The sequence below is a fragment of the Pseudomonas sp. MF06569 genome, assembly GCF_059862735.1.
In genome coordinates, this window is record NZ_JCBCUZ010000003.1 from 113,786 (window position 1) to 229,128 (window position 115,343).

Consider the following 115,343-nt stretch of genomic DNA (forward strand, 5'->3'; position numbering starts at 1 on the left):
GGCGATTCGGGTTTCTTCGAAAAAGGCCATCAGACCGACCACCATCAACAAGAACGCCAACGCCGCGTACGAGCTGTAGGGGTAAAGCCACATGCGGTACTTCAGGGCGGCGGCTTCTTGCGGGCTCAGGTTCTTGCGAAAGCGCAGTTGCGCCAGCAGGATCATCAACCAGGTCCAGATCGCGCCAAAGGTCGCAATGGCTGTCACCCAGACGAACACTTTCTCGGGAGCCATGTAGTTAAGACCTACACCCAGCAGCAGGACGGCAATCGACAGCAGCAATGCCTGACGCGGCACACCGTTTTTCGCGGTGGTGGCAAAGTTGGCAGGCGCCTGACCGTTTTGCGCCAGGCTATAGAGCATGCGACCGGTACTGAAAATGCCACCGTTGCATGACGACAGTGCTGCGGTGATCACCACGAAGTTGATGATGCCTGCCGCCGTCTTGATGCCCAAGCATTCAAAGGTCATCACAAACGGGCTGCCCGACGTGCCGATTTCGTTCCACGGGTAGATCGACAGAATCACGAACAACGCGCCGACGTAGAACAGCAGGATGCGCCAGAACACCGAGCCAATCGCACTCGGGATGGTCTTTTGCGGGTTCTTGGCTTCACCGGCAGTCAGGCCGATCATCTCGACGCCCAGGTAAGCGAACATCACCATTTGCAGGGACATCAACACACCCTGGATACCATTGGGCAAAAAGCCGCCGTGGGTCCAGAGGTTCGAAATACCCAGCGCAACGCCGTTGTTGCCAAAGCCGAACGCGATGATGCCAATACCACCGAAGACCATCGCGATGATGGTGACGATTTTGATCAGGGCAAACCAGAACTCGAATTCACCGAACGCCTTCACCGCGATCAGGTTGATCGAGCCCATGCTGATCAGCGCCGCCAGGGCCCAGATCCATCGTGGTACATCGGGGAACCAGACGCCCATGTACACCGCCACGGCAGTGATTTCAGCGACACAGGTCACCAGCCACAGGAACCAGTAGTTCCAGCCGGTCAGAAAACCAGCCAATGGGCCAAGATAGTCCTGGGCGTAGCGGCTGAACGAACCGGCCACAGGGTTGTGTACGGCCATTTCGCCGAGTGCACGCATGATCACCAGAATGGCCAGGCCACCGATGATGTAGGACAGCATGATGGCCGGACCGGCCATTTCAATGGCTTTGGCCGAGCCCAGAAACAGGCCTACGCCGATACAGGCGCCAAGCGCCATCAAGCGAATGTGGCGTTCGCCCAGTTCGCGTTTGAGCGGGCCGCCTTGAACGGTTTCACCGTGGGGCGGGTGGTTGCCGACTGGCATAAAAATACAACCTCATATTGTTATTGGATATGCATCAATAGAGCGCTCGAAAAGACGGGCGGGTCACCTGTCCAACCTCCTGATCAGCCCGGGCTTTGTAGGCCGTTAGACCAGAAGGGAAATGCCCTACTGAGATCGGCGGCGAGTATTGCACAGGGTTGGTGCACAGTCATTCCCCTACACAGATCGTATTTACCACTTGCAAGGGCTCTATTCCTTCGCTTTGCGTCACGCGGGACGCTTGCATCACGACAAGCCCTCTCCTCTGCGGCGATAGGATTATCAGATTACCCTCACAAATTTTTCACCCGAATCCGCCAGCGTCTACGCTTCAATCAAGCGCAACCAAGATGCGTACCTGGAACTGTCGACTATGGGCGTACTGTGGAACTCAAGCTCCAGAAAAACGGCGGTGCCATCAGCAGCAATGGACAATGCTGCACCCCCGCCACCCTCGCCTGAACCCAAGCGCTATGGATGGCTCGTGTTCGGCCTAGTGGTGTTGGCAGGACTGGTTGTACTGGGATTTGCCATTGCACAGGAGGTGCGCAGCTCCAAGCTGCAAGCCCGTGAATTCAGCCGCTTTGCCGCCTCATTGAGCTATTCGATGCATGCGGGGCCGTCCGACGCGATTCAATATCCAGGGGATGGGCCTTTCGACAAGCGTTTGGGCTACAGCGCATTAGGCGACTTCCTTCCACGCCTGCTAAAACGTGACTACGTAATCACTCAACAAAGCCGCTTTTCGCCAGAGTTACTGGGCTACAGCGAGAAAGGGTTTTTCGTACCCTATTCGGAAAAAATTCAGACAGGACTCTCGATCACCGATTGTGCGGGCAGCGCCCTGTATCAGTACAACTACCCACAGCAGTTGTACTCAAGCTTTGCGAGCATTCCCCCGCTGGTGGTTCACAGTTTGCTGTTTATCGAAAACCGCGACCTGCTTGACCCTGCGCAGCCGCAAGCGAACCCTGCCGTGGACTGGCCGCGATTTGCCATGGCCGCTTACTCGCAGGTTGCCAAGATGCTGCATCTGCCGGGGCAGTCTGCAGGTGGCAGCACCCTGGCCACCCAACTTGAAAAATATCGTCATTCACCCGATGGACTGACGTTGTCGGGCAGCGAAAAACTGCGCCAGATGGTCTCGGCCAGCGTGCGAGCCTATCAGGACGGTCCACAGACCCTACCCGCCCGGCAAAAGGTGGTGCGCGACTACCTCAACAGCGTGCCACTGTCGGCAGTGCCCGGTCATGGCGAAGTCCACGGCATGGCCGAAGGTTTGCGGGTGTGGTACGGCGCCGACTTCAATCAGGTCAACCAGATGCTGAGCAGTACCGCCACAGACCCAAAAAGCCTCGCTCAGAGAGGGTTGGCATTGCGCGAAGTGCTGTCACTGATGATCGCCCAGCGCAGACCCTCCCACTACCTGGCCCGAGGCCGTGACGAACTGGCGCAATTGACCGACAGCCATATACGCCTGCTGGCACAAAACAATGTGATTGATCCGGCACTCACTGAGGCCGCACTGGCCAGCCACGTGACCTACCGCGATTGGGCCCTGGCACCGACGATGCAACCGAACGAAACCAACAAGGGCATCAGCGTGGCCCGCAGCCGCCTTTCAGTGCTGCTCAAGCGTCCGCTGTATGACCTTGACCGTCTGGACCTGTCTGCCACCAGTACCTTGCAAGGCGATCTGCAACGTCAGGTCAGTGAGTATCTGCGTCAACTGGCAGACCCGGCCTTTGCCGCAAAGATCGGCCTGCTTGGCCCCTACCTGTTGACCCCCACCAGCACCGCGCAAGTGCGTTACAGCTTTACCTTGTTCGAACTCACTCCGGACGGTGCGCGAGCACGGGTGCAAACCGACAGCACCGACCAGCCTTTCGACATCAACGAAGGCAGCAAACTGGAACTGGGCTCAACGGCCAAACTGCGAGTCCTGACCACCTACCTGCAAATCATTTCAGAACTGCATGATCGCTATGCCAGCCAGCCCGGCGTCGTCTTGAGAAAAATCCCGATCACCGATCAAGACCCCCTGACCCGTTGGGCGCTGGGTTACCTGATCGAAAAACCCGGCTCAACCCTTGCGCCAATGCTCGATGCAGCACTCAACCGCCAATACTCCGCCAACCCCGGTGAAGGCTTTTTTACCGGCGGCGGCATGCATCACTTCCACAACTTCCGCAGCCAGGACAACAACCGGACGGCGACGCTGCGCGACTCGATACGTGAGTCGATCAACCTGCCTTTTGTGCGTCTGATGCGTGACGTGGTGCGCTACACCAGCTACCAGTCTCCCAGCAACAACGTCGAGTTGCTGCGCGACGACAGCAACCCGCTTCGCCAGGAGTATCTGAGCCGCTTCGCCGACCGTGAAGGCACGACATTCATGCTCAAGTTCTGGAAAAAATACCGGGGCAAAGACTCCAAGGCCCGCCTCGATACCTTCCTGGACAGCATGCACCCCACCGCCATCAGAATGGCGGCCGTGCATCGTTATCTGTTCCCGAACTCAGACCAGGCCACCTTCAACCGCTTTGTGCGCTCCCATTTGAGCAGCGACAAAATCACCGATGAGCGGCTGACCAAGCTGTATGAGGGCTACGGCCCCGGTGCCTATAACCTGCCTGACCAGGGCTATATCGCCAAAGTCCATCCACTGGATCTGTGGTTGCTGGGGTATTTGCTCAATAACCCGCAGGCCACCTTCCAGCAAGCCGTCGGCGCCAGCGAGCACGAACGTCAGGAAGTTTACAGTTGGCTGTTCAAAAGCCGGCACAAGAGCGCCCGTGACAGCCGCATCCGCACCATGCTGGAAATCGAAGCTTTCCTGGACATCCATCAACGCTGGCAAAAAGTCGGCTACCCGTTCGACCATCTTGTGCCCTCCCTTGCCACCGCGCTGGGCAGTTCCGGGGATCGTCCGGCGGCACTTTCCGAACTGATGGGCATCATTCTTAACGATGGCGTGCGTTTGCCGGTGTTGCGCATTGATACCCTGCATTTCGCCGCCGATACCCCCTATGAAACCCGCCTGATCAACGACCCGGACAAAGGCGTGCGGGTCATGCCCAGCGAAGTCGCCACGGCCCTGCGCGAAGCCTTGTCCCAAGTGGTGGATGCCGGCACTGCGCGCCGGGTCTCGGGCAGCTTCAAGCTTGATGACGGCTCACCGCTGGCCATGGGCGGCAAGACCGGCACCGGCGACAACCGTATCGAAAGCATGGGGGCGGGTGGACGGATTCTCAGTTCCAAGTCGATCAACCGCACAGCAACCTTCGTGTTTTATATCGGCGAGCATCACTTCGGCACCCTGACTGCCTTCGTTCCAGGGCGCTCGGCCGAGGCGTTCAAATTCACCTCCGCACTGCCGGTGCAAGTGCTCAAGGGCATGGCACCGATCCTCACGCCCTATCTGCAACCGGGTACCAACACCTTGTGCCTGGCGCCAGCGTCGATACAAACCGCAGCGAAATAGCAAAACACCGCGGCCTGTCTGGCAAAACGGGGTGATGCCATCGCGAGCAAGCCCGCTCCCACAGTGCTGTGCCCCCCCTCGAAGGGTGTGAAAACCACAGCACTGTGGGAGCGGGCTTGCTCGCGATGGGGTCCGTGTGATCCAGAACCCTGTCGACCGATGAGAATCATTACCGTTCGTCGAGTGAGTTTTTACATTTCTTAAGATATATCTTAAGTTGTATCTAACTTAACGAGAGCGAAGAGAAAATGAGCGAACATCATCCCCACCACCGCGAACATGGCGCGGGTCAAGACGGCTTCGAGAAACGCACCGGTCGCGAACGCGGCGGACGCGGACCCCGAGTATTCGCCCCAGGCGATTTGAAATTACTGCTGTTGGCACTGATTGCCGAACAGCCTTGCCACGGCTACGACCTTATCCGCCAGATCGAAGGCTTATTCGACGGCGCGTACAGCCCGAGCCCCGGCGTGATCTACCCCACCCTGACCTTCCTTGAAGAAAGCGAACTGATTCAGGGCGACGCTGAGGGTGGGAAAAAACGCTACTGCGTGACCGACCTTGGTCGCCAGTCCCTGAGTGATCAAGCCATTGCCCTGGACGGCGTGCGCATGCGCATCGATGTCAGCAAGCGCTCTTTGCGCGGTCATGATCGCCCCGCCGAGATTCACGAGGCTGTACACAACCTGCGCCATGCCTTGCAGATGCACCATGGTCGCTGGAGCCCCGAGGAAATCCTGCGGGTACGGGACTTACTCAACAACACCGCCAAAGCCATTGTCGATGGCCCTGTCACTGCCCAGCCTGCACAGGAGAACGCTAAATGAATGCCGCTACTCCCCAGACCATTCACCGTGTCATGCATGAAATCAAACGTCGCAAGCTTGAAGTGCTACGGGTCGTCGACCTGACCCCGCGCATGCGCCGTATTACCCTGGGTGGACCAGAGCTGGCGGGCTTCATCAGTCTTGGCAGCGACGATCACGTAAAGCTGTTTTTCCCGCAAACCGAGCAAGAGCTGGCAGCGCTGGAAAATCTGGAATTGAGTGCCGGTCTGAAAGGCAGCGTCATGGCGCCGATGCGCGATTACACCCCGCGCCGCTATGACTTGAGCACCTTTGAACTGGACATCGACTTTGTACTGCACGGTGACGGCCCCGCTGCCACCTGGGCCGCTCAGGCCGAGCCTGGTCAGTACCTGCATATCGGCGGCCCAAGAGGCTCGATGGTAGTGCCGGACATCTTCGACAGTTATGTGCTGATCGGTGACGAAACCGCACTGCCTGCCATCGCCCGCCGACTGGAAGAGCTGCCCGCCAATCGCCGCGCCTTAGTGGTGGTCGAGGTGGAAAACGCCCTTGAGGAACAGCCCCTGCACAGTGCCGCGTCGGTCGAGGTGATCTGGGTACATCGCGATGTACCTGGGCAGGACGTGCTCAAGACGGTTGCCGGATTAAGCATGCCTTCAGGAGAGCTCTACACCTGGGTTGCGACCGAAAGCGCGTTGTCGCGCAAGGTGCGCCGGGTACTGCTCGACACCCACGGTTTGAACGAAGAGTTCGTCAAGGCCGTGGGGTATTGGCGCCTGGAAGGTGGTACTGAAGAGTAGGACTCACGGCAAAATTCGGTGGGAGCGGGCTTGCTCGCGATGCTAGCAACGGGGTTTGTCTGACCCGCCTGGTGAGGCTATCGCGAGCAAGCCCGCTCCCACAAAAGCCAGGCCGGGATCAGGCCCGCTGGCCCCTGTAACGGTCCACTGCCACCACCGCCAGCGCGACCGCAACAAATCCTGCCAGAATCCCGCCTGCATTGATAAACGCTTGCCCGTAGCCCAATTTCTCGACATCGATAAACGGATACGGGTACACACCCAACAGGTGCCCGCGCAGCAGGATGTAGGCGAAATACAAGACCGGGTACAGCATCCAGAGCCCTATATGGCTCACCCGCAACACCCCCTTCGGCACGTAAAACCACCAGTACAACGCAAACAGCACCGGCATCACGTCATGCAATAGTTCATTGGCCAACCATTGCCAGCCTTCAGGCTGCCAGAGCTGGCGCAGCAACAGGCTATATGCCGCCCCCACTACGATAATGCTGACGGCAATGCCGCTACTGACCCACGGCTGCAAGAAAAACGTCCTGCCCTTTGAGCTGCGGGCGTCTGCGGCATACGTCAACACGCAGGCGGCAAGGGTGTTGGTCAAAATGGTGAAAAAGCTGTAATAGCTCACCAGCCCGCCCACCACATTCGCTCCGCTCATCCAGCGGGCGAACAGCACCAGCTCAAGCTGAATGGCCAGGCCGCTCCAGCCCAGGATTGCCATCACGGTGCACAGCGTGCGTGACGCGACACTCATTGGCCGATCAAATTTCGCGTTTGGTACGGGCATATTTCACGTACAGCTTCTCGACCTTTTCCCGCGCCCACGGGGTTTTACGCAAGAACGTCAGGCTCGACTTGATGCTCGGGTCGCTCTTGAAGCAACGAATATCAATACGCTCGGCCAGCCCTTCCCACTCGTAATGCGCCACCAGCGCAGTGAGGATCTGTTCCAGCGTCACGCCGTGCAATGGGTTGTTGTTGGATTCAGTCATGCCGGGCCTTTAAAGCAATAGAGAGAAAGCCGCGCACCTTAGCCGAGCACCTGCTCAGGGGGAAGTGCATTCGGTACGGAGCAAGTCTAGCCGTGACCCGGCACCCAAATGAAAGTTCCGCTTGGATAGCGCCAAGGTGATGTTATATTGTAACTATAGCTTTCACTTCAAAGAGCGCTCAGCGCCGCTTTCATTCGTCACCTTGCCAAGGAACTTGCAATGTCCTCCCCTGCCTTCCCACGTCATCTACGACGTCTTCACCTGACACCGCTCGCCACCGCACTGCTGCTCGCCTCCCCTGCCTATGCCCTCGAACTGCAACCGCAGGTCATTACCGGCAACCCGTTGGGCAACAGCCAATCAGCGTCACCCACCACGGTGCTCGAAGGCGACGATCTGACCCTGCAACAGCAAGGCAGCCTGGGCGAAACCCTCAATAAACAGCCGGGTGTTTCTTCTTCCTACTTCGGCCCCGGCGCCAGCCGCCCGATCATTCGCGGGCTGGATGGCGACCGCATTCGCATCCTGCGCAACGGCGTTGGTGCATTGGATGCCTCGTCACTGTCTTACGATCACGCGGTGCCACTGGACCCGGTCAACGTTGAGCGCATCGAAATCGTGCGCGGCCCGGCGGCCTTGCTGTACGGCGGCAACGCCATCGGCGGCGTGGTCAACACCTTCGACAACCGCATCCCCACCGAAGCCATCGAAGGCATTCACGGCGCGGGCGAACTGCGCTACGGCGGCGCAGCCACCACCCGCAGCAGTGCTGGCAAACTGGAAGCCGGTGATGGCACCTTCGCCCTGCACCTGGATGCCAACGCTCGCGAATTCAATGACCTGAAAATCCCGGGTTATGCCCGTAGCCGTCATGCACCCGAAAGCGAAGATGGCGTCGAAAAGAAAGGTCGTTTAGGCAACAGCAACGGCCGCCAGGACGGCGGCGCAGTGGGCGGTTCCTACACTTGGGATGATGGCTACGCAGGTCTGTCCTACAGCACTTACGACGCCAACTACGGCTCACCGGCCGAGCAGGACGTGCGTATCCGCATGAAACAGGATCACTACGCGTTCGCCTCCGAGATACGCAACCTGCAGGGCCCTTTCAGCTCGCTGAAACTGGATGCCGGTTACACCGATTACGAACACCGCGAAATCGAGGGCGGCGAAGTCGGCACCACGTTCAAGAACAAGGGCTACGAAGCCCGCGTCGAAGCCCGCCATGTGCCGATCGGCCCGCTGGAAGGGGTGGTCGGCGCACAGGTCAATCGCAACGAGTTCTCGGCCCTGGGCGAAGAAGCCTTCGTGCCGCAGACCGATACCAACAGCGGCGCGCTGTTTATTCTCGAAGAGCTGCAAGCCACCGAGCGACTGAAACTCAGCCTCGGCGGGCGCCTGGAGCGCACCGTGGTCGACCCGGATGCCAAGGGTAATGAGCGCTTTTCTGCGGCCGACCGCTCCAAAAGTTTCACCGCAGGCAGCCTGTCTTCAGGCGCAGTGTTCACCCTTACCCCTGTCTGGTCGCTGGCCGCCACTCTGGGCTACACCGAACGTGCCCCGACGTTTTATGAGCTGTACGCCAATGGCGCCCACGTCGCCACCGGCACCTATGAAGTGGGCAGTGCCACTCTGTCGAAGGAAAAAGCCGTGTCCAGCGATCTGGCACTGCGCTTTGACAATGGCACCCACAAGGGCAGCGTTGGCGTTTTCTACAGCCACTTCTCCAACTACATCGGCCTGCTGGGCACAGGTCGTACGCTGAATGACGAAGGAGAACCCGACGCCGATGGTATTCCGGAATACACCTATTCCGGAGTTCGGGCACGCTTCACAGGCTTTGAAGCCAAAGATCACTGGAAGCTGGGTGAAAGCGCCTACGGCAAATTTGCTTTGGAGCTGTCCGGTGACTACACCCGGGCCATCAACCTCGATACAGGCGAAGCGTTGCCCCGTATTGCCCCGCTGCGCCTGAGCAGTGGCCTGCTATGGGAACTTGACCGCTGGCAGGCGCGTATTGACGTCGAGCACGCCAGTAATCAGGGCCGTGTGCCAGCCAACGAATCGGGGACCGATGGCTACACAACCCTGGGCGCCAGCGCCGGTTATCACTTCGATGTGGGCAGCAGCCAGTGGCTGGCGTTCGTCAAAGGCGACAACCTGACCAACCAGACCGTGCGCTATGCCAGCTCGATTTTGCGCGACATAGCACCCGCCCCCGGGCGCGGTATCGAGGTCGGCCTGCGCACCACGTTCTAAGCAAGCAACTCCCAACACACGACACAACCTGTGGGAGCGGGCTTGCCTGCGATGCAGACGCCCCGGTGTTCCTGCCGGACCGCGCCGAAGGTATCGCGAGCAAGCCCGCTCCCACACTGCTCCTGCCCTTCTGGCGTTTGCTGGCACCCCATTACCTGTCAACGTGGCACTCTGTGCTCAATGCCGTCTTTGGTCGTAACTACCTGCCAACAGCACCGAACATGAGACAAAAAGCCCCTGGGACGATGGGTCGCAGCACACTGTTACAGAATCAGAAATGATCCATGTCACTTAAAGTGCTGTTTCTAAACGATTCAGGGCTTTATCATTTCCGCACAAAGGGCTGAAACGATTCATTCGCCCTTAAATCTGAAGTGCAAGCCCTGCCCCCAAAGACAGCGCTACCCACAGCCACAGCCATACCTATAAAGACTCGCATCTCGACTTATGTCCACACTTCTGAATATGCGCAAACACAGCGCGCTGCTTCCTGTTGCCGGGCAAAAAGCCCTGGCATTGATCGGCGGCATGACCGCTCTTGGCCTGGCCACCTGCGTGCAGGCAGCACCCGCTTTTGACTCCGACTCCAAGTGGATGCTCGGCGATTGGGGCGGCACCCGCAGCGAACTGGAAAAACAGGGCTATGCCTTCTCTCTCGATTACGTGGGCGAAGTGGGCTCGAACCTGCATGGCGGCTATGACCATGACCGTACGGCGCGCTACAGCGACCAGTTCGGCCTGGGCACGCACCTGGACCTGCAAAAAATTCTGGGCTGGGACGACGCCGAGTTCCAACTGACGATTACCCATCGCAGCGGCAACAACATCAGCAACGATCGCATCAACGATCCACGGGTTGGTGGCTTCACCTCGGCCCAGGAAGTCTGGGGCCGTGGTCAAACCACCCGCCTGACGCAGATGTGGTACCAGCAGAAGTTCTTTGATCAGAAGCTCGACATCAAGGTCGGCCGCTTTGGTCAGGGCGAGGACTTCAACAGCTTCCCGTGCGACTTCCAGAACCTGGCGTTCTGCGGCTCCCAGGTGGGCAACTGGGCTGGCAGCATCTGGTACAACTGGCCCGTCAGCCAGTGGGCACTGCGGGTCAAATATCACCTGACGCCCGAGCTGTACGCACAGGTCGGCGCCTATGAGCAAAACCCGTCGAACCTGGATCGCGGCAACGGATTCAAACTCAGCGGTAGCGGTACCCAGGGCGCGGTACTGCCGATTGAACTGGTATGGACGCCAAAAATTAATGGCCTGCCAGGGGAATACCGCGCGGGTTACTACTACAGTAATGCCAAGGCAACAGATGCTTACAAAGATGCCAACGGGCAGCCTGCCGCCTTGACGGGTGAAGCGTATCGCAGCAGTTCGAGCAAACACGGGATGTGGCTGGGCGTGCAACAACAGCTCACTACCCGCGCCAGCGATCAGTCGAGGGGCTTGAGTGTGTTCGCCAATGCCACTATGCACGACAAGAAAACCAACGCCGTGGACAACTATGTCCAGGCAGGTGTCGTCTACAAAGGCGTGTTCGATGCGCGGCCCAAGGACGACATCGGCTTTGCAATGGCGCGGGTTCACGTCAATCCGGCTTATCGCAAGAATGCCCAGGCCACCAATCAGGCCCGTGCCGTCTACGACTTCGACAACCCGGCCTACCTGCCGCCTCAGGACACAGAGTACAGCGCCGAACTGTATTACGGCGTGCACGTCACAAACTGGCTGACCATTCGACCGAACCTGCAATACATCCGTCACCCGGGTGGCGTCAGCCAACTGGATGACGCGCTGATTGGCGGTCTGAAAATTCAAAGTTCGTTCTGACGAGCGGACTACGACGGCAACCTTGAAGGTTGCAATCAAACACCTATTTAGCTGATTCACTCCCGCGCCGGTTCGTCCTTTTAAGACACTCCCTCGCGGGAACACCTCTAACGTAACGGAGAACCACACTATGAGCACTGATGGTGCTTTCAGTCGAAGCCGCCTGCTACCGAGCCTTCTCGGTATCTTGCTGCTGCTAATGGGCCTGGCCATGTTGGCCGGGGGTATCAAACTGATCACGTTGGGCGGGTCGTGGTACTACCTGCTGGCCGGTATCGGTTTTGGCTTGTCGGGCGCGCTGCTGATTGCCGGGCGCCGTGCGGCACTGACGCTGTACGCGCTGGTATTGTTCGCCAGCACCGTGTGGGCACTGGTGGAAGTCGGTCTGGACTGGTGGCAACTGGTGCCACGCCTGGCCGTGTGGTTCGCCATCGGTATCGTTCTGCTGCTGCCTTGGTTCCGTCGCCCGGTTCTGCGCGGTCAGTCGGCACCTGTGGCTACCGGCGCGCTGAGCGTTGCCGTGGTATTGGCAGGCCTGGCAGCACTGGCCAGCCAGTTCACCAGCCCGGGTGAAGTCAAAGGCCAACTGGACCGTGATGCCGTACCTGGCATGACCAACACCGCACCGGCCATGCCGGAAGGTGACTGGCAGTCATACGGTCGTACCGCCTATGGCGACCGTTATTCGCCACTCAAAGAAATCACCCCGCAAAATGCCCACAAGCTGGTTCCAGCCTGGACATTCCGCACCGGTGACATTCCTGGTGAAGGCGATCCCGGCGAAACAACCGCCGAGAACACCCCGCTGAAAGTCAACGGCATGCTGTATGTGTGTACTCCCCACAGCCAGGTGATTGCCCTTGACCCGGATACCGGCAAGGAAATCTGGCGCTACGACCCGAAGATCAGCACTCAGAACGCTGAAAACTTCAAAGGTTGGGCACACATGACCTGCCGCGGCGTGACTTATCACGACGAAAACGCCTACACCAAAGCCAGCACTGAACAAAGCGCTGCCGAGCCTGCTGCTGCCACTTCGAGCAACTCGTGCCCACGTCGCCTGTTCCTGCCGACTGCGGACACCCGCCTGATCGCACTGAACGCCGACACCGGTAAAGTGTGTGAAGACTTCGGTGTGAACGGCGCGGTCGATCTGCGTCACAACATCGGTAACTTCGCACCCGGTGGCTACTACTCCACCTCGCCACCTGCCGTGACCAAAGACCTGGTTGTGATTGGCGGCCACGTGACCGACAACATCTCCACGGACGAGCCTTCTGGCGTGATCCGTGCGTACGACGTACGTACCGGCAAGCTGGTCTGGAACTGGGACAGCGGCAACCCGAAAAAAACCACACCGATTGCTGAAGGCGAAACCTACACCCGTAACTCGCCTAACATGTGGTCGATGTTCGCTGTCGACGAAGACCTCGGCATGCTGTACCTGCCGATGGGCAACCAGACGCCTGACCAGTACGGCGGCGACCGTACCGAAGATTCCGAGCGCTATGCCGCTGGCATCACCGCTCTGGACATCAACACCGGTAAAGTCCGCTGGTACCGTCCGCTCACTCACCATGACCTGTGGGACATGGACGTGGGTGGTCAACCGACCCTGATGGACCTCAAAACCGCTGATGGCGTGAAACCGGCTCTGCTGGCTTCCACCAAGCAGGGCAGCATCTACGTGCTTGACCGTCGCACTGGCGAAGCCATCGTGCCGATCAACGAGATCCCGGCCCCTGGCGGCGCTGTAGAAGGCGACCACACCGCACCGACACAACCTCGTTCGGACCTGAACATGATCCCGCCGGTCCTGACCGAGCGTGACATGTGGGGTGTGACCCCGTTTGACCAGATGCTGTGCCGGATCCAGTTCAAATCCCTGCGTTACGACGGCATGTACACCCCGCCATCGCTGCAAGGTTCGATCGTGTATCCAGGCAACTTCGGCGTGTTCGACTGGGGTGGCATTTCGGTTGACCCGGTTCGTCAGATCGCGTTCCTGAACCCGAGCTACATGGCGTTCACCTCCAAGCTGGTTCCGCAGGCCGACGTGGCTGCAATGGGCCCGCGCAAAGGCGAAACTTCCGGCGTTCAACCGAACAAAGGTTCGCCTTACGGCGTGATCCTGGAGCCTCTGCTGTCGCCACTCGGCCTGCCTTGCCAGGCACCGGCGTGGGGTTATGTTGCTGCGGTCGACCTGACCAACAACAACCTGATCTGGAAACACAAGAACGGCACCGTGCGTGACAGCTCGCCGGTTCCAATTCCGCTGTCGATGGGCGTTCCAAGCCTGGGTGGCACATTCACCACGGCGGGTGGCGTAGCTTTCCTGAGCGGTACCCTTGACCAGTACCTGCGTGCTTACGATGTAAGCAATGGCAAAATGCTGTGGGAAGGTCGCCTGCCTGCTGGCGGCCAGACCACCCCAATGACCTACACCGGCAAGGACGGCACCCAATACGTGCTGGTCATGGCGGGCGGTCATGGCGGTCTGGGCACCAAAAAAGGTGACTATGTCATGGCGTTCAAACTGGCTGAGTAAGTTTTTCAGCGGGTTTTAAGAAAGGCGGCTATCGAGAGATAGCCGCCTTTTTTTGTGGGCGTTTTTCACTTAAAAACGCTCTCCCGGAATGATGCCTTTCCAAGCCTTGAACACCACGTGTAGTCGCTGCCGCAGGCTGCGATAAGGGCCCAAGGACCTTCAAACAGGGTCGCTGCGCAACCCGTCGCAGCCTCGCTTCGCTCCTCAGCGGCTACACGCCAATTGACGATGAAAATCTGTTCACCATTGAAACCACTGGCACCGCGCCCCATCTAACACCCATACCCAATTGCGCAGGTGCCCCATGAGCGACCAGCAAGAATTTCCGGACAACACCACTGAGTACACCGATGTAGAACACTCCGAATCCGAACACCAACCCCACTCAGGCGGGACTGAGCTGGCATTGCCCGAGCAAAATCTGCCGGACAAGGTGTACATCATCCCGATTCACAATCGCCCGTTCTTCCCGGCACAAGTCTTGCCGGTCATCGTGAATGAAGAACCTTGGGCTGAAACCCTCGAATTGGTCAGCAAGTCACCTCATCACTCTCTGGCGCTGTTTTTTGTCGACACGCCACCTGAGGATCCTCGCCATTTCGACACCAAAAGCCTTCCGGAATACGGGACGCTGGTGAAGGTTCATCACGCCAGCCGCGAAAACGGCAAATTGCAATTCGTGGCCCAGGGCCTGACCCGCGTGCGCATCAGCATGTGGCTCAAGCATCACCGCCCGCCGTATCTGGTGGAAGTCGAATACCCGCAGCAGCCCAAGCAGCCCACTGACGAAGTCAAGGCGTACGGCATGGCGCTGATCAATGCGATCAAAGAGCTGTTGCCGCTCAACCCGCTGTACAGCGAAGAGTTGAAGAACTACCTCAACCGCTTCAGCCCCAACGATCCGTCGCCGCTGACCGACTTCGCGGCGGCGCTGACTTCGGCCACGGGCAACGAGCTGCAGCAAGTGCTCGATTGCGTGCCCATGCTCAAGCGCATGGAAAAAGTACTGCCCATGCTGCGCAAGGAAGTCGAAGTCGCGCGGCTGCAAAAAGAGATTTCAGCCGAAGTTAACCTCAAGATCGGCGAACATCAGCGCGAGTTCTTCCTCAAGGAACAACTCAAGGTGATCCAGCAGGAACTGGGGCTGACCAAGGACGATCGCAGCGCCGATATCGAGCAGTTCAAGCAGCGGCTTGAAGGCAAGACGCTGCCGGCCCAGGCGCAAAAACGCATCGATGAAGAACTCAACAAGCTGTCGATCCTGGAAACCGGGTCGCCGGAATACGCCGTTACCCGCAACTACCTGGACTGGGCATCGTCAGTGCCGTGGGGCGTGTTCGGCCAGGACAAGCTCGACCTCAAGCACGCACGCAAAGTGCTTGATGCCCACCATGCCGGGCTGGATGACATCAAAAACCGGATTCTCGAATTCCTGGCAGTGGGCGCTTACAAAGGCTCGGTGAGCGGTTCGATTGTGTTGCTGGTAGGCCCGCCGGGTGTGGGTAAAACCAGTGTCGGCAAGTCGATTGCCGAATCCCTGGGGCGCCCGTTCTACCGTTTCAGCGTCGGCGGCATGCGTGACGAGGCCGAGATCAAGGGCCACCGCCGTACCTACATTGGCGCCCAGCCGGGCAAGCTGGTGCAGGCGCTCAAGGATGTTGAAGTGATGAACCCGGTCATCATGCTCGATGAGATCGACAAGATGGGCCAAAGCTTCCAGGGCGACCCCGCGTCAGCCTTGCTTGAAACCCTGGACCCGGAACAGAACGTCGATTTCCTCGATCATTACCTGGACCTGCGCCTGGACCTGTCCAAAGTGCTGTTCGTCTGTACGGCCAACACCCTGGACTCGATCCCCGGCCCGTTGCTCGACCGCATGGAAGTCATTCGCCTCTCGGGCTACATCACTGAGGAAAAGGTCGCGATCGCCAAGCGCCACCTGTGGCCAAAGCAGCTGGAGAAGGCGGGCGTGTCCAAAAACAGCCTGAGCATCAGCGACAGTGCCCTGCGCGCAGTGATCGACGGTTATGCCCGCGAAGCCGGGGTGCGCCAGCTTGAAAAGCAGCTGGGCAAACTGGTGCGCAAGGCGGTCGTCAAGTTGCTGGAAGACCCGAAGGCTGTGATCAAGATCGGCCCCAAAGACCTCGAAGCGTCACTGGGCATGCCGGTGTTCCGTAACGAGCAGGTGATCAGCGGCACCGGAGTGATTACCGGCCTGGCCTGGACCAGCATGGGCGGCGCGACATTGCCCATTGAGGCCACCCGCATTCATACCCTCAACCGCGGTTTCAAGCTGACCGGGCAACTGGGAGAGGTGATGAAAGAGTCTGCCGAAATCGCCTACAGCTATATCAGTTCCAACCTGAAACAGTTTGGCGGCGACCCCAAGTTTTTCGATGAAGCATTTGTGCACTTGCACGTCCCTGAAGGCGCCACGCCTAAAGACGGCCCGAGTGCAGGCGTCACCATGGCCAGTGCCCTGCTGTCTCTGGCGCGCAATCAGCCGCCGAAAAAAGGCATCGCCATGACCGGCGAGCTGACGCTGACCGGGCATGTTTTGCCGATCGGCGGTGTGCGTGAAAAAGTGATCGCGGCGCGCAGGCAAAAAATCAACGAGCTGATCTTGCCCGAACCTAACCGCGGGCACTTTGAAGAACTGCCCGATTATCTGAAAGAAGGCATCACCGTGCACTTTGCCAAGCGCTTTACCGATGTGGCCAAGGTGCTGTTTTAAAGGCTGTTTTTTGTAGCTGCCTGACCCCGGTGGGAGCGGGCTTGCTCGCGATGGCAGCAGCGTGGTTTGCCTGACAAGCTACGCTGCCTGCATCGCGAGCAAGCCGCTCCCACATTTTTTGCCTGCAACATGTCGTGTGAGATCTATTCTAGACACGTCTACTGTCATTTCTGACAGTAGACACCTGCACACTTTCTATCGTTAATAGAGCCCAATCACACAAAAATAACGCTGGAACCGACTATGCCACTTCATCATCCTGTGTATGAAAATCCGGATGTCCTCAGGCAGAACGAACCAGGGCAGAAGGTTTTCAACCCTAGAACCCGGGGAGAGCTCAAGGCCGAGTTGCTCGACCGCCCGGCTTTTACTGCCCAGGAAATGACATTCGCCAGCAGCCAAAAGAAAATTGTCATCACGGCCGAGTTCGATGACTTCGGCTCAACCCGCTATCGCGCTGTGACCCTGACCCTGGACATCAATATCCAGTCCGGCATTTATGGGTTTAAAAAAGACGAACACGGCCCCATCAAATCGATGTCCTACATCGAATGCATTGAAGTCGATGGCCGCCAGGTTTATCACTTGAACCAGGCCGACGTCGGCACCTTGCACCTGAGCGTGGTCGAGAGTTGCTACAGCGCACGGCTGTTCACAATGGAAGGCCTGGACCACAACGGCAACAGCATGGAAATGAGTGGCGATTTCAGCATCAGCCCACCCCATGCCTGTCTCTGACCGGTAGCCGACAAATGGCGCAGCCTCCGTCATGGGTTATGCTGAGCCATTGTGTTTGTCTGACCGGAGCCTTCAATGCTTTCTGCACGCCTTATCCCTCTGCTTGGCCTCAGCCTGCTGGCGGCCTGCGCTCAACAGCCTGCACATAACGTTACCGTCGAATCCCAAAGTGATTGCCCCAAGCAACTGCACGTAGGGCAGCATCTGATTGTGTCCCTGCCCAGCAACCCCACCACCGGTTATCGCTGGGCCATTCAGGACTCCGCGGGCGGCGTACTGCGCAGCCTGGGCCCGGAGGTCTACACAAGCAGCGACGATGGCCAACTGCTGGGCAGTGGCGGGCTCTCGACCTGGCGCTTCCAGGTGTTTGCCGCAGGCAGCGGGCGCCTGCGCCTGACCTCGCAACAGCCATGGGAGCCCGAAGCCGAGCCCGCACACGTATTCGACTGCGCGATCACGGTGAACTGATATGGCGTGGCTGATCCTGGCGGTGATCGGCGCGGGCACTTACCTCTACGGTTTGAGCACCCATGACACGTTGCTCTGTTTACTGAGCAAACCGGTGCCCGTGCTGATGCTGCTCGGCTGGCTACAGGACGCCCCGGCCAGCCCGTATCGACGCTGGATCAGCATCGGCCTGCTGTTTTCCTTGCTGGGTGACATTCTGCTGGCATGGCCCCAGGACCTGTTTGTGTTTGGCCTGGGCGCGTTTCTGTTCGCCCACCTGGCCTATCTCAAGGCCTACCTTGTGGACTGCCGTCGTCCGGCCTTGTTGCCTTTGGGGCTGGCGCTACTTGCCGGAGGCAGCTTATTGACCGTAATGGCCTCCAGGGGCCTTGGGGATTTGCTGATCCCGGTGTGTGTCTACGCCCTGGCCATCAGCGCCATGCTGTGGCGCGCCCTCGCCCGCCTGGGCACCCACGTACCCGGGCGCTCGGCCTGGCTGGCAGCCGCGGGCGCGGTGGCGTTCGTGGTCTCGGACAGCCTGATCGGCATCGACCGCTTCGTGCTGCCTTTCAGCGCAGCGCCCTACCTGATCATTCTTACTTACTGGCTCGGTCAATGGGGCATTGGCGCCTCAGTGCGTTCACAGAGTAGTCGCTGAACGGTTTATCAGACAGAGCGCGCATCCGGGCGCTAACTTGGCTAAAATGCCGCCCCTTTAAAATTTCCCATCGCCGGAACCGCCGTGAGCAAAGAACCCGACCGTATTTTCGCCCAGCCCCTGGCACAGGTGCCGGACTTCGCCTTCAACGAAGACGTGGTGCGGGTGTTCCCGGACATGATCAAGCGCTCGGTGCCCGGCTACCCGACGATTGTCGAAAACCTCGGCGTGCTCGCGGCACAATTTGCCCAGCCCAACAGCGTCCTGTACGACCTGGGCAGTTCGCTGGGTGCGGTGACCCAGGCCCTGCGCCGACACGTGCGCACCGAAGGCTGCAAGGTCATTGCGGTAGACAACTCGGCGGCGATGGTCGAGCGGTGCCGCGAATACCTCAATGGGCAGAACTCGATGTTTCAGGAGTTGTTGCCCGTTGAAGTGATCGAAGGTGACATCCTGGCGCTGGAATTTGAGCCCGCGTCAGTGGTTGCGCTGAATTTCACCCTGCAATTTATCGCCCCCGATGAGCGCCTGGCGCTGCTTGGACGGATTCGACAGTCGCTGCTGCCGGGCGGCGCCTTGATCCTCTCGGAAAAACTGCGTTTCAGTGATCCCGAAGAGCACGCGCTGTTGACCGAGCTGCACGTTGCCTTCAAACGTGCCAATGGCTACAGCGATCTGGAGATTGCGCAAAAGCGCAGTGCCATCGAAAACGTCATGAAGCCCGACAGCCTCGAAGAACACCGTGAACGCCTGCTGGCGGCCGGGTTCTCGAAAGTCGTGCCGTGGTTCCAGTGTCTTAACTTTGCCTCGTTGATTGCCTTGCCATGATTGATCTGTCCCCACTTGCCCGGCGTCTGGCCGGCACTCCATTGGCTGAATGGGCCAACACCCTGCAGGCCCAGCTCGACGTCAAAATGGAGAAAGGCCACGGCGATCTGGAGCGCTGGCAAAGCGCGCTGGATGCGTTGCCCAACGTCAAACCCAGTGAAATCGACCTGCTTGACGGCCTGACCCTGGACACCGATTGCGACGACGAAACCCGTGCGCAGATGCGCCAGGCGCTGATGGGCCTGTCGCCGTGGCGCAAAGGCCCGTTCGACCTGTTTGGTGTGCACGTTGATACCGAATGGCACTCGGACTGGAAATGGTCACGCGTTGCCCCCCACATCGACCTCAAGCACAAGCGCATCCTCGATGTGGGTTGCGGCAACGGGTACTACATGTGGCGCATGCTCGGTGCCGGTGCTCACAGCGTGATCGGGGTTGACCCCAACTGGCTGTTTTTCTGCCAGTTCCAGGCTGTACAGCGGTTCTTGCAGCAAGAGGCCGCATGGCACTTGCCCTTCCCGTTCGAAGACCTGCCGCCGAACCTCGAAGGCTTCGACACGGTGTTTTCCATGGGCGTGTTCTACCATCGTCGTTCGCCCATCGAGCATTTGCTGGCATTGAAAGACTGCCTGGTCAAAGGCGGTGAGCTGGTGCTGGAAACCCTGGTGATTGAAGGCGATGTGAATCAGGTGCTGGTGCCTGAAGACCGTTACGCACAGATGCGCAACGTGTGGTTCCTGCCTTCGATTCCGGCGCTTGAGCGCTGGCTGCGCCGTGCTGGTTTCAGCGACGTGCGCTGCGTGGACGTGAGCGTCACCACGGTCGAGGAACAGCGCGCGACCGAGTGGATGAAGTTCCAGTCACTGAGCGACTACCTTGACCCCAACGACCACAGCAAAACCATCGAAGGCCTGCCTGCGCCGATGCGGGCGGTGATCATCGCGAAGAAATAACCACGACCTGTGGGAGCGGGCTTGCTCGCGATGCAGACGGCGCGGTCAATCTGGATTCGCGCGGTGATGTTATCGCGAGCAAGCCCGCTCCCACAGGTTGGGTGGTTGATGTCCCTAGGATTTCGCTCTTCTGGCCTTGAAGAACTCGCTCAAGACCGCCCCGCACTCTTGCGCCAATACCCCGCCTTCAAACACTACCCGGTGGTTGAGAAAGCCCTGGGTAAAGAACTGCCCCTGACTTTGCACAATCCCGGCCTTGGGCTCCAGCGCGCCATACACCACCCGCGCCACCCGCGAATGCACGATCAGCCCCGCACACATGCTGCACGGCTCAAGTGTCACGTACAGCGTGCTGCCCGGTAGCCGATAGTTGTTTACGGCTGTGGCGGCGTCACGGATGGCAACCATCTCGGCATGGGCGCTGGGGTCGCTGCCGCTGATCGGGCAATTGAACCCGCGACCGATAATTTCACCGTTTTGCACCAGCACCGCGCCCACCGGCACTTCACCCAGGGCTGCTCCCTGGGCGGCCAGGGCCAGCGCTTCACGCATAAAGTCTTGATCGCGACTGCGGTCGATGATCTGGGGTTGACGCCCTTGTCGCATCAGGAAACCTCAATAGCGGCCATCAGGCCGGTTTCCATGTGGTCAATCACATGGCAGTGGAACATCCACACCCCGGGATTATCCGCCACCAGCGCCACGCGGGCACGCTCGTTTTTGCCCAGCAGGTAAGTGTCGGTGAAGTACGGAATGATCTTTTTGCGGTTGGACGCCAGCACCTTGAAGCTCATGCCGTGCAAATGGATCGGGTGCTGGTACTGGGTCATGTTCTTGAGCTCAAAGATGTAGCTCTGGCCCAGTTTGAGCCTGGCAATGGGACGGTCGGCACAGGTCTTGTCCTTGATGTCCCAGGCAACGCCATTGATCTGCCACAAGCTGGGTGGCTGATCGGGGCCCAGGTCCTCGGACACCGAACCGACCCATTCAAAGTTGAAGTTGATCTTCTCGGCGCTGGCAACGTCGGGCTCGGCAATCGGGTTGGCCGGCAATGCCGGCGGCCACGGCGTCGGCGTGTCATTGCTGGCGACCGAACGCAAGGTGCCCAAGCGTACCGGGCCATCACGCAACGAAAGCTCCTCGCCCGCAGCCGGTGCCTTGATGCCCAGGCAAATACGCATGCCGGGGCCCAGCCAGTAATCCTTGCCCAACGGCCTTGGCTCGACGGGATTGCCGTCCAGCGCATAGATCATGGCTTCGGCGCCGGGAATATTCAGACGGTAGGTCAGCGTGTTGTCGAGGTTGAGGATGCGCACGCGAGTGATCTGCCCGGCCGGCAACTCAATGGTCGGCACATGGCTGCCATTGATCGTCGACAGTCGCCCGGCCGTACCGCCACGCGCCGCTTCGCGGGTAATGCTGAACGGCAGGAAGCCGCCTTCTTCATCCACATGCCAGTTCTTGATGCTCAGGGTGCGTTCGTGCTTGAAACCGGTGGGCTCGCGCTCTTCAACGATCAGTGGCCCGACCAGGCCACGACCCAGCTCTTCGCTGCTGTTGACGTGCGGGTGATACCAGTAGCTGCCCGCATCCGGCACACGGAACTTGTAATCGAAATATTCACCGGGCAGTACCGGCAATTGGGAGACGTAAGGCACGCCGTCCATTTCCAGCGGCAGGCGAATGCCGTGCCAGTGGATGGTGGTGGCGACCGGCAGATGGTTGATAAACCGCACCCGCAGCCATTCGCCCTGGCGTACCCGCAACTCGGTACCGGGTGCCGAAGGGCCGAAGGCCCAGGCCTGGGTCTGAAGACCGGGCACCAGCTCGACATCCAGTGGAGCGGCAATCAGCTCGTAATCGTGACCTGCGTTTTCGGCAGCCACCTTGCCCAGCCAGTAACGCGAAGCGCCTCCTGCGCCAACACCCACCACTACCAGGCCGGCCAAACCACCGAGTATTTGTCGACGGGTAAAGGACATGGATTCAACTACCTCTCGTATCCGGCGCGGACGTGAAGCCCGCAAAAGGCGAATACGATACACCTGCAATTGCGAAACAGTAAGGGCGGGGTGGCGAAGGGTCACAGTTGCCAGGCAAACACACACCCTGTGGAAGCGGGCTTGCTCGCGATTGGATCGCTGCGGTGTGACAGGTACACCGCAGCGCTGTCATCGCGAGCAAGCCCGCTCCCACCTAAGGGCCGTGGGCCCGGGTTTACAACCCCACCACCAAATGCACCAGACCGCCCGGCAGGCTCAGGATCCCCGGTACGCCCGCAGCGCGCAGAGCCTGTGGGTCCATGCGCGTGACATCCGCCAGCTCCACGCGGATACGGGTCAAGGCCACCCGCTGCCCGGACTTGACGTTACGAGCACCGCCGAGCGCCGCCAATACGGCTTCGTCCAGAATCGATGCCGACTGGCCTGGTTCATCAGCCACCAGATCAGGGGTCAGGGCTTTCCAGAAAGCTTTTTGCATTTTATCGAACATGTTCAGTACTCCAACGCAGTCATGGGCTGCACCCGTGGTTGCAATGCCGCTCTCACCTGCTCGGCACTTTCCAGCCCCAGCACCTGCTGCGCCAGGGTTTGACATGCCGAGAACTCAAGCTCGCGAACCCGGGCCTTGATCGTCGGAATCAACGGCACGCTCACTGACAACTCATCAACCCCCAGCCCCAGCAACACCGGCACCGCCAGCGATTCGGAGGCCAGCGCACCGCACACGCCAACCCATTTACCGTGTGCGTGGGCGGCCTTGACGGTGCTGGCGATAAGGCGCAATACCGCCGGATGCAGGCTGTCCGCCTGGCTGGCCAGACGCGGGTGGTCACGGTCCATCGCCAGGGTGTACTGGGTCAGGTCGTTGGTACCAATCGAGAAAAAGTCGACCAGCGGCGCAAACAGATCCGCCATCAAGGCCGCCGCCGGCACTTCGATCATGATCCCAAGCTTTGGCAGTGTGCTGATCCCCTGCGCCAGCGCCTGTTCTTCGAGCATCTGGCGGGCCATGCGCAGTTCAGACAACTGGGTGACCATCGGCAACATGATGTGCAACCGGGTCAGGTCGGCACTGGCCAGAATCGCGCTCAACTGTTCACGCAGCAGGTGTGGACGTTCCAGGCACAGACGAATCCCGCGCATGCCCAAGAATGGATTGGCCTCGTGCTCCATCGGTACGTAGGCCAGCGGTTTGTCGCCGCCCACATCCAGTGTGCGCACCACCAGATTGTGTTCTGTACCCACGGTGCGGGCGATAGCGCTGTAGGTGGCTACTTGCTCGTCGTGGCTGGGGGGGCTGTTGCGCTCCAGATACAAAAATTCGGACCGCAACAAGCCCACCCCTTGCGCTCCAAGGGCCACAGCCTGCTCGGCCTCGGCCAGGGACGCGATATTGGCGCTGACCTCAACATGCCGCCCGTCCCGGGTGCAGGCCGCCAGAGTGGCCTGTTGCAGGTCCCGTTGCTGACGCTCGTGCTGCCGGGCACGCTGGAGAGTGAGCTGCTGGATGCGTTCAGGGTCCGGGTGCAGGTGCAACTCTGCCCGATCAGCATCAAGCAGGACCGGGGTGCCATTGGCCAGCGCCAGCACCTGGGGCAGCATCCCGCACATCGCGGGCAAGCCCAGCGCCCGGGCCAGAATCGCAACATGGCTGGTGGCGCCCCCGCCGACGGTGGCAAAGCCCGCCACTTTGCGGGTATCCAGCGAGGCGGTCTGGGACGGGGTCAGTTGTTCGGCAATCAGGATGGCGTGGTCGGGTAATTCCAGGGCATGGTCCTGCACGCCCAGCATGAGCTTGAGCACCCGCTGGCCAACGTCTTCCAGATCCAGCGCGCGCTCGGCCAGCAAGTGGCTGCCCAGTCCCTTGAACAGTGTCGAAGTGGCCTGCGTGGCGCTTTGCCAGGCGAAAGCTGCGCTCTTGCCCTGATCGATCAGCCCAAACGCCTGCTCCAGCAAACCCGGGTCTTGAAGCAGCTCTTGATGCGCCTTGAAAATGTCGGCCTGAGCCTTGCCCGGGGCGTTGTCACACAGGGTTTTCAGCGCGTGGGCGGCCTCTGCCAGCCCCTGCTCCAAATGGTCGCGCTCGAGGGCGGGATGCGGCGCGAACTCCGTAATCTGCAGCGCGCTTTCGTTGAGCTGCACCACATGACCGAAGGCCGAGCCCGGTGAAGCGCAAACCCCGCGCAACACATCGGTTGCAGCCTGCTCAGACGCGACCGCTGGCGACGGCTCGACCGGCAGGGCCGCAACCGTTTCGCCGCAACCGGACGCCAGCAGCTCGGACAACACCTTGAGGGCTTGATCGGCATCGGCGCCAGCGGCGCTGAGGTAAACACTGTCACCGTGCACCGTCTGCAAGGCCATGATCGCTATCAGCGACTTGGCGTTGGCGCTGTCACCCTGCTTGTGCAGATGGATGGTTGACGCAAAGCCTTTCGCCGCCTGGGCGAACACCGCTGCGGGGCGGGCGTGCAGGCCGTTGGCATTGGGCAAGGTCTGGGGCGCTGAACGGTGTGCCGCCGTGCTCAGATCGTCTGCCACGGCTTCAGCCTGCGCCAGTTGCACGCTCAACACCGGCTGGCCACTTTCAACCAGATCGCGGCCCGTCCCCAGAGGAACAAAGGTTTCGCCGCTCACCACCAGCATCAACGTCAACAGGCTGCGGGCATGCAGCGCAATGTAGTCCGCATCGAACTCGATCAGCGCCTGCCCCGCAGTCACCTGCTGGCCTTCCTCGACCAGCGCGGTGAACCCCTTGCCGCCCAGACTCACTGTATCCAGCCCGATGTGCAGCAATACCTGCACGCCATTGTCGCCCGTGATGCTGACCGCGTGCCCGGTGTGCTGCAGGTTGCTGATCACTCCGGCCAGCGGCGCGCAGAGCACCTGCGACGTTGGGTCGATACACAGGCCGTCGCCAATCAGGCGACTGGCAAATACCGGGTCAGGCACGTTATCCAGCGCCATCAGCACACCGGACAGTGGCGCCAGCAATTGGAGTTGTTGGGATGTGACCATGACTTCACCTGCAGTTGATTCGGTTAAATGCCGATGGAGCGCGAGCTCCGACAGCCCGCTTATTTCCACCAGTATTCGACTTGCAAACCGGCATTTGAGCCGTGCCGCGCCGTGCCGAACGCGCCGGTATCGGACAAGGCCGAGCCCGCGTCCAGCTCATTGGCCGCCCGTTGTGCGGCAGCGTTCCAACTGGCATAGGTGTAGTACAAGCGCACTTCAGGCCGCGTCCAGAAGCCCGGCCCCTTGGGCGACCAAGTGGGCGCGAAGGTGAACTTGCTCAGCTTGCGCGTACCGTCCGCAGCCTTGACCTGATCATGCCCCAACTCGGTGACCAGCTTGAACTGCTCGCTGATTGCGTAGGCCGGGCGCACCCCCAGGGACAGCCATTCCTGATTGCCGCCGTCAGGGCGAAAATCCTTCTGATACACCGCCTCGATCTGCCCGCCGAAACGGGGCGTCACTTGCCAGTCAAAAAACTCGACGATGCGATAGCGCTTGCTGCTGTTATCCAGCCGAAAGTCACCGGTGTAACCCAGCCCGGTGCCGGAGCCTTCGCCATACTGCACGGCAAACTTGTTTTTGCCGCCCAGAAACTCGCTCTGTACATGCTGCGCGGTAATGGCCCAGCCGCTGTGGGCGTCGGTGCGCTTGGGCTTGTCCAGATAACTGAGGCCCAACTCCAGCTCGCCGCCGGGGTTGGTGTTGAAACCGGCCACGTTGAAGTCGTGACGGGTCACGTAGTTTTCCTGGTAGAGATTGTCTTTGCGCGACAGGGCGTAGCTGTATTTCAGGCCGCCGATGAGCACGTCTTCGACACCGGCACCGGTGGCGCTCTGGTTCCAGTAGTAGAAGTCAGAAATATGGATGTCGTTACGCTTGTAGTAGCGACGCCCGGCCCACAGCGAGCCGCCGTTGAGGCTCGGCAGGTTGGACCACTGCGCGTACAACTGCGGCAGGCGAGCTGCCCCGTTGTCGCCCTGAAAAGTCAGCTGACGGTCGTACTGGTTGTACAACGAAGCCATGCCATCGACGCTCAGCACCGAGCCGTCGTCGAAGCTGTACACGTCCTGGCGCAGTTCAAGCTCGGCGTATTGCTCACATTCATTGCCCAGCCGGTATTTGGCCTCGGCACCGGGCAGTTTGAAGCACGACTGCTTGCCGCCATTGAGTGAGTTGCCCACGCCACTGCGAAGGTAACCGGCGAACTCCAGTGCGCTGGCTGACAGTGGCGCCAGCAGGCACAGGCTGGCGATGCAAATGCTGTGGTTGAGTGAAGATTTCATGGGACGACCTTTTTTATTTTTATGTGATTACAGCCATATTTCTGTGGAATCCAGCTTCAGGTGTTCAGGTGCAGCACGAAAGACTCATACGGGCGCAGCGAGATGCTGCGACTGCGCACCGGGCAGTCGTCGTAGTTGCTGACCAGCAGCCGTTGGTCCATGCCCGCGTCAATCACGCCTTGCGGCAGTTCGATGGCGCAGGGTGTGCCGTAGAAGTTGTTGATCACCAGCAAACACTCGCCGTCACCCTGACGCAGATACGCCCACACCTGAGAGTGCTCAGCCAACAACAGGCGATACTCACCGTGTTGCAGCAATGGCTCATCGCGGCGCAAGGCGATCAAGTGCCGGTAGTGATGCAGTACCGACGACGGGTCATTGAGCTGATCTTCAACGTTGATGGCGTGCGCATTGGCGGGAATACCGATCCACGGTTCGGCACTGCTGAAACCGGCATTCGCCTGGTGATCCCATTGCATGGGAGTGCGGCTGTTGTCCCGCGACTTTTGCTTGATCGCGGCCATGCATTCATCGTGAGACGCGCCTGCTTCGCGCTTGAGTCGATAGATGTTCAGGGTTTCCACATCCCGGTACTGCTCGATAGCCTCGAACCCGGGATTGGTCATGCCAATCTCCTCGCCCTGATACACATACGGCGTGCCTTGCAAACAATGCAGCGCGGTGGCGAGCATCTTGGCTGAGACCACTCGGTGTTCACCGTCATCGCCAAAGCGCGAGACCACACGCGGCTGGTCATGATTACACCAGAACAAGGCATTCCACCCTCCGCCCGCCTGCATGCCGACTTGCCAGTCCGAGAGGATGCCCTTGAGCTGCAAAAAGTCGAAATCGGCCCGTACCCACTTCTGCATGTTCGGGTAATCGACTTTCAGGTGATGAAAGTTGAAGGTCATCGACAGCTCTTTGCTCTCGGGTCGCGAGTAACGGATGCAGTGTTCAAGGCTGGTGGACGACATCTCGCCGACACTGACCAGATCGTGGCCCTCGAACACTTCGCGGTGCATCTCCTGCAAGTACTCGTGCACCTTCGGGCCGTCGGTGTAGAAACGGCGCCCGTCGCTGTTGTCCTGGGGGAAGTGAGCCGGCTTGGAGATCAGGTTGATCACGTCCAGGCGAAATCCGCCCACTCCCTTGTCCCGCCAAAAGCACATCAGTTTGTACACTTGCGCCCGTACGTTGGGGTTGTCCCAATTGAGGTCGGCCTGGGTATGGTCAAACAGATGCAGGAAGTACTGGCCGGTTTGCGCCTCGTATTCCCAGGCCGAGCCGCCGAACTTGGATTCCCAGTTGTTCGGCTGGTCGCGCCAGATGTAATAGTCGCGGTACGGGTTGTCGAGGCTGCTGCGCGCCTGCTGGAACCACTCGTGTTCAATGGAGGTGTGATTGACCACGATATCGAGCATCAGCTTGATGCCCCGGGCCTTGGCCTCGCTGATCAGCAACTCGCAATCGGCCATGCTGCCGTAGCTCGGGTCGATGGCGTAGTAGTCGCTGATGTCATAGCCGTTGTCACGCTGGGGCGAGCGCAGGAACGGGGTCAGCCACAGGTAATCAACGCCCAGCCATTGCAGGTAATCGAGCTTGTCGACCACGCCCAGCAAGTCACCGGTCGGGTTGCCCGCGTGGCTGTAGAAGCTTTTTGGGTAGATCTGATAGATCACCGAGCGCTGCCAGTCTTGCATAAAAGAATCCTGCTCAATGGGCTCTGTAGTCGGTGCCGAAGGCTGCGAGCCGGTAAAAGTTCGACAGCTTGCAGCCTTCGGCAGCGACTACGGGATAGGGGTTTAAACGACGCGATAACCGGGACGAATGATTTTCAGGCTCAGGGCGCAAGTCAGGACAAACGGCACGACAATGGCCACCAGCATGCCGATCACAAACATCGGGATGTACTGCGGAATGATCGAGATAAAGCCCGGCAAGCCACCGACGCCAATGGCCGAGGCCTGGACCTTGTTCAGCGACAGGAAAATGCTGCCCAGGGCCGAACCGATCAGCGCCGCATAAAACGGGAATTTGTAGCGCAGGTTGATCCCGAACATCGCCGGCTCGGTGATGCCGAAATACGCGGATACCGCGGAGGTCGAGGCCATGCTGCGTTCACGCACATTTCGGCTCATGTAGAACACGCCCAGCGCGGCGCTGCCCTGGGCCAGATTGGACATGACGATCATCGGCCAGATAAACGTTCCGCCCTGAGTAGCAATCAGTTGCAGGTCAACGGCAAGGAACATGTGGTGCATGCCGGTGATCACCAGCGGTGCGTACAGCAGGCCGAAAATCATCCCGCCGAGCACCGGCGCCAGGTCAAACAGCATGACCACGCCTTCGGTGATCAGGATTCCGAGGTGACGAGTCACCGGGCCAATGATTGCCAGCGCCAGCACGCCCGTGATGACGATGGTGGTGATGGGCACGACCAGCAGTTGAATGGCATTGGGTACCCGCGCCCGCAGCCATTTCTCGATCACGCTCATGACATACGCCGCCATCAGGATCGGCAGGATTTGCCCCTGGTAGCCCACCTTCTCGATCTGGAACAGACCCAGAATGTTGAAGTACGGCAAGCTTTGACCGTCCAGCCCGGCCACGGCCTTGCCGTAGTTCCAGGCATTGAGCAGGTCGGGGTGGACCAGCATCAGGCCCAGCACGATGCCGAGAATTTCGCTGCCACCAAAACGCTTGGCAGCCGACCAGCCCACCAAAGCAGGCAAGAACACAAAGGACGTGTTGGCCATCAGATTGATCAGGCTCCATACACCGTCCAGTGACGGGTAGGCATCGAGCAGGGTTTTGTCGGCAATGAACATGCCTTTAGCGCCCAGCAGGTTGTTAACCCCCATCAACAGGCCGGCAATGATCAGTGCAGGGAGGATGGGCATGAACACATCGGAGAACACCCGCACCAGACGCTGCATGGCGTTGGCCTTGTCGGCGCCCGTCTGTTTGACATCGGCGATGGTGGCTGCGGCCAGGTCGGTCTGTTCCCGCAGGGCGGCATAGACCTTTTCGACTTCACCGGGGCCGATCACCACTTGATACAGGCCGCCGGTAAAAAAGGAGCCTTTGACCAGATCGATCTGGTTAAGGGTTGCGCTGTCGACCCGGTTTGGATCCTTGAGCGCCAGACGCAAACGCGTGACGCAGTGTGCGGCCTGCTCAACGTTATCGGCGCCACCGAGGCTGTGCAGCAACTCGCTGGCGATCTTGGAATAGTCGTGGCTCATGCGTTGTCTTCCGCTTGAATTTTTATTATGGAGCGTCGTTTTGGCAGCACGCCGAAGCGAAAAATACTCGTCTGTACGAGTTAAAGCAACAACTGGTACAGACGAGTTTGCATTTTTTTACTTGCTCCCCCGGGGCCTGCACTTGCGCTGCCTACCCCCTGCCCTTAAGGTTCGGGCCCAGAGCCCCAACGGCATAGAGCCCTCGCCATGACTAAATACAATCAGATCTACACCGATCTGCTTGCCAGCATTACCACTGAACGCCTGGCCCGCGGCGCACGCCTGCCATCCGAAGCCGAGTTGATGACCCGTTATGACGCCAGCCGTGGCACGGTGCGCAAGGCCATCGAGCAACTTCAGGAACGCGGTTTTGCGCAAAAGATCCACGGCAAAGGCACTTTTGTGCTGTCATCCAGCCCGATCGAGTTTCAGTTGGGTGGCATTGTCAGCTTCCAGGAAACTTACCCGCGCCTGGGCGACAACGTCAGCACGGACGTCGTTGAATTCACGCAATTTGCGCTACTGGAGAGTGGGTTGTGCGAAAAACTTGATGTGGAAGCAGGCAGCCTCATCACCCGAATCAAACGGGTACGCCGCATAGATGGCAAACGGGTGATCCTGGACATCAACCATTTCGTGAGCGACCTGATTCCGGGACTCAATCCTGACATTGCCCAGCACTCGATTTATGCCTACATCGAGCAAACCCTGAACCTGCAGATCAGCTATGCCCAGCGCACCATCGAAGCGGTGCCCCGCAGCAAGGACGATCAGCAGCATCTGGACCTGGACGGTCAGAGCCATGTCATCGTGGTGAGCAACCAGACATTTCTGCAGGATGGGCGCCAGTTCGAGTACACCGAGTCGCGGCATACACTGGACAAGTTCTACTTTTCGGATGTGGCACGGCGCTAGAGCCAATCCGCCCTCACCCTCTCCCTTTGAGAGAGAGGGCGAAGTGCTCCGGGTTTACTTCACCGCATACTTCGAACCACGCGGGCCATCCAACTGGGCCTGCAACATCAGCCACTCGCGCTGAATAATCGAATACGGGATAAAGATGCTCACCCTCTGCGCGCCTTTCAAGCCGGACTGAGTGATCACATCGTTCAATGTGGTCGAGTAGAACCCTTCATTGATACCCACGATGCTGCCGTCACTGGCGATGACCGGCCCGCCCGACATTCCCTTGACCAGCGGTGCGTCGTGGATGCCATAAAGATCACCGCTATGCTCTTCGATATTGCGAAAGGGGGTTTGATACACCTTGCCTTTGCCCGTGGTGGTCACCAGATAAGGGCTCACCCCCACTGCGGTAATACTTTCACCCACACGCGGGGCCCGCCAGGATGGAAAGTGGCCGCTTGCCTTGTGCTTGATGAAGACCAGATCGCAATGCGTGCTACAACGGTATGCAACATTGGGGATAAACGGAGTGTGCGCGGTCGTGACGGCGTACTCCTCGTTCCATTGCACGGCCGAGGCCATGTACATAAACGGCACGGGAAAGCCTGAAAAGACCGTAAAGTACGCGTCATTAACGGGCCCCGACAAGTCGGGCTTCACGAATCCGTTGCATCCTGCAGTGACAACTCCTATTAACAAGAAGGCCATGATCTTGATCATGATAAATCACCGACTTATAGGAAGAATGCAACTGGCTGTTATTGTCAGTATTTTGACAGCACAGAGAATAGCGCTCCTAACTGCTTGTTTTAGTGGGTCGCTGTATTACTTATGGCTGACAATTTAATAACGCGTATGAATCAATCGAACTAAGCCCAATTGCTTTTTGAGCAACCAGGGAGTTCAAATAATTGGCGCCGAAAATGTGCCGAAATCGAGGAGGCCTACGTGCAGCCTTTCTGGAGAGATTCACCCGACGGCGACACTCACTTTATGCAGGTCAAACCATAAGGAATAACGACATGCTCACGAGGAGCCTGCTGCTGGGTTTTTGCGCTGTGATACTGATTGGTTGCACGGGAAGGGGCTTTCAACCGCCGGCTCCGGATTACACAAAATGGTACAAGGAGGGCGTATCGCAGACCGGGATCATTGCTGCGATGCGTGCGTGCGAATATACCAATGTTGATGGCGCAGGAGACAGGTCGCCAATCGATGTGAGGTTACTGAACTTCTATTGCATGAAAGACGCAGGCTACAAACGCAAAGATAACGTGGACATGTGCAAGCTCGGTCGTATTGGAGAATCGCCGGTGTGCGAAGGCCGTCGGTAACCCGTCAGCCAACGGATTGCCAGACCCAAAAAGCCAAAAGCCCGCAATTACGCGGGCTTCAGGGTGTTCAGTGCTGCTTGGTGCCGGTCAGTGCCAGACGTCCAATCATTCCCACTCAATTATTGATACGAGGTATTTTTCTATTAAAATCAACCTATTGCTTAAGGAACTCTTTCTGAATACCACGCTTAATACCATACCTCGCGCGTGAAGGGAGTTGCTTTGCTTATAGTCTCAGGACAAAAACCAGCAAGCTGCATAAGCCGAAAATTGAGCTCCCCTCGACAACCTGACTTTCCTCAACTGAGTGCTACATTGATGGCCTCTTCCACCAGTTCCGGCGTCGCCTTGAACCACTCCACCGCACTGAAGGATCGCCCGTCCGGCCCTATCACCTTCAGAGCCGTGTGGTAGGTGCGCAGCGCACGGTGAATGCGCTGTTCGGCTTCCTTCGCTGAGTAGCCCTTTAGTTCGTAAGTTACCAAAATCTCCACGGGCGCAAACAAAAACGTCGACTGAGTTTCGGCGCGGGCGATACGATCCTCGACTGTTCCTGATGTGGTGCCCACCTTAAGTAATCCTTGGACTTCAGGCTTGTTTGATCGGGAACGCAGGACATAGACGAAGCCTGTTCGAGCGCCCTCGAAAAGGGGGCCAGCGCCCGTCGTGCCGATCCTGCGGGCATCTTTGTCCTCATAGAGCCGCCGTACCAGCGATGACATCAGCAAATTCGATTCCGTACCATTGTCGAAGATGACGCGCAGCCGTGCGTCCAGTTTGCCGTTGCGCCGGTGCTCGTCGCGAACATCAGCAACATGCACAATTTGCCCCTTCAGGACGAAGAACTCGCCCAGCTCTACGCGCTCCTGCCGAAAGGGCTGGGGGGTTCGCTCCCCAGCCTCGACAGTCTTCCGAATGCGTACAAACAGCGACTCGAAGCGCTCGAAGTCGGGGCACGGGCGACGGTCAGCAACGAAGTCGGGGCGTGCCATCGGTTTCAGCTCTTCGCGCACCTCAAAGATGTCGAGATCGTCAGAAAGGAGAGGATCATCGAGAGGGTCGGCACCGCTTGTCCCGCCGAACATGAGGGTGCGCGTGTCGTAAGATGCGAGCCCATCAAGGTCCGCTTTCGATGCCCGCAGTCCAGCTAATTCATTCGCGAGCATGCGCTCTCGAACACCGCGTCCTGGCTCGGAGACGGGCTCGGCACCAGTCTCGTCGATAAATGCGTTAATACGCTTGATAACTTCGACCGCACGGTCGAGGAGGGGCGTTTGTGGCGCCTTCGGCTTCTCATCAGACGTGAGAAGAAGCTCATCGTTTAAGTAGTCGATTGTTTCAGGCATCAACTTCACCCTTGTCAGCCCCTGCCATAGCAGCGCGTTTGTCTCGCGAAAGCTTGCGCAGGAACGCCAAGGCTTCTGCTAGCCTTACCTCGCGGCCATTTGGAGAATTTAGATTGGGCTCGCGGCCCTCGCGCTGGATGAATTCTCTGATACGCGGATAAAGCTTCTCAGCTTCTTCCTGCGTCATGCTTACCTTGAGGGCGCGGACCTCGCCGTGGAGGCGTGCAAGCAGCTCCTCGGTAAGTTCCTTGGATAGCAGCTCATATGCGTCATCGAAGTCTCGGCGGCCGCCGAGAAGATCGACCTGCAACTCCTGAACATTGATGAACCGCCTCGCCTGCTGAACGAAGCGATCACCAGCGTTTGTGCCGGTCGTGGCGCGCGCGCCGTCGCGATCCTCTTGCCCGGCAAAGAGAGACTGTTCCTCTTCGGAAAGGCTTGGAGTCTGAATGATGCTCGGGTCTTTTGCGACCTCACGGCCTAGCCCGGCGCGCACTCCGAATAGGCCAACCGCATCCTTGATTTGCTCTTCGGAGAAGCCGGGATAACGCCGTTTGATTACATCCGTGACTACGAGGTCGTACATAACGTCCGTGTGGTGGTCATCGGGATTGATCATAACCGTGATCGTACGCGAGTCATTCTGCACGTCTGCGAACAAATCGTTGAAGTCGGTTTCGATCGCTTCTACAGCCTTCGCGTCGATCTCCGGCATACCAACAATTTCGATCTCTCCTGCATTGGTCACCGGTTCGGGCTTGAGCTTGTCGCCGGGCGAACCATCAAACTCGTCAGCGCCTTTATGCGTGCGGAACTTGAAGACTGGCGCCATCACCTGCTCCATCAGCAACGAGACGGAGATGGCCTTGAGCATGTCGTTGACAGCGCGGCTTATAGCCTCGTCCTTGGCGAAGGGCGCTGAGACAAGGTTCGTAAACTGTGCTTCGGCCTTGCCGGGCGCATCGCGTGTCGCTCGGCCAATAATTTGCACCACTTCGGTCAGCGAGCCTCTATAGCCCACCGTGAGAACATGCTCGCACCACACCCAGTCGAAACCTTCTTTGGCCATCCCGAGTGCAATTATGATGTCGACGTCGTCGCGGTTCTTTACCGCGCGCAGACTCGCGAGTACCTTCTCGCGGTCGGCGCTGTCGTCCACGAGATTCGCGATCTTGAGCGTACGGCCGCCAGCCGTTACTTGAACGAAACCGGTCACCAGGTTTACGCTGATCTGCGGATTCTTGCCCATTCGCTCGCCAATCGCATCCACGATCGCGTCCACAGCGAACATCTTGTTAAACCCGCTCCCCTCGGCCGAGCCGACATGGGGGATGTGCACGATGGTCTTGAGAGTGGGATCCAGCGCCGCGCCGATCGCGTCTAAATACTTGCCTTGGTAGAAGCGGAAGTTGATGCGCAGCGTCTTTAGATATTCGTAGCCGTTGAGCTGCTCATAGTAGGTGTAAATCACCCGCTCGAAGCGCGCCTCGTCCTGCGGGTGCAGCACCGCCATGCCGTCACCGCGGAAATAGGAACCCGTCATGGCGAGGATATGAGCCGCATCACGCCCTGCCTCGCCCGCTCTGTCGATCAGTCCGCGCAGCAGGTTGCCGAGCCGACTGTTCTCGTCCGAAGACGCGTGGTGCAGTTCGTCCACGCAGACCAGCGTGCGGTCGAACAAGGCCACGTCATCAGTTTTAGCGTAGGCGGCGCGCAGGGTAGAGTGGGTGCAGAGAGCTGTCCGGGCGCCACCCTCGCCGCGAAGGAACCCGATCAGTTCATCGACCTTACGGCCCGTCTCCGAGCCGACGGTGCAGAGGTCGAGGTCGAGCTGCCAGTCCGAATGGAAGCCGCCCGCCGCAAGACTAGCATTCCGAAAGGAGGCGCCGATGGAGCGTTCCGGCACCGCGATCACCACGCGATCGACGTCACGGGTTCGCAGCTTTTCGAGGCCCAGGAACATGGCTGCACGTGACTTGCCCGAGGCAGGCGGCGACTTGACCAGCAGGTGCTGCGCGTCCCTCTTGTCCCACACGCGGGCTTGCATTGCACGCATGCCGAAACCGTCGGTCGCCTTGGACGCGCCCGTTCCGTCGTAATTGAGCGTGATGGAGCCTAGACCGTTCTCACCCGCCTTGCTTTTCGTGTCGCTCATGCGTCTACCTCCTCTCTGATCTCGGACGTTTTTTCATCTCCGAGCGCCATGCGCGCATAGAGTTGCAGCATATGCTCGATACGGTCGGCGTCCGAGCGGTAGCGCCGCGAGCCGAAGATCGTCTCCATTGTCTCGTCCAGCTCCTCATGGGCGCGACGCAGGGCGCGCGGCATGGTGGCGGAGGCATACATATCCCCAAGCGAGCGCCCGAACCCCGCCTCCTTGCGCGCCTCATCGATCGTCCACCAGTGCTCTTCCAGGTCCGCCTTGCGACGTCCCGAGAGGGCCGGGAGGGGAAAGGTGTTCCAGACGAGCGTATTCGAGTAGCGCGGATCCTCCTTTAGACGACCGCCTACCGTCTCCAACCATAATCGGTGCAGGCGCGAGGATAGGACAGCGGCCTGCCAGATCGCACCGTCGAAGATGCCGAAGGCCTCGCTGGACGTGATGCTTGTCTCGTCTTTTACATCGACGGGTAGGTAGTGGCGATCCTTGCTCGCTGGACGCGGAATCATGATCGTATGCGAAGCCGCCGCGCCTGGACGTTGCAAGAAGCGATGAGGCCGATCTGCAAACGCCTTTGAAATGTCGGACGCCTTCGGCTTGGAGCGATCCTGTGTCACGGCTTCGAATCGTCTTGCCAGTTCAGGGATGGCCTTCGCCTCCTCGACCTCGTCGTCTCCCACCCACAGGCAATACCGCTCGATGCCCTTCATAAGTTCCTGAGAGCCGTAAAGCCGCCGTACAAAGCGTGCCGCGGCCGGATGCGTCTCCAGCAGGGCATCGCGCTCGCCGCGGTTAAGTATCAAATTGCCGCCATCGGTCGGCTGGTTGCCGCGGGTCATCGGTTCGAGATCAGGTGCGAGCGGCTTGCTCGTCTTGGCCACGATGGCAGTGGTCCCCGGCGCGAGGTAGGGACCGATTACCTCCACCTCGCGTACGGTTGCCCCGTCGAACAGGCGCTTAGGAGCACTACTCGGCCGCCCCATGCCAACGATCACGCAGGTCACGCCGGCATTATGCGCAGCGAGGTTGGACCATTTGAACGAGCGATGCGCGAAGCTTATCCCTATCCCGTCGAGCAGATGCGGCCACAATTCAGGCACCTGCACGCCCTGCACGATGGAGTTGGTAGCCACGAAGGCAAAAGGCGCGCCGGTCGCCAACGCGTAATCGCGCGCCTTTACGAACCAAAGCGTCACATAGTCGAGATTGCCCCAATTTTTCACGCGCCCCTTGAATACGCGAGCCATGTCCGCCTTCTGCTCGGGCGACCAGAAAGAAGAGCCGCGGAACTGCGGATTGCCTACCACAATCGTCTCCGCCGTCGCATTCGGTGGGCATGCCTCTAGCCATTCGACCTCGGCCGCGTTGCCCCTCACTATCACGCCCGCCTTCTGAAGCGGCAGGAAGTCAGTTCGCTGACCGAGGTCCAGCTCCAATTGTTGGTCGCACTGGTACTTCGCAATCCACAGACCGAGCCGTGCAGCTTGGCAGGCAAAATCGTCGATCTCTATTCCGAAGAACTGCTCCAGCATGATGCCCGAAAGGCGCGGTATGGCGAGGCGGCGCATTGCCTCTATCTCCAGCGCGCGCATTTCCTTGTAGGCAAGGATCAAGAAGTTGCCTGAGCCGCAGGCCGGATCGAACACGCGGATGCGGCCCAGTCGCTCTAGAAAATCCCGCAGCCGAGCCTTGTTCACCCCGGCCCTATCTAACTCTGCTTGGAGCGAATCAAGCAGGATGGGATCCAGCACCTTCATGATGTTAGCTGGGGAGGTATAGTGCATCCCCAGCTCGCCACGCTTTTCCACGTCGACGACAGCCTGGAGCATAGAGCCGAAAATGTCAGGGTTGATAAGCTTCCAGTTCAGCCCTGCACAATCGAGGAGCAGCTTGCGACAGCGCCCGTCCAACATCGGCAAGGGCACATCTTCATTAAACAGAGAGCCGTTGACGTACGGCAGCTTGGACCAACCCTTCGTCTCTGACGAGCGCTTGTCCCGCTCGGTGTTCATGTGCAGGAACGCGCCTTTGAGGAATGCTGCAAGGTCCGCTCCATCCACGCTAGTCGACTGGCGCACCGCGATCTCGAAGGCATCCTTCCCAAAGATACCAACATCGTCGGAAAACAGGCAGAACAGCATACGCGCCATGAAGATATTGAGCGCGTGCCGATCGGCTTCCGTAGTCCATCCTGGGTTGGCGTCGCGCACTGCGTCGTGGAAGCGCGAGATGAAGCGCGTAGCCCGAACGTCGGCCATACGCTCCTTTTTCGGAACGTAGCGTTCGTGTCCGCCCAACGGGAAGAACACGTCGCCCTCTAGCGACAGCATATCGAGGCCGACACGAAGTGGCTCTTCGTCGAACTTCGAGCTTGTGTCATAGGCGGCGATCCGTTCGCCATCGTAAGCGAGCAGTACGCGGGGACGCCGCCCCTTGGGCGTAGCCTCGACTTCTGCACGAATTCGGTCCAGCGCCTTGTCCGCTCCGCCGGGCTCGGTCGACTCGAAGCGCAACATCCGCGTCCAAGTAAATGCGCCGTCCTTCGCGGTGTCGCGAAGCTTGGTGATAGTGGAGCGAGGAGCTCCCACAGCCTCCATCAGCGCCAAACCGAACGCCCCCCCAGCCGGAGGATCGGCGGCGAGCTCGTCTAGATTTGAGTATATTTCTCCTGACGTTAGCATGGCGTTCGGTCTTGTTTCAGCAGGGATCCTTCCCCGATCCATCTAATCCTATACCCATAGATCGCACATGATCTTGGAACCGGCCAAAGGATGGAAACCAAATCATTTTCCTTTTAGGGTCGCGCTTAGAAGAGATAAATGTAGCTACATGTGAACTGCATTATACGTCAGTGCTATGGAGATCAAAACGATGATAGCTGACGCAGTAGTGCGGGCGCGTATCCCGGCGGACATGAAGGACAAGGCGCTACCTTGAACCGCAAGGAGCTGAGCGCCTCCAATCTTATCCGCCTAACCTTCCTGCGAGTAGCCGAGGAAGGGCGCTTACCGTTTGATGTGCGGTGCCAACCTTCTCCCTGCAGAGCCATGAACGAACTGGAACCGGGCACGGTTAGCCTTTCGATAGAGCGAAAAAACTTTGAAAAGCCTTAGGCGTCTGAAGTGCCAACCTCGTTAGCTCCAGAGTCTTGAGGCGTATGTGAAACGCGCCGAGGAACGCGGCAATGGGCAGACGTCACGTCTTGCTGCCGTTACGGATAGTTGGGACAGGGCACCAGCTCAAACCCTGCATCCTCGTTCGTGAGCGACTTGATCTTCGAATAGCTTATCTGCTTACTCGTTGACGCAACCCTGCCGCTGAAAAATCCAAATAGTTTTGGATGGCTTTTTACCGTGTTTTTAAAACTACCGTCTTGTGAACACAACAGCCGACTTCTCGACGCCAGCCCCAAGCGGCAAGGGTATTGAAGTAGCTCGTGCAGGCAGCGTCACGGTGATGGAATTAACATCTGCTGGAATGAATGGGGGACGATACGAGGTTAAGCGTGCTGGGGCTGATCGAGCGCTCCTAACGCGAGGGCTAGCTGTTGTAATAAAATAACCAGTTCTGCCGGGCTGCCTTCGCGTAGCACGTCAGCGAGTAGTTCAACCGCATATTCAGTGTCTGCACCAAGCTGCTCGGCCATCGCCTCATTGTGCGATCGATCTCTCACTGGGTCACCCTCTCTTGCTTTGACACATGAACTACAGCCGATTCAGCGTACATGAATATGGGGCGACGGCATCGAGCTCAGGACGGTCAAATGGAAGGCAGCAAACCAGCTATTGGTTTTTTTAGTTTGCACATCCACGAACTGATCAGAGCTGAGATTTTACTTATGAGCTTTAACAATCGCCCCCATCTTCATTCCAATGGCGACCTGCAACCTTCGAAACTCCATCATTACACTCTCCACATCAATGGCCCTCGCGCCTTCTCCACGTTTCTCTGCAAGCCAAAGTTTCAATAGCCCAGCAACTCGTCCGAGGTCGCCGTTTACCTTCGCCAAGTCAGTCACCGCGCCCAGGTCAACGACTGACTTTACAGGCATATTCAAACCGAGTGCTCGCAGATAGGCCGAGCGTGCCATACCAGCCTCTTTAGCCCGAGCAGTAATCGTCGCCTTTTCTTCATCGGTGACCCAAACCTCGATTGGCTTACCGCGTCGGCGAGCCGGTGTCTTTTCTTTGGTGCCGCCTGTCATGGTTGCTCCTTTTTTTGCTGCTGCGCTTTTGCCCCTAGACGCGGCAGCGGCTACCTGCCTTGCAAAGCAAGATCCGTTGAGCCAAAGGCGAATAAGGGGCGGTGTTGGAAAGGTGCGGGCTTGCCCGTACCCGTACAACACACATCTTGCCATACTGTTGTAAGCGATTTAATGCGATTTAAATCTAACTACTCATCAATCGCTTTGAATTTCGCTAAATCGCATACAGTCGCATTGAATTGCCTAGAGCTGCCTTGAACTTCCTTGAGTTGCATACAATCGCCCTAAATTTCATTAATTTTAGCTGCCCAGTTATTGTATGTTTCCCTAGGCTTTTGTCCGTGCTAAAACCAATAGGAACAAACGGAGGAAGTCGATGCAAAGTAATAGTCTAAAGCCTATCAAAAGAAGAGCTGGCCGTGCTGAGTTCTTCTCGATCAGGAAGGAGTTAGAAACGAAAATACTGCTCGGCCACCCCCTTACTCGACTCTACACCGAATACGCTGATCGATTTAGCTTTGGATATGTGCAGTTCACACGTTACGTCGCTCGCTATTGCAAGCAATCGCGCTCATTTATCATGACAGGCTCGCATTGGAGACAACAATGATAAATGGATGGAGATTATTAATAACAGTTTTTACTTTGCTTTTTACATGGCAGAACGCCTTTGCTATCTACTGCACAAACTGCTCTACATTCTATCAACAGATGTTCGAGTACGCAGAAGCAGTCAATACGGCGTTGAACACTGCAGAGCAGCTTTCGACACAAGTTCAGCAATACAACAATATGGTCACGCAGGGGACTCCGCTGCCAAACAGCATGTTTGGCCGGATCACCCAAGACATGCAGCGTGTAACAAGCACCTACAACAGGGCACAGTCATTAGGCCGCAATGTGGCGAATCTCGATTCGCAATTCAATACGCAGTTTCCCGGGTATGAGGCGTATTTGCAGCAATTTTTCCAGTCAAGTAGTAAGGCGACTGACGTAATGCCGGATCGCTACGAAAAATGGTCGGCGCAAGGATTTGATAACGCAAAAAGAGCTATGCAGGCAGCAGGCATGAATACCAGTACATTTGAGACGGAAGATGCACACTTGGAACAACTGGTGAACCGTTCGCAGTCATCATCGGGTCGGATGCAGGCCATCCAAGCTGGGAACGAGATTGCCGCTTCAAACGTGCAGCAGCTTCAGAAACTGCGCGACTTGGTGGCGACTCAAATTACCCTACAGGGCAATTACATAGCCCAAGAAACCGCGCGTCAGTCGGTCGGCGACGCCGCCTCCGAGCAATTCAACAAGCGCCCAAATACTCGCGGCGGCGCGAAGGGGTACTGACTATGACGTTCTCTAAATGGCTTCTTATTGTGCTGTGTGTAGCATCTGGACTTGGAGGGGCAGCTCTGGTCGGCATCACATGTTCCATCTCTAATGACCGCATAGTGGTTACCGAAAAGATCAACCAGCCTGATGCCGCCGACAAACAATTCAATGAGCGCCCGAACACTCGCGGTGGCGCCAAGGGGTACTGACATGCGCGTACCTATGATTGCTGGACTATTTCTAATGCTGCTTGCAGGGAGTGCAGCTGCAGGAGTCGATTTAGCCCAAAGCGACACCTCAATGCAGGGCTTGCTGGACATGATTCTTGAGGCTTCTAACGAATGGGCGCCTCGCCTTCATGGCTATGCGGTGAACCTATTTTGGAGTCTGGCACTCATCCAGTTTGTGTGGACATTCTTCCCGATGGTATTTAAACAAGTCGACTTCGGCGAGCTAGTTGGCGAGCTAATCCGCTTCATCATGGTCATCGGTTTTTTCCTGATCCTGCTCGATCACTCAACGGAGTGGGCAAGCGCGGTTGTGAACAGTTTCCGACAAGCTGGGGCACATGCAGCAGGCTTGCCAAGCCCTGAGCTAATGCCAGGAGATATGTTTGCGACGGCAGTCGAGTTTTCTCGTGCCATCCTGACCGGAATGAGCGTTTTCAACCCTTCGCAGAGTATCGTCGTTGCATTGGCTGCCATCCTCGTTCTGATGGCTTTCGCTTTCATCGCGGCATTCATTTTTGTGACATTGGTCGAGGCTTATGTCGTTATCAACGCCTCTGTTCTATTCATGGCTTTCGGCGCATCGCAGTGGACACGGGAATACACGATGGCTGTTATTCGCTACGCAGTTTCCGTGGGTGCCAAGCTTTTTATGGTGACTTTGATAGTCGGCTTGATTCTAACTGTCGCGAAGAAGTGGCAGGTTGCTTATACCAATGACGAAGCCTCTCTGATGACCTTGGTGGGGTTATCGCTGGTATGCGCCTACCTGACCAAGACCATTCCCGAACTGATCGCGGGCATGATTAGCGGCGTTTCTTCGGGTGGCGGCGGTGCGATTGGCGGCATGGCCGCGGCTGGTGTAGCTGGTGTAGCTGGTGCAGCAGCCGCGGCGGCTACCATTGCCACGGCAGGCGCAGCAGCTCCGGCAGCGACCAGGGCAATCGGTGCGAGTGGTAGTGACGCAGGTGTAGCGGCCGCGCCCGGGGGTATTGGCACCGGAGGTCTGGCCAGCGCAATCAACTCCAGCTTTGCCGGTGGTGGTGGCACAGCTAGCACTGGCGCTAGTAGCTCGGGCCTCGGGTCCAGCACTGGCGGTAGTTCTGCCGCTAAATCAGCCGGAGCTAAAGTCGGCGGTAGCGTCTCTAGTGGCCCTAGCGGCGGCAGCCCACTGCCGCCGCCAAGCCAAGGCGTGCAGCAGGCAGCCAAAAAGACTGCGAAAGCTGCGCTAGGCAACGGCGACGATTCCAAGGGCAAAGCCGCCGCGCAGCCGCAGGCTAAACCACAAGAGGATCAGGGCGGCAGTAGTTTGCAATCGACCTTGCAAGCCTCTCAGCAGTACGCAGGAGGTGCGCAAGACAATGGTGGAGGGCTGTCTGCCCATAACGTGGCATCAGCTGCAACCCGAGCAGTTGGACTCATGGCCGCTATGTCTGTGCCCGGTATGGAGGGGACCGCAGGAATTTCGCTGGGCGCCGGTACTCCGCAAGCTGCTCCTAGCTCAGGTGGTGACAACGTGGACAACGGAGAAGGAAGGGAGCCTGCAAACGTAATACGTGGAGCTGACTTGGCCACAGCTGCAGAAACTGAAAGCGGCACCAAAGAAGCGGCTCCGTCGCCTAAGACTCAATCACCGGGTGAACAATCATGATTGCAGACATTCTGTTTGGCTTTTTCATGCTGGGTAGCTTCTTCGTTCTTGGTATAGGTTTCTGGGCGCTTGGACGACTTCTGCGAGCCAAAGGGCATGGCCCTTTACTAGATACGCTTGACGAACGTTACATCCGCCTACACGCGGAGGTGCAGCTGGGGATGGTACCTGTGGGGGTAAAGACATTTTCCGACTTGGGCGATCTTCATCTGTTGTCATTCTTTGGTTCCAGACGTCAACGCAAGCACCTAGACGAAATCCGACTGGACCTGCTTGCTGAACAGCAGAGGCTCAACGAATCCAAGCATAGGTGACATGCCCCGCTTTGCGGGGCTTTTTATTCCCGTCTATTACACACCACCAAGACTCTCTAGACCATCTTGTGCGAAGCCCGAGCCAGAAAGCGCGCCCTTGCATTGCCAATGAAATCACTGAATAGATCGAGAACTCGTCCAGTGTGTTACGTAATAGTCGGTGCTGGCTGCTTGGCTGCCAAATTACCTGAAATCGCTCACATGCTCCCTTTTTGGTGTCCGTCGTTGCTCTCTACGGTCTGTCAGGCGGCAGACCTGCCGGAATCTGGTTCGATGATATGGATGTGCGTTACGACGGCCGCAGTCGATCTCAAGCAACAGTTTGTGAGCGTAGGGAACGCTTTTTCATATCAGAGAGGGCAGGTACTTGGGGGACGGACACTGCCAAAGCAAAATAGGCTTTAAGAGATTTAATAGATTTAAATAAAGATTTAGGAAGAAAAACGGCTTTATTACCCATTAATTTCAATCACTTACAACAATATGCAGTCCCTGATAGACGGTGATACGCCCCCTAATAGACGGTGGATCAGCCCCTAATGGACGGTGAATGGCCCCCAATAGACGGACTATCCACAGGAGTACATTCCTGCTTCTACCCTATCCGTCATTCAAACGGAAAAATGGCAATCTCCGGGCCTTTTGTGTTCTGGAGTACCGTCTATTAGGGACCTTATTTCAGTATTTTCTTATCTGATCGACGCATCATTACAAGCTGCGGCCCACTCAGGCCAACTTCTTCCACCAAGCCGTACTCGGGTAAATCATCTGTTGCGATGACCTTGCGCAGGTTCTCCGAGAACTTTTTGAGCGTCCCGGTGCTGCCGCTACGCGTATATAGCGTTTTAAATGCCCACTTTGCATCGTCTTTGCCTGCGGCCCGGCGCGCCAATCGGTAGACAAAACGTCCTATTCCCGACTCGATCAGAAAATAATCAGGGTGCACTGTCAGAATGTCCGGCTTTGCCCCCGAAGTGACTTCCCGATATATCCAGTTAGGTGCCTCAATCTCGACACTGGCCACCTTGCCGGTGTCGGTACGCGAAATTACGCGATAGTGGCTAATCAATCCCTCGGACTCTACCTCCCGCATGCTGCTCTTACCGTTTCGTGGGGAGCTTTCCCGCACGCTTTTGATAGTCGTACCTTTGAGGCGATCTAGAGCACCCTCGACTTCTTTAAATTGGCGGCTTCCGTCGCCCTTCCGGCAGAATTTCAAAATGTCAGACACGTGCGGTTTGAACACACGACACGGCTTCTCACCCTTCCCTTCTCGGTAGCGATTCATAGCCTCTGTTAGATAAGAAATCAGCATTAGCACGATGTCATAATCCCAAATTGACGCCATGCCATATGGGCCAGCTGTGACCTCGACGTAACCGTCTGAAAGGTTGTAGCGGCTGATTTCTCCCGCCCGTTTTTTCTGCTTGGATATTCGGAACACAGCCACATCCATCATGCTGCGGCTATCGCGGGCGCTTACTTCGTACCGCGAAGGTACAACGGAATCAGCCTGCCTTTCGTGTTCACGCGGGCAAGGTATCGCCCTTTTAGCTGCAACTGGCGACCTTGGTGTTGGCAGATCCTGGCGTGGAGGCCTCTTTTTTTCTTCGGTACGCAGTCGCTCCTCTATTTCCCTAATCGACTCGCCCGGAAGTGCTGCGGCCTCCAGCTTCTTGCGGTACGCGGCGTGATTTTCTTCGATCCGTGACAACAGACTGCCAACTGGAAGTAGCCCATGGCCGCCGCTAGTCAAGGGATTGGCCCAGCATATGACGCGATGCATGCCAACAGCTCATCCCGCAATCAAGTTCAGATCCATCTACAACCGGCAGCATAAAACTCAGCACAAGCGGTTCATTCCCGGACACCGCCAGTACATCACTCGCCACGGCTAAACCCCCATTCCTGGGCGAATAGCGTGAGTGCCCGACGATTTGCGCGCGTCAATCCATTCTTCGATTTCAGTCAGATCCCACGCAACGTTCCGACTGGTTAGTGCGATACGGCGCGGGAACTCGCCCCGCTGCTCCATGTTGTAGATGGTGCGCTCAGCAAGCGGGATCATCGCGTGCAATTTCTTGCGGTTGATGAGCGTCTTACTCTTTGGCTTGCTCTCCATGAGGTCTCTTTCCTTCAGAGTTATCAGATGCTTGACAATGCCTTCTAACGCCAGAATCAGGACGCAAAAAAGTTAGAATTTAGTTGTCATCCAGAGCTATCATCGGGCGATGGGAAAAAATGAAAAAGCGTCGAGCACATACGATCCGCTTCTGAAAGTGCTGGTTAGAGAAAGCGATACATCGTCTGATCGCATCCGTGCGAAGTTGAGCAACCACTACGAGTGGTGCTTCTGCGAGCTATGCTGGCGATCTACCGAATATGCGATCAGCATGGCGGCGCCAAAGGTCTTCAAGCGTCTAAAACGCGGAAATATCAAAGCAGTGCCGCTAACAGAATCTATTCGTACAGAAGCCCGGAAAAAAACCGATACCTTGGTGGCTCGCTATGAACGAGCATTGAAGGGAGAGTTCGGCAAGTACGAACCCCCGCGCATGCTGGGGAGATACTGCGACATGCAGGAGTTGCGCGGGGACTTTTCGGTCGCAGCATTCCGTGAGCATGTGGAGCGCCGAATGCTAGTTTCTACTTGGGCACGCCACGGCGAATTACTGCGGCCTTCAGCCCTACCGGCCCATCCCGAGGGCGCAGCGAGACCGAGTAAACTCTACTGTGAAGTTCACAATCCGCGGCGTAGCGATGAAGCTCGCCGCGCTTACCAGCGCGACCGGAGGTTCACACTAGAGTATGAGGATTTAATTGAAAAAATCTGGTCCCAAGGAGCTGCCGTCCTCCCTAGGTGGGATATCGAGACATGGGCAGAGGTCAGGAAAAATGCCTATAACCAGCTCCAGGCACTCAAGTCACCAACAAGCTCAATGGATGATTTGTTAAACCAAGGCATTACGAATCAAGCTGAAATCGCCCGCCAACTTGGCGTATCACGCCAAGCAGTTTCTGCCGCCATCAGGCGACGGGGGCGAAAACAGGCAATGAGATAAAAACGACCGAAGCTCTAACTTGATTATCTGCAACCGTCGCCCGAACGGGGCCGATTGGCTGTCCACTCATCAATCATATCGGCCCAGTCCTGTAACATCGCAGTACGCTGCTCTCGATACTCGGCCTTGTTATAGACAGCCCTAACACCCTTCTGCTCGTGTGCAAGACATTTCTCAATCCAGTCTGAGTTGTAGCCCGCCTCGTGCAGCAGCGTGCTAGCTGTCCGTCTCAAATCATGCGGTCCGAACTTACTCAGCGGCTTCCCTTCTTTCTGCGCGAGCCGATAGCTCAGCGTCAGTACCTGATTGATGGTTGCGGTACTCATTGGCAGATCAGAATCGTACCGGGAAGGAAAGACGTATTCTGAACCACCGGCAAACGTCTTCAACGCAATGAAGAAATCCAGCACCTGCCGAGACAAGAACACCAAATGGGGGTTGCGTCGCTTCATCCGCTCTTTCGGAATGGTCCACAGGGCTTCACTAAAATTGATCTCATCCCAGGTGGCGTTGGTCAGCTCACTTTTTCGAACCATGGTGAGCAACAGCAGTTTAGCCGCCGCTCTCACGGAGGAGGCGGTGCCGATACGGTCCAAGTACTGGTACATCAACGCGATTTCGTCTGGACCCAAAGCGCGGTCACGAGGCTCAAATTTAGCGATGCTCGCAGAACGTACCAGATCGGCCGGGTTCTCGACCTTCTGACCACGCTCAATCGCCCATCGGAAAACCTGCATTACGATCTCACGGGAGTGCACCGCCGTTGCTGGGGCACCTCGCTCCACGATTGCATTGGTCAGCGCTCGCAGGTCCTCATGGTTGATTTCCACCAGCTTCTGATTACCAAACTTCGGTTTCAGCTCACGCTCATAAACAGAGCGCCGCATATCACGGGTCGAGTCAGCCATCTGAAACCCGCGTAGCCATTTCTCGGCCCAGGCATCAAACGTTTCTGCTCCCTTGCTACGCGCCTTATCACGGGCTTTCTCCTTGGCTGGTGACTTGCCAGCCGCAACCATCTTTTTGGCTTCACCAAGCCGCTCTCGCGCTTCTGCAAGCGTGATTCCACCTACACCATAGCGACCAAACGTGATCGTCTCCTGTCGTCCATTGATGGAGTAGTTGTAGCGAAACGAGATTGCGCCCGCAGCCGTGACAGCTACGTAAAGTCCATCACGGTCGTTCACTTTGTAGAGTTTTTCTTTCGGTTTGAGATTACGTAGCTTGGTATCGGTCAGCATGAGGCTCGCAAATTCCGTTCAAAAAATACCATGCTCAGAAACACACCCAAAACCGCGAGAAAACCCAATAAAACCGGGTGGATTATGAGTCTTGATACCATGCCCTTACCCACAAAGGCGACATGGTATCGAACACCGAGCATGGTATTTGGCTCAGTCAATGCCCCGTACCATGCCACATAAACACGGTGCTTGGCGATGCACAAAGCTGCCAGAACTTGCCAGACCCAAAAAACCAAAAGCCCGCAATTACGCGGGCTCCAGGGCATTTCTTGCTAGTTGGTGCCGGTCAGTGCCGGACGTCCAATCATTCCCACTCAATCGTTGCCGGCGGCTTGCTCGACACGTCATAGGTCACGCGGGAGATGCCTTCGATTTCGTTGATGATCCGGCCGCTGACGGTTTCAAGCAGCTCGTAAGGCAGATGCGCCCAACGTGCGGTCATGAAGTCGATGGTTTCTACGGCACGCAGGGCTACAACCCAGGCGTAACGACGGCCATCGCCTACAACGCCAACCGACTTGACCGGCTGGAACACCACGAATGCCTGGCTGACTTTGTGATACCAGTCGGCCTTGCGCAGTTCTTCGATGAAGATGTGGTCAGCACGACGCAGGATGTCGGCGTATTCCTTCTTCACTTCACCCAGGATACGTACACCCAGGCCCGGACCCGGGAACGGGTGACGGTAGACCATGTCGTACGGCAGACCCAGTTCCAGGCCCAGACGACGGACTTCGTCCTTGAACAGTTCGCGCAACGGCTCAACCAGCTTGAGGTTCATCTCGTCCGGCAGGCCGCCCACGTTGTGGTGCGACTTGATGACGTGAGCCTTGCCGCTCTTGGCGCCAGCCGACTCGATCACGTCCGGGTAGATGGTGCCCTGGGCCAGGTACTTGATGTTGTCCAGCTTGCAGGATTCGGCATCGAATACGTCGATGAAGGTACGGCCGATGATCTTGCGCTTCTTCTCTGGATCGCTTTCGCCAGCCAGGTTGTTCAGGAACTGATCCGCCGCGTTGGCACGGATCACTTTGACACCCATGTTCTCGGCGAACATGGCCATCACTTGCTCACCTTCGTGCAGGCGCAGCAGGCCGTTGTCCACGAATACGCACGTCAGCTGATCGCCGATCGCCTTGTGCAGCAACGCTGCAACCACCGAGGAGTCAACGCCGCCGGACAGACCCAGCAAGACGTTGTCGGTGCCAACCTGGGCACGGATGTTGGCAATGGCGTCTTCCGCGATTTTCGACGGCGTCCACAGGGCTTCGCAGCCGCAGATGTCGAGGATGAAGCGCGACAGGATGCGACCGCCCTGCTTGGTGTGGGTCACTTCCGGGTGGAACTGCACGCCGTAGTAGCCACGCTCGTCGCTGAACATGCCAGCAATCGGGCAGCTTGGGGTGCTGGCCAGAACGTGGAAGTCGGATGGCATTTTGGTGACCTTGTCACCGTGGCTCATCCACACGTCCAGACCGAACAGGCCGTCAGCGTCGATATGGTCTTCGATGCCGTCCAGCAGGCGGCTTTTGCCGACCACGTCTACACGGGCATAACCAAACTCACGCAGCTCGGAACCTTCGACCTTGCCACCCAGCTGTTCAGCCATGGTTTGCATGCCGTAGCAGATACCGAAAACCGGTACGCCCAGGTCAAATACAGCTTGCGGCGCGCGAGGGCTGCCGGCTTCGTGCACGGATTCCGGGCCACCGGCGAGGATAATCCCCTTGGGTGCGAATTCGCGGATCGCTGCGTCATCCATGTCGAACGGGTGCAGTTCGCAGTAAACGCCGATTTCGCGCACGCGGCGGGCGATCAGCTGGGTGTACTGGGAACCGAAGTCCAGAATCAGGATGCGGTGAGCGTGAATGTCGAGGGCCATGACAAAATCTCGATTAATTACAGAAACGACACGGGGCTGAATCAAACAGCCCCGGTGACTTAATTCGTATCGCACCCGTGCATGAGCCCGGGTGCGACCACTATCAACCTACGCGATAGTTTGGAGCTTCTTTGGTGATCTGCACGTCGTGGACGTGGGATTCAGCCATGCCAGCGCCGGTGATGCGCACGAACTCGGGTTTGGTACGCATTTGCTCGATGTCGGCACAGCCGGTGTAACCCATCGAGGAACGCAGACCGCCCATCAGTTGGTGAACGATTGCGGTCAACGAACCCTTGTACGCCACGCGACCTTCGATGCCTTCCGGCACCAGCTTCTCGGCACCCGCGGAGGAGTCCTGGAAGTAACGGTCGGAGGAACCCTGGGATTGCGACATCGCACCCAGCGAACCCATGCCGCGGTAGGCCTTGTACGAACGGCCCTGGTACAACTCGATCTCGCCCGGTGCTTCTTCAGTACCGGCAAACATCGAACCCATCATCACGCAGGACGCACCGGCAACGATGGCCTTGGACAGGTCACCCGAGAAACGGATGCCGCCGTCAGCGATCAACGGTACGCCAGTGCCTTCAAGGGCAGCAGCAACATTGGCAATCGCGCTGATTTGCGGAACGCCAACACCGGCCACGATACGGGTGGTGCAGATCGAGCCTGGGCCGATACCGACTTTAACCGCGTCAGCGCCAGCTTCAGCCAGGGCCAGAGCAGCAGCGCCGGTGGCGATGTTGCCGCCGATCACCTGAACTTCAGGGAAGTTCTGCTTGACCCAACGAACGCGGTCGATCACGCCTTTGGAGTGACCGTGAGCGGTGTCGACAACCACCACGTCAACGCCAGCAGCCACGAGGGCGGCCACGCGATCAGCGGTGTCCTTGCCGGTACCTACCGCAGCGCCTACGCGCAGACGACCTTGATCGTCCTTGCTGGCCAGCGGGTAAGCCTTGGCTTTTTCGATGTCGTTAACGGTCATCATGCCTTTGAGGGCAAATTTGTCGTCGACGATCAGCACGCGCTCGATGCGGTGCTTGTGCAGCAGTTCGCGGGCTTCTTCCTTGTCGGCGCCTTCCTTGACCGTGACCAGACGCTCTTTAGGCGTCATCACGTCACGAACGGTAGCTTCCAGACGGTTTTCGAAGCGCACGTCACGGGACGTCACGATGCCGACCAGGTCGCCATTGTGCAGTACAGGAACGCCGGAGATGTTGTGCTGGCGGGTCAGTTCAAGCAGTTCACGTACCGTGGCATCAGCCTCGATGGTGATGGGCTCTTTAACCACACCGGCTTCGAAGCGCTTGACCTTGCGAACTTCGTGAGCTTGCTGCTCGATGGTCATGTTCTTGTGGATGATGCCGATACCGCCTTCCTGAGCCATGGCGATTGCCAGACGGGCTTCAGTCACGGTGTCCATTGCGGCGGAAACCAGCGGAATATTCAGTTCAATGCCACGGGTCAAACGAGTCTTTAGGCTGACTTCGTTCGGGAGAACCTCGGAATAACCGGGGACGAGAAGGATGTCATCGAATGTGAGTGCTTCTTGGCTGATACGCAGCATCGCTGGGGCTCCCGAGCGGGAAAATGGAAGCGCGCCATTGTACTCAAAACACCTGAGTCTCTCAACGGAAACCTTTAGAGAGTTTTGCGCTAAGGGCCAATGATTAGCTGACTTTGAAGGCAGAAAAACAGTCGTGTAGTCGCTGCCGAAGGCTGCGAAGGGTTGCGGAGCAACCCGTTAACTGGAAGCCGCGCGATGCCCTTCGCAGCCTTCGGCAGCGACTACAGGTTCACAGCTCGACTTTCACCCACGCCACCGGCTGATCAAGCCAGTCGGCAAACTCATCGAGGAAGCTTTGCTTGAAACCCGCCTCGGCCCAGTTGTTGAAAATAAAGCCCAGGTTGGAAAACGCGCACGGCTGCAAAAACAGAAAGCCGTTGATGTCGTCTTCATGGGCGCACAACGGGCAAATGAAATTGTCGGTACGCCCCGGCATCCAGTCTTCGAGACTGTCGAACAACGCCTCCCCCACTTCCTTGCGGCACTCGGCGCAGCCGGCTTCTTCGAGAAAGCCCTTGGACGGGGTGTAGATGCAGCGCTTGGTAATGATCTCCAGGCCATTGACCGGCTGACCAAATGGCAGCGCCTCAGGGTGCAGCACCACCTCCCGGGCACCCGGTGCGATGGCATACGCCATGCCGTTGCCCGTACGTCCGCACGTGGTCAGTTCTTCTTCAATGATGTTCTTGCGCACCAGCCAGCGCACGATGGCCCTGGCACGGGGCTCATGCACCGGCAACGTGGATATTTTGGGAACGATGATGCTTTGCGAGTTCATGAGGTACGGCACATATACGTGGGATAAGGGCAACACACTGAAACGGTGGGATCAGGCGCGCAGCTTAAAGCCTCACACCGCGAGGTCAAGCGCTCAGATAGCGCGCAATCAGCGCAATCCCGCTGGCCAGTACCAGCCACGTCACCAGTCGCACAAAAGCCTCACGGGACAATTTGCGCGTCAGCCGGCGCCCTACCCACAACCCCAATGCCATGGCAGGCAACAAGCAGGCGCCCAGCAACAGTAGCTCGCCGTCTGCATATACGCCTGCGATCACAAACAGGCTCAGGCGCACCACGGTACTGCAACTGATCAACGCACTTTGGGTCGCCCGCGCCGCTTCCTTGGGCAATCGCGCGTTGAGGTACAGCGCATACAAAAAGCCGCCACTGCCAAACAGGGCGCCGAACAAGCCGCCCGTGATACCCGTGGGGATGGCCCAGCCGGCTGCCACCTGTGTCGGTTTCACCTTTACCGCCAGGCTATACAAGGCGTAAGCGGTGATAAAAAGCCCCATCAACAGCAACAACAGGTCGGACTTGAGGCTAAGCAAGAATGTCACGCCGACCACGCAGCCGATCGCCATGCACGGCAGCAAGCGCAACAACTCGGGGCGCGCCACATCTCGCCGGGCAGGCAGCCAGTTGCCAAATGCCGCGACAAAATCCAGCAACACCAGCAACGGGATGATTTTGGACAAAGGTAGGCACAGGATCAGCAGCGGCCCCGCCACCAGTGCGGTGCCGAACCCGGCCACGCCAAACACGATATATGCCAGCGCAATTGCCAGCTCCAGCAACACCCACTCGCTACCCGTAAAAGGCAAATCCATTGCACTGCATCCTTGTATTTTTGTTCGCGGACTTTAACCGGGCAGGTGCAGACAGAACAATCCGCCCTTATGATGACCCGCATGATTAAAGACCCCTTTGCAAGACTCAACCTCGACCGAGAAGTCCTGACCGTCAGCCAGCTCAATGGCCGGGCGCGGGTGTTGCTCGAAGACGTGTTCAGCAACATCTGGGTAGAAGGCGAAATTTCCAACCTCGCCCGCCCCGCTTCCGGCCACGTGTATTTCACCCTCAAGGACAGTGGCGCCCAGGTGCGTTGCGCGCTGTTTCGCAACAACGCGGCGCGGGTGCGCCAGGCCTTGAAGGACGGCCTGGCGGTGAAGGTCCGGGGCAAGGTGTCGTTGTTTGAAGGCCGCGGTGACTATCAACTGATCCTCGATACAGTGGAGCCCGCGGGTGATGGCGCGCTGCGCCTGGCCTTCGATGCACTGAAAGAAAAACTCAGCGCCGAAGGCCTGTTCAGCCCCGAGCGCAAGGTTGCCCTGCCTGCTCACCCGCAGCGCATCGGTATTGTCAGCTCGCCCACCGGAGCGGTGATTCGCGACATCATCAGCGTCTTTCGTCGCCGGGCGCCTCAGGTCGAACTGACACTGATCCCCACCGCCGTGCAAGGTCGCGAAGCCACGGCGCAAATTGTCCGGGCATTGCGACTGGCTGATGCCCGGGGTTTCGACGCCTTGATCCTGGCCCGAGGCGGCGGATCCCTGGAAGACCTGTGGTGCTTTAACGAAGAAGCCGTAGCCCGTGCCATCGATGCCTGTGTGACGCCGATTGTCAGCGCTGTCGGTCATGAAACCGATGTGTCCATCGCCGACTTTGTAGCGGACGTACGCGCGCCCACGCCCTCTGCGGCTGCTGAGTTGCTGGCACCGGACTCAAGTGACCTGCAACGCCGAATTGACAGCCTGCACCGGCGCCTGGTGATGCGCATTCGCGACCGTTTGATGCGCGACCGCTTGCGACTGGATGGCCTGGCACGCCGCTTGCGCCACCCTGGCGAACGCCTGCGCCAGCAGGCCCAGCGCCTGGATGACCTGGACATGCGCATGCGCCGAGCGTTCGAACGCAGCCTCAATACCCGCCGCGAGCGTCTGATCCGCATCGAAACCCGACTGGCGGCACAGCATCCGGGGCGCCAACTGGCCATGTTGCGCCAGCGCCTGGACAGTCTGGCGGAACGCTTGCCACGGGCCATGCGCGAAGGCCTCAAGGCACGCCGCATGCAGCTGCAAAGCCAGATGCAAACCTTGCACGTGGTCAGCCCGCTGGCGACCCTTGGGCGCGGCTACAGCATTTTGCTGGATGAGCGTGGCAATGCCATTCGCAGCGCCGGGCAAACCCATAACGGCCAGCGCTTGAAAGCCAGGCTGGGCGAAGGCGAACTGCAAGTCCGGGTCGAGGACAATCACCTCACGCCCGTCACCCTTTCCTTACTGGATTAACTGATGTCACGCTTTCTTTCTGCCGTCCTGTTGCTGTGCCTGACCCTCAACGCGCACGCAGCTGACAGTTACATCACGCGCTTATTGAATAAACCGGTGCCGGGCGGTGTTGCCGTGATTGAGCTGGGGACCGGCGCGCAAGCACCCAAGGCAACCTACGATGGCAAACCGGTGCTGGTGATCAAGGAGCAGGACACCTGGCGGGCGATTGTCGGCATCCCGCTGACGGTAAAACCGGCCCCCCAGTCAATCATCAGCGGCTCGCGGGAACTGAGCTTCACGGTGGGCAACAAGAAATACCCCGAGCAGCGCATCACGCTGAAGAACCAGCGCCAGGTCAACCCCAACCCGGCTGACATCAAGCGCATCGACAACGAGCTGGCGATTCAGATCAAGGCTTACCGTACTTTCAGCCCCAACACCCCGAGCAACCTGCTGCTGGACAAACCGGTCAACGGACCGCTGTCCAGCAAATTTGGCGTGCGCCGCTTTTTCAACGGTGAAGAACGCAACCCCCACGCTGGCCTCGACTTTGCCGTACCTGCAGGTACGCCCATCAAAACCCCGGCGGCCGGTAAGGTGATCCTGATCGGCAACTACTTCTTCAATGGCAACACGGTGTTCGTGGATCACGGCCAGGGCTTCATCAGCATGTTTTGCCATATGTCGAAAATTGACACCAAGGTTGGCCAGCAACTGGCTCGTGGCGACGTAGTGGGCAAGGTCGGCTCCACCGGACGCGCCACAGGCCCTCATATGCACTGGAACGTCAGCCTCAATGACGCCAGGGTTGACCCGGCTATTTTCATCGGGGCCTTCCAACCCTGATTACGCCATAAAAACAGAGCATGCCTCGCAGCACCCGAGGCATGCCCTACCTTGAAGTTGCGCAATTTTAGATTTACACAAAACAAAATACAGCAATTAAAACTCGTATTTTATTCGTATACGAGCATTTATCTCAATGTTTTTTATGCGCTTGCCATCTCTCAGCCCAGTGGTTAGGGTTGAGCTTATGAAAACCTCTCACACCCTCATCCTGCTCCGCCAACATCGCAGCCTTTGCCTCGTCAGCGCACGACTGCAAAGCTAATTGCGGTGCCTCGCCCTCTGCTTTGTATTTTTCCGGCTGGCCGCGTCTGAATAGTCGGCACGCATATTAAGGATTGCCTGATGACCATGCTCAAAAACCCGTCTTCCAAATACCGCGCCTTCCCGGTCATTGATTTGCCTGATCGTACCTGGCCATCAAAAACCATCACCAGCGCGCCTGTCTGGTGCAGCTCCGACCTGCGCGATGGCAACCAGTCGCTGATCGAGCCGATGGATGCGGTAAAAAAGCTGCGCTTCTGGAAGACCCTGGTCAGTGTTGGCGTAAAGGAAATCGAGGCATCGTTCCCGGCTGCGTCGCAGACCGACTTTGATTTTGTGCGCACCCTGATCGAAGACGGCCACATCCCGGACGACACCACCATCCAGGTGCTGACCCAGGGCCGTGAAGACTTGATCGCACGCACTTTCGAGTCGTTGCGCGGGGCGAAAAAAGCCATCGTTCACCTGTACAACGCCACCTGCCCTGCGTTTCGCCGCATCGTGTTCAATCAGGACAAGGACGGCATCAAGGAAATCGCGGTCAGCGCCGCCAAGCTGTTCGTCAAATACGCCGCCCAGCAGCCCGAAACCCACTGGACATTCGAGTACTCGCCAGAGACGTTCAGCGCCACTGAGCTGGAGTTCGCCAAGGAAGTCTGTGACGCAGTGATCGAGGTCTGGAACCCAACACCTGAGCACAAGATGATCCTCAACTTGCCTGCCACTGTTGAGTGCGCCACCCCTAACATCTACGCCGACCAGATCGAGTGGTTCGGCCGCAACATCAACCGCCGTGACAGCGTCTTGATCAGCCTGCACACCCACAACGACCGTGGCACTGGTGTTGCCGCAACCGAACTGGGCCTGATGGCTGGCGCCGATCGTGTCGAAGGCTGCCTGTTTGGCAACGGCGAGCGTACCGGCAACGTCGACCTGGTGACGGTGGCCTTGAACATGTACACCCAGGGTCTGGATCCACAACTGGACTTCTCGGACATCGACGGTGTGCGCAAAGTGGTCGAAGAATGCAATCAGATCCCGGTTCACCCTCGTCACCCGTATGTGGGCGACCTGGTCCACACCGCGTTCTCCGGCTCGCACCAGGACGCTATCCGCAAAGGCTTCGCCCAGCAAAAACCGGACGCCCTGTGGGAAGTGCCGTACTTGCCAATCGACCCGGCGGATATTGGCCGCAGCTATGAAGCCGTGATCCGGGTTAACAGCCAATCGGGCAAAGGCGGAATTGCTTACCTGCTGGAGCAGGAATACGGCATCAGCTTGCCACGCCGTATGCAGATCGAATTCAGCCAGGTCGTTCAGCGCGAAACCGATCGCCTGGGTCTGGAAATGACGGCTCAGCAAATTCACAACTTGCTTCGCACTGAGTACTTGCAGGCCAATACGCCTTACGCGCTGGTCAGCCACCGCTTACAGGAAGAGAACGGCCATAGCGCAGTCGAGGTGGAAGTGTCGGCCAAAGGCGATGGCGAAACCAACCTGCGCTGGAGCGGCAAGGGCAACGGCGCGCTGGAAGCGCTGGTCGCTGGCCTGCCGGTCAACGCCGAAATAATGGACTACAACGAACACGCGATTGGCGCGGGCACCAACGCCAAGGCTGCGGCCTACATTGAACTGCGGGTCAATGGCGGGCGTGCCGTACATGGCGTGGGTATTGATGAAAACATCACCACGGCAAGCTTCAAGGCCGTGTTCAGCGCACTGAACCGTTCGCTGACCGAAACCGAGGCTAAAGCGGCGTAAACATTGGCCCGAAACGAAAAAGCCCCCAAGGTGAACGCCTTGGGGGCTTTTTATTTCATCGAGGCCCAGGACCGGCAATGACTAGCCTCTGTGGGAGCGGGCTTGCTCGCGATTCAGGCGGCGCGGTTTGGCAGACAGACCGCAGTGATGCCATCGCGAGCAAGCCACGCTCCCACAGGTTTTAAGTCGCACACCGTCTGATAACGGCTTCCACACATCAGCGCAGCTCGAAATCGTCCGCATCCAGGTTGGCCGGGAACCGCTCACGATAGGCCCCCAGATCGCCCGCGTTGAGGCTCATGGTGAACACGCCGTCCGCCTCCCCGGCACTGAGCAGTGACTCGCCCTGGAAGTCGAAGATATGACTGTCGCCCGTGTAGACCATCCCTTTGCCGTCCGTGCCCACCCGATTCACCGCTGCGACGTAACAGAGATTTTCGATCGCCCGTGCAGGCAATAAGCGGTTCCAGTGCAATCGACGCGCCCCTGGCCAACTGGCGGTATACAGCAACAAGTCGGTGTCGTGAGGGTCGCAGCTCCACACCGGGAAGCGCAGGTCATAGCAAATCAAAGGGCGAATACGCCAGCCTTTGACCTCGAACTGAACCTGACGCTCACCCGGGGTGAAATGCTCATGCTCACCGGCCATACGAAACAGGTGACGTTTGTCGTAGTGCAGCACTTCGCCATCAGGGCGGGCCCACAAAAATCGATTACGGTGGCTGCCATCTGCCGCACGCACAATCACGCTACCCGTGACCACGGCATCAAGCCTTTTTGCCTGCTTGCGCAGCCACTCGGTGCTTGGGCCGCCTTCAGGTTCAGCCAGGGTTTTAGACTCCATGCTGAAGCCGGTCGTGAACATTTCGGGCAGCACCACCAGATCGGCGCCCCGAGCATGCTCAAGCAGCTCGTCGAAATGTTCAAAATTGGCCTGACGGTCATGCCAGGCCAGCGTGGTTTGCACCAGTGCCACGGTTAAATCGGGTAAACCCTTCAGATCACGCATAGTTTTTCTGCTGCTTCGCGCAGCGTCTCCTCGCGTTTTGCAAAACATAGACGAACCAGCCGCTGCCCTTCAGGCGGGGTCTGGTAGAACACCGACACCGGGATAGTGGCCACCCCGTGTTCGCGGGTTAGCCATACCGCCATGTCGACATCGTTGAGGTCCGGGCGAATCCGGGAGTAATCCACCAACTGAAAATACGTACCTGCCACCGGCTTGAAGGTAAAACGCGACGGGCTGAGCAAATCACAGAACAGGTCGCGCTTGGCCTGGTAAAACCCTGGCAACTCTTCAACGTGCTCCGGGTGATCGGCCATGAAGTCTGCCAACGCATACTGCAAGGGCGTTACTCCGCAAAAGCTGACGTACTGGTGAACCTTGCGCAGTTCAGCGGTCAAGGCAGGCGGCGCAACGACGTAGCCTGTTTTCCAGCCTGTCACGTGGTAGGTCTTACCGAATGAGCTGACAACGAATGCGCGATGGTACAACTCAGGATGGGACAAAACACTGACGTGGGGCACGCCATCGAACACCAGATGTTCGTACACCTCATCGCTGATGAGGTAGATATCGCGGTCGGCAATCAGGCGGGCCAACTGGTCCAGTTCGGCACGACTGATCAGGGCACCGCTTGGGTTGTGCGGGCTATTTAGGATGATCATGCGCGTGCGCGGGCTCAGGGCATCTTCAAGTTGTTGCCAATCTATCGAGAAGTCTTCCAGCCCCAGTTGCACATGCACGCAACGGCCACCCGCCAGCTCAACCGAGGGCTCGTAGCTGTCGTAGCACGGATCAAAGACGATCACTTCATCGCCGGCATGAATCACGGCCTGGATTGCGCAGAAAATGGCCTGGGTCGCGCCAGGGGTGATCGTCACCTCGGTGTCAGCATCCACCTTGACCCCGTAGCTGCGGGAAATTTTGGCTGCCACCTGCTCACGCAAGGCAGGCAAGCCGGTCATGGGTGAGTACTGGTTATGGCCACTGGCAATGTGCTTGCCGACCGCGTCACGCAATGCCTGCGGGCCGTCGAAATCGGGGAACCCCTGAGACAGGTTAAGTGCGCCGGTTTCTGTCGCGAGCTGCGACATGCGCGTGAAAATAGTGGTGCCTACATTCGGCAACTTGCTGGTGATCATGGCCGTTCCCTGTTGAGTTCCCGGCACTGACTACGGCGCAGGACCCTCCGAGAATAGCCCAAACGTCAGACACGAAAAAGGGCCCTTTCGGACCCTTTCTCAATACGCTAGAACCTTGCGCTATCAGCGCTTGTCTTTGCGGTTTTTCTCGGCTTTCTTGTGGTGCGACATCATGCGGCGCTTCTTGTTGACCTGACGGTCGGTCAGCGAGTTCTTGTTGCCTTCGTACGGGTTCTCGCCACCTTTGAACTCGATGCGGATCGGCGTACCGACCAGTTTCAAGACACGACGGTAGGTGTTTTCGAGATAACGGACGTAAGACTTCGGAACCTTCTCAACCTGGTTACCGTGGATCACGATAATCGGCGGGTTAGCACCACCCAAGTGGGCATAACGCAGCTTGATCCGGCGGCTGTTGACCATCGGTGGCGCGTGCTCACTGACCGCATCTTCCAGGATCTGGGTCAGACGGTTGGTCGGCCAGCGGGTAACCGCTGACTTGAAGGAGTTCTGCACCGACTGGTACAGGTTGCCCACGCCAGTGCCGTGCAGCGCCGAGATAAAGTGAATATCGGCGAAGTCGACGAAGAACAGGCGACGCGTCAGCTCGACTTTAACGAAGTCGCGCTCGCTCGGGGTCATGCCGTCCCACTTGTTGATCGCGATGACCAGAGCCCGACCGGCCTCCAGCGCAAAGCCCAACAGGTTGAGGTCGTGGTCAACCACGCCTTCACGGGCGTCCATCACAAAGATCACCACGTTGGCGTCTTTGATCGCTTGCAGGGTTTTGACCACGGAGAACTTTTCAACTTCTTCGTGGATCTTGCCGCGCTTGCGCACACCGGCGGTGTCGATCAGCGTGTACTTCTCGTCGTTACGCTCAAACGGGATGTAGATACTGTCGCGGGTAGTGCCTGGCTGGTCATACACGATTACCCGGTCTTCACCGAGCATGCGGTTAACCAGAGTCGACTTGCCAACGTTAGGACGACCGATGATGGCGATCTTGATGCCGTCTTTTTCGCTTGGGCCAGGAATGCGCTTGGCTTCCTCACCTTCGAGAACGACTTCTTCTTCGCCGTCTTCAGGCTCTTCTTCGTCACGCGGGAAGTTGCTCAGGGCAATTTCCAGCATCTGGGTAATACCACGACCGTGAGCACCGGCGATTGGAATCGCGTCGCCCATGCCCAGTGGCGCGAACTCGGCGCGAGCCATGTCCGGATCGATGTTGTCGACCTTGTTGGCTACTACGTAGGAACGCTTGTTACGTTTGCGAAGGTGTTCGCCGATCATCTGGTCAGCGGCGGTGAAGCCTGCTTTTGCATCTACCAGGAACAGAACGACATCAGCTTCTTCGATAGCCAGCAGCGACTGCTCGGCCATCTTTTCGTCCATACCGTGCTCGTCACCGGAGATACCGCCGGTGTCGACCAGAATGTAGGAACGCCCTTGCCACTTGGCCTCACCGTATTGGCGATCACGGGTTAGACCGGACAAGTCGCCAACGATGGCGTCACGAGTCCTGGTCAGGCGGTTGAACAAGGTGGACTTGCCGACGTTTGGTCGGCCCACCAGGGCGATTACGGGAACCATGCGGCTCTCCACTTCGTTATTTCAGAAAATACAAAAGCCGCTGCAAGGCAGCGGCCAGAGTTCGGAACAGCACAAATGTGCCGCAAACCTTGCCAGAGCAAGGCTGCCCGAGGCCCTGAAGCCTCAAGCATAGACGCCTTAGCGAATGGTCAGGGCTTCCAGTTTGCCGCTGTTACCAAACACGTAAATCATGTCACCGACCACCAGCGGACGCGCCCGAAGGCCATCACTGTCAACGCGGGTACGGCCCACGAAACGACCATCGACCTGGCTCAGCAGGTGCAGATAGCCTTCCATGTCACCGACCGCCACGTAGCTGGAGAAGACTTCCGGTGCCGACAATTGACGGCGAGCCAGAGCATCATTGCTCCACAGTGAGGTGGTCGAACGCTCGTCAACGCCTTCTACAGTGCCCGACGCCAGGCTGACGTAGACGCTGCCAAAGCCTTGAGCGACACCTGAATAGCTGGAAGCATCGCGTTGCCAGAGCACGCGACCCGATTCCATTTCAAGCGCAGCCATACGGCCCTGGTAGCTGGCGACATACAGTGTACCGCCAGACATCAGCAGGCCACCGTCGATATCGACAATGCGTTCAAGCTCGGAGCGACCTTGCGGGATGGCAACACGTTGCTCCCACACAGGTACGCCGTTGCGCGTATCAAGGGCAACCACTTTACCGGTCGACAGACCGGCAATGGCCAGGTGATTGGTCACCAGTGGTGCGCCCGTGCCACGCAAGGTCAGCACGCCCGGCGTGCTGTCATACGTCCAACGCTGATTGCCGGTGGAAGCATCCAGGCCGATCAGGCGATCGTCCTGGGTCTGTACCACAACGATATCGCCGTTGGTCGCAGGAGGTGCAAGCACTTCGCTGTTGACGCGAGAGCGCCATTTTTCTTCGCCGGTGCTGGAATCCAGGGCAACCACGTCACCTTGCAAGGTGCCGAGCATGACCAGGCCATAGCCCAGGCCAACTGCGCCAGAAACAGGCAGTTCGAGGTCTTTTTTCCACTCAACGTCGCCGTTCATGCGGTCCAGAGACATCACAACACCCGTTACGTCTGCGGCGTAGATGTTGTTACCTTCAACCGCTGGAACCAGCATGTTGTAGGTTTTGCCCTGACCGTCACCGATCGAGCGGCTCCACTGCTTTTGCAGCACGACTTCTTCTTTGAAGTCGGTCAGTTCGGCCGGTGGCAGTTCTTTTTTGCTGTTGCTGCTGCAACCCGCGGCCAAAACGACCAGAGCCAGCAATGCCGCATGTTTCCAACGCATCACGTCACGCATCCCCTTTGGCCAGGTCATCGAGCTTGATTTGTAAGCCACCTACCGCTGCTTCGTCCGACAAGGCGGCCTTGGCTTTTTCGTAGGCTGCACGTGCGTCGTCGGCACGGCCCTGCTGCACCAGCAAGTCGCCCTTGAGCTCTTCGCGGCTGGCCAGGAATGCTTTGTCCGAATCACCTTCAAGCAGTTTCAGGGCATCATCGACCTTGCCCTGCGCCGCCAGAACCTGGGCCAGACGCTGACGCGCCACTTCAGCCAGGGTGGCATTGGCCGGTTTGTCGACAATGGCTTTCAGCTCTGCGGCCGCGTCATCGAGTTTGCCGTTGTCCACTGCGACCTTGGCCACGAACAGACCGCCAAATTGCGCATAGGCAGAGCCTGCGTATTCGTTTTTCAACTTGTTGGCCAAATCAGCCACACGGGCCACATCGGGCTGACCGTCAGGCGTGAGTGTGGTCTCTAGCAACTGTTGGTAGAGAATCGACGCACCCTGCGACTGATTCGTCTGATACTTGTGCCAAAACTGCCAGCCGAACACCACCACCAGCGCCAGCATGCCGCCAGTGACCAGGGGTTTGCCGTTACGCTGCCACCAGTCTTTCAACTCGCCCAGCTGATCATCATCGTTACTCGACACCCCAACACTCCTTAATTCGATAAATCGGCTGTTTTACAGCTTCAACCCTGCACGACGCAGGTGGCCAGGTGCTCGGAAAGAGCATCCCAGGCAATCGTTTGTTGTTCGCCCTGGCCACGCAGGGGTTTTAAACCTACCACTTGCTGGGCCAATTCGTCGTCACCCAGGATCAACGCGTACAGTGCGCCGCTCTTGTCAGCCTTTTTGAACTGGCTTTTGAAACTGCCTGCACCGGCATTGATCTGCAAGCGCAGGTTCGGTAGCTGATCGCGAACACGTTCGCTCAAAGTCAGGGCAGCCAACTCGGCAGCCTCACCGAAAGCACACAGGTAGACATCGACCTGACGCGCGATTTCTTCCGGGATCTGTTCAAGGGTTTCGAGCAGCAGAATCAAGCGCTCGATGCCCATGGCGAAACCGACACCCGTAGTAGGCTTGCCGCCCATTTGCTCGACCAGACCGTCATAACGGCCGCCAGCACACACGGTGCCCTGGGCGCCCAGTTTGTCAGTAACCCATTCGAATACGGTTTTGCTGTAGTAATCCAGGCCACGAACCAGTTTTGGATTGATCGTGTAGGGAATGCCCGCTGCATCGAGGCGCGCCTTGAGGCCCTCGAAATGCACACGGGATTCTTCGTCCAGATAGTCAACCAGCTTCGGCGCGTCGACCAGAACAGCTTGAGTATCGGCATTTTTGGTGTCGAGGACGCGCAGCGGATTGGATTTCAAACGACGCTGGCTGTCTTCGTCAAGCTCGCTCAGGCGCGAGGACAAGTATTCGACCAGAGCTGCACGGTAGCGCCCACGGGCTTCGCTGGTGCCCAGGCTGTTAAGTTCGAGCTTGACCGCATCGCGGATACCCAGCTCGCCCCACAGGCGCCAGGTCAGCACGATCAGTTCGGCATCGATGTCCGGGCCATCAAGGTTGAACACCTCGACACCAATTTGATGAAACTGGCGATAGCGCCCTTTTTGCGGACGCTCGTGGCGGAACATCGGACCGATGTACCACAACTTTTGTACCTGGCCGCCGCCGGTGATGCCGTGCTCAAGCACTGCACGCACGCACGCCGCAGTACCTTCAGGGCGCAAGGTCAGCGAATCGCCGTTGCGGTCCTCGAAGGTGTACATCTCTTTTTCGACGATGTCGGTCACTTCACCGATAGAGCGTTTGAACAGCTCGGTGAACTCAACGATTGGCATACGGATTTGCTTGTAACCGTAGTTATCCAGCAAACGCGAAACCTTGCCCTCAAAGTAGCGCCACAGAGGCGTCTGCTCCGGCAGGATGTCGTTCATGCCACGAATGGCTTGCAAAGACTTGCTCACAATAAATCCTTTATTCGTCTGGTTAGCCGCGCGCGATAACTGCAGCGTCAGCTTCGACCTTTTCGGCCGCCTTCTGCCGGATCAGTCTTTCGAGCTGGTCCACCAGATTGTCATTCGTCAGTTTCTGCGACGGCTTGCCGTCAATGTAAATCAGGTTGGGTGTACCACCGGTGAGCCCCACATGGGCTTCCTTGGCTTCGCCAGGACCGTTGACCACACAACCGATCACCGCCACATCCAGCGGCACCAGCAGGTCTTCAAGACGAACTTCAAGTTCGTTCATGGTTTTCACCACATCGAAGTTCTGCCGAGAGCAGCTTGGGCACGCAATGAAGTTGATGCCACGCGAGCGCAGGTGCAGGGACTTGAGGATGTCGTAGCCGACTTTTACTTCCTCTACCGGGTCTGCCGCCAACGAGATACGGATGGTATCGCCAATGCCTTCGGCGAGCAGCATACCTAGGCCCACGGCAGATTTCACTGTGCCTGAACGCAAACCACCGGCTTCGGTGATCCCCAGGTGCAGCGGTTGAACGATTTCCTTGGCCAGAAGACGGTAGGCCTCAACAGCCATGAACACGTCGGAAGCCTTCACGCTGACCTTGAAGTCCTTGAAGTTCAGACGTTCAAGGTGCTCGACGTGGCGCAGAGCCGACTCGACCAGAGCGGCTGGTGTCGGCTCGCCATATTTCTTTTGCAGGTCTTTTTCGAGCGATCCCGCGTTGACGCCGATACGGATCGGAATACCGCGATCCCGTGCCGCATCAACTACCGCACGCACACGGTCTTCACGACCGATGTTGCCCGGGTTGATCCGCAGGCAATCCACACCCAGTTCCGCTACGCGCAGGGCGATCCGGTAATCGAAGTGGATGTCGGCAACCAATGGCACCTTGACCAACTGCTTGATCCGGCCAAAAGCTTCAGCAGCGTCCATATCCGGTACGGAAATCCGTACGATATCAACGCCTGCTGCCTCCAGGCGGTTGATTTGGGCTACGGTTGCAGCGACATCATTGGTGTCACTGTTGGTCATGCTCTGTACAGCGATAGGGGCGTCGCCACCTACGGGTACATTGCCGACCCAGATTTTGCGCGATTCGCGACGTTTGATTGGTGATTCGCCGTGCATGACTTATTGACCTAACTTCAGGCGAGCAGTCTCGCCACTGGTGAAAGGAGCCACATCCACAGACTGACCGTTGTAGGTCACCTGTGCGCCACGGGCAAAGCCCAGGCGCAGTGTCAGTGGAGGCTTGCCGCTCACTTCTAGATTTTCGCCTTTGCGCTTAAGGCCACCGAACAGCACTTTACCCGTAGCGTCGGTTACCTGCGTCCAGCAATCAGCGGTGTATTGCACTGCCACTTTGCCAGCACCCGCGACCGGAGCCACTGTGGCCGCCGGTGGAGTGGCGATAGGTGCGACAACCGGGGCAACTGCAGGAGCGACAACAGAAGGTGCAGGCACCGGGGCTGCCACAACGGGGGCCGCTGCTGGCGCTTGAGCCGCCGCAGGCAGTGCCAATGCAATGCTTGCCGCCTGCTCTGGAGCAGACTCGGTTACAACCGGGGTTTCACCTTCAGCCTTGGCCTCGGCGACGGCCTGGTCTTCAGGCTCGTCAAGCGGATGGATGCGGGTTGTGCCGTCTGCACCTTCAACTTCAACGTGTTCCGGGGTCAGGCCAATCAAGTCCTTGGCACGCATGGACGTTTGATCCTGCCACCAGATAAAACCGCCACCGATCACGGCAATCAGCAACAACAGGCTGACAATACGCAAAATGGTATGGGACACCCGCACTGGCTCTTCTATACGGCCCAGGCTGTGCACGTTGCTGCCGTTGGCATCAGTGCCGGTATACAGGTCAAATTCACGTACCAGGCTGGCCTGATCCATGCCCAGCAATTTGGCATAGGTCCGGATATAGCCGCGAGCAAAGGTATGCCCTGGCAGCTTGTCGAAAGCGCCCGTCTCAAGGTTGCTCAGGGAGCTGGCCGTGAGGTTGAGTTTCAAGGCGACTTCAGCCAGCGTCCAGCCATTGTTTTCACGGGCCTGACGCAGGGTCTCACCGGGATTGACACGAGTCGCTGCTAGAACTTCGGGTTGCGCCGCTTTCATCATTGCTCCGACAGGTATTGCTGATATTCCGGCGTGCCGGGATAGAGTCGTTTTAGTTGCTGGCCATGGTTGGCAGTTGGGGTGCGGTCGTCGAAAACACTCGCCAGTCGCGCACCGAGTAATAGACTACGTGCATTTTGCCCGCTAAGCAGGCTAAAACGATCGTAAAAGTCACGTGCTGATACATATTGCTTGTCTTGGTATGACATCTGAGCCATTTCGAGTAGCGCGCGCGGTTGCCGAGGGTTCAGGCGCAGGGCTTTTTCAAGTTCCTGGCGGCCTCTCTCCCGCTGCCCCAACTCAATCGACGTTATACCCAGGTTCTCGAAAATACGGGAACGCTCAGGGTAAAGGTCATCAGCCGCAGCCTTTTGAAACTGGACACTGGCTTCCTGATAGCGCTGACGCTCAAACAGGAAACTGCCGTAATTATTGAGGATTCGCGCATCACCAGGCCGCCCGTTCAATGCGGTACGAAATGACTTCTCGGCCAGCTCGAACTCCATTTCGGACTGAAACACCAATGCCAGTGCGGCGTTGGTGTCCGGGTCCGTCTTGTCGAGTTCCAGGGCTTTGCGCAAAGGAACTTTGGCCTGCTCGACCATGCCCTGCTGCAGATAACCCAGGCCCAGTTGAACATAAGCCTGACGCGCCTCGTTACGCCCTTTGTCGCCAGTCATCGAGGTTGAATCGCCCGATGAAACGCAGCCAGCCAAAAAGCCGACCAAAACGACAGAGAGCGCGGCGCGCAAGATCATGGATGTCCTCTCTCAGGGCGCGGACGAAGCGCTTTGCGCCGAATCGGCATCGGCGCTGAGCTCACGTGCCGCAATCAGGCGCGAGCTGCGGCGCGTGCGGTCATTGACCTGCCCCACCAGTTGGCCGCATGCCGCGTCGATGTCTTCACCACGGGTGGTGCGCACAGTCACGTTATAGCCAGCTTGCTGCAACAGCTCCTGGAAACGGCGAATGGCGTTGTTGCTTGGACGCTCATAACCGGAATGCGGGAACGGGTTGAACGGGATCAGGTTGATCTTGCACGGCGTGTCTTTTAATAGCTCGATCATTTCGCGAGCGTGATCGACGTGGTCGTTCACGTCCTTGAGCAAGGTGTACTCAACGGTCAGCACGCGCTTTTCACCCAGGGTCGCCATGTAGCGACGGCAGGAATCAAGCAGCATGGCCAGCGGGTACTTCTTGTTGATCGGCACCAATTGACTGCGCAATGCGTCATTGGGTGCATGCAGCGACAACGCCAGGGAGACGTCGATGTGCTTGGCCAGCTCATCGATCATCGGCACCACGCCCGAGGTGGACAGTGTCACCCGGCGCTTGGAGATGCCATAGCCCAGATCATCCATCATCAGATGCATGGCGGCGATAACGTTGTCGAAGTTCAGCAGCGGCTCACCCATGCCCATCATCACCACGTTGGTGATGGCACGGTCGATGGTTGCCGGGACGCTGCCAAAGGATTTGTTGGCAATCCACACCTGCCCAATGACTTCGGCGGCGGTGAGGTTGCTGTTGAAGCCTTGCTTGCCGGTGGAGCAGAAACTGCAATCCAGGGCACAGCCAGCCTGGGACGAAACGCACAATGTGCCACGCTTGCCCGAGGGAATATAAACGGTCTCGACGCAGCTGCCGGACTCTACACGTACCACCCACTTGCGGGTGCCGTCGGTAGAAATGTCCTCGCTGACGACTTCAGGTCCACGAACCTCAGCAATGGCCTTGAGCTTGTCGCGCAAGGCCTTGCTGACGTTAGTCATGGCGTCGAAATCATCGACGCCAAAGTGGTGAATCCACTTCATGACCTGACCGGCACGGAAACGCTTCTCCCCGATTGAGTCGAAGAATTTCTCCATTTCCGGCTGAGTCAGTCCCAGCAGGTTGGTTTTGCCAGTCGTTGCAATCATGTCTTCACCCTCACTCACAAGCTAATACTTAGCGAGTGGTTACTTCAGTAGCTGCGAAAAAGTACGAGATTTCACGAGCTGCAGCCGCTTCAGAGTCGGAACCGTGAACAGCGTTAGCGTCGATGGATTCAGCGAAATCAGCACGGATAGTGCCGGCAGCTGCTTCTTTAGGGTTGGTAGCGCCCATCAGTTCGCGGTTCAGAGCGATAGCGTTTTCGCCTTCCAGAACCTGAACAACAACCGGACCGGAGATCATGAAAGCAACCAGGTCGCCGAAGAAGCCACGAGCGCTGTGCTCAGCGTAGAAGCCTTCAGCTTCGGCTTTGGACAGTTGCTTCAGTTTGGAAGCTACAACCTTCAGGCCGGCTTTTTCAAAACGAGTGGTGATCTCGCCGATAACGTTTTTTGCAACAGCGTCAGGCTTGATGATGGAGAAAGTGCGTTGAACAGCCATGGTGTAACTCCAGAAACAGTGATTTAAGCGAAAAATTAAACCCGCGAATTATACGCGGGTTCTTGGGTATTTCATAATTACGTCGATTACAAGCTTAGTCGGCTTCTTCGATCCACAAACCCTGAATGGCTTCGAGGACCTTCTCACCGCCACGATCAGGGATGTCGTCGAACTCAGGCAGCGCCATGACCAGATTGCGCAGCGTGACGAAATTCACCGAAAGCGGATCGACGTCCGGGTGAGCTTCAGCCAGCTGAATCGCGATTTCCTGCACATCAACCCATTTAAGGCTCATGACAACCCCTTATCAGTGCGGCGCTTCGGCAGCATGGTTAAGCGAATACTTCGGAATCTCGACAGTGATGTCCTCGGTGCCGACGCGAGCCTGACAGCTCAGGCGCGAAGTGGCTTCCAGACCCCAAGCCCTGTCAAGGTAGTCCTCTTCCAGCTCGTCAGCTTCGTTCAGCGAGTCAAAGCCCTCGCGAATCACGCAGTGACACGTGGTGCAGGCGCAAACGCCACCGCAGGCACTTTCGATTTCGATGTGATTGTCGTGAGCCACTTCGAGAATGGTCTTGCCGGTCTCAGCCTCTACAACCATACCGTCCGGGCAATGCTCGGCGTGTGGCAGAAAAATGATCTGCGGCATCAGTTATTCCTCGATTTCATTCAGGTTGCGACCCGCCAGGGCGGCCTTGACGGTCAAGTCCATGCGGCGGGCAGCAAAGGCATCGGTCACTTGCGACAGACGCTTGGTCTGCTGCTCAATGGCGTAACCATCGGTGCCTTTCAATAATTCGGATAATTCCTGCATTTGCAGTTCGATGACCATGCGCTCTTCAGCATCCAGCAAGCGCTCACCATCGACCTCAAGGGCCGCTTGCACAGCCTCGATCAGACGCTGGGCATCCACCTGCTGCTCACGCAACACGCGAGCGACCTTGTCGTCGCTGGCGTACTGGAACGAATCCTTGAGCATTTTGGCGATTTCACCGTCGGTCAGACCGTATGACGGCTTGACCTGGATATTGGCTTCAACGCCCGAACCCAGCTCACGCGCCGTCACACTCAGCAAACCATCGGCATCCACCTGGAAGGTCACGCGAATTTTCGCAGCACCGGCAACCATCGGCGGGATACCGCGCAACTCAAAGCGTGCAAGAGAACGGCAATCGCTGATCAGCTCGCGCTCGCCCTGCAGCACATGAACCATCATGGCCGTCTGGCCGTCTTTATAGGTGGTGAAGTCCTGAGCACGGGCCACCGGAATCGTGGTGTTGCGCGGGATGACCTTCTCCATCAGCCCACCCATGGTCTCAAGCCCCAGAGACAACGGAATCACGTCAAGCAGTAGCAGTTCGCCACCGTCACGCTTGTTGCCTGCCAGGGTATCAGCCTGAATCGCCGCACCAATGGCGACCACTTGATCAGGGTCGATATCGGTCAACGGCTGGCGGCCGAACATCTCGGCAACGGCCTCGCGCACACGGGGCACGCGGGTAGAACCACCCACCATGACCACTGCCTGGACGTCTTCAATTTCGATATTGGCGTCGCGCACGGCACGGCGGCAAGCCTTCAGGCTGCGCGCAACCATGGGCTCGATCATTGCGTTAAAGGCTTCACGGGTCAGCTCTGAGTGCCAGTCACCAAAGGCAACGCCCACAGAGGACGCATCGGTCAGCGCTTCTTTGGCGGCACAGGCTGCCTGCAACAAGGTGCGCTGCGTGCCCGGATCGAGATCAGCAGACAAACCGGCCTGTTCTACCATCCAGCTGGCAATTACATGATCGAAGTCATCGCCGCCCAGCGCACTGTCGCCGCCGGTAGCCAAGACTTCAAACACACCACCGGTCAGGCGCAGGATCGAGATATCGAACGTGCCCCCGCCCAGATCATAGATAGCCACCACACCTTCAGCCGACTGGTCCAGACCATAAGCCACGGCAGCCGCTGTCGGCTCGTTGAGCAAACGCAAGACATTAAGACCGGCCAACTTGGCAGCGTCTTTGGTGGCCTGACGCTGGGCATCATCGAAATAGGCCGGAACGGTAATCACCGCACCTACCAACTCGCCACCCAGGGTCTTTTCAGCGCGCTCACGCAGCACTTTCAGGATTTCAGCAGACACTTCAACCGGGCTTTTCGGGCCTTGCACAGTGTCGATAAACGGCATGTGCGACTCACCACCTACAAAGTGGTAAGGCAGCTGCTCACCCAATTGCTTGACGTCGGAAAGACCACGACCCATCAAGCGCTTGACCGACAGCACGGTATTGAAAGGATCGCCGGAAGCCGCCAGACGCGCCGACTCACCCACCTCGACGCGATCAGCGTGATAGCGCACGGCAGACGGCAAAATAACGTTGCCATTTGCGTCAGCCAAAGGCTCGGAAAGGCCGCTGCGCAATGCAGCAACCAGCGAATTGGTAGTGCCCAAGTCAATCCCCACAGCCAGACGTCGCTGGTGCGGTTGAGGACTTTGGCCGGGTTCGGCGATCTGCAGTAGGGCCATCGTAATCAGGACTTATCTGTAATCAGGCGTGCAATCAGGGAAGCACGGAGTTAATCGTCGAGGCGCTCTTCTAACTGGCGCACTTCGTAGTTGAGCTTGTCGAGGAACTGCATGCGCCGCATCAGGCGCTCGGCCTGCTCGCGTTGCGCAGCATCATCCCAACAAGCAGCGAAGCTGTCGTTCAATTCGTTCTGAGCGACTTTCAGTCGACGCTTGAATGCTGCAATACCGGCCATATCGGCGCTGTCGTGCAAATCTTCAAGTTCTTCGCGCCACTGCATCTGCTGCATTAGAAACTCGGGATCGTGCACCGTGACTTCCAGCGGCAATTCACCACCCTGTAGCGCGAGCAGGTAACGCGCACGCTTGGGAGGGTTTTTGAGCGTCTGGTAAGCCTCATTGAGGCTGGCAGACTGCTCCAGCGCCAGACGCTGCTCGCGCTCGGAAGCATCGGCAAATCGATCCGGGTGAACACCGCGCGCCAACTCTCGATAACGCACAGCCAGCTGATCGAGATCCAGATTGAAACTCGGCTGCAGCTCAAACAAAGCAAAATGACAAGGAGTACCCACGACTAGCCTCAGATGTTGAAGCTTTCGCCGCAGCCACATTCACCGCGCACGTTAGGGTTATTGAACTTGAAGCCTTCGTTCAGGCCTTCCTTGACGAAATCCAGTTCGGTGCCGTCAAGGTAGGTCAGGCTTTTTGGATCAATGATCACTTTTTCGCCATGGGTTTCGAAGACCTGGTCTTCTTCGCCCACTTCGTCGACAAACTCCAACACATAGGCAAGACCGGAACAGCCTGTTGTGCGAACACCCAGACGAATCCCCTCACCTTTGCCGCGCCCGTCAAGGGAGCGGCGAATGTGTCGAGCAGCCGCTTCTGTCATGCTGATAGCCATCGTGACTCCTTACCTTTTGCCAGTTTCTTCACCCCGCCTGCGCCATTAACAGGCACACGCAGCGAGGATCAGATCAAACCTTTCTTCTGCTTGTAATCGCGAACAGCTGCCTTGATGGCGTCTTCAGCGAGTACCGAGCAGTGAATTTTTACCGGCGGCAAAGCCAGTTCTTCAGCCAGCTGAGTGTTCTTGATGGTCTCTGCTTCATCCAGAGTCTTGCCTTTCATCCACTCGGTAGCCAGGGAGCTGGAAGCGATTGCCGAACCACAACCATAGGTCTTGAACTTGGCATCTTCAATAATGCCCTGCTCGTTGACCTTGATCTGCAAACGCATCACGTCGCCGCATGCTGGAGCGCCGACCATGCCAGTGCCGACATCCGGGTCTTCCGCGTTCATCTTGCCGACGTTGCGCGGGTTCTCGTAGTGGTCAATGACCTTTTCGCTGTAAGCCATGGTACTAATCCTCACTCATCAGAGAGTCGCTCTTGAGACGCTGTAAATGCTGCTGTTCGCTGCGCTTACAGCGTCTACTTTACGGCGACTTAAATTGTTAGTGCGCCGCCCATTCGATTTTCGAAATGTCGATGCCGTCTTTGTACATGTCCCACAGCGGCGACAGTGCGCGCAGCTTGGTAACAGCCTCGCAAACCTTCTGCGCGGCGTAATCGATTTCTTCTTCGGTGGTGAAACGACCGAACGTGAAACGAATCGAGCTGTGTGCCAACTCGTCATTGCGGCCCAGGGCACGCAATACGTAGGACGGCTCAAGGGAAGCGGAGGTACAGGCCGAACCGGACGACACAGCCAGATCCTTGAGCGCCATGATCAGCGACTCGCCTTCAACGTAGTTGAAGCTCAGGTTCAGGTTGTGAGGTACGCGATGGACCATGCTGCCGTTGACGTACAGCTCTTCAAGGTGTTCAACCTGCTTGAAGAAACGGTCGCTCAACGCCTTGATACGGACGTTTTCGGCCGCCATTTCTTCTTTGGCGATCTGGAACGCTTCGCCCATGCCCACGATCTGGTGGGTGGCCAAGGTGCCCGAACGCATGCCACGCTCGTGACCGCCGCCGTGCATGGCAGCTTCGATACGGACCCGAGGCTTGCGGCTTACGTACAGCGCGCCAATGCCTTTAGGGCCGTAGGTTTTGTGTGCCGAGAACGACATCATGTCGACTTTGAGCTTGGCCAGGTCGATTTCAACCTTGCCGGTAGACTGTGCAGCATCAACATGGAACAACACGCCGCGCGAGCGAGTCAGCTCACCAATGGCAGCGATGTCGTTGATGGTGCCGATTTCGTTGTTCACGTGCATGATCGAAACCAGAATGGTGTCGTCGCGCATGGCCGCTTCAACCATGGCTGGCGTGACCAGACCATCTGTACCCGGCTCGATGTAGGTCACTTCAAAACCTTCACGCTCCAGCTGACGCATGGTGTCGAGAACGGCCTTGTGTTCAATCTTGTCGGTGATCAGGTGCTTGCCTTTGGTGGCATAGAAATGCGCAGCACCCTTGATTGCCAGGTTGTTGGCCTCGGTCGCACCAGAGGTCCAGACAATTTCACGGGGGTCGGCATTGACCAGATCAGCAACCTGACGACGACCGTTCTCTACCGCTTCTTCAGCTTTCCAGCCAAATACGTGGGAACGCGACGCCGGGTTACCGAAGTTCCCGTCAACCAGCAGGCAGTCGCTCATTTTTTGAGCAACGCGCGGATCAACCGGGGTAGTGGCTGAGTAATCGAGGTAAATTGGCAACTTCATGGACTATCTCCTAAATCAGGCTGGCTGGCGCACCGTCGTTTTTAAGCAATCACTCGACGGCGGACGCTTCGATCTTATCCAGGTGCGGCGCCTTGCCATTACAGCGGCGCTGATCCTGACGCTGGGCTACCTCTTGTACCTCACGGCGAGTGACAAGATCAGCCAAGCTGATACCACTGAGAAAATCGTGTATTTGCAAGCTGAGGTCGCACCACAGGTGGTGGGTCAGGCAGGTATCGCCAGCATGGCAATCGCCAAGACCCTGGCAACGCGTTGCGTCGACCGACTCGTTCACGGCATCAATTACCTGAGCCACTTGAATGCTTTGCATCTCGCGTGACAGCTGATAGCCGCCACCCGGACCACGCACACTGGAAACCAGGCTGCTGCGGCGCAATTTGGCAAACAGTTGCTCAAGGTAGGAAAGAGAAATGCCTTGGCGCTCGGAAATATCGGCCAGGGACACGGGCCCGTGCTGTGCGTGCAACGCCAAATCGAGCATCGCAGTTACGGCGTAACGGCCTTTTGTAGTCAGTCTCATGGACAGGTACCACGGAATTCGGAATGGGGCGAGTATGCTATTCCCGACTATTTAAGTCAACTATTAGACCTAGTACTTTAGTCGGGATTACCCGCAAAAGAGCGCGCGCATTGTAGCAGGGTATGCGACGTAATGGCACACGGCACGCATCCTGCGGGAGCGAGCTTGCTCGCGACGGCATCGATGCGATGTTTCAAGCAATCCCCTATGATGCCATCGCAAGCAAGCCCGGCCCCACCCGTCATTCAGCCCACAACCCTCACACCGCCTTGCTTTCGTCCTTGCCTTTTACACAGGCAAAGTCTTCTTCGCGCAGCTCAGGCAGATCTTTCGCACAATAAGGACTACCCAGATCCTTCAGCGCACCGCACATGCCATCCAGCTTGCCGTCGACCGCCTGCAAGTGATCCAGCAACTGAGCAATGGCACGGGCAACCGGGTCGGGCATGTCTTCACTGACGCCGTAGGCATCAAAACCGATCTTCTCGGCCATCGCTTTGCGCTTGGCCTCGGCCTCATCGTCACTTTTGACAATAATGCGCCCCGGAATACCCACCACCGTCGCACCCGGCGGCACCGCCTTGGTCACCACCGCATTGGAACCAACCTTGGCACCCGCCCCGACAGTGAACGGCCCGAGCACCTTGGCGCCCGCCCCGACCACAACACCATCTTCCAGCGTCGGGTGGCGCTTGCCCTTGTTCCAGCTTGTGCCACCCAGGGTCACACCCTGGTACAGGGTCACGTCATCACCGATTTCCGCGGTTTCCCCAATCACAATACCCATGCCGTGATCGATGAAAAAACGACGCCCTACCTTGGCCCCCGGGTGGATTTCAATCCCGGTCAGCCAGCGCCCGAAATTCGACACCAAACGGGCCAGCCACTTCCAGCCGGCCTGCCACAACAGCGCCGACAAACGGTGAATCCAGATCGCATGCATCCCCGGATAGCACGTCAGCACCTCGAAAGCGTTGCGCGCCGCGGGATCACGATGAAACACACTTTGGATATCTTCACGCAGACGCTCAAACATCATTAATCCTTGCGCTTGAGCAGCTCGCCACGGGCTGCTTTCTGGGTTTCGGTGAGAATGCCGCGCAGAATGTTCATCTCTGCACGACTGACCGCACTGCGCCCGTAGAGCCGACGCAGGCGCGCCATCAGGTGGCGCGGTTTTTCGGGGTCCATAAATTCAATGGCCACCAGGGTTTGCTCCAGGTGCTCGTAAAAGCGCTCCAGCTCATCCATGGTCGCCAACTCGCCACTTTTGGTGGACGCCACTTCCTCTTTCTCGATCTTGCTCGGCTGCCCCTGGCTCGCGAGCCAGGCCATGCGGATTTCGTAGCTCAATACCTGCACGGCCGCGCCCAGGTTCAGAGAACTGAACTCAGGGTCGGACGGGATATGCACGTGAAAGTGGCAGCGCTGCAACTCTTCATTGGTCAGGCCGGAGTCTTCACGACCAAACACCAACGCAATCTCAGCACCTTGAGCCGCCTCCTCGACCACTTTCTGCCCACACTCGCGCGGGTCCAGCAGCGGCCAGGGAATACGGCGATCACGGGCACTGGTACCCAGCACCAGATTGCAGCCCACCAAGGCATCTTCAAGGGTCGCGACCACTTGAGCATTTTCGAGAATGTCACCCGCACCTGACGCCCGCGCATCGGCTTCATGGTGAGGAAACAACCTTGGCTCCACCAGAACCAGCCGCGACAACCCCATGTTTTTCATGGCACGCGCAGCACCGCCGATGTTCCCGGGATGGCTGGTATTGACCAGAACGACACGAATATTAGGCAACAAAGGAAGCGCTCACAGACCAGCAAAAGGGAGCAAATCTTACCTAAGCAAAACGCCATAAGCTACGAAAGCTAACGCAAACCTTCATCTGCCAAAGTTTTCTGATAGAATATTCGGCTTTCTTTAACAACCTTAGGTGAAACGTCCATGCAGCCCATGCTGAATATCGCGCTGCGCGCCGCCCGCAGCGCCAGTGAATTGATTTTCCGCTCCATCGAGCGCCTGGATACCATCAAGGTTGACGAAAAAGACGCCAAGGATTACGTCTCTGAAGTCGATCGTGCTGCTGAACAGAAAATCATCGACGCCCTGCGCAAGGCTTACCCGACGCACGGCATCCTCGGTGAAGAAACCGGCATGCACCCAGGCAGCGGTGAAGGTGAAGACTATCTGTGGATCATCGACCCACTGGATGGCACCACCAACTTCCTGCGCGGTGTTCCACACTTCGCCGTCAGCATCGCCTGCAAATACCGCGGCCGCCTTGAGCACGCAGTGGTTCTCGATCCGGTTCGCCAGGAAGAGTTCACCGCCAGCCGAGGCCGTGGCGCCCAACTGAACGGTCGCCGCCTGCGTGTAAGCGGTCGCACCAGCCTCGAAGGCGCCCTGCTGGGCACCGGCTTCCCGTTCCGCGACAACCAGATGGATAACCTGGAAAACTACCTGGGCATGTTCCGTAGCCTGGTTGGCCAGACTGCCGGCATCCGCCGTGCAGGCGCAGCCAGCCTGGATCTGGCTTACGTGGCTGCAGGCCGTTTCGACGCTTTCTGGGAGTCGGGCCTGTCCGAGTGGGACATGGCTGCAGGCGCACTGCTGATTCAAGAAGCAGGCGGCCTGGTCAGCGACTTTACCGGTAGCCACGATTTCCTTGAAAAAGGCCATATCGTTGCCGGTAACACCAAGTGCTTCAAAGCTGTACTGACTGCAATCCAGCCGCACCTGCCGGCTTCGCTGAAACGCTAAGCGAAACCCGCAGACAAAAAAAAGCACCCTTCGGGGTGCTTTTTTTTGGCCTTGAAATTGCCCTCTGCAGGAGCGGGCCTGTTCGCGATGGCATCACCGCGATTTGCCTCACAGACCGCGCCGCCCGCATCGCGAGCAGCCCGCCCCCACATGAACTTAATTCAGGATCAGCTTGCCTTCCTTGTCCACGGCAATTTCATTGCCCGGCTCGCGATCCATTCGCACCTTGCCTTCCTTGCCGTTGAGCGAATAACGCACGTCATACCCGACAACCTTGCTGCTGATGTCATTGACCGTGTTGCAGCGCGTCTGGGTCGTGGTGTAGGTATCACGCTCCTGCATGCCTTCCTGAACCTTGTTGCCGGCGTAACCGCCACCGACAGCACCAGCGACCGTAGCAATCTTCTTGCCGGTGCCACCGCCCACCTGATTACCCAGCAAACCGCCCGCAACAGCGCCGATCACGCTACCGACGATCTGATGCTGATCCTTGACCGGCGCCTGACGCGTCACAGCCACATCCTTGCACACCTCACGCGGCGTTTTGACCTGCTGGTTGACCGGCACAACTGCCAGCACCTGCGCAGACTCAGGGCCTTTAACCAAGCTGTAAGTGGCAAAAGCGCCACCGGCTGTAACACCGACAGCACCCAGTACAGCACCTACCAGCAATGACTTGTTCACGTGAACCTCCAGACCATCATACGTAGGAAAATCCCACATCAATCCCAGCCTTGGAGCACAAAAAAAGGCGCGAGTTCAATACTCGCGCCTTTTAGGTGACAACCTGCTTATAACCAGAGGTTATGGACGGTCGTCGATCTCTTTCTCAGTCGCCGCAGGCGGAATCAAATCCTCTGCACTGAGGTTCAGCCAGATCAGCACCACGTTCGCGATATAGATCGACGAGTAAGTACCCGCCATCACACCAACGAACAGCGCAATCGAGAAGCCCCACAGGTTATCGCCACCGAAGATCAGCAACGCCGCAATCGCCAGCAATGTGGAGACCGAAGTCGCCACGGTGCGCAACAGGGTTTGCGTGGTCGAGATGTTGATGTTGTCGATCAGGCTGGCCTTGCGCAACACCCGGAAGTTCTCCCGAACCCGGTCGAATACCACGATAGTGTCATTGAGCGAGTAACCGATGATCGCCAGCACCGCCGCCAACACCGTCAGGTCGAAGGTGATCTGGAACCAGGACAGGATACCCATGGTCACGATCACGTCGTGAACCAGGGACACAATCGCGCCGACCGCGAACTTCCACTGAAAGCGGAACGCGAGGTAAAGCATGATGCCGCCCAGCGCCATCAGCATGCCGAGGCCGCCCTGGTCACGCAGCTCTTCACCTACTTGCGGCCCAACAAATTCAACGCGCTTGATGACCGCAGGGTTGGACGTGTCGGCCTGGCCCAGTGCAGCCGCTACCTTGTTACCCAGCAGCGGATCGTCGCCCGGCATACGCACCAACAAGTCGGTGGTTGCACCAAAGCTCTGCACCACGGCGTCATGGAAGCCGGCCGAAGCCAGCTCCGTACGCACCTTGGTCAGGTCAGCCGGCTTCTCGTAGGTCAGCTCGATGAGCGTACCGCCGGTGAAGTCCAGGCCGTAGTTCATGCCCTTGTGGAACATGCTGAACAAAGCCAGCACGGTAAGCAGCACAGTGACGCCGAACGCTACGTTGCGAACGCCCATGAAGTTGATTGTACGTAACATGGCAGCCCCTTAAATCCACAACTTCTTGAAGTCCCGACCGCCATACACCAGGTTGACCAGTGCGCGGGTGACCATGATGGCCGTGAACATCGAGGTAAAGATACCCAGCGACATGGTGACCGCGAAGCCCTTGACCGGCCCGGTACCCATGGCAAAGAGAATCCCGCCGACCAGCAGGGTTGTCAGGTTGGAGTCAACGATGGCAGTAAAGGCACGGTTGAAACCTTCGTTGATCGCCCGCTGCGGTGTCATGCCATTGGCAATCTCTTCACGTATACGCGAGAAGATCAGTACGTTGGCATCGACCGCCATACCCATCGTCAACACGATACCGGCAATACCCGGCAGGGTCAGGGTTGCACCCAGCACCGACATCAGAGCCAGCAGCAAGACCATGTTGCCCGCCAGCGCCACCGTTGCGATCACACCGAAGAAACGGTAGATGGCAATGATGAAGAGGGACACGAACAGCATGCCCCACAGCGAAGCATCGATACCCTTGGTGATGTTGTCAGCACCCAGGCTAGGACCAATGGTGCGCTCTTCAGCGAAGTACATTGGCGCCGCCAGACCACCGGCACGCAACAGCAGTGCCAGCTCGGAAGCCTCACCCTGGCCATTCAGGCCGGTAATCCGGAACTGACTGCCCAGCGGCGACTGGATAGTCGCCAGGCTGATGATCTTTTTCTCTTCTTTGAACGCCTGGACCGGCACGTCCTTCTCAACACCATCAACCACTTTCTTGGTGTAAGTCGTCACCGGCTTCTGCTCGATGAAGATTACCGCCATGCTGCGGCCAACGTTGCTGCGGGTCGAACGGCTCATCAACTCGCCGCCATGACCATCAAGCTTGATGTTCACCTGCGGACGGCCGTGCTCGTCAAAGCCGGCCTGAGCGTCGGTCACCTGGTCACCGGTGATGATCAGGCCACGCTCGATCTGCGCGGTCGGACGGTTGCCCTCACGGAACTCAAAGGTCTCGGACGTCGCCTTGGAAGCACCCGGCTCAGCAGCCAGACGGAACTCAAGGTTGGCCGTCTTGCCCAGGATACGCTTGGCTTCGGCAGTATCTTGTACGCCAGGCAGCTCAACCACGATGCGGTTGGCACCCTGACGCTGAACCAAAGGCTCGGCAACACCCAACTCGTTAACCCGGTTACGGACGGTTGTCAGGTTTTGCTTGATGGAATATTCGCGGATTTCCGCCAGCTTGGCCGGGGTCATCACCAGACGCAGAACCGGCTGACCATTGAGGTCTGCAGCAGTAATGTCGAAGTCATTGAAGCTTTTGCGGATCAGGCCACGCGCTTGCTCACGGGTAGCTTCATCAGTGAAGCCCAACTGAATGGCACCGTTGAGTTGCGGCAGACTGCGATAACGCACTTTCTCTTTGCGCAGCAGGCTTTTGACATCGCCTTCGTACACTTTCATGCGCGCATCGACAGCTTTGTCCATGTCCACTTCCAACAGGAAGTGCACACCACCCGACAAGTCCAGACCCAGTTTCATTGGGTGAGCACCCAGACTACGCAACCATTGCGGCGTGGTCTGCGCCAGGTTGAGCGCTACGACATAGTCGTCACCCAGGGCCTTGCGTACGACATCCTTGGCTGGCAACTGGTCGTCTTTCTTGACCAGACGCAGCAAGCCACCTTTACCATTCTGGGCCAGAGTGGCGCCCTTCACGGCAATGCCAGCATCCGTCAACGCCTTGGTGGCGCGATCCAGATCAGCTTGAGTGACCTGCAGGGCCGTGCTCGCACCCGACACTTGAATCGCCGGATCATCAGGGTACAGATTGGGAGCGGAATAAATAAAACCGATCGCCAGCACTGCCAGGATCAGTAAGTATTTCCACAGAGGGTATTTGTTCAGCATCAATCACGCCGCCCGCTTAAAACGCGGGGCGCCTTGCGCGCCCCGTCGATTGTTAAAAGTTGAAACTTAGATCGCTTTCAGCGTGCCTTTAGGCAACGTGGCTGCAACAGAGCCTTTCTGAATTTTCAGCTCGACAGTGTCAGACACTTCGATAACAACAAAAGCGTCAGAAACCTTGACGATCTTGCCGGCGATGCCGCCAGTGGTCACGATCTCGTCGCCTTTTTGCAGGTTACCCAGAAGGGCTTTCTGCTCTTTGGCGCGCTTGGCCTGTGGACGCCAGATCATCAGATAGAAGATAACCAGGAAGCCGACCAGGAAAATCCATTCAAAACCGCCACCCATAGGGCCAGCAGCGGCAGGTGCAGCAGCGTCCGCGAAAGCGGAAGAGATGAAAAAGCTCATTAAGCACTCCAGTTGCAATGTTGTTTCTTAAAGGTCCGAAACTCAGTCCAAAGGCGGCACAGGAAGCCCGCGCTTGGCATAGAAGGCGTCGACAAAGGTGGCCAATGTACCCTGTTGAATAGCCTCGCGCAAACCAGCCATGAGCACCTGATAGTGCCGCAAATTATGGATGGTATTGAGCATGCTCCCCAGCATTTCGCCGCACTTGTCCAGATGATGCAGATAAGCGCGAGAGAAGTTCTGGCAGGTATAGCAATCACAGGTCGGATCCAGCGGCGAATCATCATGGCGATGGAACGCATTGCGGATCTTGATGACACCGGTGTCGATAAACAGATGCCCATTGCGGGCATTGCGGGTTGGCATCACGCAATCGAACATGTCCACACCGCGGCGCACACCCTCAACGAGATCTTCCGGCTTGCCAACCCCCATAAGGTAACGAGGTTTGTCAGCGGGCATCATCGCGGGCAGGTAATCCAGCACCTTGATCATTTCGTGCTTGGGCTCGCCTACGGACAAACCGCCGATGGCCAGGCCGTCAAAACCGATCTTGTTCAGACCTTCGAGCGAGCGCTCGCGCAGGTTCTGGTGCATGCCGCCCTGAACGATACCGAACAGAGCCGCCGTGTTGTCGCCATGGGCATTCTTGGAGCGCTGCGCCCAGCGCAACGACAGCTCCATGGAAACACGGGCCACATCTTCATCCGCCGGGTACGGCGTGCACTCGTCAAAAATCATGACCACGTCGGAACCCAGGTCACGCTGAACCTGCATCGACTCTTCCGGGCCCATGAATACCTTGGCGCCATCTACCGGCGAAGCAAAGGTCACGCCCTCTTCCTTGATCTTGCGCATGGCGCCCAGGCTGAACACCTGGAAACCACCTGAGTCAGTCAGGATCGGACCTTGCCATTTCATGAAGTCGTGCAGGTCGCCGTGCTTCTTGATCACTTCAGTGCCAGGACGCAGCCACAAGTGAAAGGTGTTGCCCAGAATCATCTGCGCGCCGGTATCGACGATATCGCGCGGCAACATGCCCTTGACCGTGCCGTAAGTACCGACCGGCATGAATGCCGGGGTTTCGACCACGCCACGGGGGAAGGTCAAACGACCGCGACGAGCCTTGCCATCGGTGGCAAGTAGCTCGAAAGACATACGACAGTTGCTCATGCTTGATCCTCAGGGGCCGGGGCAGGAGCCGTCGGCGCAGGATTGCGGGTGATGAACATTGCATCACCGTAACTAAAGAAGCGGTACCCATGCTCAACCGCAGCCTTGTAGGCCGCCATGGTTTCGGGATAACCGGCGAACGCCGAAACCAGCATCAACAGCGTGGATTCCGGCAAATGGAAATTGGTCACCAGCGCATCGACCACATGAAACGGTCGGCCCGGGAAAATAAAGATATCGGTATCACCACTGAACGGCTTGAGCACGCCATCACGGGCGGCGCTCTCCAGTGAACGCACGCTGGTGGTGCCCACGGCAATCACCCGCCCGCCACGGGCACGGCATGCGGCCACGGCATCAACCACATCCTGGCCCACTTCGAGCCATTCGGTATGCATGTGGTGATCTTCAAGACGCTCAACCCGCACCGGCTGAAAAGTACCCGCGCCCACGTGCAAGGTCACAAATGCCGTCTCGACGCCCTTGGCAGCGATAGCCTGCATCAGCGGCTCATCAAAATGCAGCCCTGCGGTTGGCGCGGCCACGGCACCCAGGCGCTGCGCGTACACGGTTTGATACCGTTCGCGGTCAGAGCCTTCGTCCGGACGATCGATATAGGGCGGCAATGGCATGTGCCCGACACGGTCCAGCAGGGGCAAAACCTCTTCGGCAAAGCCCAGCTCGAACAACGCATCGTGACGTGCCAGCATCTCGGCTTCGCCACCGCCGTCAATCAGGATTTTTGACCCTGGTTTTGGCGACTTGCTGGAGCGCACATGGGCCAGCACGCGGTGGCTGTCGAGCACCCGCTCAACCAGAATTTCCAGCTTGCCGCCCGAGGCCTTTTGGCCAAACAAGCGAGCCGGAATCACCCGGGTATTGTTAAACACCATCAAGTCGCCTGGGCGTAAATGCTCAAGCAAATCAGTGAATTGACGATGTGCCAGTGCTCCGCTCTCCCCATCAAGGGTCAGCAGGCGACTGTTGCGGCGCTCCGCCAAAGGATGGCGTGCGATGAGCGAATCAGGGAGTTCGAAAGTAAAGTCAGCAACGCGCATGATAGGTTTCGTCTAGCAGGGCCGGGGAGTTTAACGGACTTAGTAAAAATAGACCAATAAGTTGTTGACCGACCTAAACCTCATCTCTATACTTCGCCGCCATTGAGCCCTGATGGCGGAATTGGTAGACGCGGCGGATTCAAAATCCGTTTTCGAAAGGAGTGGGAGTTCGAGTCTCCCTCGGGGCACCATATAGCAGTACCTGCAAGTCTCTACCAGGACTTGCAGCACAGAGAAACCGGCCACTGAGCCGGTTTTTTTGTGCCTGAAAAACACCTCTTGTATCCCGGCCTGTATCCCAAAAAAACCCATTAATTTTGGGATACAAGCAACCGCACCAACCAGCGTTACGGGATCTCTGGCTCGACTAGCTTGGCCAGCAACACCAGGGATTCCTGCCACCCGAGATAGCACGCCTCGGGGGGAATGATCCCGGGGATGCCCTCTTGCACCATGCTCAATTCAACTCCGCAAAAGACCTCTCGCAAAGTTACCGTTGTCTGCATCACGCCCGGCAGGTCAGGATCATCAAAGGTGTCCGTGTAGCGGATCAGCTCATGGGGCACCAATTCAACGTACTCCCCGCCAAACGAGTGGACCTGACCGCTGTTGAAGTTGGTAAACGACATTTTGTACGTCCCGCCCACCTTTGCTTCCAGGTGGTGGACCTTGCCCGTGAATCCGTTCGGGGGCAGCCATTTGACCAGGGCATCGGCATCCAGAAATGCACGGTAGACGCGCTCTGGTGTTGCTTTGATGACGCGGTGAAGCCGGATCACATGCGTGGCCATGACAACTCCTGAAGTTATCGGATATCTCGGCTCTATAGCTTAGAAGACCACCCGCCCCTCGGGGCTTACGGTGACGAGTGACCTTTGTTGCGCACGATCGCCTCCAGGACATCAACGCTCGCGAACATTGCGGTAAAGCATCAGGCGCGCACTTTCATGCAATCCCAGGGTCAAGGCTTGCAGACGTTGAAACTCTTCAGGGTGCTGCTGCGCCACATCCTCCCTGGGAGTTTGCGACGCCAGGTCATGCAGCGTCGGTGAGCTGCCGTCGTGCTGCATTTGCAGCAGGAAGTCCTTGGTCACCCCTCCGATCACCGGAAAGGTCCCTTCGCTCAGTACCAACGGCACCATTCGCTCTCCCTCCGGCACAGGCTGCTGGATATCCCTGCCCATCGCACCATTGAGAAAGGGAATACCGGCCATGCCCGCCACGGTCGGCAGCAGGTCCGACAGACCAACCGCCTCTTCGATCACTTTGGGCTGCAACCTGCCTGACGCGTAGATCAACAGCGGCACGTTGTTACTTTCAAGCCCCAGTTGTTCAAAGGCCGGCGCCATGTGCGGTATCTGGCTGATGCGGGTGTTATGGTCGCCGAAGAACACAAAAATGGTGTTGTCGTGGTAACCCCCCGCCTTGGCAATTTCCATCAGCCGACCAATGTTGTAATCCAGCAGGCGCACGGCGTTGTATTGCTCGACACTGCGCGAACCAGCGGCCTGGACCTGTTCCAGGGAAAGGTCTTTGACCACGAAACTGTCGTTGCTGGCGGGTATGGTGAATGGCCGGTGATTGCCGGAAGTCTGCACGTAAGCAAAGAACGGCTGGTCCCTGGCTACGGCGCGCAAGATGTCGTCACTCTCCTTGAACAGGTCCAGGTCGGAGATGCCCCACACATCCACCCGCGGCGAGCGCCAGTGACGCTCATCATAAAGCTTCACACCCTCGATACTCTGCCGGATCAATCCATTGATATTGGCCCAACCGGCATTGCCGCCGATCATGTAGAACTTCTGGTACGCCTCGAAGGCATTGATCAATGTGTGTTGGCGGGTAATCAGGGGATTACGGGTTGCGGTTTCCTGGCGGGTGACGTCAGGCACACCGGTAATGCTGCCCCAGACCGTTTTCGCAGTGCCGGTGACCGGCACGTAGAAGTGTTTGAAGAACCAGCTCTGACTGGCCAGCCGGTCCAGGTTCGGCGTGGGGTTGAGGGGGTTGCCGTAAGCCCCCACGGCGCTGGTCCCCAGGGATTCAAGCATGACGAACATGACGTTGGGCGCACGCTCACCGGCAAATCGGTAAGGCTGCACGGCTTGCTCACGCACAAAGCTCAATTGCTCGGCATCGGGCCGCGTCACGCCCAGGTAGTGCGCCACTTGCGGGTAATGCTCTCGGACTTTGGCTTCATCGAATTGCGATTGCCCGACCCTGAGGGTGTCGAACAAAAACAGCACCGGGTTAAGACCGACGGCGGCGATCTGGTTATTGCCGGAAAAGAAAGCATCGCTCCAGCGCAGAGGCACCGGGTTTTCCAGGTTGAGATTGGCCACGCGCCCCAACAGTGAAAGCAGGATGGCAACGACGCCGATCACGGACGCTATGGCAACGACGCCTGCAGACTGCTTTTCACGATCCAGGGTGATCCGCTCAAGACGAATCAGCGCGTAGGTCCACAGCACAACGGCCATCAGCCAGCTCAGGGTTATCCACAGCACCGGGTAGGTTTCCCAGACCATCTGCCGTGAAATCTGCGCGTCCTCCAGGTAACGCAGCACTGTGGCATTAAGGCGTACGCCCAGGTAGGCGTAATGACCAAAGTCGATGATGTACACCAATCCGACTACGCCCAGCACCAGCAACAAGTAGCCGCGCGCCAGCCAGCGCAATGCTCGCGTGTTCAGCAGGTTCCAGCGCGGCAGCCAGGCCAGCAGAGCCAGCGGCAGCAACATCAGTACGGCCAGGCGCAGGTCGAAACGCAGGCCAATGCCCAGGGTTTCCAGCAGCGCGGCCTCTTGCAGACCGACCCCGGAAAAGCCCAGCACAAAAATCAGCCGCAGGCAGACCAGCAACGCAAATACCAACCCGATGGCGCCTATGCCGTAACGCAGGCGCCGTGAGTACAACCCTCCCATCATTGACCTCGCTGCAGTTTTAAAAGAGGACGCCAGCCAGCCATCACCAGCATCCATAACCCGACCATCAGGCAGTAGCCTGTCAGCAACGGGTCGATCAGATAGTCCCAGTAGTTTTCCGAAGCCTTGAGCCGCAGGGTAAAAGCCACGGTTGCCGCCGCCAGCATCCACACCACCAGGCTATTGCGCAGCGCCAGCATCAGCAGGGCCACCGCCCCCACCAGCACAATCATCGGCCGGGGGTTGAAGCCCCAGCGGTAAGGATCGAAATAAGTCAGCCCCAGAGTGGCCGGATACAACAACAGGCTCAGGGCGCCAAACAGCAGCACCACCTGCAGTCGCTGCGCGCTCTTGAGTGGCTGCACCACACCCAGGCGGTGCAAGCAGACCCACGCCAATAACACCAGGGTGATGATTGCCAGGTCATCGGTAAAGCTGCGCACATAACCCGCCAGCGCCAGCTCATTGACCGGAATAAAACTCACCACCACCAGTACCGGCAGCAACCAGGGACGCCAGCGCGCACCGAAGCGCACAGTACTGATCAGTACAAAACCCAGCAGGACAAAACTCAAATGGGCTTGCCACATTGAAAACATCACAGTCGCTCCGCCAGCCAGGCCTCATTGAAGCTGACATGTTTGATAAACGTGTTATTCCACGAGTACACCAGGTGGTACATGCCATCCGGGCTGCGACTGAAGTACGGATACTCGTATTCGAATTCACAGCCACGGGGTTTACACACGCGGTAATCCAGGTTGCTCAGAAAATGCTGCTCCAGGCCCAAACGGCGGGCGCCGCTGGACGCACGAAAGCCTTCGCCGATGATTTCCTTGTAAGCCTCAGGGGAGAACGGTTGACCCAGCGGGTCGGGGGACTGATCCAGCTCCACCAGGGTGCGCCACTGATTAAGCTGCGCATCGGTGCCGTACAGGCTGAGTTTGAAGCGCCCGTCCTCAAGGTCATTGAGGGCCACCAGCAAACCGTCGTCCGCCGTACCGATTGCCGACAACGACGAATTGGGATTGGAAGGTTCAAGCGGATACGGCTCACTCCAGGTCTGCCCGGCGTCTTGCGTGCGGCTGGCGAGCACCCGGTGATGGGTTTCACCGGCGTAGCGCAACATGGCGATTGCACGCTGGCCATCCTGAGCAACGATGGTCGGTTGCAGTGAGTGCTTGCCACGGCTGATGCGGAATTTATCGATGACTGCACCGTCGGCGCTCAAGTACAGGTACTCGGCAAACTTGCCCATGAACTCGTGGTACACCGGCAGGCCAATCGAGCCATCGGCATGAAACACAGGAGCAGCACGCACCAGGGTGCTGATGTTGAAGAACGGTGACGTCACCAGCTGCCGGGGCGCCGACCAGTTCGCGCCCATGTCTTGCGAGACCATCACATTGATCGCGCTGGTGGCCCAGCCGCCCACCGACACCGAGACATAAAACATCCACAGCCGATTGTCAGGTCCTAGGGCGATGACCGGGTTGCCCAGCTTGCGTATATAACGCCGGGTGCCGTCGCGGGTTGTCTCACGGGTAACCAGTATTTGCTCCGGGCCCCACTCAGTGGTTTTGGCATCAAAACGTGCAATGCGTACCTGCACGTCGGCAGCGCCCTCCCGGGAACCGGCAAACCATACCGCCATCAGGTCGCCGCCTGGCAGGGCCGTGACCGAGGACGAATGGACAAAGTCGTTGAGATGGGAGGATACAAAGCGGCTGTTGAATTGCGGAGCGTCCGTAGTGGGCACCCCTTCCTTGTCGGCCAGGGCGAAAGGCGCCAGCACATGGGGCGGATGGCTGAGCCATGCGGCAGAAAACACCAGTAGCAGGCAGCTGATCAGTAAAAACGGGCGCATAGAAAACCTGTTGAAAAGAGAGTTACTGAACAGGGTCATCCGGCAATCGCCTCCTGCGGCCGGTGAGCATGGATAACGGCAGGTTGTCCCGCACCTGGATACTTTCAAACAACGCCGCCAGCGCATGAATGATCACCAGGGCCAGCAGCACATTGGCCGTGACTTCATGCAAAAGCAGCGGCCAGTCGGCGCCCCACAAGGCGTCGACTTCCTGCATCAGAAAACCGCTGACACCCAGGGTCAGCAGGGCCAGCAACATCAGGATCATCACCAGCGCCCCCAAGGGCGAATGGCCAAGGCGATGCTGCGCACGGCCATTGAGCAGCGAACGCACATGGCCACTCAATCGCGCAGGTGTTGGCCAAAAGTCAGCCCAACGCGCACTGCGCGGGCCAACAAATCCCCACACCAGCCGCACCAGCAGCCAGGCCACGGCGTAATAGCCCAGCCAGACGTGCCAGTCGTCACCCGCTTCATTGAAGAAGTAATTGGCGACAAAGACTGCCGCGATGGAGAGATGAAACACCCTCACCAGCGGGTCCCAGAGGCGCAGGAATTGCTCCGGCATCAGCCCTTGATCTCGGTCTTCACGGCTTTACCCGTCACAGGGTCGTGATAGATCTCGACCTTGCGTTTGTCTTTGTCAAAACCGTAGATCTCGTAGCAATTACCATCGGTGATCTTGAACTTGCTGATCTCGTAACCCTGGGCTTTCAGTTGTTCCTGAAAAGCCTTCGGGTCCTGCCATTGCGAGCGCTCGGCAGAGGTACATTGCGGGCCGGCGATTGCCAGGGGGCTGGCAATCACCAAGGACAGCAGGAGAATTTTGCGCATGGAAATACCCTCAGTAGACGTAGGAAATCCACTGTGCAAAACCAACCTTAGGAAAAGCTTAGTTGGCAACGAGCTGTAACATCTTTCCCGGAATAGCCCCGGCCTGAACACGGCATGATGCCGCCGTTTCCTACAGAGATTGTGCTATGCGCCTGCTCCTCGTCGAAGATGATCGCGCCTTGGGCCAAGGCATTCGCGTGGCGCTCAGCGCCGAAGGCTATACCCTGGACTGGCTGCAAGACGGCGTCAGTGCCCTGCATGCCCTGCGCAGCGAAAGCTTCGATTTGCTGCTGCTCGACCTGGGCTTGCCGCGCCTCGATGGTTTGACGCTGCTGCAACAACTGCGCGCCGAGCAGCACGACATTCCGGTGCTGATCCTCACGGCCCGCGACGGTACCGGGGAACGTATCGCCGGCCTCGATGCAGGCGCAGACGATTACCTGATCAAACCCTTCGACGTTGAAGAGCTGAAGGCCCGTGTCCGCGCCTTGTTGCGCCGCAGCCAGGGTCGGGCACAACCGTTGCTTGAGCACACCGGTATCAGCCTCGACCCGGCGACCCAGCAAGTCAGCTACCTGGGCCTGGACATCATCGTCACCCCGATGGAATACCAGTTGCTTCATCAACTGATGGTGCGCCCCGGCAAAGTGATCACCCGCGAACGCTTGTCCCGCGCCCTTTATGGCTGGCAGGACCGGGTCGAAAGCAACACCCTGGAAGTGCTGATTCATAACCTGCGCAAAAAGCTGTCCGTCGAACTGATCCGCACCGTGCGTGGTGTCGGTTATGTGATGGAGCTCAAGCCATGAACTCGGTGCGTGCGCGCATTCTCATCCCGGTGCTGATCCTGATCCTGCTGGGCGATGCCCTGATCAGCTGGCTGGTGCTGCGCGACAGCCACCATGAAATCGAAGAAGTCTATGACGCCCAGCTCGCCCAAACCGCCCGTCTGCTGCAAGGCGTACTGAACCAGCACGAGCCGGGCGAAAACAACTGGGACCGCCTCTACCGGGCTTTTGACGACGCCATGAGTCGGGTAGGCGAGGACGGCCCCGCCCATCCTTACGAAACTCGCCTGACCTTCCAGGTCTGGCGTAGCGACGGCCAACTGCTCGTGCGTTCTGCCCAAGCGCCAGTCCTGGAGTCACCGCCCACCACGCTGGGTTCCCACGACATCATCGAGAACGGCAATGACTGGTGCGCCTTTCTGCTTGCCGACCCGCAACAGGGCTTGCTGATCTGGGTGGGCGAGCGCGATGACATTCGCCAGGACCTGATCCAGCGCATCGTGCGCCACACCCTGTGGCCCACCCTCATTGGCGTTCCCCTGCTGACCATCCTTATCTGGCTGACCATCGGCTGGGGCCTCACCCCACTGCGCGCGATGGCCAGCGCCATTCGAGGGCGCAATACCAACACCTTGCAAGCACTGAATCTCAAGCCGTTGCCAAGGGACCTGGAGCCGATGCAAACCGCGCTGAACCAGTTGCTGGTGCAGATGGACAACCTGCTGGAGCGAGAACGGCGATTCATTGCCGATGCCGCTCATGAGCTGCGTACACCACTGGCCATACTGCGCATACATGCCCAGAACGCCCAAGGCGCCGCCACCCTGGAACAGCGCCAGGAAGCCCTTGATTTCCTGGTGAGCGGCGTTGACCGGGCCACACGAATTGGCAGCCAGTTGCTGACCATGGCACGCATTGAGCCGAGCCTGAACACCACGACTCGCAGTACCGTGCAGTTGACCGTATTGGTGCGCGAAGAGCTGGCAGAACTGACACCCCTGGCGATGGAAAAAGGCGTTGAGCTGATACTGGAAGGTGATGAGGAGTGCCGGGTTGAAACCGACCCTGTGGCCCTGGCCATTGCGTTGCAGAACCTGGTCACCAATGCGCTGAACTTCTCGCCAGCGGGTAGCGAGGTCAAGGTCCTGGTCTGCGCACAACCCTGCGGGGGCATCCATTTGCGGGTTGAAGATTGCGGCCCGGGTATCGAGGAACAGTGCGTCGAGCGGCTGTTCGAACGCTTTTACAGTCAGGGCCACGCCAACGGCGCAGGCCTGGGACTGGCCATAGTGGAAATGATTGCCCGCAAAATAGGCGCCAGCCTGCAACTCTATAATCGCCCCCAGGGTGGCCTCTGCGCCGAACTGCGTCTGGAGCCGTGTATCCCGGCTCGTGTGGTGCCCTGTACAATCGCGCCAGCCCACACGCCCCTGATCAAACACTGAACTGACTAAAGGACCCGGACTATGGAATTGACGCTGGAGGCAGTCGCCCTTTTCTCTCTCAAACTGGTGCATGAGACAGACGGTGGCAGCCCGATTTTGCGCGACGATCCGGCCATGAGCGACTACCAGCGGGACGTCTTTGCCTTTGAGCTGAACAAGGGCAACTTCGACGCCATCCAGCTTAAAGTCGAGCGATGCCTGGACCTGGCGCTTGAAGCGCTGGGCGGTGCGCATACGGCCATGGGACGAGAGTTGCTCAAGCTGTCCGGCGATTTCACACAGGCCCAAACCCTGGAACAGATGCACCCCGCGCTGCTGACGCTCAAGGATTACCTGAAAGAGGTGCAGTGATCACTGCCCCTGAGCCCGCGCTCGTGCCCGCCAACCGCCCGATCACGACATTGAGTTGCGGGCCAAAACCGTTCCGGGCGTTTTCCCCGATGCTGTGACAACCGCCACAGGTATGGCGTTCAAGATTGCGGAACGCGCTCGATATAAGACTTGAAACACTGCCCCTTCACCTTGTTGCTGAACTTTTCTGCAGCAGCCCATTGTTTTTCTTTTGTATCTTCTACCGGGTATGCCTGGGCTTCGCGCAAAAATTGCACGCGCATTTTCTTGGTGATGTCCGAAGGCTCATGGTAGGCATCGTAAACATAATCAACGGGCCTGCCCTCCTGTCGACTCAACATGATTGAGGCCGCATCAAGTGCCCAGCCATCGCAATAAGACACTTCGCCGTTACTGAACTGGATAACGCCGTCCTTCATGGTCCAGGCCCCGGCTCCGCCCGCTACGAGCAAGCCCATTGCAGCTACCAGGGCTGACGCTGTCTTGCGCATGTTCATCTTCCTTCCCTGAAAAAAACCGGAGGGTATCACCGCATCAACATAAATGCTGAAAGCCTCTCGTGCTGCCCCTTGGCTTTTTTTCGCCAGCACAAAAGCGATGAGCGCCGCCCGGCATCAATGTGGAGGATCTTGTCGATGCAATTGCCACTGGAATCAGTCGCCCTTTATGCACTCAAGCTGGCATACGAGTCCGAAGGTTCGAGCCCGATTTTGCGAGACGACCCGGCCATGAGCGACTATCAGCGCGATGTCTTTGCCTTTGATTTGCGCAAGGGCGATATGGGCGGCGCGCAAACGGTCATGGGCCGCGAACTGCAAACGCTGGCCGCCGGTTTGAGCAGTGCACAGACCCCGGAGCAAATGCACCCGGCGCTGCTGACGCTCAAGGATTACCTCAAGGACGTGCAGTAATCACTGCCCCTGGACGGACTCAATATAGGCCAGCAGGTTGTCGATCTTCTCCTGGTCGCTGATGCCCCAGAAGATCATTCGCGTGCCGCTCACCACTTTTTTCGGGGCTTCAATGTAGGCGGCCAGTTTTTCCCGGCTCCACACCACGCCTGAATTTTTCATGGCGTCGGAGTACAGGTAGCCCTCGCTGGTGCCCGCCTGACGTCCGATCACGCCATTAAGCTGCGGGCCAAAACCATTGCGCGCGTTAACCCCGATGCTGTGGCAACCGCCACAGGTTTTAGTGAACAGCTTGCCCCCCGCTTCAGCATCCCCCGCGGCTATCGCACCGTTACTCAAAAAAACGGCACAAAAGCTCAGGGTCAACACGGCTGGGTACTTCATCGGCAGCTCCATCAGGTGAGGGTGTTCAGGCTCAGGCGGCAATTATGCCTGTACGGCTGCGCCGACACCTTGCTGGCGGTCAAAATCTGCTCTTACCCCGCAAATCCGCCTTCATCCAGAAACGTGCGCTCCTGCCCGGTGGTCTCGCGCCCAAGCACATCATTGCGATGGGGAAAGCGCCCGAATTGGCGGATGATATCGGCGTGCTCTTGCGCCCATACGCTGGCTTGCGGGCCAAGGCTGTGATGCAGTTGCAACGACAGCTGCTGGTCGGCAGCGTCTTCGGAGTGCTCGAACGGCAAATAACAGAACAGCCGCAAGTCTGCTTCAAGCGCCTTGTCCATGCCGCCATCGATCATGTGCCGGGCGTAAAAGCGTGCCAGCGGGTCGGTGGCAAACATGTGCGCAGTGCCGCGAAATGAGTTTCGCGGATACTGGTCCAGCAACAACAGCAAGGCCAGCGCGCCTTCGGGCTGCGCCATCCAGTGCTCAAGCTCGCGCCTGGCGGCCTGAAAATGAGCCCGGTAGAAGGTCTCGCGAAATACAGCATCGAACGCCTCATCCTTGGCGAACCAGTGCTTTGGCCCTGCCTGCTTCCAGAACTCAATCACCGCACCCGGCGTTGTTTGCCCATTGCTTTCGGTGGTTGCCACGGTCTTATCCTCAGTAGTTGACCAAGCCTCAACTGTAGGTCTGCTCCGCCAGCAACACCACTGCAATCAGGACCATCACCGCGCCGGACACCCGGCTGACGTTTTTCGCAGCAGCAGGTCGGGTCTGCAACACGGCCCGGGCACTGAACCCGACCATGAGATACACCACCGCGCAACTGACCGCATGCAATGCACCCAGGGCAATGATTTGCGTGGGTATTGGCCAGGTCGACAGCGGGTCGGTAAATTGCGGCAAAAGGGCAAGAAACAACAACAGCACCTTGGGGTTCAGGCCGCTCACGCACAAACCTTTCCAGGCCCAGCGCGACCACGAGTCGGATACCTGCCCCTGCCCCGACTGAGGTGTCGCGGGGTCTCTAAGCATGCAAACCCCCAACCACAACAAATACACGGCCCCGGCAACTGTCAGCCCGGTAAGAATCATCGGATTGCGCGCCACCAGCCCCCCCACACCCGCCGCCACAATCACCGTGGCCAGCAGATGCCCCGACAACATCCCCGCCACCGCAGGCGTCACCAACCGTCCGCGCATGCCCGCAGAAATGGCGTAAGCCCAATCGGCGCCGGGAGTAATGATGAACAAAAATGACACCGCCCAAAAAGCGGCCAAGACGCTGAGAGTCAAAGGGATTTCCTTTCTACGCTGGAATCGTGATGGTTTTTCAGGCGCCGCAGCCCCCCGCCTCTGCCAGCGTTAAAAGCGCCAGCGAGTAAAAGAAGAATAAGGAAATGCTGGTAGGATTATCTTTCGTTTATCCCAACCTATAGCCATCACAAGGGAAGGTTCTTCCACGTGGACCGAATAGACAGAAAGATTCTTGCGCAGCTACAGGCCGACGGCCGACTTTCGGTTACCGAACTGGCAGAACGGGTTGGCCTTAGCCTCTCGCCCTGCCATCGCCGCGTGCGGGCGCTGGAAGACTCAGGCGTGATCCTGGGCTATCGGGCCCTGCTGGCGCCCAGCGAGTTGGGCCTGAATTTTTCCGCGATGGTGTTCGTTACCCTGCGTGAAGTGACCCGTCAGGCGATTGCTGACTTTGAAACGGCGGTCATCGAAACCTCACAAATCGTCGATGCCCAACGGCTGTTCGGCGACCCGGACTATCTGCTGCATGTGGTCGCAGCCGACCTGCCAGCCTTCCAGCAGCTTTACGACGAGCGCCTGACCTCGCTGCCCAACGTCCAGCGCCTGACCTCAACGCTGGTGATGAAGCGGGTCATTCAGGACCGCATGCTGCCGCTGTGAGGCTGCATAAAAACATATGGAAGCTGGCTTGCCTGCGATGCAGACGATGCGCTGTCACTGCAAAACCGCAGTGATCCAATCGCGAACAAGCCCGCTCCCACAGGGCGAGTGCAACCCGAACATTAATCCGCCAACGGCATCAACCCTGCTGCCAGGGCATCCAGCAAAACACGGACCTTGGGCAATGCCTGACGGCTTTTTGGCCACACCAGGTTGATCGCCAAACCTTCGCTCGCCAGGTGGGGCAGCACTTCGACCAATGAACCCTCGGCCAGATGCTGCTTGATCAGCCAGGTGGGCAACTGGGCGATGCCGCACCCCGCCAGCACCGTCATCACTTGCCCTTCCCCATCTCCTACGATGTACCTGGCGGGCATCACCCGGCGCTCTATGTCTCCGGGGCGGCTGCCTGCGAAGTTCCAGGGGCTGACCGTGCCGTCGGCCCGCCCATAGGCCACACACTGGTGATGCTCCAGATCGCGGTCGGTCAAAGGCGTGCCGTGAATGCTCAGATAGGCTGGCGCGGCACAGAACACATGGCGCTCACGGCCCAGAAAACGGTGTTCCAGCGCAGCAGGCCAGATATCCGGCCCACCCACCCGCACGACGATATCCACACCCTCTTCGACCGGATCGATAAAGCGGTCCGAGAACGAAATGTGCGGCATCAACAGGGCATGCTTCTGGACACACTGCAAAATGACCGGCAACGCCTGCAACCGCCCAAAGGCTGCAGGCAAGTCGATGCGGATCCTGCCTTGCGGCTCTGCATTATCGGCCTGCATGGCCAGCTCGGCTTCTTCCAGCTCGGCCAGCACCCCGGTGCACGTGCGATAGAATGCCGCCCCGGCATCAGTCAATGCCAAGCGCCGGGTGGAGCGCTGAAACACACGTACCCCAAGCCTGTTTTCCAGGCGTGCGATGGCCTTGCTGATCGCCGAAGCGGTCAGGTTCAAGCGCTCGGCAGCCGCCCTGAAACTGCCTGAATCCGCAACACAGACAAAGACATCGATACCCTTCAAGCGCTCGGAAGAAAACATGCACGCCCGCCATTAGTGAATTCAGTTCATCTCATTCGATAGAATGTATCGCAAATACGCCTGCACTTCCCCAGTAAGCTTGGCGCCAAGCCCTTACCCAAGCATCAGGCACTTTTTATGACCTCGCACAAACCCACCATTTTAATCACCGGCGCCACGGGCCAGATCGGCGGCGACACCCTGCGCAACCTCATGGCCGACGACACCATCACGCTGGTCGCGGCAGTACGCTCCCCCGCCAAGGCCAAGCCCTTTGAAGACCAGGGCATTCGCACCGTGATCCTGGACTTCGATAAAGAAGAGACCCTGGCCCCGGCGCTGCAAGGCATCGATCGCGCCCTGCTCGTGACCGGCTATACCGTGGACATGCTGCGCCAGAGCAAGGCGTTTCTCGATCAGGCAAAACAAGCCGGGGTGCAGCACATGGTGCATCTGGGCGCCTGCGGGCGTGACGACACCACCATCGGTCATTGGGCCTGGCACCAGTTTGTGGAGCGCTATATTGAATGGTCGGGCTTTTCGTTCACCCACTTGCGGCCCGAGTGTTTCATGCAAAACCTGCTCAGCTACGATGGCACCCAGGCCGTAAAAGCCGGGGTCATCGAGCAATACACCGGTGATACGCCATTCAGTTGGGTAGATGGCGAAGACGTTGCCCGAGTAGCCGCACAAGCACTGCTCAACCCGGCCAAACATGGGGGCCAGACCTACCGCCTGGGGTACGACGTGCAATCCTATGGCGATATCGCGGCCATCATGACCCGGGTGCTGGAGCAGCCGTTCAGCTACAACGCCCAGTCACCGGACGTATTTTTGGACAACATGCGCGCAGCCGGAGCCGAAATGGCCTACATGACGTGCGTAAAAGACAACTTCGCACGCATGGCTGCCGGGCAGATTCCCGGGGCCGACGAGACCTTTGACAACTTCTTCGAAATCACGGGCCGCCAGCCGGTGCGCTGGGAAGACTTTGTGCAAAAGCACCGCAAGGTTTTTGCCTATTGATACAGCCCTTTAGCCGCTGGCACAGGCAGCGGCTAAAGGGTCTGTGATGCAGGCCGCAGGGCGTTACGCCAGTTGCTGACGCATCGCCAGTTCAACCCCGCGAATCTCGGCCAGGCCTTTGAGGCGACCGATCAGCGAATAGCCGGGGTTGCTCTTGCGGTGCTGGTCATCGAGCAACTGGTGGCCGTGGTCCGGGCGTAGTGGCAAGCGCGGGCCGCCTTCACGTTCACGGCGCAGGTCCTCAGCAACCAGCGCACCAATCACCCCGACCATGTCCACATCGCCACCCAGGTGATGAGCTTCGTGGAAGCTGCGCGGATCCGCTTCGCGGCGGGTCGAGCGCAGGTGGGTGAAGTAAATGAAGGGCGCAAACTGTTTGGCCATCGCCACCAGATCATTGTCTTCACGCACGCCATAGGAGCCGGTGCAGAAGGTCAGACCGTTGGCCGGGCTTGGCGCAGCATCCAGCAGCCATTGCGCGTCTGCCGCGGTGGACAGGATACGCGGCAGGCCCAGCAGCGCCCGCGGTGGATCGTCCGGGTGAATGGCCATGCGCACTCCCGCCTCTTCCGCGACCGGGATCACTTCACGCAAGAAATGCCCCAGATGCTCGCGCAATTTCGCTTCGTCAATATCGGCGTAGGTGCGCAGTAAGGCGCGGAAATCTTCCAGGGTGTAATGCTCTTCGGCACCCGGCAGGCCCGCAATCAGGGTGTTGACCAGCTTCTCGCTCTGCTCGGGGGTGAGTGAGTCGAAATAGGCCTGGGCCTGCTGGATATCTTCAGTGCTGTACTCGGCCTGTGCTCCCGGGCGCTGGAGGATAAACAGGTCGAAAGCGGCAAAGGCGGTCTGGTCGAAACGCAGCGCCCAGCCGCCATCTTCCATCTCCCAGGCCAGGTCGGTACGGGTCCAGTCCAGCACGGGCATAAAGTTGTAGCAGACAATATCGATGCCGCAGCTCGCCAGATTGCGCACGCTCTGCTGGTAGTTGGCGATGTACTCGTCACGACGGCCACAACCGCGCTTGATGTCCTCATGCACCGGAATGCTTTCCACCACCGACCAGGTCAGGCCGGCGTCTTCAATCATTTGCTTGCGTGCGGCAATCGCTGCCACTGGCCATAACTGACCATTGGGGATGTCGTGCAATGCAGTGACAATGCCGGTCGCTCCGGTCTGGCGCACATCTGCCAGCGAAATCGGGTCCTGGGGGCCAAACCAGCGCCAAGTCTGTTCCATGTCTATCTCCCTTCTTGTTAGTTGTGTGCTGCAAAGTTTTTTAAGTGGCCAGCCATGCCGGTGTGTTCAATGGCGCTGTACGCCCGGTGAACCGCATCACGAAAGGCTGGACGCGCCGACAGTTCGGCCGCAAATACCTGATGCAGATCAAGAAACCCGTCGACTCGCTGAGCACCTTCCAGGCTGCCCGCCACGTCGGCGAAAACGGCGTTTAGCGGGTCATCAACGACATGCGGCAAAGGCTGCGTGCAGTAGTGGATCCAGGCCGCAATCCCCAATGCGATGCAGTCAATGTCACGCCCGGCATCAAGCAGCTGCTGCGCGCCTTGCAACCACCGCTGCGGCAGTTTTTGCGAGCCGTCCATGGCGATCTGGCGCAGGCGATGCTGCAGGCTGTCGTTGGCAAACCTCGCGCAGAGATCACGGGCGTAACCTGCGGTATCAATACCCGCGGGCATGGACAGGGTCGGCGCTGCTTCCTCGCCCATGTAACACTGGATAAACCGCAGCAGATCAGGATCGCTGATCGCGTCGAACACCGTCTCGTACCCCGCAAGCAAGCCGATATAGGCCAGCAACGAGTGACTGCCGTTGAGCATGCGCAGCTTCATGGTTTCGAACGGCCGCACATCATCGACCATCTGCACGCCCTCCACTTCCCAGTCGGGGCGGCCCTGAGGGAAGTGGTCCTCGATCACCCACTGGCTGAAGCTTTCGCACACCACTGCCGCGGGGTCCTGGCAGCCGAGCTGCTGCAAACAGCTGAACGCCTGCGCGTCCATGGCCGGAACGATGCGGTCGACCATGCAACCGGGAAACGCCACCTGTTGTTCGATCCACTGCGCCAGCTCGCTGCCTGGCTCCTCCAGCCCCATAACGGCCTGACGGGTACGCTGACCGTTATCCGGCATGTTGTCGCAACACAGCACGGTAAAAGCCGGGATGCCTGCCGCATGTCGGCGGCGCAAGGCCTCCAGCACAATTCCCGGTGCCGTACGCGGTGTCTGCGGGTGGGCAAGGTCATGGACAATCGCCGGATCCTGCAGGCGCAATTGCCCCGTAGCCGGGTTCAGGCAGTAGCCTTTTTCGGTGACAGTGAGGGTGACAATCCGCGTGCGCGGGTCGGCCATACGCTGCAACAGTTGCTGCAGCTCCTCACCGCCATCACCGACATACAGGGCTTCGCGCATTACCCTGATATCGCGCAATGTCACCTGTTCGCGGTCACGGTATTCAGCCACCGCATAGCGGCATTGCTGTTCGCGCAGTTGCTCCACCAGCGTGCGATTGGAGCGCAAGTTGGCACTGCACACCCCCCACGGGCTTGCACCGTGGCGATTGAGATGGCGCTGCAAATAGACCGCTTGGTGGGCGCGATGAAACGCTCCCAGGCCCAGGTGCACAATCCCGATATCAGCCGCTGTGGCCACCGAAGGTACTCGTTCAACGACAGGCATCGACCTTCTCCTCACGCCGAAGCAGGCAAGACGCTGCCCGCTGGCGGCAGGGCGTCATCGATGACCGGAAGCGGTTTGACATAGCGCGCCACACACACTGCACCGATGATGGTCAGCAACCCCGCCAGCAGGAAGGCGCTGGTGAACGAGCCGGTGAACTGCACCAGAAAACCGGTCAGGGTCGGGCCGATGATGCCCGAGGTATTGGCCAGGAAGTGCATGAAGCCGCTGACACCACCGACGCGGGCGGCAGGCACCGTGTCCTGGATGATTGCCCAGTAAATGGCACCGGTGAGGTACAGGAAGAACACCGCCAGCGCCACCAGAGCGACCGCCGGATACAAGGTTTTGACGATCCCGGCAAAGCCGATGCACACGGCACACGCCAACAGACAGGTCACCAGCACGACCTTGCGCGAAAACATCATGCGCCCGGTTTTCTTGAACACGAAGTCGGAGATAAAGCCGCCCAACGCCAGGCCAAGGAAGCCCAGTACCCAAGGAATAACCGTGGCGATACTCATCTCCTTGACGTTAAGGCCGTGAGCCATGGTCAGGTAGCTGGGGAACCAGGTAAGGAAGAAGAACAGCGTGTAGTTGTACGAGAAGAACGCCAGCGAAGTGAACAGTACTGTCGGTTGCTTGAGGTAGTAGCGCAATGGATGAACCGGCTGGGCCGCCAACTCGCTCTGGCCTTCGCCGTGAGCGATCTCTTCAGCGATTTTGCCGGTTGGCTTGTCCTTGACGAACTTGTACCAGACCGCGGCCCATACCAGGCCAATCAGCATGATGATGATAAACGACACTTTCCAGCCGTAGCTGATGGCGATAAAGCCCACTACCGGCCCGGAAATCGCACCCCCCAAAGGGGTACCGGACATGGACGAGCCTAGTGCCCGCGCCCGCTGCTTGGGGGTGTACCAGTTGTTGACCATCTTGCTGGTGGTCACGCTGAGCGGACCTTCACCCATGCCGAACAGGATGCGGATAAACACCAGCGACATAAAGCCCACGGTCAGCACCGTAAGGCCACTGAACAGCGACCACAGCACCATGGCCAGCAGCAGCGTGGTTTTTGCGCCGTAGCGGTCGGCCGCCCAGCCGCCGATAAAGTTGAATGCCGCATAACCGACAAAGAAACTACTGAAGATCATGCCCATCTCACCCGTGGTCAGACCGTAGTCTTTCTGGATGAAGGGGGCGGCGACGGACAATGCCGAGCGATCCAGGTAGTTAATGACGCCTGCCAGGAACAGCATGATGATGACTAAGGTACGACCTTGACCAAACATTGGAACCTCCCGCTTGTTGTTTTATTCGGTGAGGGTGCTCGCTGGGAGCACGTGAAACTGTGTGCGGTACGCAAAACTCGTAGCAGTTGCCGAAGACTGCGTCCGGCAGCGAAGCTGTCGTAAGGTCAGGTTCCCCGGTGTATCAGGCAAACCAGGGACCCTGGATTTACGATTGCTGCGCAACCGAACGTAGCCTGCGGCAACTGCTACAAAATCTCCTTGGGGTTGAGTTGAACCAGCACCTTGCGCGTCTGCTCGGGATGGTTCTCGATCAAGGCAATCGCCTGCGGCATTTCATCGAAGTGGATGCGGTGGCTGATCATTTCCTGAACCTGCAATTTGCCGCTGGCGATCAACTCGATCACCCGGGCGAACTTGCGGTTGTTCAGGCGCGAACCCACCAGAGTCAGTTCTTTCTTGATCATTTCCAACTGCACCAGATCGGTTGGCGTGGTGCTGAATCCCAGCAGCCCGATACGCCCCGCCGCTGAGGCAATGCGCACCATTTGCGGCATCAATGCGGGAATGCAAGCGGCGTCGACAATCAGCGGCACACCTTCGCCAGCGGTCAATTCGCGCATCGTCGCTTCGACGTCCACGTCCTTGCCGTTCAGGGTGCGGCTGGCCCCAAAGGCACGGGCGGTTTCAAGGCGTTCGTCAATCACATCGGTCACGGTGATGTCGGTCAGGCCCAGTGCCCGCGCCATTTGCACCAGGGTCAGGCCGATCACACCAGCGCCGTAAATCAGCAGGCTGTCACCCGGCTGCGGCTGCATACGATCGAGCACGTTAAGGGCGATGGAGTACGGCTCCACTAAAGCCGCATGGCTGAGTGACATGCCGTCCGGCAAGCGATGAACATTGCTCGCCGGCACGCAGACCTGCTCACTGAAACCGCCGTCACGGTGTACGCCGATCACTTGCAGCTTGGTACAGACGTTGGGGCGATTGATCCGGCAGGGGTAGCAGGTGCCGCAGCTGATCACTGGGTCGATGCACACGCGATCACCGACCTTGATCTGGGCCACATCCGCACCCACGTCGCTGACCACTCCGGAGAACTCATGGCCGGTTACCCGCGGGAAGCGCACAAAAGCGTTCTGGCCGTGGATGATATGCAGGTCAGAGCCGCAGATACCGGCATAGGCCACATCGACCTTGACCTCATTGCGCGCCAGTTGAGGGGCGTCGACCTGGGCCAGGCCGAACTCAAAGGGAGCTCTTACTTGAAACGCTTTCATCGGGTAACTCCTGCCAGGGCATGACGCCCCGTTTTTTATAGTTATTAAACAGTCGAGCAATAAGCTTTTAAGCGGTATTACCAGTGCCAGAGCGTGCCGTCTTCCAGACGATTGACCGGCAGGCTGGCGCGTTTGTAGGGGTATCTGGCAGCCAGTTCTTCGTTGATGTCGACGCCATGGCCCGGTGTTTCACCTGGCGTGAAATGACCGTCCTCAAAGCGATAGGCATGGGGGAAGACTTCATCGGTCAGCGGATCGTGAGGCATGTGCTCCTGGATGCCGAAATTGGGCACCCAGGTATCGAAATGCAGCGCCGCGCCCATGGTCACCGGCGACAGGTCGGTGGCGCCATGAAAGCCGGTACGCACCTGATACAGCGCGGCAAAATCAGCGATCCGCCGTACATGAGTGATGCCACCCGCGTGAACCAGGGTGGCGCGGATATAGTCGATCAACTGCTCCTGAATCAGCTCGCGGCAGTCGTGGATCGAGTTGAACACCTCGCCCACCGCCAGCGGTGTGGTGGTGTGCTGGCGGATCAGACGGAAGGCTTCCTGGTTCTCGGCCGGCGTACAGTCTTCGAGCCAGAACAGATTGAACGGCTCCACCGCCTTGCCCAAGCGCCCCGCTTCAATCGGCGTGAGGCGATGGTGGACGTCATGCAGGATGTGCAGGTCGTCACCAAAGCGCTCGCGCACGGCGGCAAACAGCTTGGGCACATGGTTGAGGTATTTGGCGGTGTCCCACACATGCTCTGCTGGCAGGTCGCTGTCGGCTGGTTCATAGCGTTCGCCGCTGCGCTTGGCTACGCCATAGGTGGTGGCAATGCCGGGTATACCGCATTGCACACGCACCGCCTTGTAGCCCAGTTCAACATGACGGGCGACTTCGTCCAGGCAACCTTCGATGTCCTTGCCGGTGGCATGCCCGTACACCATGACCCGCTCGCGGCTCTTGCCGCCAAGCAACTGGTACAGGGGCATATTGGCGGCCTTGGCCTTGATATCCCACAGCGCCACGTCGACAGCGGCAATCGCGGTCATGGTGACCGGGCCACGGCGCCAGTAGGCACCGCGATACAGGTATTGCCAGATATCTTCGATGCGTTGGGCATCCCGCCCGATCAGCGCAGGCAGCACGTGTTCTTCGAGGTAAGCAACGACTGCCATTTCGCGGCCATTGAGGGTGGCATCGCCGATGCCGTAGACCCCGGAATCGGTGACAATTTTCAGGGTGATCAGGTTGCGACCCGGGCAGGTAACAATCACGCGCGCTTCAACAATCTTCATGGGTTCAGGCCTCGGCGACAGAAGAAAAGACAGGCATGTGCAGGTTCGGCATGGCGCCTGCCGGGATCAGTGCGCCGGGGTGCTGCACCACCTCCGCCGCCAGCTGGTGCCCCCAGCGCGCGGCCAGTTGTGGCGTACCGCCTTGCAAGCGGCAGGCAAGGTAAGCCGCACTGAATGAGTCACCTGCCGCCGTGGTATCAACGATTCGCTGCACCTTTTCGGCGGGCACCTCGAAACGGCCGGCGGCGCACTGGATCAAGCACGCATCCGGACCACGCTTGAGTGCCACTTCGCCCACCCCAAACTGGGCATAAGCGCGAAACAAGGCCTCGTGATCGGCATAACCGAACAACGCGGCGTCATCTTCCCAGGTGATCAGGGCCAGATCGGTCAGGCGCAGCATATCGCTGTATGCCTGGCGCGCTGAAGGCGCATCGGACCATAAATGGGGGCGGTAATTGTTGTCGAAGACAATGCGCGTGCCGCTCTCGCGGGCCAGACGCAGGGCCAGCATCAGGCGTTCGCGGCCGCCGGGAGTAAGGATCGCCAGGCTGATGCCGCTCAGGTAGACATAGTCGTAATCGGCCAGAGCACGCAGAACGGCATCCGCCTCAGGCCCGTCGAAAACCCGCCGGGCGGCGGCTTCGCCACGCCAGTAGGCAAAACGGCGTTCACCCTGGTCATCGGTCTGAATGAAGTACAGGCCCGGCAGCGCATCCTTGATCACCCGCACATGCTGATCGCCGACACCTTCATCGCGCCACAACTGACGCATGGCCGTGCTGAAAGCGTCCGCGCCAATGGCGGTTACATAGTCGGCAACAATTCCGTTGCCGGCGCCCAGGCGGGACAAGTACACCGCCGCATTGAGCGTATCGCCACCGAAGGTCTGGCTGAACACGGCACCCGGCTGGCCGCGCATCTCGATCATGCACTCGCCCACCAGTGCCACCCGCAGGGGCTGGGTCAAATTGGCCTGTGGGCAATGCCCGAGGGTTACCGTCATCTCTGCGCGCCTTGTTTTTATGGGTCGCTTTGCGTCGACACAGGCACCTGAGAGTGACAGTGCGTCGAGCTGATTGTTATTTTTGGAACGGCGTTTCATTTTTTCGCTTGAGGCCGAGTTTAATCAAAATCCGAACACCGTCAAGAAAAATGAAACAGCGTTTCGATTCTCTACGGTATATCCTTGTTTTTTTAAATTGCGTTGGAGCCTTCATGGACAACAGCACCACCCAGAACAACGAACTCGTCTCTGCCGTCGGCCGGACCATGGCTGTGCTTGAAGCCCTGGCCGAACACCCGGAAGAGAGTGGCGTTTCCGAAATTGCACAGAAGCTGGACATGTCAAAGAGCACGGTCTATCGCTTTTTGCAGTCACTCAAGGCGCGTGGTTATGTGGTTCAGGATGCGGAAGACCGCTACCGCCTGAGCGTGCGGCTGTTCGAGCTGGGGGCCCAGGCCCTGCCCCATCTGGATATCGTGCGCGAAGCCGAACCTGGCATGCGCCGCATCAACGAGCTGACTGGCGAGACCGTGCACCTGGGCATCCTCGACGAAGGCAGCATCGTCTACGTGCACAAGATCGACTCCAAATACAACTTGCGCATGTACTCGCGCATCGGTCGCCGGGCGCCGTTGTACTGCACCGGCATCGGTAAGGTACTGCTGGCCTGGCTGGAAGAAGACGAACTGCTTGCGCTCCTGCGTGAGGAAAGCTTCGAGCGGCGCACCGCCAACACCCTCACCAGCATCGACGCCTACCTGCAGGAACTGGCGCTGGTTCGCGAGCAGGGTTATGGCGAAGACCATGAAGAATTCGAAGACAACATGCGTTGTCTCGCAGCCCCCATCCGCGACCGTTTCGGCCATGTGATTGGCGGCATGAGCGTGTCGTTCCCGTGCTTTCGCTTTCGCGAAGAACTGAAACAGGACTATGTGAAGCAACTGATGGTGGCTTCGCAGCAGGTTTCAAGTCAGTTGGGCTGGCATCCGTAAGGGTGAAGCAAGGGGCTGCTGCGCTGCGCAGGAAAGTGCAGCACTTGCCTCTAACGCGAATAAAACCCAACTGCAACAAGCTCCTTGAATGCGATAAACTGCCCGCCGTTTAAAAGTCGGCAAGGACTCTACCCGGCCTGCCTCTCGCACAAGGATCGTCATGTTAAAACCCTCATTCCCCCTCGTCCTTGCCGCCCTCCTGGTGGCCGGCTGCCAATCCAGCACCCGCGCGCCGGACAAACCGTCCACGCTCACCCCTGCCCAGGAAAAGGAGCAGGCCCTGCAACGCGGGGTTTATGAAAAGCTGATCAGCAAGGTGCTTGCCCGAGAGGCTGATCTGGCTAACGCCCAGGGCCGCAATGGCAGCTTCAACCTGGTAATGACCGTTGACGACAAGAACCGCATCATCGGTTGCGACACTCAACCCAACACGAAACTGGATAACCGGATCTACCCCTACAACCGAACACTGGCGACCGATCTGGTGTCAATCTGCTGGACCTCGGTGTTCCCCGAGCTGCCTTCATCACTGATCAGTACCAGGACCAGGACGGCTAAAGTCGTCGCTCCGGTCGCGGTTTATCCCCTCACCGGGCTTAGTGCCGAAGAACGCGAACATCGCGCGGCAGCGTTGCTGGACAAGGCGCAAAACGATTTTCTGTTCAAGCACTTGCTTGCCCCGCTGCCCATCGACAGCATCGGTGTCGCCACGCTCATGATGATGAGCGACAGCACAGGCAAGGTGCTGGAATGTGCGGCCAGTCTGGATCCCCATGCCCTGCGTCCCGCTGAGTTCAAGCAGGACGATACCTTGCTTGCCAGCCTGGTCCAGCGCTGCAAGCAAATGAACCTGAGCACCATGCCGGGCTTTGAACCCAACGCCAGAGGGATAGGCAGCGCATTCCACAGAATCGAGTACTCGCCCTGGAAAACCGGACTCAAGACCCCTGCGACGTCAGATTCCGAGTGATGCCATCGCGAGCAAAAGGGGCCGTGTGAAGCGCTGTGTTCTCACAGGCTTCTCACACTCACAAACCCGGAGGTCAGTCCGAACACCTCAACCCCCTGTGCAGTGGATTGGCCAATCGTGACCTCGCGCCGCACCACTGGCGCGTCCAGGTTTTCACGGTGCTCTACGAACATGGCATCACCGGCCTGTTCCACGGCTGCGTGGGGGATGATGAAACTGTTCTCGTTGCGGTATGTCACGATGGTCATGTGGACACTCATGCCCAACCGGACATTTTTGAAGTCGCCATCCTCGGGGGCATTTACGGTGATGGTGACCGGGAATCTGGCAGCACTACCAGCGTTGTCATCCTGAACGGCCAACTGACTGATGGCGCTGACGTAACCACTGAGTTGCCGCCCCGAAAAGCCATCGCCGGCTATAGCTACGTCCTGGTTCAGGACAAATTTGTTCACGTCCGACTCCGCCACTTGGGTAACAACCTTGAGACCTTTCAAGTTGCCCAGCTTGATGAGCTGCTGGCCTGTAGCCAAAAGAACGCCCCGGTGCAGCCCCCCCGCTTCGCCCGCTGTCGACTGCGGCGCCCCAAGGGACAACACAACACCCGAAAACGGAGCATGGAGCGTCTTTTGTTCCAGTAAGGCGCTTAGCTGTTGATGGGCGATGGATGCATTCTGGTACTCCATATCGGCAATGGTTCTGGCCTCACCCTTGCCGGCTGCCTGCACATGCTTGAGCTCGATTTTGGCAGCCGTCAGCTCAAGCGACTGCAGGTTATGTTGCTGCTTCAAGGCATCGCGCTCGTTACTCGGAACAATACCTTTTTGATACAGCTCCTCGACCTGAGAAAGCTCAACTTCAAGACTGCCCGCATACAGTTCGGCCACTCTGAGCGCTTGCCTGGCTCGCATCATCTGCTGCCCCGTCGCCCATGCCTCGTAGACTTCAAAGGCCTGCTGCATTTTCAGTTTGTTGGCCAGAGCATCCCTGACCTTGATTTCTAGCAGCGCCGTATCGAGCGACAGTAATGCCTGCCCCTGTTCGACCTGCATACCGGGCCGCAACTCATTGGCCAAGGCAAAACCTTCAAAAGGAGCAGTGATGATGGTTGTCTCAACCGGTTCGATTTTGCCGACCAGGCCGATTTCATGCTCCAGCTTCTGACTACTGACCGCCACCCAGGTAACGGGGCCGTCCGGGGTCGCCGGCAGGAGCAAAACCAGGGCCAAGGTCAGCAGCAGGCCCAAAGCTGCAAAATACTTCCAGCGCCCCGCCAGGGCATTGGACCGATCAAAAACTCTCAAGTGATATCTCCCAGCTCTCCAGCATCACGCCCAGCAGCACATCCAGCTGGGCTCTGGCATCCAGATATGAAATCTTCGCGCTCAAATTGGCATCTTCAGCCGCACGTAAGTCGGCTTCAAAACTGATGATTTGAAAGTTGCTGGATCGGCCAGCATTCAACTTGTCGTTCTCGATGGACAGCTTGCGCCTGGACAGGTCCATGACCCGCTGGGAAATTTCAAGCTGACGCCAAAGAGTGTTCAGGCCCCGAACGGAATCGGTGATCTGACGCTTCAAATCGATAAGCGCCTCCTCCTGATACAACTGCTGCTGCTCAACCAGAGTCTGGGCATTGACCTTGCCCTGGCGGATGCTGATATCTCCAATAGGAATCTCCAGCTTCAGACCGGTGTAACTGTCCCACGTCCGATTGGAGCCATTGATGCTGTGATTGTCCCGTTGCTGATTGACGCCTGCCACCAACGACACATCCCAACGCCCCCGGTCTTGCGCGACCAACAGGTTGATCGATGCCTGTTCGCTCTGTAACAGTGTCGCCAGGTATTGCGGCTGCCTGGCCTGCGCCACTTTCAGCGCAGTCGCCTGATCAATATCAAGCCGAGTCACTTGCAGGGTGTCACTGGCACGCACAGGCGTCTCCAGATCGAGTGCCAACAGCTTGAGCATCACTAATCGACTCGCCTCCAACTGATTTTTCGCCTCTTCTACCGCCAACTCCTGTGTCGCGATATCCGCCTCGATCTGGACAACGTCAAACTCCGCTACTCGACCCGCACCAATCAGCTGTTTGTTGATAGTGAGCAGCGAGACGGCCCGACCAAGCGCCTCCATAGCAAGCGTTACCTGAGTCTGGGATTTCATCAGCGTACGGTAGGCCGCGATGATGTCGTACAGGGTTTTGGAGACGCTCGCCTTCACATTCAACTGGTTGACTTGCTCGGTCAATTTGGCCAGGCGCAAGGGTGCCGTCGTGACTTCTTTACCTGCCCCCCTGAGCAACGGTTGAGTCAACGTCAGCCCCAGGCCATCACTGCTCATGTCACCCGAATTTTTCGTGGCATTGAGCTGCTGGTTCCAGCTCAGATCAATGTTGGTCCCATACTCACCCAGCAGGCTCACCTTGGGCGTAATGCCAGTAGAGCGACTGCTGTCGACGCTGCCCCTGGATAGACGGTGAGTACCACTGAGCTTGAGTTTTGGGTTGAACAGGTCATCTGCCACGAGCAAATCGAACTTCTCCCGCAAACGCTGGAGCTTGAGGCTGCGGATGCTGTAGTTGCGGCGCAGGCCCAACGAAACAGCTTCAGCCAGGGACAGATCGATGGAGTGCTGACTCAACAAGTCACTGCGCAACTCGCTCTGGTGCGGCACGCTGGCGTCGACTCGAGCCGGGGCGGCTGCCAGCTGTTTCGACAGGATCAAAACACAGCACGCAGCGCTTGTAACAACCGCTAATTTAATCATCACGGAGCGCCTCTACAGGCGTAAGGCGCGAAGCCGCAATTGCAGGTTTCAACCCAAAGAAAACGCCGACCAGTAACGTGCTTAAAACACCCAACGGGATGGACAGCATCGCCAACTCAAATGCCCACCCCGATATCACGGCATACAGCCAGGCCAGCGCTATACCCACGCCCGCACCCAACACAGCACCCAGCGTACTGAGCGCGAGCGCTTCGATTAGAAACAGATTGCGTATGTCCTGGCGGCGAGCGCCAATAGCCATCCGCAAACCGATTTCAACACGTCGCTCGGAAACGTTCATATACATAACATTCATAACCGCCACACCGCCGCCCACCAGAGCAATAGCACCGAGTGCTATCAACAGATAATGGAACGTTCTATTTTGGCGGTTCATACCCTCGATTATCTGTTGTGGAACCATTATTTGAACTGAACGAAATTCAAAAGCACGGGCCAATTGATCATGTAACCGCAGGGCAGCGATTTCAATATTGAGCGGGGGAGGAACACGGACAATCAGATCACGCAGCGCGGTCTGGCTTTCTACTCGGGAAATAGCATGCAACGGTATAAAGACCGAATCGTCGACAACAACAGGGCTGACAATCGAGTTCGTCTTCGATTTCAAAATACCCACAACCTTAAACAAGTAGTTATTGATATTAAGCCAATCACCTACCTGGATTCTAGAACCTACCTCGCTCAACGAGACGGCGACTTGATGACCGAGAACAACAACGTTTTCTTCACGATCAAACTCATGCAGGAATCGCCCCTTAAGTAACGATAGCGTGATCACATCAAATAAAGAAGACTCGGTACCGACAAGGCGGGCATTGACTGAACGATTATTAACTACCAGGCTGATGGAGGCGAATACTGTTGGTGTTATCTGCAGCCCAGGGAGATCCAACCCCTCGATTTTCGCAGCATCTATGGAGAGCAACGACACCTGCGCATCCTCTTTATCCGGCAACTGTGCGACTAACGTATCGGTCCCCATACCCTGAAATATAGAGGCCGCATCGAGCCCCGCGTTGTGCCCGATATTGATGATCGCAACAATGGAGGCGCTGCCTATTACGATACCCAGAAGCGCCAAGGCCGAACGTCTGGACAATGTGCGAAAACTGTCAAGTGCATCTTCAATAGCCTGATTCAATGGGAGCATTATTAACGTACTCAAAGGACGGATGCTCCCATCTCCTCAACCCTGCCACCACGCACCCTAATTTTTTTTTGCATCAAATGCGCAACTTGATTGTCGTGGGTCACAATCAACAACGTGACGCGTTGTTCTTTTTGTATCGACAACAATAACTCAAGTATTTCACGGGCAGTTTCACTGTCCAGGCTACCCGTCGGTTCATCGGCAAGAATCAAGGAGGGTTGGCCTATGAGCGCTCGTGCAATCGCCACTCGTTGCTTTTGCCCCCCTGACAAATCGGCAGGTTTGAAGCGGGCACGATCCGCCATTCCAACCCTGCCTAACATCTGCATGGCTTGTTCTAGAGCGCGCGCACGATCAACCCCCCTATAGCGGAGCGGTAAGGCCACATTCTCCAGAACACTCAAGCGGGCAATTAAATTATAATTTTGAAAAACAAATCCTATTTCTGACTTTCTAAGCATTGCCAACTCATCACTCTGAGCATTTGTAACTGAATGCCCCAGCAGTAGATAGTCGCCCTCATCAGGAAAATCCAGCAAACCGATAATACTCAGAAGCGTACTTTTACCTGAGCCAGACGGCCCAACAATAGCGCATGTTTCTCCCACACCCACCTGAAAATCGACATGTTTGATAACCTGAAGGGTCTTTGCGTCATGACGGTAACTTTTACTGATACCTTTCATAGAAATACATATCAAATTATCCATGACAACCCTTAACCCTTTAAAAACAGTGACTCATTGTTAGCCCAGGAGAGGGAGAGCACGCGAACACGACAACTGCATGACAGGAGAACGCAATCACTACGATTCAAACATCAAGCCATTTCTTTAGATACACATAACAACAGCGAGGAATTTTACTTTTCAAACCGCGCGCACCTGCTTGTGACGTCACACCGACAAGAGCGCGCGGCCACTACACTATCCGCAGACAGCCATCAACACTGCCCGCACAGACATAAATAACTTACAGAGCAAGTACTGTAGAAGCCTTACACTTCGGATCTTTCCCAGACTTATCAAAAACAAACTCAATACCCACACTAATCGGATAGCCTGGAACCTGAGGCAACCACCGGCTCAAAGACACCTCACGCCAATAGTCGTCCTGCTTCAAGTTATCCGCCGAGTAAACAGTCATAGCCGTGGAAGTACTCGAATGGCTCATGCCCATATTAAGATTGGCTTTATTACCACCGCTCTGATTCTTAAACTTGAAAATTTTGTACTTTTGTATATGCGCCGAAACGGTACGCGTTTTCGGGTCTATAGTATAGACACCCATCGCACGCCCACCAAAATCACCACCGTTACAACCAATCACAAACTCTTTGGTTATCAAATTAGAGTTAGCACTCGCAGAAACACTTACAAACATAGCGCTGCTCGCAAGCGTACAAGCAACCAAGGCCAACCTAAAAGATCGATCAATCATCATGCGCACCTTAATTTATAGTTGTAATTAACTTAGTTCATAGACTGAAACTAAGAACGTCAATTTGATCATCTCACCGCATGGATATATGCAAGTAAAATCTGACCGATATGTAGGGCAAAAAACCACGGCAAGTCCACGGAGAAAGCGGGCGCAGCCCCCAGGATCGGAAGACCCGCTATTTCACCGTGGTGGTTTGCTCGCCAAATGACAGCTCGACTATCGTCGAGGCTTCAGCGGGTCTTTTCGGCGCAGCCTATACCGGAACAAACGCTGGCAGCGTTGCAGGCACTCCTGAACAACCTGGGCTTTGAACGACTTGGGAGATGAGCTTCGTTGGCGCATTTAAGGGCTATCGCGTCCGCTTAAAATGGACTGCCCCGTTTCGTATTGCGCAGGGTGAGCCGCTATCGCCCAGGCGATACGCTCCAGCTTATTGGCCAAGGCTCACGCCACTACATTGGAGGGATTAGCCGTTTTGGTGCGCTCGTGCACCAGCGTCTCGCGCCTACGGTGCAGCACGGAGAGGGTTTGCCGGGATTCGGTTTGGGGCGCAACCAAAAGCATCGAGGAACGCGAGGCCTCCATCACCACGACGCAGCGCGGCATTCATCTGACCCCGCTGATGGGCGTCAATGCCCTGCGCTGGTCGCTGGTGATCTGTTCCGGCGGTTACTTGCTGGCGAGCGGGTTGTTGTTCAGTGTGTTGCGCCCTTACGGGATTGCAGCCGGGCTGGCCAGTGCGCTGCCGATGTTACCGGCGGGCAAGCTGCGGACTGCGTGATCCCGGCTTCACAAGGTTTCACACCGGCATAAAAAAACCCCGCTCTTCTTGCGAAGGCGGGGTTTTTTCGGGTCTGGCTAAATCAATGCGCGTAAGTCAGCAGCAACTCGGCGGGCGCTTTGAAATCCAGGGACATCATGACGCTCAGTGCGGTAATGGTGAAGATCGAGAACACGAACAGCTTGCGTGCCCAGACCTTGTCGTCGACAGCCTTGTAGCCCGTCCACGCCATGTACAGCCAGTACATGCCCATCGCAGCAGCCACGGCCATGTAGCTCATGCCGGCGTATCCGCCGAGGGTGAGCATCAGGGTCGCGATCAGGAACGCGAGGATGTAGAGCAGGATGTGCTTCTTGGCAACTTTGATCCCGCGCTTCACTGGCAACACCGGAATCGATGCAGCCAGGTAATCGTTGAAGCGGAAGATCGCAATGGCGTAGGAATGCGGCATCTGCCACAGGCTGAACATCACCAGCAGGGTCAGTGCGGCCATGTCGAAGCTGTTGCTCACTGCGACGTAGCCGATAACCGGTGGCATCGCACCCGACAGACTGCCAATCAGCGTGCCGTGAACCGACTTGCGCTTGAAGTACAGGCTGTACAGACCGACGTAGATCACAAAGCCGATCGCTGCGAACAGAGCCGCCAGCGGGTTGGCTACGCGATACAGCAGGGCAAGGCCGGCGACCCCCAGCAAGGTGGCGTAAACCAGTGCCACCTTGAGGGAGATCAGACCCTGGACCAGTACGCGGTTCTTGGTGCGGTCCATCTTGATGTCAATGTCGCGGTCGATGCAGTTGTTGAACACACAACCGGACGCTACCACCAGGGAGGTGCCGATTACCGCGGCCAGGAAGAGGGCAAGATCGAAATGCCCCTTCGAGGCCAGGAAAAACCCGCCTGCCACAGAAAGCACGTTACCGAAAATGATCCCCGGTTTGGTGATTTGGATAAAGTGCTTAAAGGACATCGGGTCTTACCTCACTTCGCCATCATTTCAGTGTGGATGCTGAACATGATCCACAGGGACAAGCCCACCAGCAGCACAATAACCAGGGCCGCGAATACCAGCGCCGTGACGTTGTTGCGTTGAGCAGGCGAGCGGTCCAGGTGCAGGAAGTACACCAGGTGAACAACTACTTGCACCACGGCGAACAACAGTACGATCGCCAGCGTGGTGAATTTTGGCAGCGATGGATACATCACCAGCCCAAACGGAATAACGGTCAGGATCACCGACAGGATGAAGCCGATTGCATAGGACTTCACGCTGCCATGATTGGCGCCGTCGGAATGTGCGTTAGCCATTACAAAGTCCCCATCAGGTAAACAACGGTGAATACGCAGATCCAGACCACGTCCAGGAAGTGCCAGAACAGGCTCAGGCAGCTCAGACGGGTCTTGTTGGTCGAAGTCAGGCCATTTTTCTGCACCTGATACATCATGATCGCCATCCAGATCAGACCGCTGGTCACGTGCAGACCGTGGGTACCTACCAGGGTGAAGAACCCGGACAGGAAGCCCGAACGGCTAGGGCCGTAGCCTTCGGAGATCAACAGGTGGAACTCGTTGATTTCCATGGCGATGAAGCCTGCACCGAGCAGGAAGGTCATGCCCAGCCAGAACAGCACTTGCTGCTTCTTGCCCTTGAACAACGCCAGCATGGCGAAGCCGTAGGTGATCGAGCTGAACAGCAACAGGGCGGTTTCACCCAGTACGTATGGCAGCTCGAAGATGTCGTGGCCCGACGGGCCACCCGCTACGTTGTTAACCAGAACTGCATATACCGCGAAGATCGACGCGAACAAAATGCAGTCGGTCATCAGGTAGAGCCAGAAACCAAATATGGTTGTCTCGCCCGCGTCGTGGTGTTCCTCGTGCTCATGGTCGTGACCATGAGCGTGTCCAGCAGTGGTCGCTAAGTTCGACATGGTTTAAGCCTGTTCCAACTTGGTTTCAACACGGGAAGCCGGGATTGCTTTGGCGGCTACCAGACGCTTGTGCTGCTCAGCCTCGATACGCTCGATGGTCTCAACCGGCACCATGTAGCCTTGGTCATCACGGGCAGCGTGGGCAACGAAGACCACGACAGTGCCGACCAGGCCAACGATAGCCAACCACCAGATGTGCCAGATCATTGCGAAACCGAACACGGTCAGCAAAGCACCCATGTACACACCGGTTGCGGTGTTGTTAGGCATGTGGATCGGCGAGTACTTGGCCGGGGCCTTGTACGCAGTACCGTTTTCCTTGGCTTCGGTGAACGCGTCGATAGTGTCGACTCGTGGCACTACAGCGAAGTTGTAGAACGGAGGTGGCGACGAAGTCGACCATTCCAGGGTGTGGCCATTCCACGGATCGCCGTGCTCGCAGGCGTTCTCTGGCAGCTTGCGGTCACGCACGCTGACGTACAGCTGGATCAGCTGGCAGGCAATACCGATAGCGATCAGTGCTGCGCCGAACAGAGCAACGTACAGGTAAGGCACCCACTCAGGGTTGGTGCTGGCGTTCAGACGACGGGTCATGCCCATGAAGCCCAGCGCGTAGAGCGGCATGAAGGCTACGAAGAAGCCGACGCACCAGAACCAGAACGCTGCCTTGCCCCACTTCTCGTTCAGTTTGAAGCCGAACGCTTTAGGGAAGTAGAAGCTGAAGCCTGCGATGTAACCGAATACCGCGCCGCCGATGATCACGTTATGGAAGTGAGCAATTACGAACAGGCTGTTGTGCAGTACGAAGTCAGCACCCGGGATGGCCAGCAGTACGCCGGTCATGCCGCCGATAGCGAAGGTCACCATAAAGCCCAGGGTCCACAGAACCTGGCTGGTGAAGCGCAGACGGCCCTGGTAGATGGTGAACAGCCAGTTGAATAGCTTGACCCCTGTCGGGATCGAAATCAGC

General features: G+C 58.0%; 107 protein-coding genes, 1 tRNA gene and 2 pseudogenes (2 of these 110 running past the window's edge). 33 read left to right on the forward strand and 77 right to left on the reverse strand.

From position 1 onward, the window contains the following. Positions 1-1,317, reverse strand: the 5' portion of a protein-coding gene (locus AC19YQ_RS04575) for an amino acid permease (protein WP_500594670.1). The gene continues 96 nt to the left of window position 1, outside the view; 1,317 of the gene's 1,413 nt are visible here — the first part of the coding sequence; it begins with the start codon at positions 1,315-1,317; its stop codon lies beyond the left edge, outside the window. A gap of 373 nt (positions 1,318-1,690) precedes the next feature. Here AC19YQ_RS04575 and AC19YQ_RS04580 point away from each other — a divergent pair, with 373 nt between their 5' ends. The 3 genes from AC19YQ_RS04580 to AC19YQ_RS04590 all read left to right on the forward strand — a co-directional run bounded on the left by AC19YQ_RS04580 (position 1,691) and on the right by AC19YQ_RS04590 (position 6,410). Next, complete coding sequence (locus AC19YQ_RS04580) at positions 1,691-4,801, forward strand: transglycosylase domain-containing protein (protein ID WP_338649203.1); 3,111 nt, start codon at positions 1,691-1,693, stop codon at positions 4,799-4,801. Between the two features lie 248 nt (positions 4,802-5,049). After that, positions 5,050-5,628, forward strand: coding sequence for a PadR family transcriptional regulator (locus tag AC19YQ_RS04585; RefSeq protein ID WP_326398406.1), 579 nt, complete (start codon positions 5,050-5,052; stop codon positions 5,626-5,628). Next, positions 5,625-6,410: a siderophore-interacting protein gene (locus AC19YQ_RS04590; protein WP_500594671.1), complete on the forward strand. Its 786-nt coding sequence runs from the start codon at positions 5,625-5,627 to the stop codon at positions 6,408-6,410. The genes AC19YQ_RS04585 and AC19YQ_RS04590 overlap by 4 nt, the downstream gene beginning before the upstream one ends. Positions 6,411-6,528: 118 nt before the next feature. Here AC19YQ_RS04590 and AC19YQ_RS04595 read toward each other — a convergent pair whose 3' ends face one another. Together AC19YQ_RS04595 and AC19YQ_RS04600 are read right to left on the reverse strand one after the other, a co-directional pair. Then, positions 6,529-7,164, reverse strand: a complete 636-nt coding sequence (locus AC19YQ_RS04595; RefSeq protein ID WP_133075922.1) for a Pr6Pr family membrane protein — start codon at positions 7,162-7,164, stop codon at positions 6,529-6,531. Between the two features lie 7 nt (positions 7,165-7,171). Next, on the reverse strand, positions 7,172-7,402 hold the full coding sequence (locus AC19YQ_RS04600; RefSeq protein WP_019823597.1) for a VF530 family protein: 231 nt from the start codon (positions 7,400-7,402) through the stop codon (positions 7,172-7,174). Between the two features lie 219 nt (positions 7,403-7,621). Between AC19YQ_RS04600 and AC19YQ_RS04605 the strand changes: the two genes are divergently transcribed. The 9 genes from AC19YQ_RS04605 (at position 7,622) to cmoB (ending at position 20,394) form a co-directional block, all read left to right on the forward strand. Continuing rightward, complete coding sequence (locus AC19YQ_RS04605) at positions 7,622-9,658, forward strand: TonB-dependent receptor (RefSeq protein WP_339473608.1); 2,037 nt, start codon at positions 7,622-7,624, stop codon at positions 9,656-9,658. Positions 9,659-10,123: 465 nt separating this feature from the next. After that, entirely contained in the window at positions 10,124-11,488 is a 1,365-nt protein-coding gene (locus AC19YQ_RS04610) for a carbohydrate porin (RefSeq protein WP_133075982.1), read from the forward strand. 130 nt (positions 11,489-11,618) lie between these two features. Next, the gene (locus AC19YQ_RS04615; RefSeq protein WP_500594672.1) at positions 11,619-14,036 is read left to right on the forward strand and encodes a glucose/quinate/shikimate family membrane-bound PQQ-dependent dehydrogenase; all 2,418 of its coding nucleotides are present in this window, start codon (positions 11,619-11,621) and stop codon (positions 14,034-14,036) included. A 304-nt stretch (positions 14,037-14,340) separates the two neighbouring features. Continuing rightward, on the forward strand, positions 14,341-16,770 hold the full coding sequence (gene lon, locus AC19YQ_RS04620) for an endopeptidase La (RefSeq protein WP_133075925.1): 2,430 nt from the start codon (positions 14,341-14,343) through the stop codon (positions 16,768-16,770). A gap of 243 nt (positions 16,771-17,013) precedes the next feature. Beyond that, positions 17,014-17,508: a hypothetical protein gene (locus tag AC19YQ_RS04625; protein WP_500594673.1), complete on the forward strand. Its 495-nt coding sequence runs from the start codon at positions 17,014-17,016 to the stop codon at positions 17,506-17,508. A gap of 75 nt (positions 17,509-17,583) precedes the next feature. Then, entirely contained in the window at positions 17,584-17,976 is a 393-nt protein-coding gene (locus AC19YQ_RS04630) for a protease inhibitor I42 family protein (protein WP_133075927.1), read from the forward strand. A gap of 1 nt (position 17,977) precedes the next feature. Further along, a complete protein-coding gene (locus tag AC19YQ_RS04635; RefSeq protein ID WP_500594674.1) occupies positions 17,978-18,613 on the forward strand; it encodes a lysoplasmalogenase in 636 nt (211 codons plus the stop codon). Positions 18,614-18,697: 84 nt separating this feature from the next. Further along, positions 18,698-19,441, forward strand: a complete 744-nt coding sequence (cmoA, locus tag AC19YQ_RS04640) for a carboxy-S-adenosyl-L-methionine synthase CmoA (protein WP_133075928.1) — start codon at positions 18,698-18,700, stop codon at positions 19,439-19,441. Next, complete coding sequence (cmoB, locus tag AC19YQ_RS04645) at positions 19,438-20,394, forward strand: tRNA 5-methoxyuridine(34)/uridine 5-oxyacetic acid(34) synthase CmoB (protein ID WP_219260842.1); 957 nt, start codon at positions 19,438-19,440, stop codon at positions 20,392-20,394. Before cmoA ends, cmoB begins: the two co-directional genes overlap by 4 nt. Before the next feature lie 114 nt (positions 20,395-20,508). Here cmoB and tadA read toward each other — a convergent pair whose 3' ends face one another. The 7 genes from tadA to treP all read right to left on the reverse strand — a co-directional run bounded on the left by tadA (position 20,509) and on the right by treP (position 29,946). After that, on the reverse strand, positions 20,509-21,000 hold the full coding sequence (gene tadA / locus AC19YQ_RS04650) for a tRNA adenosine(34) deaminase TadA (protein WP_133075930.1): 492 nt from the start codon (positions 20,998-21,000) through the stop codon (positions 20,509-20,511). Further along, positions 21,000-22,376, reverse strand: coding sequence for a multicopper oxidase family protein (locus AC19YQ_RS04655; protein WP_500594675.1), 1,377 nt, complete (start codon positions 22,374-22,376; stop codon positions 21,000-21,002). Before AC19YQ_RS04655 ends, tadA begins: the two co-directional genes overlap by 1 nt. A 235-nt stretch (positions 22,377-22,611) precedes the next feature. Next, positions 22,612-22,887, reverse strand: a complete 276-nt coding sequence (locus AC19YQ_RS04660; RefSeq protein WP_133075932.1) for a PTS sugar transporter subunit IIB — start codon at positions 22,885-22,887, stop codon at positions 22,612-22,614. A gap of 2 nt (positions 22,888-22,889) precedes the next feature. Beyond that, positions 22,890-25,415, reverse strand: a complete 2,526-nt coding sequence (gene ptsP, locus AC19YQ_RS04665; RefSeq protein ID WP_500594676.1) for a phosphoenolpyruvate--protein phosphotransferase — start codon at positions 25,413-25,415, stop codon at positions 22,890-22,892. A 59-nt stretch (positions 25,416-25,474) separates the two neighbouring features. Next, positions 25,475-26,698 carry a maltoporin gene (locus AC19YQ_RS04670; RefSeq protein ID WP_500594677.1) on the reverse strand — a complete coding sequence of 408 codons (1,224 nt, stop codon included), beginning with the start codon at positions 26,696-26,698 and terminating at the stop codon, positions 25,475-25,477. A 56-nt stretch (positions 26,699-26,754) separates the two neighbouring features. Beyond that, positions 26,755-28,401 carry an alpha,alpha-phosphotrehalase gene (gene treC / locus AC19YQ_RS04675; protein ID WP_326398412.1) on the reverse strand — a complete coding sequence of 549 codons (1,647 nt, stop codon included), beginning with the start codon at positions 28,399-28,401 and terminating at the stop codon, positions 26,755-26,757. Positions 28,402-28,503: 102 nt separating this feature from the next. Continuing rightward, positions 28,504-29,946 (reverse strand): PTS system trehalose-specific EIIBC component, encoded by a 1,443-nt coding sequence (gene treP / locus AC19YQ_RS04680; protein ID WP_500594678.1) that lies wholly within the window; start codon positions 29,944-29,946, stop codon positions 28,504-28,506. A 207-nt stretch (positions 29,947-30,153) separates the two neighbouring features. Between treP and treR the strand changes: the two genes are divergently transcribed. Continuing rightward, on the forward strand, positions 30,154-30,861 hold the full coding sequence (gene treR, locus AC19YQ_RS04685) for a trehalose operon repressor (RefSeq protein WP_133075937.1): 708 nt from the start codon (positions 30,154-30,156) through the stop codon (positions 30,859-30,861). A 54-nt stretch (positions 30,862-30,915) separates the two neighbouring features. Here treR and AC19YQ_RS04690 read toward each other — a convergent pair whose 3' ends face one another. Continuing rightward, positions 30,916-31,572 carry a trypsin-like peptidase domain-containing protein gene (locus AC19YQ_RS04690; RefSeq protein ID WP_133075938.1) on the reverse strand — a complete coding sequence of 219 codons (657 nt, stop codon included), beginning with the start codon at positions 31,570-31,572 and terminating at the stop codon, positions 30,916-30,918. 302 nt (positions 31,573-31,874) lie between these two features. Here AC19YQ_RS04690 and AC19YQ_RS04695 point away from each other — a divergent pair, with 302 nt between their 5' ends. After that, complete coding sequence (locus tag AC19YQ_RS04695) at positions 31,875-32,186, forward strand: hypothetical protein (protein ID WP_500594679.1); 312 nt, start codon at positions 31,875-31,877, stop codon at positions 32,184-32,186. A 299-nt stretch (positions 32,187-32,485) separates the two neighbouring features. On the opposite strand, the gene AC19YQ_RS04700 is transcribed toward AC19YQ_RS04695, so the two are convergent. From AC19YQ_RS04700 to AC19YQ_RS04715, 4 genes are all read right to left on the reverse strand, one after another. After that, on the reverse strand, positions 32,486-33,532 hold the full coding sequence (locus tag AC19YQ_RS04700; RefSeq protein WP_500594680.1) for a GIY-YIG nuclease family protein: 1,047 nt from the start codon (positions 33,530-33,532) through the stop codon (positions 32,486-32,488). Further along, positions 33,525-35,687, reverse strand: coding sequence for a DEAD/DEAH box helicase (locus AC19YQ_RS04705; protein ID WP_500594681.1), 2,163 nt, complete (start codon positions 35,685-35,687; stop codon positions 33,525-33,527). Before AC19YQ_RS04705 ends, AC19YQ_RS04700 begins: the two co-directional genes overlap by 8 nt. Next, complete coding sequence (locus tag AC19YQ_RS04710; protein WP_500594682.1) at positions 35,684-38,374, reverse strand: DNA methyltransferase; 2,691 nt, start codon at positions 38,372-38,374, stop codon at positions 35,684-35,686. Before AC19YQ_RS04710 ends, AC19YQ_RS04705 begins: the two co-directional genes overlap by 4 nt. A gap of 1,151 nt (positions 38,375-39,525) precedes the next feature. Further along, positions 39,526-39,897 (reverse strand): plasmid mobilization protein, encoded by a 372-nt coding sequence (locus AC19YQ_RS04715; RefSeq protein WP_500594683.1) that lies wholly within the window; start codon positions 39,895-39,897, stop codon positions 39,526-39,528. A 376-nt stretch (positions 39,898-40,273) separates the two neighbouring features. On the opposite strand from AC19YQ_RS04715, the gene AC19YQ_RS04720 reads away from it, so the two are divergent. From AC19YQ_RS04720 to AC19YQ_RS04735, 4 genes are all read left to right on the forward strand, one after another. Beyond that, positions 40,274-40,507, forward strand: a complete 234-nt coding sequence (locus tag AC19YQ_RS04720) for a TraK family protein (RefSeq protein ID WP_099421519.1) — start codon at positions 40,274-40,276, stop codon at positions 40,505-40,507. Continuing rightward, complete coding sequence (gene trbJ / locus AC19YQ_RS04725; protein ID WP_047281213.1) at positions 40,504-41,244, forward strand: P-type conjugative transfer protein TrbJ; 741 nt, start codon at positions 40,504-40,506, stop codon at positions 41,242-41,244. Before AC19YQ_RS04720 ends, trbJ begins: the two co-directional genes overlap by 4 nt. Positions 41,245-41,439: 195 nt before the next feature. After that, entirely contained in the window at positions 41,440-43,107 is a 1,668-nt protein-coding gene (trbL, locus tag AC19YQ_RS04730; protein ID WP_500594684.1) for a P-type conjugative transfer protein TrbL, read from the forward strand. Continuing rightward, positions 43,104-43,421 carry a hypothetical protein gene (locus AC19YQ_RS04735; protein ID WP_500594685.1) on the forward strand — a complete coding sequence of 106 codons (318 nt, stop codon included), beginning with the start codon at positions 43,104-43,106 and terminating at the stop codon, positions 43,419-43,421. The genes trbL and AC19YQ_RS04735 overlap by 4 nt, the downstream gene beginning before the upstream one ends. Positions 43,422-44,094: 673 nt before the next feature. On the opposite strand, the gene AC19YQ_RS04740 is transcribed toward AC19YQ_RS04735, so the two are convergent. Together AC19YQ_RS04740 and AC19YQ_RS04745 are read right to left on the reverse strand one after the other, a co-directional pair. After that, positions 44,095-45,207: a replication initiator protein A gene (locus AC19YQ_RS04740; protein ID WP_047281216.1), complete on the reverse strand. Its 1,113-nt coding sequence runs from the start codon at positions 45,205-45,207 to the stop codon at positions 44,095-44,097. Positions 45,208-45,315: 108 nt separating this feature from the next. Further along, positions 45,316-45,543 carry a helix-turn-helix transcriptional regulator gene (locus tag AC19YQ_RS04745; RefSeq protein ID WP_047281217.1) on the reverse strand — a complete coding sequence of 76 codons (228 nt, stop codon included), beginning with the start codon at positions 45,541-45,543 and terminating at the stop codon, positions 45,316-45,318. Positions 45,544-45,652: 109 nt separating this feature from the next. Between AC19YQ_RS04745 and AC19YQ_RS04750 the strand changes: the two genes are divergently transcribed. Beyond that, positions 45,653-46,483 carry a hypothetical protein gene (locus AC19YQ_RS04750; RefSeq protein WP_047281218.1) on the forward strand — a complete coding sequence of 277 codons (831 nt, stop codon included), beginning with the start codon at positions 45,653-45,655 and terminating at the stop codon, positions 46,481-46,483. Between the two features lie 23 nt (positions 46,484-46,506). Here the strand turns inward: AC19YQ_RS04750 and AC19YQ_RS04755 are convergent, their stop codons facing one another. The 5 genes from AC19YQ_RS04755 to AC19YQ_RS04775 all read right to left on the reverse strand — a co-directional run bounded on the left by AC19YQ_RS04755 (position 46,507) and on the right by AC19YQ_RS04775 (position 52,792). Continuing rightward, complete coding sequence (locus AC19YQ_RS04755) at positions 46,507-47,724, reverse strand: tyrosine-type recombinase/integrase (RefSeq protein ID WP_500594686.1); 1,218 nt, start codon at positions 47,722-47,724, stop codon at positions 46,507-46,509. A 307-nt stretch (positions 47,725-48,031) separates the two neighbouring features. After that, positions 48,032-49,609, reverse strand: coding sequence for a glutamine-hydrolyzing GMP synthase (gene guaA, locus AC19YQ_RS04760; RefSeq protein WP_019823631.1), 1,578 nt, complete (start codon positions 49,607-49,609; stop codon positions 48,032-48,034). A 103-nt stretch (positions 49,610-49,712) separates the two neighbouring features. Then, a complete protein-coding gene (guaB, locus tag AC19YQ_RS04765) occupies positions 49,713-51,182 on the reverse strand; it encodes an IMP dehydrogenase (RefSeq protein WP_133075940.1) in 1,470 nt (489 codons plus the stop codon). 229 nt (positions 51,183-51,411) lie between these two features. Beyond that, the gene (locus tag AC19YQ_RS04770) at positions 51,412-51,960 is read right to left on the reverse strand and encodes a sugar ABC transporter ATPase (protein ID WP_219260858.1); all 549 of its coding nucleotides are present in this window, start codon (positions 51,958-51,960) and stop codon (positions 51,412-51,414) included. Positions 51,961-52,045: 85 nt separating this feature from the next. Continuing rightward, positions 52,046-52,792, reverse strand: a complete 747-nt coding sequence (locus tag AC19YQ_RS04775) for a sulfite exporter TauE/SafE family protein (RefSeq protein WP_133075942.1) — start codon at positions 52,790-52,792, stop codon at positions 52,046-52,048. Between the two features lie 81 nt (positions 52,793-52,873). On the opposite strand from AC19YQ_RS04775, the gene xseA reads away from it, so the two are divergent. The 3 genes from xseA to leuA all read left to right on the forward strand — a co-directional run bounded on the left by xseA (position 52,874) and on the right by leuA (position 57,106). Then, positions 52,874-54,253 (forward strand): exodeoxyribonuclease VII large subunit, encoded by a 1,380-nt coding sequence (gene xseA / locus AC19YQ_RS04780; protein ID WP_500594687.1) that lies wholly within the window; start codon positions 52,874-52,876, stop codon positions 54,251-54,253. Between the two features lie 3 nt (positions 54,254-54,256). Continuing rightward, the gene (locus AC19YQ_RS04785) at positions 54,257-55,081 is read left to right on the forward strand and encodes a peptidoglycan DD-metalloendopeptidase family protein (RefSeq protein ID WP_500594688.1); all 825 of its coding nucleotides are present in this window, start codon (positions 54,257-54,259) and stop codon (positions 55,079-55,081) included. A 345-nt stretch (positions 55,082-55,426) separates the two neighbouring features. Next, on the forward strand, positions 55,427-57,106 hold the full coding sequence (gene leuA / locus AC19YQ_RS04790; RefSeq protein ID WP_133075945.1) for a 2-isopropylmalate synthase: 1,680 nt from the start codon (positions 55,427-55,429) through the stop codon (positions 57,104-57,106). A 217-nt stretch (positions 57,107-57,323) separates the two neighbouring features. Here the strand turns inward: leuA and AC19YQ_RS04795 are convergent, their stop codons facing one another. From AC19YQ_RS04795 to trmJ, 21 genes are all read right to left on the reverse strand, one after another. After that, positions 57,324-58,115, reverse strand: a complete 792-nt coding sequence (locus AC19YQ_RS04795; RefSeq protein WP_500594689.1) for an amidohydrolase — start codon at positions 58,113-58,115, stop codon at positions 57,324-57,326. Continuing rightward, a complete protein-coding gene (locus tag AC19YQ_RS04800; protein WP_326425384.1) occupies positions 58,103-59,251 on the reverse strand; it encodes a pyridoxal phosphate-dependent aminotransferase in 1,149 nt (382 codons plus the stop codon). The genes AC19YQ_RS04795 and AC19YQ_RS04800 overlap by 13 nt, the downstream gene beginning before the upstream one ends. Before the next feature lie 123 nt (positions 59,252-59,374). Continuing rightward, the gene (gene der / locus AC19YQ_RS04805; protein WP_019823656.1) at positions 59,375-60,844 is read right to left on the reverse strand and encodes a ribosome biogenesis GTPase Der; all 1,470 of its coding nucleotides are present in this window, start codon (positions 60,842-60,844) and stop codon (positions 59,375-59,377) included. Between the two features lie 138 nt (positions 60,845-60,982). Next, positions 60,983-62,134 (reverse strand): outer membrane protein assembly factor BamB, encoded by a 1,152-nt coding sequence (gene bamB / locus AC19YQ_RS04810; RefSeq protein ID WP_133075948.1) that lies wholly within the window; start codon positions 62,132-62,134, stop codon positions 60,983-60,985. After that, complete coding sequence (locus AC19YQ_RS04815; protein ID WP_500594690.1) at positions 62,127-62,768, reverse strand: tetratricopeptide repeat protein; 642 nt, start codon at positions 62,766-62,768, stop codon at positions 62,127-62,129. The genes bamB and AC19YQ_RS04815 overlap by 8 nt, the downstream gene beginning before the upstream one ends. A 41-nt stretch (positions 62,769-62,809) precedes the next feature. Further along, the gene (gene hisS, locus AC19YQ_RS04820) at positions 62,810-64,099 is read right to left on the reverse strand and encodes a histidine--tRNA ligase (protein ID WP_219260863.1); all 1,290 of its coding nucleotides are present in this window, start codon (positions 64,097-64,099) and stop codon (positions 62,810-62,812) included. A 22-nt stretch (positions 64,100-64,121) separates the two neighbouring features. Then, entirely contained in the window at positions 64,122-65,231 is a 1,110-nt protein-coding gene (gene ispG, locus AC19YQ_RS04825) for a flavodoxin-dependent (E)-4-hydroxy-3-methylbut-2-enyl-diphosphate synthase (protein ID WP_500594691.1), read from the reverse strand. Between the two features lie 3 nt (positions 65,232-65,234). Further along, positions 65,235-66,218, reverse strand: a complete 984-nt coding sequence (locus AC19YQ_RS04830) for a RodZ domain-containing protein (protein WP_500594692.1) — start codon at positions 66,216-66,218, stop codon at positions 65,235-65,237. Continuing rightward, a complete protein-coding gene (gene pilW, locus AC19YQ_RS04835; protein WP_500594693.1) occupies positions 66,218-66,976 on the reverse strand; it encodes a type IV pilus biogenesis/stability protein PilW in 759 nt (252 codons plus the stop codon). The genes AC19YQ_RS04830 and pilW overlap by 1 nt, the downstream gene beginning before the upstream one ends. Before the next feature lie 12 nt (positions 66,977-66,988). Further along, entirely contained in the window at positions 66,989-68,137 is a 1,149-nt protein-coding gene (rlmN, locus tag AC19YQ_RS04840; RefSeq protein WP_339473576.1) for a dual-specificity RNA methyltransferase RlmN, read from the reverse strand. A 28-nt stretch (positions 68,138-68,165) separates the two neighbouring features. Further along, positions 68,166-68,591: a nucleoside-diphosphate kinase gene (gene ndk, locus AC19YQ_RS04845; protein WP_003443361.1), complete on the reverse strand. Its 426-nt coding sequence runs from the start codon at positions 68,589-68,591 to the stop codon at positions 68,166-68,168. A gap of 94 nt (positions 68,592-68,685) precedes the next feature. Then, on the reverse strand, positions 68,686-68,886 hold the full coding sequence (iscX, locus tag AC19YQ_RS04850) for a Fe-S cluster assembly protein IscX (RefSeq protein WP_016779607.1): 201 nt from the start codon (positions 68,884-68,886) through the stop codon (positions 68,686-68,688). A 12-nt stretch (positions 68,887-68,898) separates the two neighbouring features. Further along, entirely contained in the window at positions 68,899-69,240 is a 342-nt protein-coding gene (fdx, locus tag AC19YQ_RS04855; protein ID WP_003443365.1) for an ISC system 2Fe-2S type ferredoxin, read from the reverse strand. Between the two features lie 3 nt (positions 69,241-69,243). Beyond that, positions 69,244-71,106 (reverse strand): Fe-S protein assembly chaperone HscA, encoded by a 1,863-nt coding sequence (gene hscA, locus AC19YQ_RS04860; RefSeq protein ID WP_500594694.1) that lies wholly within the window; start codon positions 71,104-71,106, stop codon positions 69,244-69,246. A 50-nt stretch (positions 71,107-71,156) separates the two neighbouring features. After that, positions 71,157-71,678 (reverse strand): co-chaperone HscB, encoded by a 522-nt coding sequence (gene hscB / locus AC19YQ_RS04865; RefSeq protein WP_133075955.1) that lies wholly within the window; start codon positions 71,676-71,678, stop codon positions 71,157-71,159. An 8-nt stretch (positions 71,679-71,686) separates the two neighbouring features. Further along, on the reverse strand, positions 71,687-72,010 hold the full coding sequence (iscA, locus tag AC19YQ_RS04870; protein WP_016779604.1) for an iron-sulfur cluster assembly protein IscA: 324 nt from the start codon (positions 72,008-72,010) through the stop codon (positions 71,687-71,689). A 68-nt stretch (positions 72,011-72,078) separates the two neighbouring features. Next, positions 72,079-72,465: a Fe-S cluster assembly scaffold IscU gene (iscU, locus tag AC19YQ_RS04875; protein WP_007929523.1), complete on the reverse strand. Its 387-nt coding sequence runs from the start codon at positions 72,463-72,465 to the stop codon at positions 72,079-72,081. Positions 72,466-72,562: 97 nt separating this feature from the next. After that, a complete protein-coding gene (locus tag AC19YQ_RS04880; protein WP_133075956.1) occupies positions 72,563-73,777 on the reverse strand; it encodes an IscS subfamily cysteine desulfurase in 1,215 nt (404 codons plus the stop codon). Positions 73,778-73,826: 49 nt separating this feature from the next. Beyond that, on the reverse strand, positions 73,827-74,318 hold the full coding sequence (gene iscR, locus AC19YQ_RS04885; protein ID WP_019823686.1) for a Fe-S cluster assembly transcriptional regulator IscR: 492 nt from the start codon (positions 74,316-74,318) through the stop codon (positions 73,827-73,829). A 259-nt stretch (positions 74,319-74,577) separates the two neighbouring features. Then, complete coding sequence (cysE, locus tag AC19YQ_RS04890) at positions 74,578-75,354, reverse strand: serine O-acetyltransferase (protein WP_500594695.1); 777 nt, start codon at positions 75,352-75,354, stop codon at positions 74,578-74,580. 2 nt (positions 75,355-75,356) lie between these two features. Next, positions 75,357-76,127: a tRNA (cytosine(32)/uridine(32)-2'-O)-methyltransferase TrmJ gene (gene trmJ, locus AC19YQ_RS04895; protein ID WP_019823690.1), complete on the reverse strand. Its 771-nt coding sequence runs from the start codon at positions 76,125-76,127 to the stop codon at positions 75,357-75,359. A 144-nt stretch (positions 76,128-76,271) separates the two neighbouring features. Between trmJ and suhB the strand changes: the two genes are divergently transcribed. Then, positions 76,272-77,087, forward strand: coding sequence for a type III secretion system regulator SuhB (gene suhB, locus AC19YQ_RS04900; protein WP_019823692.1), 816 nt, complete (start codon positions 76,272-76,274; stop codon positions 77,085-77,087). 156 nt (positions 77,088-77,243) lie between these two features. On the opposite strand, the gene AC19YQ_RS04905 is transcribed toward suhB, so the two are convergent. The 6 genes from AC19YQ_RS04905 to queA form a co-directional block, all read right to left on the reverse strand. Then, positions 77,244-77,771 carry a glycine zipper 2TM domain-containing protein gene (locus tag AC19YQ_RS04905; RefSeq protein WP_500594696.1) on the reverse strand — a complete coding sequence of 176 codons (528 nt, stop codon included), beginning with the start codon at positions 77,769-77,771 and terminating at the stop codon, positions 77,244-77,246. A gap of 120 nt (positions 77,772-77,891) precedes the next feature. Beyond that, on the reverse strand, positions 77,892-78,806 hold the full coding sequence (secF, locus tag AC19YQ_RS04910; RefSeq protein WP_133075961.1) for a protein translocase subunit SecF: 915 nt from the start codon (positions 78,804-78,806) through the stop codon (positions 77,892-77,894). A 9-nt stretch (positions 78,807-78,815) separates the two neighbouring features. Beyond that, positions 78,816-80,684: a protein translocase subunit SecD gene (gene secD, locus AC19YQ_RS04915; protein WP_326398424.1), complete on the reverse strand. Its 1,869-nt coding sequence runs from the start codon at positions 80,682-80,684 to the stop codon at positions 78,816-78,818. A 66-nt stretch (positions 80,685-80,750) separates the two neighbouring features. Next, the gene (gene yajC, locus AC19YQ_RS04920) at positions 80,751-81,089 is read right to left on the reverse strand and encodes a preprotein translocase subunit YajC (RefSeq protein WP_003443398.1); all 339 of its coding nucleotides are present in this window, start codon (positions 81,087-81,089) and stop codon (positions 80,751-80,753) included. 42 nt (positions 81,090-81,131) lie between these two features. Further along, entirely contained in the window at positions 81,132-82,247 is a 1,116-nt protein-coding gene (tgt, locus tag AC19YQ_RS04925) for a tRNA guanosine(34) transglycosylase Tgt (protein WP_133075983.1), read from the reverse strand. Positions 82,248-82,258: 11 nt separating this feature from the next. Beyond that, the gene (queA, locus tag AC19YQ_RS04930; RefSeq protein WP_095001476.1) at positions 82,259-83,320 is read right to left on the reverse strand and encodes a tRNA preQ1(34) S-adenosylmethionine ribosyltransferase-isomerase QueA; all 1,062 of its coding nucleotides are present in this window, start codon (positions 83,318-83,320) and stop codon (positions 82,259-82,261) included. A gap of 106 nt (positions 83,321-83,426) precedes the next feature. Here queA and AC19YQ_RS04935 point away from each other — a divergent pair. Continuing rightward, positions 83,427-83,511: transfer RNA gene (locus tag AC19YQ_RS04935), tRNA-Leu, on the forward strand. A gap of 156 nt (positions 83,512-83,667) precedes the next feature. Here AC19YQ_RS04935 and AC19YQ_RS04940 read toward each other — a convergent pair. From AC19YQ_RS04940 to AC19YQ_RS04965, 6 genes are all read right to left on the reverse strand, one after another. Continuing rightward, positions 83,668-84,111 (reverse strand): SRPBCC family protein, encoded by a 444-nt coding sequence (locus tag AC19YQ_RS04940; protein ID WP_500594697.1) that lies wholly within the window; start codon positions 84,109-84,111, stop codon positions 83,668-83,670. Positions 84,112-84,222: 111 nt separating this feature from the next. Then, a complete protein-coding gene (locus AC19YQ_RS04945; RefSeq protein ID WP_500594736.1) occupies positions 84,223-86,244 on the reverse strand; it encodes an LTA synthase family protein in 2,022 nt (673 codons plus the stop codon). Beyond that, entirely contained in the window at positions 86,244-86,843 is a 600-nt protein-coding gene (locus tag AC19YQ_RS04950; protein ID WP_500594698.1) for a hypothetical protein, read from the reverse strand. Before AC19YQ_RS04950 ends, AC19YQ_RS04945 begins: the two co-directional genes overlap by 1 nt. Beyond that, positions 86,843-88,111: a sialidase family protein gene (locus AC19YQ_RS04955; RefSeq protein ID WP_500594699.1), complete on the reverse strand. Its 1,269-nt coding sequence runs from the start codon at positions 88,109-88,111 to the stop codon at positions 86,843-86,845. Before AC19YQ_RS04955 ends, AC19YQ_RS04950 begins: the two co-directional genes overlap by 1 nt. A 22-nt stretch (positions 88,112-88,133) precedes the next feature. Then, positions 88,134-88,679, reverse strand: coding sequence for a cytochrome b/b6 domain-containing protein (locus AC19YQ_RS04960; RefSeq protein WP_500594700.1), 546 nt, complete (start codon positions 88,677-88,679; stop codon positions 88,134-88,136). Then, positions 88,679-88,945: a PepSY domain-containing protein gene (locus tag AC19YQ_RS04965; RefSeq protein ID WP_133079536.1), complete on the reverse strand. Its 267-nt coding sequence runs from the start codon at positions 88,943-88,945 to the stop codon at positions 88,679-88,681. Before AC19YQ_RS04965 ends, AC19YQ_RS04960 begins: the two co-directional genes overlap by 1 nt. Positions 88,946-89,091: 146 nt before the next feature. Between AC19YQ_RS04965 and AC19YQ_RS04970 the strand changes: the two genes are divergently transcribed. From AC19YQ_RS04970 to AC19YQ_RS04980, 3 genes are read left to right on the forward strand one after another with little or no spacing between them, the layout of a single operon-like run. Further along, positions 89,092-89,754 (forward strand): response regulator, encoded by a 663-nt coding sequence (locus tag AC19YQ_RS04970; RefSeq protein ID WP_133079535.1) that lies wholly within the window; start codon positions 89,092-89,094, stop codon positions 89,752-89,754. Next, a complete protein-coding gene (locus tag AC19YQ_RS04975; protein WP_133079534.1) occupies positions 89,751-91,178 on the forward strand; it encodes an ATP-binding protein in 1,428 nt (475 codons plus the stop codon). Before AC19YQ_RS04970 ends, AC19YQ_RS04975 begins: the two co-directional genes overlap by 4 nt. 21 nt (positions 91,179-91,199) lie before the next feature. Then, positions 91,200-91,529 carry a hypothetical protein gene (locus tag AC19YQ_RS04980; protein WP_219260882.1) on the forward strand — a complete coding sequence of 110 codons (330 nt, stop codon included), beginning with the start codon at positions 91,200-91,202 and terminating at the stop codon, positions 91,527-91,529. Positions 91,530-91,548: 19 nt separating this feature from the next. Here AC19YQ_RS04980 and AC19YQ_RS04985 read toward each other — a convergent pair. Continuing rightward, a pseudogene (locus AC19YQ_RS04985) lies at positions 91,549-91,641 on the reverse strand (c-type cytochrome); the annotation flags it as partial. 7 nt (positions 91,642-91,648) lie between these two features. Then, a complete protein-coding gene (locus AC19YQ_RS04990) occupies positions 91,649-92,020 on the reverse strand; it encodes a hypothetical protein (RefSeq protein ID WP_326398433.1) in 372 nt (123 codons plus the stop codon). 144 nt (positions 92,021-92,164) lie between these two features. On the opposite strand from AC19YQ_RS04990, the gene AC19YQ_RS04995 reads away from it, so the two are divergent. After that, positions 92,165-92,440 carry a hypothetical protein gene (locus tag AC19YQ_RS04995; protein WP_500594701.1) on the forward strand — a complete coding sequence of 92 codons (276 nt, stop codon included), beginning with the start codon at positions 92,165-92,167 and terminating at the stop codon, positions 92,438-92,440. Here AC19YQ_RS04995 and AC19YQ_RS05000 read toward each other — a convergent pair whose 3' ends face one another. The 3 genes from AC19YQ_RS05000 to AC19YQ_RS05010 form a co-directional block, all read right to left on the reverse strand. Next, the gene (locus AC19YQ_RS05000; protein WP_500594702.1) at positions 92,441-92,824 is read right to left on the reverse strand and encodes a c-type cytochrome; all 384 of its coding nucleotides are present in this window, start codon (positions 92,822-92,824) and stop codon (positions 92,441-92,443) included. A gap of 92 nt (positions 92,825-92,916) precedes the next feature. Further along, a complete protein-coding gene (locus AC19YQ_RS05005) occupies positions 92,917-93,477 on the reverse strand; it encodes a DUF924 family protein (RefSeq protein ID WP_133079530.1) in 561 nt (186 codons plus the stop codon). Between the two features lie 28 nt (positions 93,478-93,505). Next, on the reverse strand, positions 93,506-94,123 hold the full coding sequence (locus AC19YQ_RS05010) for a LysE family translocator (protein WP_219260885.1): 618 nt from the start codon (positions 94,121-94,123) through the stop codon (positions 93,506-93,508). A gap of 168 nt (positions 94,124-94,291) precedes the next feature. Between AC19YQ_RS05010 and AC19YQ_RS05015 the strand changes: the two genes are divergently transcribed. Then, complete coding sequence (locus AC19YQ_RS05015; protein ID WP_133079528.1) at positions 94,292-94,744, forward strand: Lrp/AsnC family transcriptional regulator; 453 nt, start codon at positions 94,292-94,294, stop codon at positions 94,742-94,744. A gap of 122 nt (positions 94,745-94,866) precedes the next feature. On the opposite strand, the gene AC19YQ_RS05020 is transcribed toward AC19YQ_RS05015, so the two are convergent. Then, positions 94,867-95,784, reverse strand: coding sequence for a LysR family transcriptional regulator (locus AC19YQ_RS05020; RefSeq protein WP_339473551.1), 918 nt, complete (start codon positions 95,782-95,784; stop codon positions 94,867-94,869). 117 nt (positions 95,785-95,901) lie between these two features. Between AC19YQ_RS05020 and AC19YQ_RS05025 the strand changes: the two genes are divergently transcribed. Next, entirely contained in the window at positions 95,902-96,789 is an 888-nt protein-coding gene (locus AC19YQ_RS05025; protein ID WP_500594703.1) for an SDR family oxidoreductase, read from the forward strand. Between the two features lie 63 nt (positions 96,790-96,852). Here the strand turns inward: AC19YQ_RS05025 and uxuA are convergent, their stop codons facing one another. The 6 genes from uxuA to AC19YQ_RS05055 all read right to left on the reverse strand — a co-directional run bounded on the left by uxuA (position 96,853) and on the right by AC19YQ_RS05055 (position 104,313). Beyond that, entirely contained in the window at positions 96,853-98,028 is a 1,176-nt protein-coding gene (gene uxuA / locus AC19YQ_RS05030) for a mannonate dehydratase (RefSeq protein WP_500594704.1), read from the reverse strand. A 17-nt stretch (positions 98,029-98,045) separates the two neighbouring features. Continuing rightward, positions 98,046-99,485 (reverse strand): mannitol dehydrogenase family protein, encoded by a 1,440-nt coding sequence (locus AC19YQ_RS05035; protein ID WP_500594705.1) that lies wholly within the window; start codon positions 99,483-99,485, stop codon positions 98,046-98,048. 11 nt (positions 99,486-99,496) lie between these two features. Beyond that, a complete protein-coding gene (locus tag AC19YQ_RS05040) occupies positions 99,497-100,777 on the reverse strand; it encodes an MFS transporter (RefSeq protein WP_500594706.1) in 1,281 nt (426 codons plus the stop codon). 206 nt (positions 100,778-100,983) lie between these two features. Then, a complete protein-coding gene (locus AC19YQ_RS05045) occupies positions 100,984-102,018 on the reverse strand; it encodes a Zn-dependent oxidoreductase (protein ID WP_133079523.1) in 1,035 nt (344 codons plus the stop codon). A 77-nt stretch (positions 102,019-102,095) separates the two neighbouring features. Then, complete coding sequence (gene manD / locus AC19YQ_RS05050; RefSeq protein WP_133079522.1) at positions 102,096-103,307, reverse strand: D-mannonate dehydratase ManD; 1,212 nt, start codon at positions 103,305-103,307, stop codon at positions 102,096-102,098. A gap of 4 nt (positions 103,308-103,311) precedes the next feature. Continuing rightward, positions 103,312-104,313, reverse strand: a complete 1,002-nt coding sequence (locus AC19YQ_RS05055) for a sugar kinase (protein ID WP_500594707.1) — start codon at positions 104,311-104,313, stop codon at positions 103,312-103,314. A 212-nt stretch (positions 104,314-104,525) separates the two neighbouring features. Between AC19YQ_RS05055 and kdgR the strand changes: the two genes are divergently transcribed. Next, entirely contained in the window at positions 104,526-105,305 is a 780-nt protein-coding gene (kdgR, locus tag AC19YQ_RS05060; RefSeq protein ID WP_019823736.1) for a DNA-binding transcriptional regulator KdgR, read from the forward strand. 160 nt (positions 105,306-105,465) lie between these two features. Continuing rightward, the gene (locus AC19YQ_RS05065; protein WP_500594708.1) at positions 105,466-106,275 is read left to right on the forward strand and encodes a hypothetical protein; all 810 of its coding nucleotides are present in this window, start codon (positions 105,466-105,468) and stop codon (positions 106,273-106,275) included. Between the two features lie 41 nt (positions 106,276-106,316). Here AC19YQ_RS05065 and AC19YQ_RS05070 read toward each other — a convergent pair whose 3' ends face one another. The 6 genes and pseudogenes from AC19YQ_RS05070 to AC19YQ_RS05095 all read right to left on the reverse strand — a co-directional run. After that, positions 106,317-107,579, reverse strand: coding sequence for an efflux RND transporter periplasmic adaptor subunit (locus AC19YQ_RS05070; protein ID WP_500594709.1), 1,263 nt, complete (start codon positions 107,577-107,579; stop codon positions 106,317-106,319). After that, entirely contained in the window at positions 107,566-109,044 is a 1,479-nt protein-coding gene (locus AC19YQ_RS05075; protein WP_500594710.1) for a TolC family protein, read from the reverse strand. The genes AC19YQ_RS05070 and AC19YQ_RS05075 overlap by 14 nt, the downstream gene beginning before the upstream one ends. Next, positions 109,037-110,233 (reverse strand): ABC transporter permease, encoded by a 1,197-nt coding sequence (locus AC19YQ_RS05080; protein WP_500594711.1) that lies wholly within the window; start codon positions 110,231-110,233, stop codon positions 109,037-109,039. The genes AC19YQ_RS05075 and AC19YQ_RS05080 overlap by 8 nt, the downstream gene beginning before the upstream one ends. Beyond that, positions 110,230-110,928 (reverse strand): ABC transporter ATP-binding protein, encoded by a 699-nt coding sequence (locus AC19YQ_RS05085; protein ID WP_500594712.1) that lies wholly within the window; start codon positions 110,926-110,928, stop codon positions 110,230-110,232. The genes AC19YQ_RS05080 and AC19YQ_RS05085 overlap by 4 nt, the downstream gene beginning before the upstream one ends. 262 nt (positions 110,929-111,190) lie before the next feature. Further along, complete coding sequence (locus AC19YQ_RS05090) at positions 111,191-111,658, reverse strand: phage tail-collar fiber domain-containing protein (RefSeq protein WP_500594713.1); 468 nt, start codon at positions 111,656-111,658, stop codon at positions 111,191-111,193. A 468-nt stretch (positions 111,659-112,126) separates the two neighbouring features. Next, positions 112,127-112,240, reverse strand: a pseudogene (locus AC19YQ_RS05095) (IS110 family transposase); the annotation flags it as partial. Between the two features lie 43 nt (positions 112,241-112,283). Here AC19YQ_RS05095 and AC19YQ_RS05100 point away from each other — a divergent pair. Beyond that, positions 112,284-112,442, forward strand: coding sequence for a hypothetical protein (locus AC19YQ_RS05100; RefSeq protein ID WP_500594714.1), 159 nt, complete (start codon positions 112,284-112,286; stop codon positions 112,440-112,442). 82 nt (positions 112,443-112,524) lie between these two features. Here the strand turns inward: AC19YQ_RS05100 and cyoE are convergent, their stop codons facing one another. The 4 genes in view from cyoE to cyoB are tightly spaced (at most 11 nt apart) and all read right to left on the reverse strand, a layout consistent with a single transcriptional unit that may run on beyond the window. Further along, the gene (cyoE, locus tag AC19YQ_RS05105; RefSeq protein WP_133078939.1) at positions 112,525-113,412 is read right to left on the reverse strand and encodes a heme o synthase; all 888 of its coding nucleotides are present in this window, start codon (positions 113,410-113,412) and stop codon (positions 112,525-112,527) included. An 11-nt stretch (positions 113,413-113,423) separates the two neighbouring features. After that, entirely contained in the window at positions 113,424-113,750 is a 327-nt protein-coding gene (gene cyoD / locus AC19YQ_RS05110; RefSeq protein WP_016779556.1) for a cytochrome o ubiquinol oxidase subunit IV, read from the reverse strand. Next, positions 113,750-114,373, reverse strand: a complete 624-nt coding sequence (locus tag AC19YQ_RS05115; protein ID WP_037031938.1) for a cytochrome o ubiquinol oxidase subunit III — start codon at positions 114,371-114,373, stop codon at positions 113,750-113,752. The genes cyoD and AC19YQ_RS05115 overlap by 1 nt, the downstream gene beginning before the upstream one ends. A 3-nt stretch (positions 114,374-114,376) precedes the next feature. Next, on the reverse strand, positions 114,377-115,343 hold the 3' portion of the coding sequence (gene cyoB / locus AC19YQ_RS05120) for a cytochrome o ubiquinol oxidase subunit I (RefSeq protein ID WP_019823753.1). It continues 1,058 nt past the right edge of the window; only the last 967 of its 2,025 coding nucleotides appear in the window; its start codon lies beyond the right edge, outside the window; it ends in the stop codon at positions 114,377-114,379.

Coding starts and splice junctions, on each gene's coding strand:
- AC19YQ_RS04740 (WP_047281216.1), bottom strand. CDS start 45,207: ATGCATCGCGTCATATGCTGGGCCAATCCCTTGACTAGCGGCGGCCAT.
- iscX (WP_016779607.1), bottom strand. CDS start 68,886: ATGAGCCTTAAATGGGTTGATGTGCAGGAAATCGCGATTCAGCTGGCT.
- AC19YQ_RS05000 (WP_500594702.1), bottom strand. CDS start 92,824: ATGAAGTACCCAGCCGTGTTGACCCTGAGCTTTTGTGCCGTTTTTTTG.
- AC19YQ_RS04585 (WP_326398406.1), top strand. CDS start 5,050: ATGAGCGAACATCATCCCCACCACCGCGAACATGGCGCGGGTCAAGAC.
- AC19YQ_RS04990 (WP_326398433.1), bottom strand. CDS start 92,020: ATGCGCAAGACAGCGTCAGCCCTGGTAGCTGCAATGGGCTTGCTCGTA.
- bamB (WP_133075948.1), bottom strand. CDS start 62,134: ATGCGTGACGTGATGCGTTGGAAACATGCGGCATTGCTGGCTCTGGTC.
- AC19YQ_RS04700 (WP_500594680.1), bottom strand. CDS start 33,532: ATGCCTGAAACAATCGACTACTTAAACGATGAGCTTCTTCTCACGTCT.
- guaB (WP_133075940.1), bottom strand. CDS start 51,182: ATGCTGCGTATCAGCCAAGAAGCACTCACATTCGATGACATCCTTCTC.
- AC19YQ_RS04965 (WP_133079536.1), bottom strand. CDS start 88,945: ATGCGCAAAATTCTCCTGCTGTCCTTGGTGATTGCCAGCCCCCTGGCA.
- AC19YQ_RS04670 (WP_500594677.1), bottom strand. CDS start 26,698: ATGAAATCTTCACTCAACCACAGCATTTGCATCGCCAGCCTGTGCCTG.
- AC19YQ_RS04655 (WP_500594675.1), bottom strand. CDS start 22,376: ATGTCCTTTACCCGTCGACAAATACTCGGTGGTTTGGCCGGCCTGGTA.
- AC19YQ_RS04950 (WP_500594698.1), bottom strand. CDS start 86,843: ATGTTTTCAATGTGGCAAGCCCATTTGAGTTTTGTCCTGCTGGGTTTT.
- AC19YQ_RS05055 (WP_500594707.1), bottom strand. CDS start 104,313: ATGACGGTAACCCTCGGGCATTGCCCACAGGCCAATTTGACCCAGCCC.
- AC19YQ_RS05045 (WP_133079523.1), bottom strand. CDS start 102,018: ATGAAAGCGTTTCAAGTAAGAGCTCCCTTTGAGTTCGGCCTGGCCCAG.
- tgt (WP_133075983.1), bottom strand. CDS start 82,247: ATGTCTTTCGAGCTACTTGCCACCGATGGCAAGGCTCGTCGCGGTCGT.
- kdgR (WP_019823736.1), top strand. CDS start 104,526: ATGGACAACAGCACCACCCAGAACAACGAACTCGTCTCTGCCGTCGGC.
- AC19YQ_RS04755 (WP_500594686.1), bottom strand. CDS start 47,724: ATGCTGACCGATACCAAGCTACGTAATCTCAAACCGAAAGAAAAACTC.
- AC19YQ_RS04955 (WP_500594699.1), bottom strand. CDS start 88,111: ATGCGCCCGTTTTTACTGATCAGCTGCCTGCTACTGGTGTTTTCTGCC.
- AC19YQ_RS05035 (WP_500594705.1), bottom strand. CDS start 99,485: ATGCCTGTCGTTGAACGAGTACCTTCGGTGGCCACAGCGGCTGATATC.
- leuA (WP_133075945.1), top strand. CDS start 55,427: ATGACCATGCTCAAAAACCCGTCTTCCAAATACCGCGCCTTCCCGGTC.
- trbL (WP_500594684.1), top strand. CDS start 41,440: ATGCGCGTACCTATGATTGCTGGACTATTTCTAATGCTGCTTGCAGGG.
- AC19YQ_RS04995 (WP_500594701.1), top strand. CDS start 92,165: ATGCAATTGCCACTGGAATCAGTCGCCCTTTATGCACTCAAGCTGGCA.
- pilW (WP_500594693.1), bottom strand. CDS start 66,976: ATGATCTTGCGCGCCGCGCTCTCTGTCGTTTTGGTCGGCTTTTTGGCT.
- trbJ (WP_047281213.1), top strand. CDS start 40,504: ATGATAAATGGATGGAGATTATTAATAACAGTTTTTACTTTGCTTTTT.
- uxuA (WP_500594704.1), bottom strand. CDS start 98,028: ATGGAACAGACTTGGCGCTGGTTTGGCCCCCAGGACCCGATTTCGCTG.
- secF (WP_133075961.1), bottom strand. CDS start 78,806: ATGTTACGTACAATCAACTTCATGGGCGTTCGCAACGTAGCGTTCGGC.
- xseA (WP_500594687.1), top strand. CDS start 52,874: ATGATTAAAGACCCCTTTGCAAGACTCAACCTCGACCGAGAAGTCCTG.
- AC19YQ_RS04970 (WP_133079535.1), top strand. CDS start 89,092: ATGCGCCTGCTCCTCGTCGAAGATGATCGCGCCTTGGGCCAAGGCATT.
- ispG (WP_500594691.1), bottom strand. CDS start 65,231: ATGCACGGCGAATCACCAATCAAACGTCGCGAATCGCGCAAAATCTGG.
- cmoB (WP_219260842.1), top strand. CDS start 19,438: ATGATTGATCTGTCCCCACTTGCCCGGCGTCTGGCCGGCACTCCATTG.
- AC19YQ_RS04615 (WP_500594672.1), top strand. CDS start 11,619: ATGAGCACTGATGGTGCTTTCAGTCGAAGCCGCCTGCTACCGAGCCTT.
- cyoE (WP_133078939.1), bottom strand. CDS start 113,412: ATGTCCTTTAAGCACTTTATCCAAATCACCAAACCGGGGATCATTTTC.
- AC19YQ_RS04795 (WP_500594689.1), bottom strand. CDS start 58,115: ATGCGTGATCTGAAGGGTTTACCCGATTTAACCGTGGCACTGGTGCAA.
- tadA (WP_133075930.1), bottom strand. CDS start 21,000: ATGCGACAAGGGCGTCAACCCCAGATCATCGACCGCAGTCGCGATCAA.
- iscA (WP_016779604.1), bottom strand. CDS start 72,010: ATGGCTATCAGCATGACAGAAGCGGCTGCTCGACACATTCGCCGCTCC.
- AC19YQ_RS04830 (WP_500594692.1), bottom strand. CDS start 66,218: ATGAAAGCGGCGCAACCCGAAGTTCTAGCAGCGACTCGTGTCAATCCC.
- AC19YQ_RS04715 (WP_500594683.1), bottom strand. CDS start 39,897: ATGACAGGCGGCACCAAAGAAAAGACACCGGCTCGCCGACGCGGTAAG.
- AC19YQ_RS04610 (WP_133075982.1), top strand. CDS start 10,124: ATGCGCAAACACAGCGCGCTGCTTCCTGTTGCCGGGCAAAAAGCCCTG.
- iscR (WP_019823686.1), bottom strand. CDS start 74,318: ATGAGACTGACTACAAAAGGCCGTTACGCCGTAACTGCGATGCTCGAT.
- AC19YQ_RS04960 (WP_500594700.1), bottom strand. CDS start 88,679: ATGCCGGAGCAATTCCTGCGCCTCTGGGACCCGCTGGTGAGGGTGTTT.
- rlmN (WP_339473576.1), bottom strand. CDS start 68,137: ATGATTGCAACGACTGGCAAAACCAACCTGCTGGGACTGACTCAGCCG.
- AC19YQ_RS04710 (WP_500594682.1), bottom strand. CDS start 38,374: ATGCTAACGTCAGGAGAAATATACTCAAATCTAGACGAGCTCGCCGCC.
- queA (WP_095001476.1), bottom strand. CDS start 83,320: ATGCGCGTTGCTGACTTTACTTTCGAACTCCCTGATTCGCTCATCGCA.
- AC19YQ_RS04635 (WP_500594674.1), top strand. CDS start 17,978: ATGGCGTGGCTGATCCTGGCGGTGATCGGCGCGGGCACTTACCTCTAC.
- AC19YQ_RS04770 (WP_219260858.1), bottom strand. CDS start 51,960: ATGAACTCGCAAAGCATCATCGTTCCCAAAATATCCACGTTGCCGGTG.
- AC19YQ_RS05065 (WP_500594708.1), top strand. CDS start 105,466: ATGTTAAAACCCTCATTCCCCCTCGTCCTTGCCGCCCTCCTGGTGGCC.
- AC19YQ_RS04590 (WP_500594671.1), top strand. CDS start 5,625: ATGAATGCCGCTACTCCCCAGACCATTCACCGTGTCATGCATGAAATC.
- AC19YQ_RS04735 (WP_500594685.1), top strand. CDS start 43,104: ATGATTGCAGACATTCTGTTTGGCTTTTTCATGCTGGGTAGCTTCTTC.
- AC19YQ_RS04720 (WP_099421519.1), top strand. CDS start 40,274: ATGCAAAGTAATAGTCTAAAGCCTATCAAAAGAAGAGCTGGCCGTGCT.
- suhB (WP_019823692.1), top strand. CDS start 76,272: ATGCAGCCCATGCTGAATATCGCGCTGCGCGCCGCCCGCAGCGCCAGT.
- der (WP_019823656.1), bottom strand. CDS start 60,844: ATGGTTCCCGTAATCGCCCTGGTGGGCCGACCAAACGTCGGCAAGTCC.
- AC19YQ_RS04750 (WP_047281218.1), top strand. CDS start 45,653: ATGGGAAAAAATGAAAAAGCGTCGAGCACATACGATCCGCTTCTGAAA.
- guaA (WP_019823631.1), bottom strand. CDS start 49,609: ATGGCCCTCGACATTCACGCTCACCGCATCCTGATTCTGGACTTCGGT.
- AC19YQ_RS05115 (WP_037031938.1), bottom strand. CDS start 114,373: ATGTCGAACTTAGCGACCACTGCTGGACACGCTCATGGTCACGACCAT.
- AC19YQ_RS04705 (WP_500594681.1), bottom strand. CDS start 35,687: ATGAGCGACACGAAAAGCAAGGCGGGTGAGAACGGTCTAGGCTCCATC.
- manD (WP_133079522.1), bottom strand. CDS start 103,307: ATGAAGATTGTTGAAGCGCGCGTGATTGTTACCTGCCCGGGTCGCAAC.
- AC19YQ_RS05020 (WP_339473551.1), bottom strand. CDS start 95,784: ATGTTTTCTTCCGAGCGCTTGAAGGGTATCGATGTCTTTGTCTGTGTT.
- hscA (WP_500594694.1), bottom strand. CDS start 71,106: ATGGCCCTACTGCAGATCGCCGAACCCGGCCAAAGTCCTCAACCGCAC.
- treP (WP_500594678.1), bottom strand. CDS start 29,946: ATGAGCCACGACTATTCCAAGATCGCCAGCGAGTTGCTGCACAGCCTC.
- ndk (WP_003443361.1), bottom strand. CDS start 68,591: ATGGCTGTTCAACGCACTTTCTCCATCATCAAGCCTGACGCTGTTGCA.
- AC19YQ_RS04975 (WP_133079534.1), top strand. CDS start 89,751: ATGAACTCGGTGCGTGCGCGCATTCTCATCCCGGTGCTGATCCTGATC.
- ptsP (WP_500594676.1), bottom strand. CDS start 25,415: ATGGTCACATCCCAACAACTCCAATTGCTGGCGCCACTGTCCGGTGTG.
- AC19YQ_RS05090 (WP_500594713.1), bottom strand. CDS start 111,658: ATGATTGATCGATCTTTTAGGTTGGCCTTGGTTGCTTGTACGCTTGCG.
- AC19YQ_RS04580 (WP_338649203.1), top strand. CDS start 1,691: ATGGGCGTACTGTGGAACTCAAGCTCCAGAAAAACGGCGGTGCCATCA.
- cysE (WP_500594695.1), bottom strand. CDS start 75,354: ATGTTTGAGCGTCTGCGTGAAGATATCCAAAGTGTGTTTCATCGTGAT.
- AC19YQ_RS05075 (WP_500594710.1), bottom strand. CDS start 109,044: ATGATTAAATTAGCGGTTGTTACAAGCGCTGCGTGCTGTGTTTTGATC.
- AC19YQ_RS04945 (WP_500594736.1), bottom strand. CDS start 86,244: ATGGGAGGGTTGTACTCACGGCGCCTGCGTTACGGCATAGGCGCCATC.
- AC19YQ_RS04775 (WP_133075942.1), bottom strand. CDS start 52,792: ATGGATTTGCCTTTTACGGGTAGCGAGTGGGTGTTGCTGGAGCTGGCA.
- AC19YQ_RS04660 (WP_133075932.1), bottom strand. CDS start 22,887: ATGTTCGATAAAATGCAAAAAGCTTTCTGGAAAGCCCTGACCCCTGAT.
- AC19YQ_RS04625 (WP_500594673.1), top strand. CDS start 17,014: ATGCCACTTCATCATCCTGTGTATGAAAATCCGGATGTCCTCAGGCAG.
- AC19YQ_RS04695 (WP_500594679.1), top strand. CDS start 31,875: ATGCTCACGAGGAGCCTGCTGCTGGGTTTTTGCGCTGTGATACTGATT.
- AC19YQ_RS04690 (WP_133075938.1), bottom strand. CDS start 31,572: ATGATCAAGATCATGGCCTTCTTGTTAATAGGAGTTGTCACTGCAGGA.
- lon (WP_133075925.1), top strand. CDS start 14,341: ATGAGCGACCAGCAAGAATTTCCGGACAACACCACTGAGTACACCGAT.
- AC19YQ_RS05025 (WP_500594703.1), top strand. CDS start 95,902: ATGACCTCGCACAAACCCACCATTTTAATCACCGGCGCCACGGGCCAG.
- AC19YQ_RS05040 (WP_500594706.1), bottom strand. CDS start 100,777: ATGTTTGGTCAAGGTCGTACCTTAGTCATCATCATGCTGTTCCTGGCA.
- secD (WP_326398424.1), bottom strand. CDS start 80,684: ATGCTGAACAAATACCCTCTGTGGAAATACTTACTGATCCTGGCAGTG.
- AC19YQ_RS04800 (WP_326425384.1), bottom strand. CDS start 59,251: ATGATCACCAGCAAGTTGCCGAATGTAGGCACCACTATTTTCACGCGC.
- iscU (WP_007929523.1), bottom strand. CDS start 72,465: ATGGCTTACAGCGAAAAGGTCATTGACCACTACGAGAACCCGCGCAAC.
- treC (WP_326398412.1), bottom strand. CDS start 28,401: ATGCAAGACTGGCAGCGCTCGGTGATCTATCAGATCTACCCAAAAAGC.
- AC19YQ_RS04785 (WP_500594688.1), top strand. CDS start 54,257: ATGTCACGCTTTCTTTCTGCCGTCCTGTTGCTGTGCCTGACCCTCAAC.
- cyoD (WP_016779556.1), bottom strand. CDS start 113,750: ATGGCTAACGCACATTCCGACGGCGCCAATCATGGCAGCGTGAAGTCC.
- treR (WP_133075937.1), top strand. CDS start 30,154: ATGACTAAATACAATCAGATCTACACCGATCTGCTTGCCAGCATTACC.
- AC19YQ_RS04600 (WP_019823597.1), bottom strand. CDS start 7,402: ATGACTGAATCCAACAACAACCCATTGCACGGCGTGACGCTGGAACAG.
- yajC (WP_003443398.1), bottom strand. CDS start 81,089: ATGAGCTTTTTCATCTCTTCCGCTTTCGCGGACGCTGCTGCACCTGCC.
- AC19YQ_RS05100 (WP_500594714.1), top strand. CDS start 112,284: ATGGGCGTCAATGCCCTGCGCTGGTCGCTGGTGATCTGTTCCGGCGGT.
- AC19YQ_RS04880 (WP_133075956.1), bottom strand. CDS start 73,777: ATGAAGTTGCCAATTTACCTCGATTACTCAGCCACTACCCCGGTTGAT.
- AC19YQ_RS05085 (WP_500594712.1), bottom strand. CDS start 110,928: ATGGATAATTTGATATGTATTTCTATGAAAGGTATCAGTAAAAGTTAC.
- AC19YQ_RS04940 (WP_500594697.1), bottom strand. CDS start 84,111: ATGGCCACGCATGTGATCCGGCTTCACCGCGTCATCAAAGCAACACCA.
- AC19YQ_RS04630 (WP_133075927.1), top strand. CDS start 17,584: ATGCTTTCTGCACGCCTTATCCCTCTGCTTGGCCTCAGCCTGCTGGCG.
- fdx (WP_003443365.1), bottom strand. CDS start 69,240: ATGCCGCAGATCATTTTTCTGCCACACGCCGAGCATTGCCCGGACGGT.
- AC19YQ_RS04595 (WP_133075922.1), bottom strand. CDS start 7,164: ATGAGTGTCGCGTCACGCACGCTGTGCACCGTGATGGCAATCCTGGGC.
- AC19YQ_RS04605 (WP_339473608.1), top strand. CDS start 7,622: ATGTCCTCCCCTGCCTTCCCACGTCATCTACGACGTCTTCACCTGACA.
- AC19YQ_RS04980 (WP_219260882.1), top strand. CDS start 91,200: ATGGAATTGACGCTGGAGGCAGTCGCCCTTTTCTCTCTCAAACTGGTG.
- AC19YQ_RS04745 (WP_047281217.1), bottom strand. CDS start 45,543: ATGGAGAGCAAGCCAAAGAGTAAGACGCTCATCAACCGCAAGAAATTG.